General features: G+C 60.7%; 91 protein-coding genes, 3 tRNA genes and 2 pseudogenes. 32 read left to right on the forward strand and 64 right to left on the reverse strand.

Annotated features, from left to right (window positions below):
- Window positions 1–176 precede the first annotated feature (176 nt).
- Window positions 177–659: an ATP-binding protein gene (locus FSY45_RS22150; RefSeq protein WP_255443404.1), complete on the forward strand. Its 483-nt coding sequence runs from the start codon at window positions 177–179 to the stop codon at window positions 657–659.
- Between the two features lie 149 nt (window positions 660–808).
- Here the strand turns inward: FSY45_RS22150 and FSY45_RS22155 are convergent, their stop codons facing one another.
- A complete protein-coding gene (locus tag FSY45_RS22155; protein WP_003063315.1) occupies window positions 809–1618 on the reverse strand; it encodes an MBL fold metallo-hydrolase in 810 nt (269 codons plus the stop codon).
- Window positions 1619–1706: 88 nt separating this feature from the next.
- On the opposite strand from FSY45_RS22155, the gene FSY45_RS28350 reads away from it, so the two are divergent.
- Window positions 1707–2687 (forward strand): GlxA family transcriptional regulator, encoded by a 981-nt coding sequence (locus FSY45_RS28350; RefSeq protein WP_034361643.1) that lies wholly within the window; start codon window positions 1707–1709, stop codon window positions 2685–2687.
- Between the two features lie 230 nt (window positions 2688–2917).
- On the opposite strand, the pseudogene FSY45_RS28355 reads toward FSY45_RS28350, so the two are convergent.
- Window positions 2918–3107, reverse strand: a pseudogene (locus FSY45_RS28355) (IS5/IS1182 family transposase); the annotation flags it as partial.
- A gap of 171 nt (window positions 3108–3278) precedes the next feature.
- Between FSY45_RS28355 and FSY45_RS22165 the strand changes: the two are divergent.
- Complete coding sequence (locus FSY45_RS22165; RefSeq protein WP_003063321.1) at window positions 3279–4415, forward strand: iron-containing alcohol dehydrogenase; 1137 nt, start codon at window positions 3279–3281, stop codon at window positions 4413–4415.
- A gap of 17 nt (window positions 4416–4432) precedes the next feature.
- Here FSY45_RS22165 and FSY45_RS22170 read toward each other — a convergent pair whose 3' ends face one another.
- From FSY45_RS22170 to FSY45_RS22200, 7 genes are all read right to left on the reverse strand, one after another.
- Window positions 4433–6859: an AI-2E family transporter gene (locus FSY45_RS22170; RefSeq protein WP_046462651.1), complete on the reverse strand. Its 2427-nt coding sequence runs from the start codon at window positions 6857–6859 to the stop codon at window positions 4433–4435.
- A 300-nt stretch (window positions 6860–7159) separates the two neighbouring features.
- Complete coding sequence (locus tag FSY45_RS22175; RefSeq protein ID WP_080944574.1) at window positions 7160–8179, reverse strand: patatin-like phospholipase family protein; 1020 nt, start codon at window positions 8177–8179, stop codon at window positions 7160–7162.
- A gap of 133 nt (window positions 8180–8312) precedes the next feature.
- Entirely contained in the window at window positions 8313–8882 is a 570-nt protein-coding gene (locus FSY45_RS22180) for a sensor histidine kinase (protein WP_255443400.1), read from the reverse strand.
- Between the two features lie 300 nt (window positions 8883–9182).
- Window positions 9183–9944, reverse strand: coding sequence for a response regulator transcription factor (locus tag FSY45_RS22185; protein ID WP_003063334.1), 762 nt, complete (start codon window positions 9942–9944; stop codon window positions 9183–9185).
- Window positions 9945–10151: 207 nt separating this feature from the next.
- Window positions 10152–10994, reverse strand: coding sequence for an HDOD domain-containing protein (locus FSY45_RS22190; RefSeq protein ID WP_046462648.1), 843 nt, complete (start codon window positions 10992–10994; stop codon window positions 10152–10154).
- 66 nt (window positions 10995–11060) lie between these two features.
- Window positions 11061–12254: a S9 family peptidase gene (locus FSY45_RS22195; protein WP_255443405.1), complete on the reverse strand. Its 1194-nt coding sequence runs from the start codon at window positions 12252–12254 to the stop codon at window positions 11061–11063.
- 115 nt (window positions 12255–12369) lie between these two features.
- Window positions 12370–14751 carry a Tex family protein gene (locus FSY45_RS22200; protein ID WP_046462646.1) on the reverse strand — a complete coding sequence of 794 codons (2382 nt, stop codon included), beginning with the start codon at window positions 14749–14751 and terminating at the stop codon, window positions 12370–12372.
- Between the two features lie 178 nt (window positions 14752–14929).
- Here FSY45_RS22200 and FSY45_RS22205 point away from each other — a divergent pair, with 178 nt between their 5' ends.
- Window positions 14930–16048, forward strand: coding sequence for a DUF72 domain-containing protein (locus FSY45_RS22205; protein WP_046462645.1), 1119 nt, complete (start codon window positions 14930–14932; stop codon window positions 16046–16048).
- A 109-nt stretch (window positions 16049–16157) separates the two neighbouring features.
- Here the strand turns inward: FSY45_RS22205 and FSY45_RS22210 are convergent, their stop codons facing one another.
- A complete protein-coding gene (locus tag FSY45_RS22210; protein ID WP_046462644.1) occupies window positions 16158–17261 on the reverse strand; it encodes an enoyl-CoA hydratase/isomerase family protein in 1104 nt (367 codons plus the stop codon).
- Between the two features lie 216 nt (window positions 17262–17477).
- Between FSY45_RS22210 and FSY45_RS22215 the strand changes: the two genes are divergently transcribed.
- Entirely contained in the window at window positions 17478–17912 is a 435-nt protein-coding gene (locus tag FSY45_RS22215) for a YbaN family protein (protein ID WP_012837742.1), read from the forward strand.
- Window positions 17913–18233: 321 nt separating this feature from the next.
- Window positions 18234–18440: a hypothetical protein gene (locus FSY45_RS22220; protein ID WP_046462643.1), complete on the forward strand. Its 207-nt coding sequence runs from the start codon at window positions 18234–18236 to the stop codon at window positions 18438–18440.
- A 235-nt stretch (window positions 18441–18675) separates the two neighbouring features.
- On the opposite strand, the gene FSY45_RS22225 is transcribed toward FSY45_RS22220, so the two are convergent.
- Entirely contained in the window at window positions 18676–20028 is a 1353-nt protein-coding gene (locus FSY45_RS22225; RefSeq protein WP_003063354.1) for an NtaA/DmoA family FMN-dependent monooxygenase, read from the reverse strand.
- A gap of 18 nt (window positions 20029–20046) precedes the next feature.
- Window positions 20047–22131, reverse strand: a complete 2085-nt coding sequence (locus tag FSY45_RS22230; RefSeq protein ID WP_046462642.1) for a TonB-dependent receptor — start codon at window positions 22129–22131, stop codon at window positions 20047–20049.
- A 118-nt stretch (window positions 22132–22249) separates the two neighbouring features.
- Here FSY45_RS22230 and FSY45_RS22235 point away from each other — a divergent pair, with 118 nt between their 5' ends.
- Complete coding sequence (locus tag FSY45_RS22235) at window positions 22250–23149, forward strand: IclR family transcriptional regulator (protein ID WP_034356617.1); 900 nt, start codon at window positions 22250–22252, stop codon at window positions 23147–23149.
- A 30-nt stretch (window positions 23150–23179) separates the two neighbouring features.
- Here the strand turns inward: FSY45_RS22235 and FSY45_RS22240 are convergent, their stop codons facing one another.
- Entirely contained in the window at window positions 23180–23983 is an 804-nt protein-coding gene (locus FSY45_RS22240; RefSeq protein ID WP_046462641.1) for an ABC transporter ATP-binding protein, read from the reverse strand.
- 124 nt (window positions 23984–24107) lie between these two features.
- On the opposite strand from FSY45_RS22240, the gene fepB reads away from it, so the two are divergent.
- Genes fepB through FSY45_RS22255 form a run of 3 tightly spaced genes read left to right on the forward strand, consistent with a single transcriptional unit; the run spans window position 24108 to window position 27139 of the window.
- Window positions 24108–25046 (forward strand): Fe2+-enterobactin ABC transporter substrate-binding protein, encoded by a 939-nt coding sequence (gene fepB, locus FSY45_RS22245; RefSeq protein ID WP_034361653.1) that lies wholly within the window; start codon window positions 24108–24110, stop codon window positions 25044–25046.
- 3 nt (window positions 25047–25049) lie between these two features.
- On the forward strand, window positions 25050–26102 hold the full coding sequence (locus FSY45_RS22250; protein WP_046462640.1) for an iron ABC transporter permease: 1053 nt from the start codon (window positions 25050–25052) through the stop codon (window positions 26100–26102).
- Entirely contained in the window at window positions 26099–27139 is a 1041-nt protein-coding gene (locus FSY45_RS22255; RefSeq protein ID WP_046462639.1) for an iron chelate uptake ABC transporter family permease subunit, read from the forward strand. Before FSY45_RS22250 ends, FSY45_RS22255 begins: the two co-directional genes overlap by 4 nt.
- 130 nt (window positions 27140–27269) lie before the next feature.
- On the opposite strand, the gene FSY45_RS22260 is transcribed toward FSY45_RS22255, so the two are convergent.
- Together FSY45_RS22260 and FSY45_RS22265 are read right to left on the reverse strand one after the other, a co-directional pair.
- A tRNA-Pro gene (locus tag FSY45_RS22260) sits at window positions 27270–27346 on the reverse strand.
- A gap of 169 nt (window positions 27347–27515) precedes the next feature.
- Window positions 27516–27592: transfer RNA gene (locus FSY45_RS22265), tRNA-Pro, on the reverse strand.
- A gap of 566 nt (window positions 27593–28158) precedes the next feature.
- Here FSY45_RS22265 and FSY45_RS22270 point away from each other — a divergent pair.
- On the forward strand, window positions 28159–29196 hold the full coding sequence (locus FSY45_RS22270; RefSeq protein ID WP_003063368.1) for a porin: 1038 nt from the start codon (window positions 28159–28161) through the stop codon (window positions 29194–29196).
- Window positions 29197–29288: 92 nt separating this feature from the next.
- On the opposite strand, the gene FSY45_RS22275 is transcribed toward FSY45_RS22270, so the two are convergent.
- The 4 genes from FSY45_RS22275 to FSY45_RS22290 are packed head-to-tail and all read right to left on the reverse strand — an operon-like array spanning window position 29289 to window position 32327.
- Window positions 29289–29993, reverse strand: a complete 705-nt coding sequence (locus tag FSY45_RS22275; protein WP_046462638.1) for a hypothetical protein — start codon at window positions 29991–29993, stop codon at window positions 29289–29291.
- Window positions 29990–30979 carry an MlaD family protein gene (locus FSY45_RS22280; protein ID WP_046462637.1) on the reverse strand — a complete coding sequence of 330 codons (990 nt, stop codon included), beginning with the start codon at window positions 30977–30979 and terminating at the stop codon, window positions 29990–29992. The genes FSY45_RS22275 and FSY45_RS22280 overlap by 4 nt, the downstream gene beginning before the upstream one ends.
- A gap of 13 nt (window positions 30980–30992) precedes the next feature.
- Window positions 30993–31796, reverse strand: a complete 804-nt coding sequence (locus FSY45_RS22285; RefSeq protein ID WP_046462636.1) for an ABC transporter permease — start codon at window positions 31794–31796, stop codon at window positions 30993–30995.
- A 57-nt stretch (window positions 31797–31853) separates the two neighbouring features.
- Complete coding sequence (locus tag FSY45_RS22290; RefSeq protein WP_003063377.1) at window positions 31854–32327, reverse strand: Cd(II)/Pb(II)-responsive transcriptional regulator; 474 nt, start codon at window positions 32325–32327, stop codon at window positions 31854–31856.
- A 39-nt stretch (window positions 32328–32366) separates the two neighbouring features.
- Between FSY45_RS22290 and FSY45_RS22295 the strand changes: the two genes are divergently transcribed.
- The 8 genes from FSY45_RS22295 (at window position 32367) to FSY45_RS22330 (ending at window position 39785) form a co-directional block, all read left to right on the forward strand.
- Window positions 32367–34502, forward strand: coding sequence for a cation-translocating P-type ATPase (locus FSY45_RS22295; RefSeq protein ID WP_187427590.1), 2136 nt, complete (start codon window positions 32367–32369; stop codon window positions 34500–34502).
- A 103-nt stretch (window positions 34503–34605) separates the two neighbouring features.
- Window positions 34606–35067 (forward strand): hypothetical protein, encoded by a 462-nt coding sequence (locus FSY45_RS22300; protein ID WP_046462635.1) that lies wholly within the window; start codon window positions 34606–34608, stop codon window positions 35065–35067.
- Window positions 35068–35181: 114 nt separating this feature from the next.
- Window positions 35182–35541, forward strand: coding sequence for a hypothetical protein (locus FSY45_RS22305; RefSeq protein WP_046462634.1), 360 nt, complete (start codon window positions 35182–35184; stop codon window positions 35539–35541).
- The gene (locus FSY45_RS22310; RefSeq protein WP_046462633.1) at window positions 35538–36971 is read left to right on the forward strand and encodes a TolC family protein; all 1434 of its coding nucleotides are present in this window, start codon (window positions 35538–35540) and stop codon (window positions 36969–36971) included. Before FSY45_RS22305 ends, FSY45_RS22310 begins: the two co-directional genes overlap by 4 nt.
- Before the next feature lies 1 nt (window position 36972).
- A complete protein-coding gene (locus FSY45_RS22315; protein WP_046462632.1) occupies window positions 36973–38379 on the forward strand; it encodes a multicopper oxidase family protein in 1407 nt (468 codons plus the stop codon).
- 15 nt (window positions 38380–38394) lie between these two features.
- Window positions 38395–38877 (forward strand): plastocyanin/azurin family copper-binding protein, encoded by a 483-nt coding sequence (locus FSY45_RS22320; RefSeq protein WP_046462631.1) that lies wholly within the window; start codon window positions 38395–38397, stop codon window positions 38875–38877.
- 18 nt (window positions 38878–38895) lie between these two features.
- Window positions 38896–39393, forward strand: coding sequence for a DUF411 domain-containing protein (locus FSY45_RS22325; RefSeq protein ID WP_046462630.1), 498 nt, complete (start codon window positions 38896–38898; stop codon window positions 39391–39393).
- Between the two features lie 23 nt (window positions 39394–39416).
- Window positions 39417–39785, forward strand: coding sequence for a copper-binding protein (locus FSY45_RS22330; RefSeq protein ID WP_148748381.1), 369 nt, complete (start codon window positions 39417–39419; stop codon window positions 39783–39785).
- Between the two features lie 57 nt (window positions 39786–39842).
- Here FSY45_RS22330 and FSY45_RS22335 read toward each other — a convergent pair whose 3' ends face one another.
- A complete protein-coding gene (locus FSY45_RS22335; protein ID WP_034361659.1) occupies window positions 39843–40352 on the reverse strand; it encodes an ankyrin repeat domain-containing protein in 510 nt (169 codons plus the stop codon).
- A gap of 1 nt (window position 40353) precedes the next feature.
- The gene (locus FSY45_RS22340; RefSeq protein WP_046462629.1) at window positions 40354–41331 is read right to left on the reverse strand and encodes an SMI1/KNR4 family protein; all 978 of its coding nucleotides are present in this window, start codon (window positions 41329–41331) and stop codon (window positions 40354–40356) included.
- A 53-nt stretch (window positions 41332–41384) separates the two neighbouring features.
- On the opposite strand from FSY45_RS22340, the gene FSY45_RS22345 reads away from it, so the two are divergent.
- A complete protein-coding gene (locus tag FSY45_RS22345) occupies window positions 41385–42587 on the forward strand; it encodes a leucine-rich repeat-containing protein kinase family protein (protein WP_046462628.1) in 1203 nt (400 codons plus the stop codon).
- Window positions 42588–42590: 3 nt separating this feature from the next.
- Here FSY45_RS22345 and FSY45_RS22350 read toward each other — a convergent pair whose 3' ends face one another.
- Window positions 42591–43433, reverse strand: coding sequence for a MetQ/NlpA family ABC transporter substrate-binding protein (locus FSY45_RS22350; protein ID WP_046462655.1), 843 nt, complete (start codon window positions 43431–43433; stop codon window positions 42591–42593).
- Between the two features lie 207 nt (window positions 43434–43640).
- The gene (locus tag FSY45_RS22355) at window positions 43641–44477 is read right to left on the reverse strand and encodes a MetQ/NlpA family ABC transporter substrate-binding protein (RefSeq protein ID WP_034359209.1); all 837 of its coding nucleotides are present in this window, start codon (window positions 44475–44477) and stop codon (window positions 43641–43643) included.
- A gap of 162 nt (window positions 44478–44639) precedes the next feature.
- On the opposite strand from FSY45_RS22355, the gene FSY45_RS22360 reads away from it, so the two are divergent.
- Window positions 44640–45677, forward strand: a complete 1038-nt coding sequence (locus FSY45_RS22360; RefSeq protein WP_046462627.1) for a P1 family peptidase — start codon at window positions 44640–44642, stop codon at window positions 45675–45677.
- Here the strand turns inward: FSY45_RS22360 and FSY45_RS22365 are convergent.
- A complete protein-coding gene (locus FSY45_RS22365) occupies window positions 45674–47977 on the reverse strand; it encodes a DUF1631 family protein (protein ID WP_046462626.1) in 2304 nt (767 codons plus the stop codon). The two genes, FSY45_RS22360 and FSY45_RS22365, sit on opposite strands and share 4 nt — an antisense overlap.
- A gap of 48 nt (window positions 47978–48025) precedes the next feature.
- Window positions 48026–49687 (reverse strand): energy-dependent translational throttle protein EttA, encoded by a 1662-nt coding sequence (ettA, locus tag FSY45_RS22370; protein ID WP_003063408.1) that lies wholly within the window; start codon window positions 49685–49687, stop codon window positions 48026–48028.
- A gap of 264 nt (window positions 49688–49951) precedes the next feature.
- Between ettA and FSY45_RS22375 the strand changes: the two genes are divergently transcribed.
- Window positions 49952–51793, forward strand: a complete 1842-nt coding sequence (locus tag FSY45_RS22375; protein WP_046462625.1) for a DEAD/DEAH box helicase — start codon at window positions 49952–49954, stop codon at window positions 51791–51793.
- Window positions 51794–52006: 213 nt separating this feature from the next.
- On the forward strand, window positions 52007–53743 hold the full coding sequence (locus tag FSY45_RS22380; protein ID WP_039050894.1) for a M14 family zinc carboxypeptidase: 1737 nt from the start codon (window positions 52007–52009) through the stop codon (window positions 53741–53743).
- A 103-nt stretch (window positions 53744–53846) separates the two neighbouring features.
- Here the strand turns inward: FSY45_RS22380 and FSY45_RS22385 are convergent.
- Window positions 53847–53923, reverse strand: a tRNA-Arg gene (locus FSY45_RS22385).
- Between the two features lie 232 nt (window positions 53924–54155).
- Between FSY45_RS22385 and FSY45_RS28510 the strand changes: the two are divergent.
- Window positions 54156–54251, forward strand: a pseudogene (locus tag FSY45_RS28510) (thermonuclease family protein); the annotation flags it as partial.
- A 239-nt stretch (window positions 54252–54490) separates the two neighbouring features.
- Here FSY45_RS28510 and FSY45_RS27905 read toward each other — a convergent pair.
- The 3 genes from FSY45_RS27905 to FSY45_RS28515 all read right to left on the reverse strand — a co-directional run bounded on the left by FSY45_RS27905 (window position 54491) and on the right by FSY45_RS28515 (window position 55613).
- Window positions 54491–54637, reverse strand: coding sequence for a hypothetical protein (locus tag FSY45_RS27905; RefSeq protein ID WP_171832486.1), 147 nt, complete (start codon window positions 54635–54637; stop codon window positions 54491–54493).
- 316 nt (window positions 54638–54953) lie between these two features.
- Entirely contained in the window at window positions 54954–55295 is a 342-nt protein-coding gene (locus tag FSY45_RS22395) for an RNA-binding protein (protein ID WP_003063420.1), read from the reverse strand.
- Between the two features lie 111 nt (window positions 55296–55406).
- Window positions 55407–55613, reverse strand: coding sequence for a hypothetical protein (locus FSY45_RS28515; RefSeq protein ID WP_080944573.1), 207 nt, complete (start codon window positions 55611–55613; stop codon window positions 55407–55409).
- 349 nt (window positions 55614–55962) lie between these two features.
- Here FSY45_RS28515 and FSY45_RS22405 point away from each other — a divergent pair, with 349 nt between their 5' ends.
- Window positions 55963–56217: a hypothetical protein gene (locus FSY45_RS22405; protein ID WP_046462624.1), complete on the forward strand. Its 255-nt coding sequence runs from the start codon at window positions 55963–55965 to the stop codon at window positions 56215–56217.
- A gap of 38 nt (window positions 56218–56255) precedes the next feature.
- Here the strand turns inward: FSY45_RS22405 and FSY45_RS22410 are convergent, their stop codons facing one another.
- The 11 genes from FSY45_RS22410 to FSY45_RS22460 form a co-directional block, all read right to left on the reverse strand.
- Window positions 56256–56657: a hypothetical protein gene (locus FSY45_RS22410; RefSeq protein WP_223305774.1), complete on the reverse strand. Its 402-nt coding sequence runs from the start codon at window positions 56655–56657 to the stop codon at window positions 56256–56258.
- On the reverse strand, window positions 56654–57148 hold the full coding sequence (locus FSY45_RS22415) for a hypothetical protein (RefSeq protein ID WP_046462623.1): 495 nt from the start codon (window positions 57146–57148) through the stop codon (window positions 56654–56656). Before FSY45_RS22415 ends, FSY45_RS22410 begins: the two co-directional genes overlap by 4 nt.
- Window positions 57136–57771: a lysozyme gene (locus FSY45_RS22420; RefSeq protein ID WP_052951142.1), complete on the reverse strand. Its 636-nt coding sequence runs from the start codon at window positions 57769–57771 to the stop codon at window positions 57136–57138. Before FSY45_RS22420 ends, FSY45_RS22415 begins: the two co-directional genes overlap by 13 nt.
- Window positions 57768–58064: a hypothetical protein gene (locus tag FSY45_RS22425; RefSeq protein WP_046462622.1), complete on the reverse strand. Its 297-nt coding sequence runs from the start codon at window positions 58062–58064 to the stop codon at window positions 57768–57770. The genes FSY45_RS22420 and FSY45_RS22425 overlap by 4 nt, the downstream gene beginning before the upstream one ends.
- A gap of 50 nt (window positions 58065–58114) precedes the next feature.
- Entirely contained in the window at window positions 58115–59917 is a 1803-nt protein-coding gene (locus FSY45_RS22430; RefSeq protein WP_046462621.1) for a hypothetical protein, read from the reverse strand.
- A 1-nt stretch (window position 59918) separates the two neighbouring features.
- A complete protein-coding gene (locus FSY45_RS22435; RefSeq protein ID WP_046462620.1) occupies window positions 59919–60359 on the reverse strand; it encodes a hypothetical protein in 441 nt (146 codons plus the stop codon).
- A gap of 8 nt (window positions 60360–60367) precedes the next feature.
- Complete coding sequence (locus FSY45_RS22440) at window positions 60368–62650, reverse strand: hypothetical protein (protein ID WP_046462619.1); 2283 nt, start codon at window positions 62648–62650, stop codon at window positions 60368–60370.
- Window positions 62647–63813, reverse strand: a complete 1167-nt coding sequence (locus tag FSY45_RS22445) for a hypothetical protein (protein ID WP_046462618.1) — start codon at window positions 63811–63813, stop codon at window positions 62647–62649. Before FSY45_RS22445 ends, FSY45_RS22440 begins: the two co-directional genes overlap by 4 nt.
- On the reverse strand, window positions 63807–64352 hold the full coding sequence (locus tag FSY45_RS22450) for a hypothetical protein (protein WP_046462617.1): 546 nt from the start codon (window positions 64350–64352) through the stop codon (window positions 63807–63809). The genes FSY45_RS22445 and FSY45_RS22450 overlap by 7 nt, the downstream gene beginning before the upstream one ends.
- Before the next feature lie 116 nt (window positions 64353–64468).
- Window positions 64469–65584 (reverse strand): hypothetical protein, encoded by a 1116-nt coding sequence (locus FSY45_RS22455; RefSeq protein WP_046462616.1) that lies wholly within the window; start codon window positions 65582–65584, stop codon window positions 64469–64471.
- Between the two features lie 9 nt (window positions 65585–65593).
- Window positions 65594–65995, reverse strand: a complete 402-nt coding sequence (locus FSY45_RS22460) for a hypothetical protein (protein ID WP_046462615.1) — start codon at window positions 65993–65995, stop codon at window positions 65594–65596.
- Window positions 65996–66033: 38 nt separating this feature from the next.
- Between FSY45_RS22460 and FSY45_RS22465 the strand changes: the two genes are divergently transcribed.
- Window positions 66034–66939 (forward strand): hypothetical protein, encoded by a 906-nt coding sequence (locus FSY45_RS22465; RefSeq protein ID WP_131667203.1) that lies wholly within the window; start codon window positions 66034–66036, stop codon window positions 66937–66939.
- 971 nt (window positions 66940–67910) lie between these two features.
- The gene (locus FSY45_RS22470) at window positions 67911–69341 is read left to right on the forward strand and encodes a hemagglutinin (protein ID WP_187427592.1); all 1431 of its coding nucleotides are present in this window, start codon (window positions 67911–67913) and stop codon (window positions 69339–69341) included.
- A gap of 84 nt (window positions 69342–69425) precedes the next feature.
- Here FSY45_RS22470 and FSY45_RS22475 read toward each other — a convergent pair whose 3' ends face one another.
- The 4 genes from FSY45_RS22475 to iteA form a co-directional block, all read right to left on the reverse strand.
- Window positions 69426–77015: a PLxRFG domain-containing protein gene (locus FSY45_RS22475; RefSeq protein ID WP_052951103.1), complete on the reverse strand. Its 7590-nt coding sequence runs from the start codon at window positions 77013–77015 to the stop codon at window positions 69426–69428.
- A gap of 305 nt (window positions 77016–77320) precedes the next feature.
- Complete coding sequence (locus FSY45_RS22480) at window positions 77321–77620, reverse strand: hypothetical protein (protein WP_131667141.1); 300 nt, start codon at window positions 77618–77620, stop codon at window positions 77321–77323.
- Between the two features lie 180 nt (window positions 77621–77800).
- A complete protein-coding gene (iteS, locus tag FSY45_RS22485; protein WP_080944545.1) occupies window positions 77801–80053 on the reverse strand; it encodes a S8 family anti-phage peptidase IteS in 2253 nt (750 codons plus the stop codon).
- Window positions 80025–81182 (reverse strand): anti-phage ATPase IteA, encoded by a 1158-nt coding sequence (gene iteA / locus FSY45_RS22490; protein WP_223305743.1) that lies wholly within the window; start codon window positions 81180–81182, stop codon window positions 80025–80027. The genes iteS and iteA overlap by 29 nt, the downstream gene beginning before the upstream one ends.
- A 355-nt stretch (window positions 81183–81537) precedes the next feature.
- On the opposite strand from iteA, the gene FSY45_RS22495 reads away from it, so the two are divergent.
- Window positions 81538–81894, forward strand: coding sequence for a hypothetical protein (locus tag FSY45_RS22495; RefSeq protein WP_223305744.1), 357 nt, complete (start codon window positions 81538–81540; stop codon window positions 81892–81894).
- Here the strand turns inward: FSY45_RS22495 and FSY45_RS22500 are convergent.
- From FSY45_RS22500 to FSY45_RS22595, 20 genes are all read right to left on the reverse strand, one after another.
- Window positions 81891–83657, reverse strand: coding sequence for a hypothetical protein (locus tag FSY45_RS22500; RefSeq protein WP_148748383.1), 1767 nt, complete (start codon window positions 83655–83657; stop codon window positions 81891–81893). The genes FSY45_RS22495 and FSY45_RS22500 overlap by 4 nt on opposite strands.
- Before the next feature lie 8 nt (window positions 83658–83665).
- Window positions 83666–84340 carry a DUF6682 family protein gene (locus FSY45_RS22505; RefSeq protein ID WP_046462279.1) on the reverse strand — a complete coding sequence of 225 codons (675 nt, stop codon included), beginning with the start codon at window positions 84338–84340 and terminating at the stop codon, window positions 83666–83668.
- Between the two features lies 1 nt (window position 84341).
- On the reverse strand, window positions 84342–84860 hold the full coding sequence (locus tag FSY45_RS22510; RefSeq protein WP_046462280.1) for a hypothetical protein: 519 nt from the start codon (window positions 84858–84860) through the stop codon (window positions 84342–84344).
- 72 nt (window positions 84861–84932) lie between these two features.
- A complete protein-coding gene (locus tag FSY45_RS22515) occupies window positions 84933–85409 on the reverse strand; it encodes a phage structural protein (protein WP_046462281.1) in 477 nt (158 codons plus the stop codon).
- Between the two features lie 82 nt (window positions 85410–85491).
- The gene (locus FSY45_RS22520; protein ID WP_046462282.1) at window positions 85492–86784 is read right to left on the reverse strand and encodes a DUF4043 family protein; all 1293 of its coding nucleotides are present in this window, start codon (window positions 86782–86784) and stop codon (window positions 85492–85494) included.
- Between the two features lie 77 nt (window positions 86785–86861).
- A complete protein-coding gene (locus tag FSY45_RS22525; RefSeq protein ID WP_052951104.1) occupies window positions 86862–87896 on the reverse strand; it encodes a hypothetical protein in 1035 nt (344 codons plus the stop codon).
- A gap of 218 nt (window positions 87897–88114) precedes the next feature.
- Window positions 88115–90394 carry a hypothetical protein gene (locus FSY45_RS22530; protein WP_148748384.1) on the reverse strand — a complete coding sequence of 760 codons (2280 nt, stop codon included), beginning with the start codon at window positions 90392–90394 and terminating at the stop codon, window positions 88115–88117.
- 11 nt (window positions 90395–90405) lie between these two features.
- Window positions 90406–91716 carry a PBSX family phage terminase large subunit gene (locus FSY45_RS22535; RefSeq protein WP_052951105.1) on the reverse strand — a complete coding sequence of 437 codons (1311 nt, stop codon included), beginning with the start codon at window positions 91714–91716 and terminating at the stop codon, window positions 90406–90408.
- The gene (locus tag FSY45_RS22540) at window positions 91716–92441 is read right to left on the reverse strand and encodes a hypothetical protein (protein WP_046462286.1); all 726 of its coding nucleotides are present in this window, start codon (window positions 92439–92441) and stop codon (window positions 91716–91718) included. The genes FSY45_RS22535 and FSY45_RS22540 overlap by 1 nt, the downstream gene beginning before the upstream one ends.
- Window positions 92442–92629: 188 nt before the next feature.
- On the reverse strand, window positions 92630–93067 hold the full coding sequence (locus tag FSY45_RS22545) for a hypothetical protein (protein ID WP_046462287.1): 438 nt from the start codon (window positions 93065–93067) through the stop codon (window positions 92630–92632).
- A gap of 66 nt (window positions 93068–93133) precedes the next feature.
- The gene (locus FSY45_RS22550; RefSeq protein WP_131667142.1) at window positions 93134–93691 is read right to left on the reverse strand and encodes a hypothetical protein; all 558 of its coding nucleotides are present in this window, start codon (window positions 93689–93691) and stop codon (window positions 93134–93136) included.
- Window positions 93692–93723: 32 nt separating this feature from the next.
- Window positions 93724–94299, reverse strand: a complete 576-nt coding sequence (locus tag FSY45_RS22555; RefSeq protein ID WP_046462289.1) for a hypothetical protein — start codon at window positions 94297–94299, stop codon at window positions 93724–93726.
- The gene (locus FSY45_RS22560; RefSeq protein WP_046462290.1) at window positions 94293–94628 is read right to left on the reverse strand and encodes a hypothetical protein; all 336 of its coding nucleotides are present in this window, start codon (window positions 94626–94628) and stop codon (window positions 94293–94295) included. The genes FSY45_RS22555 and FSY45_RS22560 overlap by 7 nt, the downstream gene beginning before the upstream one ends.
- Window positions 94619–94867 (reverse strand): hypothetical protein, encoded by a 249-nt coding sequence (locus FSY45_RS22565; protein WP_046462291.1) that lies wholly within the window; start codon window positions 94865–94867, stop codon window positions 94619–94621. The genes FSY45_RS22560 and FSY45_RS22565 overlap by 10 nt, the downstream gene beginning before the upstream one ends.
- Window positions 94867–95199, reverse strand: a complete 333-nt coding sequence (locus FSY45_RS22570; RefSeq protein ID WP_046462292.1) for a DUF1064 domain-containing protein — start codon at window positions 95197–95199, stop codon at window positions 94867–94869. Before FSY45_RS22570 ends, FSY45_RS22565 begins: the two co-directional genes overlap by 1 nt.
- A gap of 251 nt (window positions 95200–95450) precedes the next feature.
- Entirely contained in the window at window positions 95451–96011 is a 561-nt protein-coding gene (locus FSY45_RS22575) for a hypothetical protein (protein ID WP_046462294.1), read from the reverse strand.
- The gene (locus FSY45_RS22580; RefSeq protein WP_052951106.1) at window positions 96008–97003 is read right to left on the reverse strand and encodes a hypothetical protein; all 996 of its coding nucleotides are present in this window, start codon (window positions 97001–97003) and stop codon (window positions 96008–96010) included. The genes FSY45_RS22575 and FSY45_RS22580 overlap by 4 nt, the downstream gene beginning before the upstream one ends.
- Complete coding sequence (locus tag FSY45_RS22585) at window positions 97000–97719, reverse strand: phage antirepressor KilAC domain-containing protein (RefSeq protein ID WP_046462295.1); 720 nt, start codon at window positions 97717–97719, stop codon at window positions 97000–97002. Before FSY45_RS22585 ends, FSY45_RS22580 begins: the two co-directional genes overlap by 4 nt.
- The gene (locus tag FSY45_RS28360) at window positions 97716–98162 is read right to left on the reverse strand and encodes a hypothetical protein (RefSeq protein ID WP_046462296.1); all 447 of its coding nucleotides are present in this window, start codon (window positions 98160–98162) and stop codon (window positions 97716–97718) included. The genes FSY45_RS22585 and FSY45_RS28360 overlap by 4 nt, the downstream gene beginning before the upstream one ends.
- On the reverse strand, window positions 98155–98436 hold the full coding sequence (locus tag FSY45_RS22595; protein ID WP_046462297.1) for a hypothetical protein: 282 nt from the start codon (window positions 98434–98436) through the stop codon (window positions 98155–98157). Before FSY45_RS22595 ends, FSY45_RS28360 begins: the two co-directional genes overlap by 8 nt.
- Window positions 98437–98528: 92 nt before the next feature.
- Between FSY45_RS22595 and FSY45_RS22600 the strand changes: the two genes are divergently transcribed.
- From FSY45_RS22600 to FSY45_RS22610, 4 genes are all read left to right on the forward strand, one after another.
- A complete protein-coding gene (locus FSY45_RS22600) occupies window positions 98529–98864 on the forward strand; it encodes a hypothetical protein (RefSeq protein WP_187427593.1) in 336 nt (111 codons plus the stop codon).
- Window positions 98865–99060: 196 nt separating this feature from the next.
- A complete protein-coding gene (locus FSY45_RS28365; protein ID WP_255443403.1) occupies window positions 99061–99195 on the forward strand; it encodes a hypothetical protein in 135 nt (44 codons plus the stop codon).
- Between the two features lie 403 nt (window positions 99196–99598).
- Window positions 99599–99778 (forward strand): hypothetical protein, encoded by a 180-nt coding sequence (locus FSY45_RS22605; RefSeq protein WP_046462299.1) that lies wholly within the window; start codon window positions 99599–99601, stop codon window positions 99776–99778.
- A 96-nt stretch (window positions 99779–99874) separates the two neighbouring features.
- Window positions 99875–100066 (forward strand): hypothetical protein, encoded by a 192-nt coding sequence (locus FSY45_RS22610; protein WP_003061342.1) that lies wholly within the window; start codon window positions 99875–99877, stop codon window positions 100064–100066.
- The last annotated feature ends 412 nt before the right edge of the window (window positions 100067–100478 follow it).

The raw sequence follows: 100478 nt of genomic DNA on the forward strand, positions 1-100478 counted from the left end.
GGGATCAGGGGCTGCAGCTGTCGCCACAGCTCTTTGCTAACGGGTTGTCTTGCCATGAGGGCATGAAGCATAAATGCTTCATGCCGCTCTCAAAGGGAAGTAGTGTTAGCGGCTCTAAGTACGTTGGCCGAGACAAATGGCATCTTCGCTTTGAGGTTAGCGACAGTGGTTCCGGCATGGAGCCGGAAGTACTCGCCAGAATTCAAAAATCGCTGACAGCTAGTCGCACTCATGCAAAACGAGGACTGGGGCTACTGATCGCACAACGCATCATTGAGAGGATGACCGGCCATCTATCTATTGATAGCCATCTAGGGCGTGGAACCAATGCAGTTTTTTTTCTAATGGTCAAACAGGTATCGGATAGTCCTCTCTTCCAAGCTTTGATACCTCTGCCCACATCTGATAAACACTGTGAGCACAAGACCATGCAGAAGCTGGAGGCTCTTCAAGAAGAGCAGAAGTACGAATTGGAGCAGCTTGCAAGGCGGGGGAACTGGAGCGATTTGCATGCCTGGATTGATGCCATGGACAACGGTACAGACTACCAAGGCCTGGTCAGTGCGGTCAGGCATGCGCTGGATGAATTGGATTTTGAGCAAATCAGCAATATTGCACGCACTGCTCCATTGCGGAGTTTGAACAGCGATTCTTCATAAAGGCTGCTTGTCGGCCTTCCAGGAAGCTGGTGTACCCATAGTCTGATCTATGCTCCTAGAGACGGTCTGTCCTGCACAGTTCCAAGCGGCCATACATCGAACTTCTCACGTTACACGCGCGTGACACCTACTCTCAGGAGGTGCCCTTGCTAGTCAATGGCGGCAAGACTGACTTTGTAGCGACGACACTGCCCATCTTCAGGCACCCATACTCGATCAGCGACACCCCCATCTTGAGCGAGATCTCGCACTTCCTCTCGCTTGACTGGACAATGATCCAGAGCCTCAAGATGATTCACCACTAGCTCGCCAGGCCAGCAACTCGCTGCTTCCATTACATCTTTGGCATCCATAAGAATTTCTCCTCCCATATCGAAGCGTGCTCCGCCTGCTGGCAGGATGGCGATATCGGGTCTCAGCCTATGCAAGCAGTCACGTACTGCAGGAGTAAGCAAAGTGTCGCCGGCCAGGTAGACACTAGGTTCGCCAGGCAATTCCAGCAGGTAGCCGTGACCATGCTCCATGAGTCGCCCGACCCACCCTTTCCCATGTACACAGAGGATTGGAGTAATGTGGCCACCAAGACTCCAAAACTGACGCTCCTGAGCGCTCAACGACTCTGCATTGAGGCCCCGCTGGCAAAGATACTCCGCATCACGCGGCATGCAGAACACAGGGATCCTTCTCTCACGTAGAAAGCGCTTACCGATGCGATCCAGGTGATCGAAGTGTCCGCGCTGGCAATGGGTAATGAGCGCATGCGTAACTCGCTCAAGCACGGCCTCTGAATTCGCAGGAAGTTCGACGATTGGATTGCGCTGCCGTCCACGTCCCAGATAACGCAACCCAGGCAGACTTCCGCGAGGGGCGAGCATTGGGTCGACAAGCAGACCAATGGCCTTGCCTTGGGCCTCAAACTCTAGAACGATAGTGGCATTGCGTAGCTGGGTGATCTGCATGAAGGACTTGGAGGTGGAGGAAATGCCTCATTCTTCCGATATGCCTCTCCATGGAAAATGGCAAGACTAGTCAGTTAATTACCAATTCATGCCAGATTCCACATCTCAAATGGAACCATTCCGCCTCGCATTGTTGCTGTATCCCGAATGCATGCCGGCCGGCCTATTTTCTGTAGCGGACATGGTGCGAGCCGCCAACCTGCGCGCCAGGCGGATGGTGTGCGACGTGATCTGGGCAGGAGTAGATACAACGCCAGTCACAACCTGGCAAGGGCCATCGATAGCTCCGAAGACCTGCCTACATGCCGTGCGCGCGGACGCAGTGGTGGTACCAGGTCTGTGGCTATCGTCTGCAAGTGACCTGCGAGCCCCATTGCAGAAACTGGCTCCGGTGATCCGAGCATTGCGGGAATTACCCAAGGAAACCCAGGTGTGGAGCTATTGCGCAGGAGTTCTGCCAGTTGCTGCGAGCGGGAGATTGCATGGGCAACGTGCAACGGCAACGTGGTGGCTGCGGGAGTCATTGCAAACCAGCTTTCCACGCGTTGAATGGAGCTTTGATGAGCCAATGATCATCGGCGAAGGCTCGTGGACGGCTGCCGGCGCTCACGGATATCTGCCGCTCGTGCAGCACATGTTGACCAAGAGGCTAGACCCCACTGAGCTTCGCGATCTACAAAATCTACTAATGCTGCCACGCCCGGCAGTGTTGCATGCCGCATTTGCCAGTCTGGAACTCATTACTCTGACTGATGAGTCTCTACGTCATGCGCAGATGATTGTGCAACGCAGCCCCGCAGGCGAGTTGCGCTTGCCGGCGCTTGCTGCCCAATTGCATATCTCTCCACGAACATTGGCTCGGCGAGTGCATGAGCACACGGGTCTGGCTGCAGCTCAGTGGATGCGACGCATCAAACTGCGCCAAGTGGCCGAAGCGCTATGTGAAACCCAACAGCCGCTCAAACGCATTGTCGATGAACTTGGCTTCGCCAGCGAGGCGAGCCTCATCCGGGCCTTCAGACAAGCTACCGGCATGACGCCTGTGGCGTATCGTACGGTCCATGCCTGAATGTCCGCTCCGATTGAACTGGGCACGGCCGACCAGTCTGCTTCTGCTGGCTATGACCGACTGAGCTCGACCACTGACGCTCAACTTGAATTGCGACTCAGCGACTGCTTGCGTTGGTGCCACTCATGTGGCTCGCCTAGGAAACCTTTGCATAACTCCCGCACACCAGCATCGCCAGCTGCAGTTTCTGCCAGACACCGCTCGCTAGTCATACTCCTGCCATAGCCCTAGGCCTGAGGGATATCCTCCAAAGGAACGCCTGTTTACGGCACAAACAGGATGCCGTCGAGAGCTGTTTCATCGCTCACAGAGAGCTTACGTACGCCGCCTTTGGCAAAGGTGCGAAGGCTGGAATTAGGGCAGCAGCCATCGCCACAGTTCTTTGTTAACGGATTGTCTTGCCATGAAGGCATGAAGCATCAATGCTTCAGGTTGGCATCGAAGAGGATCGCGTTATCGTCTCTACCCAGCCCCCCTGTCCCCTGGGAGACGATTTTTCCACCCCCCTAGGGTTTGCTGTCTTTGCGTGGCCGCATTCGGCTTCTAGGCTTCTAGATTGCCAAGACTCCCTTTTTACTGAGCAAACAGAACATGGCCTTCATCAATTACGTGACTCAGATCCAGTTTGACTTTGGCGCCGTTCAAATGCTGCGCCAGGAATGCGAGCGTGTCGGTATCAGCAAGCCGCTGATCGTGACCGACCCCGGCGTCAAGGCGGCAGGAATCTTGCAAAAAGCCATAAATGCACTGGGTGGCCTGCCCCATGCAGTATTTGACCAGACTCCTTCCAACCCCACCGAAGCGGCAGTGCGCGCTGCGGCTGAAATCTACAAATCCCAGAACTGCGATGGATTGATCGCTGTGGGCGGAGGCAGTGCCATTGACTGCGCCAAAGGCGTGGCAATTGCAGCTACGCATGAAGGCCCGCTCTCGTACTACGCGACGATTGAAGGCGGCTCGCCTCGTATTACGGAGCGAGTTGCACCGCTGATTGCCGTCCCCACCACCAGCGGCACAGGCAGCGAGGTAGCGCGTGGCGCCATCATCATCGTGGACGACCATCGCAAACTGGGTTTTCACAGCTGGCATCTGGTGCCCAAGGCTGCCATCTGCGACCCCGAGCTCACCTTCGGCCTCCCCCCCATGCTGACGGCAGCAACCGGCATGGATGCCATAGCCCATTGCATGGAAACCTTTATGGCCTCGGCCTTCAATCCACCAGCTGACGGCATTGGCCTGGACGGGCTGACCCGGGGCTGGGCGCATATCGAGCGGGCCATGCTCAATGGCAACGACGCGGAAGCCCGCCGCCAATTGATGAGCGCAAGCATGCAAGGGGCCATGGCTTTTCAGAAAGGGCTGGGCTGCGTGCATAGCCTCAGTCACAGCCTGGGCGGCATCAACCCGCGCCTGCACCACGGCACGCTCAACGCCATGTTCCTGCCCGCAGTCGTGCGCTTCAATGCCGAAGCCGAAAGCGTTCAGCGCGAGGACCGCCTCAACCGCATGGCACATGCCATGGGTCTCAGCAGCGGAAGCGATATCCCCGACGCGATTCGAGATATGAATGCCCGCCTGAACCTACCATCGGGTCTGGCTGCCATGGGCGTGGAGCGCGCGCAGTTTGATGCAATCATCAGCGGTGCACTCAAGGACCACTGCCACGCCACCAATCCACGGCTGGCATCCGCACAGGACTATGAGCAGATGCTCAGCACCTCGCTCTGACAGACTGCACACAGTGCTCAAGCCTCAACGACAGGGCTCTGCTTGAGCGCTTCGCGCACATCGTCCATCAATTGCCTCGCCATGCTGCTGAGCACCTCGAGCTCATCGTCGGACATGTTTCGAGGCTCGTCATCAAGTATGGAAAGGCAGCCCAGCACATTGCCTTTTTTGTCCACCAGAGGCACACCCGCGTAAAAGCGCAGCTTAAGGCTATGCACCACCGAGTCGCTTGCAAATCGGGGGTCTCGCGCCAAGTCTCCGACCACAATGGCCTCTTCTTCATACACGACATAGGAGCACACCGTGCCATCACGAGGGACGCCTTGTTGAGCGCCCTCCTGCGCTGACAGCGGCAGCAGACTGCCCGGCGCAAAGACACGTTCAGCATCCACCCAGGAAACTTGAGCCCACTTGGTGTTGAAAGCGTTGACGGCCTTCTTGGCCGTATCGCGATATAGCGCTGTCAATGCTGGAGCCAGCACTCCGCTTTCATGCAGCATTTTGACGCGCTGCTCATCGTCATCGGGAATCGGAGCAGCAATCACACACTCGCCGGGATCTCCAACCTGCATGGCCTCTACCCACAGATGCAACTCACGCAGACTGGTAACGCAGGCCTGCGCTCCTGTCTGTCGGGCAAACTCGGGGTCAGCTGCCACGGCTGGAGCATTCCACAGGCACAGCACCACTCGTGCACCCGGCCAATGGCGGCGAATGCGCCGCACGATGCGTCTCGCCATGCTTTGTGGCTGGTGATTGAAGATCGACAGCACCAATAGATCCGATTGCTTCACGGCCTGAACCCACTCGCGATCCGCCAACAAGCCATTGGCATCAAACTGCAAGGACTTCGAGTCCGGGGCAAGTGCCCATCCGGAGCAGCTAACCTCATGACCATGCAAACTCTCTGCATGGGCCACCATGGCTGCGCCCAGGGCATCCACCTCCCAGCGCACACCCGCGCAATGAATGCGCAGGCATCGACGCTGATCACCTTCACCGGGAGCCGCCTGGGCATGCTCGCCACTGCTTCTGAATGCATATTGGTCCTGCAACTCATCAAGCAAGGCTGCCATGCCATTGGACAGACGCAAGCGATGTTCGGCCGTTGCAGACTCCAAATGCTGCTGGGTTGCAATACGCAGAGCAGGAATGGCAACCTCATCATAAAACCCGCTGACGGCACTGGCTCTGTCATCCTGGTTGGGCTTCGAGAGCAGACGCTCCTCCACGGACTGTACGGCCATGCTGATGGCATCATCAGCGTCATCGGCCAGCAGACGCTGGTACAGCCGTTGCTGCGGCCCGAGCACAGGCTCGCTGCCCAGCAATACCTCCATGAATTTGAGCGAAGGGATGTAGCGCCCCAGCACCAGCAGGCACACCGTCAAAGGTGTGGAAAGAATCAGGCCGATCGGCCCCCAAAGCGCTGTCCAGAAGGTTGCGGCAACAATGATTGACAAGGTCGACAAACCTGTACTTGAGCCATATAGCCACGGCTCGATCACATTGTTGCTGATCAGCTCCAGCAGCAGAATCAGGCCCAGAGTCATCAAAAACATATCCCAGCTGGGATCGACCGCAAAGGCCAGCGCCAGCGGAAATACCGCAGACATCATCGGGCCCACATAAGGCACAAATCGCATGATGGCGCCCAGCACCCCCCAGAGAATTGCCCCTGGCACACCAATGAGCAACAAGCCCATGGCGAGTGGCACGCCATAGCTGACGTTGACGATGAACTGCATGCGCAGATATTTGCCAATGCGCTGCGAGGCCTCATCCAGCGCATCGGTGGCCACATTGAGGTTGCCCCCCACCAGCCTAAGCAACCGATCCCTCAGCTCGTCCCTGTCAAGCAGAATCAATATGACAAACAGCAACACGATGCCTGCGGTCGTCACCGGCTCGGCAATACGCCCCAGCCACTGCAGCATCCGTGTAGTGGGCTTGGATTCGGGAGGCTGAATCTCCACTTTCTGCACCCGCGCCCTGGCGTTGTCCACGCTGGCAATCTCTTTCTCAACGGTGTTGTAGGTCTTGAAAACGCCATCCCAGGCGCTGGGCATGTTTGCGCTCTTGCGCAGGCTGCGCAATTTGTCGCGAATCGTCGATTGATAGGTCGGCAGATCGGCACTGAGTTGCTGCACCTGACTACCCAGATACATGCCCAAGCCGCCGAGTGCTGCCAGAGAAAAAGCCACGACCACAATGGCCGAAGCCATTCGCGGCAGCCCCCAGCGCTTGAGCTTGCTGACAGCAGGGTCGAGCAAGAAGCCGAACAGCATTGCCAGGGCCAGTGGAATCAGCATGTCCCGCCCGAAATAGAGGGCAAGAATCACGATGGAAGCAATCATCAGCCCGATGAGCAAACGCAGGGCCGGCAGCATTTCTGCCAGATGCACAAGCCCCGGAGCCACGTTGGCCCTGGCTCGTCTGTCCATGCCCTCCCACAAACCGGGAGCTGGCTGCCGGCCCTCTCCGGCCGAACCCGCCTCTCGCGAGAAAGTCTCGATTTCGACCGGTGCCCCCGCATACGGCTTGGTTGGCGCAACCGCGCCAAAGTTGACCTCGGGGATTGCAGACGACTCATCGGACGGGGAATTCTCGTTTCGGTTCTCTGACATTGGCATCCTTGATGGACTGTTGTCTATGATTTTCTGAGACAAAGTGCGCTCATCCAGAATTCCAACTGGCTCTGCCCCCCTCTGCTGTCAGGCTTTGTCGTAAATTGCAAAAAAGCGCTATAGAGCCTCGACCCGACCCGAATCAGGTGCATGCAGCCACTGAGCAAACTCATCGGCCAGTTGCCGGCTGGCCGCCGCCGCGGCATTCCAGGCCTTGGCGCGCGCATCATGGTCTGTGCCATAGCTCAGGAAATCGTGCCGATCCGGCAACTTGGCGTTTGGCAGGCAAGCCACCCAGGCGGGATCAGGGGCCAGCACAATCATCGAGTCCAGATACGAACTCGGTCCATGACGCCATTTCAGCCCCTTGTCCAGCCATCCAGGAATCACCGCCTTCTGGAAATGAGGATATAGCACCACCCCATCGCCGTTACGAGAGGCCAGATAATCCAGATGCATGTGATAGTCGGTAATGCCGCCATCCCAGTAGGCCCCCTTGGGAGCATCTGAAATGTCTTGCACGGCATCCAGCACGAAAGGGATGGAGCAACTGGCTCGCAAGGCATCCATGAAATTACTCTCCGTCAGCCGGGTCTGCGCAGACCGAATGTCCGCAACACCAAAGGGAAGAGCATGCACGGCATCGCTTGCAGAAGAGGAAAAGATCACCCGCTCCAGCAAGCAGCCCAATGCCGACCGATGCAATGCATTGCCTGCAAACGCGGCCGCATAGCCCAATGGAGTGCGCCAGGGCGATGCTCGTGACAGCAGGCCACGCCCGCGGGCGGCGATCACATGCAGCCTATAGCGCGGATTCGCCAGAACCTCACCCACGCGCCCTCCGTAAAAATCCTGCAGCGACTGCGCAAACCGCTCACTGACCAGCGATGACGGCGTGCGCCTCTGCCCTTCGGGGGGATCGAAGCGCTGTGCAATATAGTCACGCTCCAGTCGCTCAAAGGCTTCCACTGGTGCGTCCAGGCAAGCCGTCGCCATGCGCCAGGCACCAATGGAGGCTCCAATCAGATCCACCGGCTGTGCGCTGGCCTGCAACCACTGTCCAAAGATGAAGCGATCCAGAGGTCCGAGAATCAAGCCCTTGGGACCGCCTGCCGCCGCCGGTATGGCTCTGACCATATCCGGCTGCAAGCCCCGCCGCTCTATAGATTGCCGCGCCTTGAGACCGGCATAGATTCGCAATGCTCTTGTGGATGACGTCATGTGGGCATTGTGCTTGCAAGCCCCGTTGCTCGCGATCAGCTCGGCGACTTCACCAGTTGAGCCTGACCGAGGTGCCGCCACCGGGTCGAGCGGAGATGCTCAGTTTCGCCCCCATGACAAGCGCTCTGCGGCGCATATTGACCCACCCCATGCCAGCAGATGCTAAGCCCGGGACTTGCCTGCCATCAGCCGGTCTGACGGGCCCCGCATCCTCAATGCTCAGGCGAGCATGCACAAAGGAGGCATCTGAAACATTTGAAGCACTTTTCCACTGTTCGTCGGCAGCCAGCGTGATCCAGAGCTCAAGCGCGTCAGTGTGCTGCAGCACATTGCTCACAGCCTCCTTCACCACTGCCATGATTTCCTCGGCCATGGCGCCGCATGGCAGACTGCCGGCATCGCCAGACATCTCCGGGTCCCAAACATCCCAGTGCAGATTCATGCCTCGATGATCCAGCACAGGTTGCAGCCTGTGCCTGAAACGTGCAAGAAGGACGCCCAAGGGTTCATTTCGGCTATCCATGGAATCAACAATCAGCCTTAGATCGAGCAGGCATTGTTCTGCGTTGCTGCGAATCGCCGGGTCCGTGCCGAGCCCTGTCAGGCTGATCAGCTGCACCAGTTGGCTGCCGACATCGTCATGCAATGCCTCCGCTATGCGCCTGCGCTCCAGCTGTACCTCTCTCGATGGACGTGCGCTTTTACGTCTGCGCCACAGCACGCTGCGATATGCCAGAGGCAACAGCCAGACGACAGCCGCCATGCTGCCTGCCGCGCCTAGCGCAGCAGTCCACCAGGGAGCTGAATTGAAAACCGCTCCAGGCTGCAAAAGCCAGGGCAGCCACAGCAGCAGCTGAACACTCCAGAGAAGCAGCTGCCAGACGTAGGACATGGTGAAAGCGTTCGCAGACACTGGCGCCTAGAACCAGCCACGCAAGTAGGCGAAACGCACGGCCTGTGCTCGGGTGCGCACCTGGAGCTTGCGATAGATGTTCTTGATGTGCGTGTTGACCGTCATGGTGCTGATCTCCAACTGCACGCCGATCTCTGCACTGGTATTGCCACTGGCCACCATGCGCAAGACCTCGCATTCGCGGCTGGAGAGCCTGTCGGACATACCGGACCCCGGAACAGCCCCGGTGGCCGGCCGCTTGTCATACCGCTGCAACAGCCGCCTGGCGAGACTGGGAGTGATGGATGCACCGCCATTGACGACCTGCAGCACCGCTTGAGGATAGTTGCCAAACCAGGAGTTCTTGACCAGATAGCCGGTTGCTCCCAGCTCGAAGGCGTGCAACACCTGCTCCTCCGTCTCCACCACCGAAACCACAATGACCTCTGCCTGCGGGCGTTGGCTTTTCATCACCTCGATCAACTCAAGACCATCGTCAGCCCCCAGCTTCAGGTCCAGCAACATGACATCAAACTCATGTTGACGAATGGCTTTTCTTGCATCCTTGAGGTTGTCCGCCTGAGCAACCACCATGGTGCGTCGATCATTCATGATTTCCTGTGCGATCACCATGCGTAGATGCGCATCATCGTCCACCAACAGCACTCTGACGGGCTTGTCGGGCTGCCCCACCATATGATCGGGCCACATGGAAGGACTACCGAGCTCCACAGCCATGGGTCGGAGCATCAAGGCATCACCAGAGTTGTTTGCACCGTTCGGGTCCATTTCTCTCTCCTGGCCAGAGTTGCCTGCCGGGGACTCAGGATGGTGCTCAAGACACCATATAGATAAAAACTCCCCAGCGCGTCATTAGATAGTTTTTAGCAATTAAAACTGCAACTCAGCGTAAGAAAAAATGCAATTTGAGTAATCACGGTTTTCTGACGACACCTACTCAAAACCGCCAACTCCTCATCACAGGGGCCAGGTGCACTAAAACTGAACATCCAGAGAACCTGCCGCGTGCCAGTCGATGGATGCCTGACGCAGCACCATGTCGATGTCCATGCTCAGCGCCAGTCCAGTTTCAGCAGGGAAAGTCACTGCCAGTTGGCGCTCACCCCAGTTAAGTGCGCGGGTCGATGCCCGCCAGATGGCCAGATGCAGCACCCCCGTCAAAGGCTCGAATACAGGCTGCTCCATCGGCGCATGCATGAACTGAAAGGCATCGCTGACCTGCTCCGGAAAATTCCACTGCCGCGCCAGATGGGCCGTAATCTGCCCCGAGCAATAGCCCATCAGCTGCATTTCGACCTGGGGGCGCTTGGGATGCATGGGCTCCAGCAACTCGGAAAGCCTGAAGAAAGTGTCAGGGTCGGCAGCCTGCAGCAACAGCTCTCCCAGGCCATGCAGCAGTCCCAACGCATAGGCCTGCGAGGCATTGGCCTGAACCGACATTGCGAGCGCGCGTGCCATGCGTGCCGTGTCCAGGCTGTAGCGCCAGAAATTCGCCAGACTCCAGCCTGCCGAAACATGAGATGCGCTGACTGGAGCCGCCTTCTGCATCAATTGCCGCAACTGAACCGGCGCCAGCAGCACCAGTGCTTCGGGAATGCTGTGCACGCGTTGCCCCAGCAGATGCGCTGGCCCATTGGCCGCGGCCAGCAGACGAGCGGTCAGGACCGGATCGGTGGAAAACAATTGCACCAGGCTGCGCATGCCGGGCTCCGGCTTGCGCAGTTCACTCGACAGCAGCGCAACGACGCGCGGCTGGCTTGGCAGCAATACATGCTGCTCCAGCAACGTTGACAGGCTCAATGGTTTGACGCGGCTCATCTGGATCAAAGGCAGTGGCAAGGCTGTCGCCACCACGAAATGAACACGAGTGGGCCCATAGGAAGGTCAGAGCTTTTCATCTCTATTCAGTTGCACTGGCTGGCCCATGACCAACTGGCTGGCAAGCTTGCGTGTCAGGGGTTGTAACACGGAAAAGTGATCAGCCCCCTGAACCGAGACACAGTGCAGCTGATTCGATTTTCGTGTGGCGCACATATTGTCAAGACTGTTGGTATTGCCGGGGCTCTTGCTGCCCTCGATGATCCACGTCGGGCTCTTTATGGCATGCAGCCAGTAGACGGGCGAACGCAAGCGCTTTTCATCCGCCGAGATCAAGCCCCATTTCACGGGCCAGCCATAGCCGCCGATCTCGTCCACCGGACCAAACGCGAACACCCCCTGAACGGGCAAGCCTGCCGTCGCCGTCAGCAAAGCCAGCGTGGCTCCGGTACTGTGCCCACCGAGATAGATGCGTGCCGGGTCGACATAAGGCAGCTGTGCTGCCTGCAGGATGGCTGCTGCCACATCCTGCACCTCCCCCCAGAAATACTCACGCTGGCCGGGATTGTCATTGCCGCCGCGCAATGTGGGAAACAGCATCGCCATGCCAGCCTTGCGAAAAGCGCTGGCGCTTTGATCATTGGCGGCTGGCCCTTCGCTCCAGAAATCGTCCAGGCTATTGGTATCTCCCCCCGTCAGCCAGACCATCAAAGGCTGCTTCCTCCCATCTCTGGGGTCCGGGGTGACAAAGGCATTGAGTTTCAGATCCCCGCTCCGATAGCTCATGGGAACAAACAGCTGAGAAGGCGGTGTCGGCATCGGCTGGATAGGCTTATGCGCCGCCGGCAACAAGGCTGTCGCAATCTGTGTTGTCTTGCCTGCGCGAGCCTGCATCAGGTTCTGCAGAGCGATTTCGCCAGAAGCGATCTGTTGATCCACCACCTGCTCGATCTGCACCTGCTCCGCGCGCTGGCTCTCGTGCTGCTTGCGAGCGGCAGCGTGACGCACTTTGGCCATCTCATGCTCTGCCATCGCTGCACGCGTGATGCAGCGCCGCTGCTGATCTATGTTGATGCCCTCTTCCTGGGCCTTGTCAACCTGGGCAAGATTGAGCTTGACGGTATGACAAAAGTCATCGCTCTCTGGCGCCAGGGCTGGTGGCCAGACCAAGGCTGCAGGCTGCTGGGCATGGGCCTTGTCTTTGATTCTGTCCAACGATATCCAGCCGCGCGATGCCATCTTGGTGCCAATAAAGACCACCAAGATTGCCACCCCTATGGCCGGTAGTATCACCCGCCCTCTCGCTTTGCGCATTGATGTGCTCCCACAAAAAAGGCCGCCTGTAATATGAATTAAGTGGCGGCCCGGTAGGAGATTATTTCTTTAATCCTTGCAACTTCGCAAAGGCTGATGCCATGGCGTTTTGCTGTGTGGGCTGGCTGCCACGCTGGGGTTGCGCATAGCCACCACGGTTGCCGGCACCGTAGTTGTTGCCACGACCAGCGCCTTCAAAGCGGTTGTCGCGCGGGCCGTCTCGGCGCGCAGGCGCAGCGTCCAGCTTCATGGTCAGGCTGATGCGCTTGCGGTCCACATCGACCTCCAGCACCTTGACCTTGACGATCTGGCCGGTCTTTACCACTTCACGCGCATCTTCGATGAACTTGTGACTCATCTGGCTCACGTGCACCAGCCCGTCCTGATGCACGCCCAAGTCCACAAACGCGCCGAACTGGGCCACGTTGCTGACCGTACCTTCCAGCGTCATGCCTTCCTTCAGATCCTTGATGTCTTCCACGCCATCATTGAAGCGGGCGACAACAAAGTCGGGGCGCGGGTCACGGCCGGGCTTCTCCAGCTCGCCAAGAATATCCTTGATGGTCACAGCACCAAATTTGTCATTGGCAAACTGCTCAGGCTTCAGAGACTTGAGCACCTCGCCACGACCCATGATCTGGTCCACGGGCTTGCCGGTAGAGACAATGATCTGCTCCACCACGGGATAGGTTTCGGGGTGAACGCCTGTCATATCGAGCGGATTGTCGCCACCGCGAATGCGCAGAAAGCCTGCAGCCTGCTCGAAAGTCTTGGCTCCCAGACCGGCCACTTCCATCAGTTGCTTGCGGTTCTTGAACGAGCCATTGGCATCGCGCCAGCGCACCACCGACTTGGCGACCGAACCCGACAGGCCTGAGACGCGTGTCAGCAGCGGGGCCGAAGCAGTGTTCAAGTCCACACCCACGGAGTTCACGCAATCCTCGACCACGGCATCCAGCTGGCGCGCCAGCTCGCTCTGGTTCACATCGTGCTGGTACTGGCCCACGCCAATGCTCTTGGGGTCGATCTTGACCAGCTCGGCCAGCGGATCCTGCAGGCGGCGGGCAATCGATGCCGCACCTCGCAGGCTCACGTCGATATCGGGCATTTCCTGCGCCGCAAACTCGCTGGCCGAATAGACCGAGGCACCTGCCTCGCTCACCACCACCTTGTCGATTTTCTTGTCGGCCTTGGACGCGATCTTGATCAGGTCCGCAGCCAGCTTGTCCGTCTCGCGGCTGGCCGTGCCGTTGCCGATGGCGATCAGATTGATATCGTGCTTTTCCACCAGACGGGCGAGCACGGCCAGCGAGCCATCCCAGTCGCGGCGCGGCTCGTGGGGGTAGATGGTGGTCGTATCCACCAGCTTGCCGGTGCTGTCCACCACGGCCACCTTGACGCCGGTGCGAATGCCGGGGTCCAGGCCGATCACGGCACGCTGGCCGGCAGGCGCCGCCAGCAGCAGGTCACGCAGATTGTCGCCAAACACCTTGATGGCCACCTTCTCGGCATCTTCGCGCAGGCGGCTGAACAGGTCGCGCTCGGTGGACAGGCTCAGCTTCACGCGCCATGTCCAGGCAACGCATTTACGAATCAGATCGTCAGCGGCGCGCTTGGCATGGCTCCAGCCCAGGTGAAGCGCAATCTTGCCCTCAGCAAGGCTGGGTTGGCCCGGTTCAGGCTCGACCGGCTGCACCAGCTTGGCTTCGAGAACCTCCAGCGCACGGCCGCGGAACACGGCCAGGGCCCGGTGCGAGGGCACGCGCCCAATCGGCTCGTCGTACTCGAAGTAGTCGCGAAACTTGGCGACTTCGGGGTCGTTCTCGTTCTTGCTCTCGACCTTCTTGGACTTGAGCAGGCCTTCATCCCACAGCCATTCGCGCAGCTTCTGCACCAGTGCCGGGTCTTCGGCCCAGCGCTCGGACAGGATGTCACGTACGCCGTCCAGCACGGCAAAGGTGGTGCTGAAGTCGGGGCCGGGCTTGCCGTCGTCCAGCGTCGTCGCGGGCTTGCAGAAAGCCTCGGCTTCCTTGTGCGGATCCAGTGTGGGGTCGGCAAACAGCTTGTCGGCCAGCGGCTCAATGCCGAATTCCTTGGCAATCTGGCCCTTGGTACGGCGCTTTTGCTTGAAGGGCAGGTAAATGTCCTCCAGCTCCTGCTTGGTCGGCGCACTGGCAATCGCCAGGCGCAGCGCATCGGTCAGCTTGCCCTGCTCGTCAATGGCCTTGAGCACCGTCTCACGGCGGTCGTCGAGCTCGCGCAGATAGGTCAGGCGCTCGTCCAGCGTGCGCAGTTGCGTATCGTCCAGACCGCCCGTGGCCTCCTTGCGGTAGCGGGCCACAAACGGAACCGTGGCGCCGCCATCGAGCAAGTCCACAGCCGCGCTCACCTGCTGCGGCTTGACATTCAGTTCTTGAGCAATCTGACCAATGATTTTTTGCATTCGATATTCGCCCCACGGCGTTCAACACAGGAAGCCAATGAGTTTGCCATAGGCATGCCGCCAGACTGCCCTCGATATCCAGCATAAGTGCAAGCAAACCTTAAAAACTATGCTTTCCATAGCTGCTTTCCCTTGATGAGCATGCACGGAAGGCCAATTTCATTAAAATTATTGCGACATGCCCGATACCTTCCAGGACGATTTTTTTGCCGATGAGCTGCCTCCACCCGGAGACGGTACCGGTAAGGCTCGGACTGAAGAAGCGCCGCAGGCGGATGACACAGTTGAACGCAAACCCAGGCGCGGCGCTATTTCTCTGGCCCCTGCAGCTGCGCAGTACCAGGACCTGGCCGCGCAACTGCCTCCCCTGCTGCGCATGGGCGTCTCGACCTGGTCCTACCCGGGCTGGGAAGGCCTGGTCTGGGACGGTGCCTACGACAGCAGCGTGCTGGCCAAAAAAGGTCTGACGGCCTATCACCAGCACCCACTGCTGCGCACCGTCTGCGTCGACCGCACCTTCTGGCGGCCGCTGACGGCCAGCCAATATGCAGCCTTTGCCGCGCAGGTCGATGACGACTTTCGCTTTGTCGTCAAATGCCCGGCCGGAATCACCGATGCCCAGGTACGCAGCGAGGAAGGCAAGCCGCGCGAGAGCAACCCGGCGTTTCTCGACCCTCACCTGGCCATAGAGCATTTTGTGCAGCCCACACTCGAAGGACTGGGCAGCAAGCTGGGCGTTCTGGTCTTTCAGCTCAGCCCCCTGCCGTGGAGTCTGCTCAGCCGCCCCGGCCTGCTGATGGACAAGCTCGGACTGCTGCTGTCCGCCGTAAGGCAGGCGCTACAAGCACATCCGCAAGTCGTCGTGGCCGTCGAGGTCAGAGACCCCGAGCTGCTGACCCCGACGCTCCCCCAGACACTCAAGACCCATGGCGCAACCTATTGTCTGGGCCTGCACGGCAAGATGCCTACGATTGAAGAGCAGTTGCCCATGCTGCGTGCGCTATGGCCCGGGCCGCTGGTCTGCCGCTGGAATCTGAATCGCATCTTTGGCGCCTACGGCTATGCCGATGCCCAGAAGAAGCACCAGCCGTTCAACGAGATCCTCAGCGAAGATCGGCATACCCGGGAGCGGCTGGCCCGCACGATTGCGGGCATCACCGGTGCCGGTCAACCCGCTTTCGTGACCATCAGCAACGATGCCGAGGGATGTGCCCCCCGCTCGATAGCGCTGCTGGCGCAGGCGCTTGCGAGCCTTTCAGACTCAGGCTCTGACAAGCATCCGCGGCCGTCATCCTGAATTAATACTCGAATCCCCCTCAGACGCTTACTTTCAAAGCGCTGATGGCTATCAAAAACAAAGCCCGACAGGCCACAAACCTGCCGGGCTTTCTGAATGACAACTCCAATCAGTCCTTCAGCGCCGCCAGCGGGTGCGAATGTGCAGGCCAGGGGCTGTCAAAGAACGCCTGCCACTCGGTATCGCTCACCTCTTCGATGCTGGCGGGATTCCAGCGCGGGCTGTGATCCTTGTCCACCGCCAATGCGCGGATGCCCTCCACGGTCTCGCTGCGGCCCGGACGCAGATAAAAGCAGTGACGCACCATATCGCGCTCCATGCGCAAGTCCTCTGCCAGATCCATCTGGCGCGCACGGCGGATTTGCTCGAGCACCACATGCAGCATCAGGGGCGAGCGCTTGCGCAGCGTGGCAGCCTCGGCCTGGGCCCATTCGCTGCCAGCCTGCAAGGCCTGCACAACAGCAGCCACCGTGGGCTGAGAAAAACAGGCATCGATTTCCGCGCGGTGAGCGGTTGTCTTGGGCTCGGTGCTCACAAAGCGGGAGCGCACCACGGCATTAAGCGCCTCCACATTGGCAAAATCCGTGGTTGCCAGGGTCTCCCACAGCTCTGCCTGCTGTTCGGCAGGAATGCAGCCATCGGCCAGACCAAAAGCCAGGGCATCGCCCGCGCCTATAGTGTCGCCGGTCAAGGCCAGCCATTCGCCCACGGCACCGGGGCAGCGCGAGAGGAAATAGCCCCCCCCTACATCGGGGAACAGGCCAATGGCCGTCTCGGGCATTGCCATCTTGGTGCGCTCGGTCACGATACGCAGCGAGCCGCCCTGGCTGATGCCCATGCCGCCGCCCATGACGATGCCATCCATGAAAGCGATATAGGGCTTGCCAAAGCTGTGAATCAGGTGGTTGAGCGCATATTCCTCGGTGAAGAAATCTTCGAGCTGCGGATTGCCGCTGCTGCCGGCCGCGTGCAGGAAACGAATGTCGCCACCGGCGCAGAACGCCCCGAACACCCCTTCCTTGTTGCTGCCACGAATGGCCACGCCCAGAATCGAGTCGTCTTTTTGCCAGGCCAGCAAAGTACCCAGCAGATCTCGCACCATGCCCAGAGACAGCGCGTTGAGCGCCTTGGGCCGGTTGAGCGTAATCATGCCCAGCTTGCCACGGACTTCGGCAATCACATCGGACATATCGGCGCTCGGGGTGGGGGTCATTGTCTTGCTCCTTGAATCAATTCCATGCTGGTCGCCAATCGGTCGCCAGGCCATGCGCACCGATTATGCGGTTTCACTCCACGCAAGCAGGGACAAGGACGTGACAAATACCGCCAGCATCGCAGCCACAAAGCCCGAGCGGTCTGCAATGCTGACTAATATGGGAGCCGTGCCAGGCTGCAGCTTCACCAGCTTCTGCGGCCCACCTTCTGCCTCATGAACGATCTGCCACCACCGCCCGAAACCCCTCGCGAAGAACCGCACCTGGAATCCAAGCAGCTTTCCGCGCCGCTGCGCTATCTGCTCATTGCCTTTGCGCTGGTTTGCGTGATATTGGGGCTGATAGGCGCCGTGGTTCCCGGCATGCCCACCACGGTATTCATATTGATGGCCGCCTGGGCGGCTGTGCGCAGCTCACCCAGACTGCATCGCTGGCTCTATGCTCACCGAGTGTTCGGCCCGCTGCTGCACAACTGGGACACTGGCGGCAAGGTCAGCCGCCGAGCCAAATGGACGGCAACCGTCAGCATGGGCGCCAGCAGCCTGCTGATTCTGTATTTCTCGTACAAGCCATGGCTCACGGCCATGACGCTGAGCATCATGGCCTGCGTATTGCTCTGGCTGTGGCTCAGGCCGGAGCCGCAGGTCTAGAGCAGCTCACAGCACCGTTCCACGAAGCGTGTGCAGGCAAATGCTGCCGCCAATGCTTGGTTCTGGACAACACACGCCACAGAGCAGAAAAGACCAACAGCTAGGGCAAGTGTCTGCCCCCAACAATGCCTGCTCTGGCCACGGCATCGGTCGCGTGCATCGACATGCTGGAGCCTGTCGCGCCGGGAACCGGCGCGGAAGCAACCAGGCCGACCCGCGTGAGCCGGGCGACAATGTGGGCAGGCTGGACAAGGCCGCCTGGGGACACCAAGACAAGCACTGGTACATGAACCCGTTGCGGGCGAGTGCCTGTGCAAGCACATGGAAGCCCGCGACGCCAGCAATATCCCGATGGCCTACACGCAGGTGCCGGCCGCGGGCTGGGAAGGTGACAGCACATCCGGGAAAAGTTGCGCGCCTGCGCCGATGAACATAAAACGCCAAGGCCGCACGATGATCAACATCAAGGGCAGCAGAAAACCGAGTCACCAGTTGCTCGACGTCAAGTGCTGCGCCTTCACGCGGTAGCGCAGCGCATCAGCGGCCGCCGCGGCATTGGCGGGCTGCGCTGGTGTGACTCCCAAGCACAGCAATGCTCTCGCCATGCTTTCTCTCCGTATCTCATTGGCAAGCGCCAACGTAACAAAGAATGTCCTGATCCACAGGTAGCCGACTCGAACTGCATGCCCAGGGAGGGTTTGACCCACAGAGTATTGCGGCCAATGACGGGCGTGACTGCGGCAACGAAGCTGCGTGATCGCCGCTACGAGCGAGCAGATGGGTAGGCTGCAGCATGAACACGCTCCTGACGCGACTCTTCAAGGTGCTCCATGAACGTGGTGCCTGTGTAGCGGGAGCGGAACAGGCCGGCTTCCACCAGGCGGGGCACCAACTGTTCCAGCACGCAATGCAGGGACTCGACGGAGCCGCCGGGCGCGGCCAGAAAGCCGTCGATGGCGCCGGTGGCGCTCCATTCGACGATCTGCTCGACGGCATCGTCCACCGTGCCGACCACCTGCCAGTGCGCAGCCGAGAGGATCTCCGGCCGCAGCAGCAACTCGTCGATCCGCAGTGACTCGCGCTCGATCAGGCGCCTGAGCAGGCCCGCATGCGTGCGGCTGGAGGGCGTCGCCACAGGCACCGGCAGGTCAGCTCCGGTAATCGGTCGGTCCGCAGGCCAGTCCGTGAGGTCCAGACCGATCATGGCCTTGATCGAGGCCAGCTTGCGGTCCCGGTCCACGCGGCCATGGGTCTGCCTGAACATCTCCCGCGCCTGTTCGCGGCTGTCGGCCAGGTACAGGCTCAGGCCGGGCAGCAGGCGCACATCCTGGGCCTGGCGGCCATGGCGCTGCGCGCGCACGGACAGGTCCCGGCGCAGTTCCAGCGCCGCGTCGAGGTCGGGCGTGGGCGCGAAGACGATGTCGGCCACGGACGCCGCAAAATCGCGCCCGGTACTGGATGCGCCTGCCTGAACCAGCGGAATTCGCGGGCCACCGAAGGCGGGCAGGTTCAGGGGGCCACGCACCTTCAGATGCGGCCCCTCGTGGTCTATGGGGCGCACCAGTGAAGCATCGGCATAGCGGCCGCTGCCCCGGTCGATCTTCAAGGCCTCGTTGGGAAAGCTATCCCACAGCCGGCGCACCACCTCTGTGAACTCGGCAGCCCGTGCATAGCGTTCGTCGGCGTCGGGCATGGCCTGCAGTCCGAAATTCTCGTGGCCCTGCAAGGCGGTGACGATGTTCCAGCCGGCGCGGCCCTTGCTGATCCAGTGCAGCGACTGGAGCTGGCGCGCGACCGCATAGGGCGGGAAAAACGTGGTCGATACCGTGGACACCAGGCCGATGCGCGAAGTCTCGCGCGCAAGCGCGGCCATCAATACCGTGGGGTCCAGGCTGGCGAAGCCGGCGCCCGTCTCCAGAACCTCCATGGGCAGAAAGCTCACGTCGGGCCGGAAGACGAAGTCCAGGTGCGCGGCCTCGGCGCGCCGGGCCAGGTCAAGGGCGAAGTCGCTGGAGTACAGCCCTTCGATATTGCTGCCGGGCCGCCTCCAGGCATCGCCGCTCAGCCAGGTGGGGGCCAGCGAAAGGCCGATGTGCAGTGGTTTGCGCTTTGTCATGCTTGCATCCTTCCCCTCTTAGAACGTTCCGCGTACGCCCACGCCGATCATGCGCGGCGCCGTCATGCTGGCCTCGATGCCGCCGATGCCGCGGTTTTGCTGCAGGTAAGTGGGTGCCCGCCTGTCGAAGACGTTCTTGATGTAGCCGTACAGCTGCACGTGCGCGTTGTACGCGTAGCTCATGCGCAGGTCTGTGATGGTGTTGGAGCCAACCACATAGGCACGGGTGTTGGCTGTATCGGAGTAGTAGCCGTCCAGGTGGCGCACCTGAGCCGAGACATTGAACCGGGGAGTGGCATCCCAGCTCACGCCGACGCTGACGGTGTAGCCGGGCGAGCGGGCGAAGCGGTTGTGCTCGTAGCCGGGGTTGCTGCTCATCTCCTCGATCCTCGTGCGCAACACGCCGGCGCCGGCCTTGATCCTCAGATTGTCCAGCGCGCGGTAGTCGGCGCCCAGCTCAAAGCCGTAGGCATGGGCCTTCTCGGCGTTGATGGTGTAGGACTGAGCCACGCCCGGCGAGATCACCACCGGAATGTTGTACTGCGCATCCCGCATGTCCATGTAGAACAGATTGGTGTTGAGCATCAGCCTGTCATCGAGCAGGCCGGTGCGGCTGAACAGCTCGTAATTCCAGATCGATTCCTTCTTGAAATAGGCCCATTGCCGGCTGGTGAGGTTTAGCGATACGCCGCCCGGGTTGTAGCCACGGCTGACCAAGGCACCCACCGTCCAGCGTGGCGTGGCTGCATAGGCCAACGAGATCTTGGGCAACAGGGCCGAGAAGGTCTTGGTGTAATCCAGGGGGGTGGGCGCCAGCACCGAGCTGCCGTTGCGCACCACCTCGTCCTGCTGGTAGCGCAGCCCGCTGCTCAGGGTCCAACGATCGGTCAGGCGCAAGTTCAGCTCGCCGAAGACACCCAGGTTCTTTTTCGTGTCATCGAAGGCGGACAGGCCGCGCAGCAGCAGGCTTTCGTCAGTGCTGGTACGGGCGTAATAGATGCCGCCGAAGCCGCTCAGGCGAGCTTTTTCGTTGCCCACGAAGGCGCGGAATTCGTTGGAGAAATTATTCTGGCGGATATCGGCATCACCCTCGCCGGAAATACCTGTGTAGCGCTGCACGGACGAGCGCGAATACTGGGCCTGGTTGACCAGCCGCAGGCCGTTGCTCAGTTCGTAGCTCAGATCGAGAATGCCGGTATCGGTCTTTTGCTTCCAGCTGGGCATGGTCGTCGTCCAGTGCTTGAGCCCGCTGAACGGTGCTGAAGCGGCCTCCTGGGTCGGGCGGTTGCTGTCGTTGTGCGAGTAGGTGAATTTGGCTTCCAGGCCGGGGATGCTGTTTGGCAGCCACAGGAGTTTCAGGCGCGCGTTGAGCGCACGGAAATCCTGGTTGGCCTGGCCCTGCTGGAACCGCGGATTGTTGTAGTCGATAAAGGTGTCGCGCCCCGCATAGTCCACGGCAAGCCGCGCGGCCAGCTCCTCGCCCACGGGGCCGGAGACGGCGATGGAGGCGCGGCGCGAGTTGTAGTTGCCGGCCTCCAGCTGATAGGCCGCCTCGGGCTTGAAGCTCGGATCCTTGGTATTGACGATGATTGCGCCCGCTATCGCATTTGCGCCCTGCGAGGTGGTCTGAGGACCGCGGAACACCTCGATGCTCTCCACATCCCAGACCGAGGTCGCGCCGAAGAACATCTCGTTGTAATTGAGGTAATGGCCATCGAGATTGATGGTGGCGCGCGGTACCGTACCGCCCCAGAAGACGTTCTGCCCGTTGTTGGGGCCCTGCGTGTCCTGCCCGCGAATGATGGGTGCACCCACCGTGTCGGTGTAGACCACGTTGGGCACGTCATGCAGCACCTCGTGGACCGAGGCATTGCCGCTCTCCTCCTTCTCGATGTCCTTGCCAGACTTGACCGATACGGAGGATGCCGTGTCCTTGAGTTCTCGCCTGACCTTTTCACCGCTGACCACGACCACGTCAAGCGTGGCGGTTTCCTCCTCGGAGCCCGACACACCCTGCGCGAAGACGCCGGCTGGCGCCATCAAGGTAGAGAGTACGACAGCGCCCGCCCGGGAGGGGAGCCTGCGATGCAAACACAGTTTCACGGCATCTTCCTTTAATGAGAATGATTCTTGTTTTTATGTTACAGCATGATGCATAGAAATTCCACCATCAGGAATTCATTCCCATCTGCGGAAAACAAGAACAACACTGAAAAGATGTATGCGTACCGGGGGTGCCTTCCACCCGAAAGGAGCCGGTATCATCGAGACCAGCGGCGCCCGGGCGCCCACCTGCGATGCTCCAAGTACAGGCAAGGAAGCCGAGCCTTTGAAAACAACAACACCTCAGACAACCGCCGGGGAGAAGCGCTCCGGCACCATCCAGTCGGTCTCGATCGCCGCCCGCTTCCTCATGGTCCTGGCCAATGCCGAAAGCGAGCTGGCGCTTGGCGAGGTGGCAAGGCGCACCGGAACGGGGGGCTCCACGGCCCACCGCTACCTGCAAAGCCTGGTCAAGGAAGGTCTGGCAAGACAGGACCCGGCCAGCGGCCTTTACGACCTGGGCAGCGCGGCACTGAGCATCGGCATTGGCGCGCTCAAGCGCGTGGATGCGGTGGAAATTGCGGCGCAGCATATGAAGTCGCTGACACACCAGCACGCGCTCAGCGGCGGCGTGGCCATCTGGACCGACCGCGGGCCGACCCTGGTACGCTGGTACCGAAGCGCCTACTTCTCTATCAATCCGCTGGCGCTTGGCGACATCCTTCCCATAGACAACACCGCCTGCGGTCTGGTGTTCCAGGCCTTCCTGCCCAAGGCCACCATCGACGCCGCGCGCCGCCAGCAACCCGCCCATTTCCGCGGCAAGCCACCGACCAAGGCCGTGCTTGATGAAGTGCGCGAGCGCTGCTGGTCCGAATTGACCAGCCACCTTCTGTCCAACGTCACGGGCCAGGCAGCACCGGTGTTCGACGCACAGCATGAGATCGCCTGCGCGGTCACCACTGTCTCTGACCTGGGCCAGCTCAAGTCGCCCGACGACAGGCATGCGCTGCTGCGCGAAGCCAGCCTGATCAACCAGGCCACAGGCGGACGAGCCTTTGGCTCAGACTCTCCCTAGAAGCGACGCGCAGGAAGATACCCAGGCGCTTCAGCCTTCCATGGCATGCATTGCCTTGCGCCCTCTTGGCACCACCAGGGGAGTCCCGGTCACAGGGTCAGGAATGATCACCGATGACAGGCCGAACACCTCCTCGACCAATTGCTCGGTAAAGATCGCTTCGGGCTTGCCCTGTGCGGCGATGCGCCCGTCGCGCATGGCGATCAGGTGTGAGGCGTAACGGCAGGCCTGGTTGAGATCGTGCAGCACCGCAATCACGGTGCGGCCGGTCCGGTTGATGTCCGCCAGCAACTCCAGCAACTCGATCTGGTGTGCAATGTCCAGAAACGTCGTGGGCTCGTCCAGCAACAGGATGGGCGTCTGCTGCGCCAGCACCATCGCAATCCACACACGTTGGCGCTGCCCGCCTGACAACTCGTCCAGAAGCCGGTCCGAAAGGGCCATCACATCAGTGGCCTGCATGGCCTCGGCCACCGCCTGCTCGTCGACATCCGTCCACTGCTTCAGGAAAGACTGATGGGGGTAGCGCCCACGCGCCACCAGGTCTGCCACCGTGATGCCCTCGGGCGCGATCGCGCTTTGCGGCAGCAATCCCAGGCGCCGCGCAACCTCCTTGGCAGGCCATTGCGCGATATGCCTGCCATCCAGGATGACCCTCCCTATGGTCGGTGCCAGCAGGCGCGAGAGCGCGCGCAGCAGGGTGGACTTGCCGCAGGCGTTCGGCCCCACGATGACGGAAAAGGAGCCATCGGGAACAGCAAGGGACAGGCCCTGCGAAATGGTGCGCTCGCCGTAGCGCAGCGTCACTGCATCAGCACTCAGTCGATATGTCATGGCCGGTCATGCCCCACAAGCAATAGGTTCTTAGGCATTACAAATTCGGAATGCATTCTACAATGAGGAATACCCTGAAGAACCTTGGCCTTGGTGTACTCGGCCCTGTCACGGTCAGATCGATATGAACAGACTAAAACTTACCGCCCTGGGGGCGGCTGCTGCACTGTCCGTGCTGGCCGGTATCGCGCTCATGCAGCGCAACGCCGTCCACGAGGCCGGCGCCACGCAGCAGGCTTCTCTACCGCAGCGCATCGTGTCCACCTCGCCCAGCGTGACGGGCATCCTGTTGGCCATCGATGCCCCCGTGGCGGCAACCGCAGCCACCACGCCCAGCCGGTTGACCGACGACAAGGGCTTTTTCTCGCAATGGGCCCACGTTGCCGACGAGCGTGGCGTACAGGTGCTCTACCGCAACCTGCAGTTCGACATCGAAGCCGTCCTGGGCGCCAACCCTGATCTGCTGGTGGCCTCTGCCACCGGCGCCGACAGCGTGGCCCAGCACCGTTCCGAGCTGCAGGCCCAGGGCGTTCCCATGGTCGTGGTCGACTACTCCAGCCAGTCCTGGCAGGACATCGCCACACAGTTGGGCAGCATCACCGGTCGCACGAAGGAGGCTGCGGCGGCGATTGCCCGCTTCGATGCCCACGTCGCCCAGGCCGCCGCATCCATCACGCCTCCCGCCAAGCCGGTCAGCATCGTCGCCTACAACCTGGCCGGCAGCTACTCAATAGGCCGAGCCGCCAGCCCGCATGCACGACTGCTGGCCGCGCTGGGCTTCAAGGTGGAAGGCCTTCCGCCCACGCTGGCCGCTCAGGTGACGCGTTCCTCGGACTTTGAATTCATTTCCCGCGAAAACCTGTCGGCCGCCATCACCGGGGATGCCGTCTTTCTGCTGGGTGCCTCGCAAAGCGATGTCCAGGCCTTCCTGGACGACCCGCTGCTGGCCAACCTTCCCGCCGTCGCCGGTCGGCGCGTCTATTCGCTGGGGCCGACATCGTTTCGCATCGACTACTACTCCGGGCAACAGATGGTCGATGCAGTGGCCAGCCATTTCCACTGAGCCATGCGCGCATTGCTCCAGAGCGCGGTAGCTCGGCCCGCTCCACACTCGCACCTGCGCCGCAGGCGCAGCCTGGGCCTGGCGGGCGGCACGCTGGCCCTGGGTATCGTCGCCGTGCTCAGTATCACCGTGGGCTCGCGCGACATCGCGCTGGCCGATATCCTCGCCGCGCTGCGCGCGCCCGACCTGGGCGATGACCGGCACCTGGTCGTCAGCCTGCTGCGCGTGCCGCGTACCGTGGTTGCCATCCTGGCCGGCATGGCCCTGGGTGTTGCTGGCGCGCTCATGCAGGCCGTGACCCGCAATCCCCTGGCCGAGCCGGGCCTGCTGGGTGTCAATGCCGGCGCAGCCCTGGCCGTGCTGATCGGCATGACGGCCTTCGACCTGACAACCGTGGCCCAGTATGTCTGGTGCGCCTTTGCGGGAGCGGGGCTGGCCGGCGCGGCCGTCTTCGCGTTCGGTCAGTCCCGGGGGGCGGGCACGCACCCCGTGCACCTGGTGCTGGCCGGGGCCGGCCTGTCCGTCATGCTCACCTCCAGCGCGGGCATCATCCTACTCAATGCGCCCCCGGAAGTCTTTGACGGCTTCCGACACTGGGCGGCCGGTTCACTGGAGGGCAGCGGCTACGCCGGCGCCGCCGTGCTGGTGGCCGCCGTGGCCGCGGGGCTGGCGGCGGCCTGGGCCATTGTCGGCCAGCTCAACGCCATGGCGCTGGGCCATGACCTGGGCCTGGCGCTGGGCGTCAATGTCCGCGCCACCGCTCAACTGGCCTGCCTGGCGGTCATGCTGCTGGCCGGTGCAGCCACGGCAGCCGTGGGTCCTATCGCCTTCGTCGGCCTGGTGGCCCCGCATCTGGCCCGCCTCTCGTCCGGGCCCGACTACCGCTGGATCCTGCCGCTGTCCGCGCTCTACGCTGCAGTGCTGCTGCTGGGTGCCGACGTGCTCGGCCGCGTCGTCGCAGCGCCTGCCGAAGTGGCTGCGGGCATCGTCGCCTGCCTGATCGGCGGGCCGCTCTTTGTCTGGGTGGCGTGCAGAAACCGGTTGAGCAGGCTATGAAGGCGTCCGTGAAGACTTCGGTACTGCGCTGGGGCCCATATTCGTTCCGCTGGCGGCCAAGGCCGCTGGCCGTGGGCATGGCACTGGTCGTGCTGACCCTGATGCTGGGTGTGTTGCTGCTGGGCACGGGAACCCTGTCGCTGAGTCCGACCGAGGTGCTGGACAGTCTGCTGGGCACGGGCGCCAACCCCGCCGCCGAGCGCGTGGTTCTGCGCGTGCGGCTGCCGCGCGTGCTCACGGCGGTCTTCGTGGGTGCGGCGCTGGGCATGGCCGGTGCCATCTTCCAGTCCGTCTCCCGCAATGCGCTGGGCTCGCCGGACGTGATCGGCTTCACCACGGGCGCAGCCAGCGGGGCAATTGCGCTGATCGTACTGGGCGATGCCGGGCCACTGTGGATATCGCTGGCCGCCGTGCTGTCGGGCATGGCCACGGCGGCGGTGGTGCTCGCGCTGTCCAGCGGCCGGCGCGTGGCAGGGGGCTACCGGCTGGTGCTGGTGGGCATAGGCGTAGGGGCCACGCTCTCGGGCCTGAACACCATCCTGCTGGTCATGGGCGATCTGGACCGGGCCGTCTCCGCACAGCGCTGGCTGGCCGGCTCGCTCAGTGCGCGGACCTGGGCGCATGTCGTGCCAGCCGCATTCAGCTTCGTCGCCATCGTGCCGGTCGTGCTGCTGTGTGCCCGCCGCATCAACCTTCTGGAACTGGGCGATGACGCCGCCACCCAGCTCGGCGTCAACGTAGCGCGCACCCGGCTGATCATGGTGATGTGCGCCGTTGCCCTGACGGCCATCGCCACGGCGGCGGCCGGGCCCATCGCGTTCATCGCGCTGGCAGCGCCCCAGGTGGCCAGGCGCCTGGGCCTGTCACCTGATGTACCTCTGTTCACGGCCGCAGCCATGGGCGCCGTACTGCTGCTGGCGGCCGACCTGCTCAGCCAGTGGGCGCCGGTGCGCCTGCATCTGCCTATTGGGCTGGTGACGGGCTTGCTGGGTGGGGTGTATCTGCTGTGGCTGCTTTTTCGTTCCCGCAAAGGCTAGGAGTGCGACAGCAGAGGTTGAGACAGCACTTCTATCTCTCTTCGAGCCATCGCCCTGAATAGTCGTACGACATCATGCGATCTGGATAGAAAAAGGGCTCCTAACTTTACAGTTAGGAGCCCTTTTAGATTGGTCGGAATGGCGGGATTCGAACTCGCGACCCCTTGCACCCCATGCAAGTGCGCTACCAGGCTGCGCTACATTCCGTGTTGATGACGCTATTGTAACCGATTTTCGACCATCTTTTGGGAAGGCTGCAACTCAAGCAGTTGCTCGGTTATTAGCCACGATGGTCATCTGGCGCTGCAGGTTTCATAGCAAACCTCGCAGCGACATTGAAAAAGGCCTGTGATTTTCATCACAGGCCTTTTCAATTTGGTCGGAATGGCGGGATTCGAACTCGCGACCCCTTGCACCCCATGCAAGTGCGCTACCAGGCTGCGCTACATTCCGTGTCGATGGGATGAATTATAGGGAGGAAAAACACCCTCCCCGGGGAAAACGCGCACTTTTTTCAAAAAAGTATTGAACTGGTGCTGAAAGCTGCAGGCCTGATATCAACGCACGCCCGGCCGCACAAGCGCTCAGCATACTCCGGTCAATTGCAAGCCCTGCGCAGACTGACCAGGACTGCCCAAGGGAACGACAAGAGTGGGCGCTTCAGCGATTCCAGGCAGGCATCCATCGCCGAGTCACTCTTGTTCCATCCGCTGACGCGGTCATCCCCGAACCTCCTGATCAAACCTGGTCCACCAGGAATGACTGTTATTCCTTGATCACGAAACCCTCAGTACTCACTCTCGCTCAGCTGGCTTCACCCAGCCGCTTTGTACGGCAATATCGATAGCACCAACACGGTGCATACAAGAGATTTCCCTGAGTCCTTGAGGTAAAAAAACCACTGTCATATCGCTGAAAAGATGATTTCATCGGCATCCGCGGAACTGCAGAGCAAGCTGTATACAAACCCCCGCTATATTTCAAAACGTAAATCCAATATCTAACTCGAGAGGACACTCATGAAGACTGCTTTTATCGCCATGGCTGCAGCCCTGGCCTGCTCCGGCGCCGCTTTTGCCCAGAGCAATGTGCAACTGACCGGACTGGCCGATATGTATGCCGGCTCGGTCAAAATGGCCGGCCAGGATCGCAAGGGCGTTGTTGGCTCCGGCGGCATGACCACTTCCTGGTGGGGCCTGAAGGGCACGGAAGACCTGGGCGGCGGCCTGAAGGTCGATTTCAACCTCACCGCCTTCATGCGCATGGACACGGGTGAACCCGGCCGCTTCCCCGGCGATACCTTTTTCTCGCGCGATGCCAACATCGGCCTGAACGGCAATTTCGGCCGCATCGGCCTGGGCCGCGACAAGGCGCCCAACTTCCTGCCCACCATTCTGACCAACCCCTTCGGCGATTCGTTCACCATCTCGCCTCTGGTGCTGCACGCGAACACGCCCACCGCAGCCTGGGGCGGCAACCGCCTGACAACGCCCGCCGACACCGGCTGGAGCAATATGCTGGTCTACACGACACCTAGCTTCGGCGGTCTGACTGCCAATGTCTACTACCAGTTCGGCGAGCAAACGACTCCTGGCAACAAGAGCAAGAAGAACGTCGGCGTGAACGCCCTGTACTTCAACGGTCCTCTGAGCCTGACGGCCTTCTACGAGCGCGACCAGATCACCAACCCCGGCAGCGGCACAGTCATGCCCACCAAGAGCGACTGGATGGTCGGCGGCAGCTACAACTTCAACGTCGTGAAGCTCTACGCCACCTACGGCCAGGCCAAGGTCAAGGATCTGGATAGCAAGAGCAAGACCTACTCGCTGGGTCTGGACATTCCTGTCTCCGGTACCCCCGGTACTGTCAAGGCCGCCGTGGCCCGCACCAAGTACGAAGCGGCCACCGACGCCACCCGCACCACAGCGACCCTGGGCTACGACCACTTCCTGTCCAAGCGCACCGATGTCTACACCGCTCTGATGTATGACCGCGTGACCGATGCCAATCCCAAGACCGGCACCAGCCTGATCGCCGGTATCCGTCACCGCTTCTAAGCACCGGGTTTGAGCGAGCCTCTGGCTCGCCATCCACTCAAAAGCGAGGCCCAGGCCTCGCTTTTTCATTTTCAATCCGGTGGCCGGCCTATTCACTTGGGTGCGGATGTCTCCAGAAGCTTCAGCCGACGCTGCAGCTGCGCCTGCTTTTCCACATCGCCGCCCTGCTGCGCTGCCTTGAGTTGCAGCAGAAGCCAGGCCATCAAAGGCCTGCGCCAGCCTTGCTCCGAAGCGGTATCGACGCCTTGCCGCAGTAGGTCAGGCACCGCAGCGCCGCCACGCAGCAGCACACCCGCAGCCACCAGTCTCGATAGCGGATCCTTGATCTCAGCCACGGCAGTACCACCTGCGCCGCCACCGAGCAGTTGCCGCGCCACGGCACGCTGCGCCTCGGGCAAAAGCTCTATATCACCGGCTTGCGGACTCGCCTGCAGATAGCGGGCATAGGCTTGCTCTGGCTTGCCCGCATCCTGCGCCAGCGCCTCATAGGCCGGGCAACTGTTCCAGTCCAGGCTGGCCACCTGCGCCGCGCAGCGCATCAGCTCCAGCTTGGCGGCCTGTGCGGGCTGACCGGTGCTGGCCACGGCATCGCGCGCCTTCTGCCACTGCAGCGCCTCCACACGCTGATGCCCCTGCAAATAGGCCTGAGTGGCTTTTTGTGCTGCAGCTTCGGCACTCAAGGCCCAATCCGGTGCCGGGGCTTGGTTGCCACAGGCTGAAATCGCTATGACAGATATAGCAGCTATCACTCTCCCACATTGACCCAGATTCTGTTTTTGATTGATTTTTTGCGTCATGGCAGCTTCAACTCCGGCTTGTGGGAAAACGGCCATTTGCGCTGCAGATCGTTGAGCACAGACTCCAGCCTCAGCAGATTGCTTTCGACCTCGGCGCGCAGCGCACCCAGGTCGGTCGAGGCCTCACGGGCATTGCTGCCCACCACCTGCATATCGGCCAGTACGGCGTCGACCTTGGCCATGCTTTTGCGCGTATCGGCCAGCAAGCCGTTGAGCTGCTCCATGGTGGCCTTGACCTGGGGCATGACGCCGTTTGCATCGAAGACCTGGCTGTCAGCGCGCGCCACCATGCGGTCCATGCGTCCGAGCAGGGAGTTGGCGCGCTCCAGCATCTGGCCGACCTTCTTCGCTTCCTCGTCGCTGCCCAGTACCGCTCCGAGAACCCCTCCCTGACCCTGCATGCGCTCGGCCAGCTTGCGCACTTCGGCCAGCGATCCGCCCAATGCCGAATCCGTGGCGGTCAGTGCCGCCACATTGGCCAGCACCTCCTTGGCGGAATTGATGATCTGGGGCAGCTCTGCCGTGGCGTCGCCGCTGAGCACGGGCCGCACAGAGTCCGGCGGCAGCGGCGCATCGCCCAGCATGCCCGTATAGGCCTTGATGGTGGTTCCGCCCACCAGTCCCTTGACCAGCGTGAACACGCTGGACTGGCGCAGCCAGTGGGCATCCTTTTCGGTCACATCGACCAGAATGCGAACCGAGCCGTCCTCGGCCAGCTCTATCTTGCGCACGCGGCCTATGGGAAAGCCCGAGAACGTCATGTCCATGCCTACGATCACGCCCTCGGAGTCATCGGCCGTCAGCACCAGACGCTGCGTAGGCTCGAACACTCCGCGCGCGTAGAGCAGATAAGCGGCCGCACTCAGAATCAATACCAGGGTCAGCGCCAGCAGCGCGGCTGCCTTGGCGCGCAGATGCGCGACGGGTTTGAGGCTGAGCAACTCCTCGTCGATCAGTTGCTCCTCGGCCATCGGCGTTTCGCTCATGGCTCCATCCTTTTCAGTAATAGTTGCCCATGAGCGAGATCACCTCGATCAGGAGCAACACGGCAAACATGCGTGCAAAGCCACCCAGCTCCGCCCCGCCCTGCCTGTGTCGCGCAACCGGCGTGTACATGGCAGAGGCCAGCGGCATGACGGCCACCGTGAGGCTGAAAAACCAGGTCTTGAGCACGAACACCAGCGTCAGCGACGGTGTGAAGATCTGGCCAAAGATGCGTGTGTACGCACCAAACCCGGCCAGGCTGAAGCCGTAGACGCTCAGATACACGGTGACCAAGGCAACGATGCAGCTGAGTGCGGCCAGTGTGATTGCGGCAAACACGCCCGCCGCCGCACGCGGCACCAGCGCCGCACGGACGGGGTCAATGCCTTGCGTCTTCCACTTCGCGAGCTGGCCCTGCATACGCATCTGCACCACCTGCACGCCGGCTGGAATGGTGCAGCGCATGGCCACAAACAGTGCAGCCGTCAGCGGTATCAGCTCGATCACCATCACCCGCACCACCAGATCCAGCGCATAGCGCGACAGGCCGTAACTTTGTGCAGTGACAATGACGATGCGCGCAATCACCGCACACAGCAGGGCCGCCAGCGCGGTAAAGCCTGTGAGTATGGGGGCGGTCTGCGCAAACATCTGCTGGGCCAGTATGGCCCGCCCACGCTTCCGGTAGCTCGACGGCGAGCTGACCAGCACCAGCAGCACGGCTGTCAGATAAATGCTGCGCCACCACGCCAGGGCCTGCGCGCCCAGCGCGGCCCAGATCCGCCCCGGCAGCTTGATGGTGGTTTCACTCCAGCTCATGCAGGAATGATAGCGTCCACTTCAGGGTACGGGCGCAGCCGCCACGGTTGCCGCCTGTCAGACATGGCGCTTTGCCGCAGCACTGCCCTGCAAGCCTTCGGGCAAGGGCTCATCGGCCTGTGCATGCAAGGCCTCGATAATGTGACAAAAGCTGTCCGAGCCGTCGCACTGGCTGCGCAGCTGCATGAGCTCATGCTCCAGAGCCTGCAGCTCGGCCAGCCGCTCGCGCACATGACCCAGATGGGCGTCCAGGGTTTTGTTGGCAGCCACGCAATCGGCCTTGCGCGCACCATCGAGCGCCAGCAGGGTACGCACTTCGTCGAGCGACATATCCATGGCCCGGCACAGCCGAATAAAACGCAGCCTGTGAACATCGCCATCGGTGTAGAGCCGGTACTGATTGTCCTCGCGCATGCCGGGCGAGAGCAGTTGCTCCTTTTCGTAGTAGCGGATATTGGCCGCAGCAATGCCGGAACGCTTGGCCGCCTCGCCAATGCGCCAGCGCGGAATATCGTGCGAATCGAGGGACATGCTTGACCTTGAAGTGACTTTATTGTTTTCAATACTGCCATGAAGCAAGAAAGCCTGTCCACCCACGCCCATGGCGGCGGCCACAATGGTCATTCACATGATCACGATCATGCACATCCGCATGAACATGTGCCAGCCACGTCGAAACCTATTGCCGCCACAGCCACATCGGCCTGCGGAACCGGCTGCTGCGCACCGTTTTCCATCAGCGAGCCAGCCAAGAGCCAGGCTCACGATGAGGGTGACGGTCATGACCATGCTCACGACCATGGCGTGCTGCCCGGCTGGCCGCGCATCTATGCCGCTCTGGCCGCAGCTCTGGCGGCAGAGGCCTGCCACTGGTTTGGCGGCGACGGCGCCAACTCCACGCTTCAATATCTGGGCATGGCACTGGCCGTGCTGGGCATAGCGCTGTCCGGCCTGGGCGTCTACAAGGCCGGCCTCAAGGATGTGCTGCGCTTCAAGCTCGGCATTCATGCCCTGATGGCCGTGGCCGTCACGGGCGCCTTCATCATCGGCCAGTGGCCCGAAGCTGCCATGGTCATGGCGCTCTATGCGGCGGCCGAGCGCATCGAAGACCAAGCCATGGACAAGGCCCGCCTGGCCATCCGCAATCTGCTGCAGCTGGCGCCAGAGACCGCCGATGTGCTGCAGCCCGACGGCAGCACTGTGCGCATGGCCGCCAGCGAGGTGCCTTTAGGCGCCGTGCTGCGTGTGACGCCAGGCGCTCGCGTCCCACTCGACGGCCTGGTCACCGAGGGCGAAAGCTCGGTCAACCAGGCCCCCATCACGGGCGAGAGCGCGCTGGCGCACAAAGGCCCGGGCGACGAGCTGTATGCAGGCTCCATCAACCAGGACGGCGAGTTGCACCTGCGTGTAACTGCACCGGCCAGCGACAGCCTGATTGCGCGCATCGTCCATGCCGTGGAGCAGGCGCAGTCCTCGAAGGCTCCCACACAGCGCTTTGTCGACCGCTTCGCCGAGGTCTACACCCCCATCGTGCTGGTGCTGGCGATTGCCCTGGGCCTGCTCGCGCCCTGGCTGCTGGACTGGAGCTGGCATCAGGCCGCTTACCAGGCCCTGGCCCTGCTGGTCATCGCCTGCCCCTGTGCCCTGGTGCTGTCCACCCCGGTCACCGTGGTCAGCGCGCTCACGGCTGCTGCCAAGCGCGGTATTCTCATCAAGGGAGGCAGCGCACTGGAATCGGCTCGCCAGCTCAAGGCGATTGCACTCGACAAGACCGGCACGCTGACCACGGGCTCACCCAAGCTGGTGGACTGGCAGAACTGGAATGCCGCGAGCAGCGATGAAGCCGCAGCCCGCGCCTATGCGCTGGCATCGCGCTCCGACCACCCGGTCTCGCGCGCGATTGCCCAGGGGCTGGAGACCCAGGTCGGCAAGGACTTTGCCGAAGCACAGCAATTGCAAGCCCTGCCCGGCCGCGGCGTGCAGGCCCAGATCGACGGTGAACGCTGGACGCTGGCCAATCTGCGCTGGGTGGGCGAGCAAGGCTGGGACAGTGCCGAACTCCAGGCCGCACTGATGCTGCAGGAGCAACAGGGCCGCACCGTCACCCTGCTGGCCAACGAGCAGGGCGTGCAGGCGCTGTTTGCCGTGGCCGACCCGCTGCGCCCGCAGGCCAAGGCGGCCGTGGCCCAGTTGCAGGCGCTGGGTGTCAAACCCATTGTGCTCAGCGGCGACAACAGCGCCACCGTGCGCACGGTGGCCGCGGAAGCAGGCATCAGCGATGCACGCGGCAATATGCTGCCCGAGGACAAGCTCAAGACCCTGAGCGAGCTGCAGCGCGACATCGGCCCCACGGCCATGACAGGCGACGGCATCAACGACGCGCCGGCGCTGGCCCAGGCCGATATAGGCTTTGCCATGGGCGGCATGCATGCCACCGACATGGCCATGGAGACCGCCGATGTGGTGCTCATGAACGACGACCTGCGCCGCATCCCCGAGGTGGTCGATCTCTCGCAGCGCGCGCACAGCGTGCTCTGGCAGAACATCAGCCTGGCCCTGGGCATCAAGCTGGCCTTCTTCATTCTGGCCGTCAGCGGCAATGCCAGCATGTGGCTGGCCGTGCTGGCCGATATGGGCGTGAGCCTGCTGGTGGTCGCCAATGGCCTGCGCCTGCGCCATTGGGGGAACAGGCCTGAAAATACATGAAATTCGACCTTAGCCCTTGATAGGCAAGCGCAAGCAGCTATCTAATTTACGATTTACTGCACCGGGCGGGGAACTAAACCCGCCCTTCGCTATCATTCACCCCATGCGTCGCTTTTTCTCTCTGTTCATGATTTTGCTGCTGGCCCTGCGTGGTCTGGCAGGCGATGCCATGGCCATGGAGCAGAACACCAACCAGGCCCATCACATGGGACATGCGCTGGTGCAGACGCAAAGCCTGGACGAAGTGGCCGCCATGGCAGAGGCTTCGCACCACGCGCATGCAAGCCTCACGGCCGACGCACAGCCGCATCACGACATGGCCGCGTCCCACAAGGCAGGCCCTGCAGGGGCCGTCAGCTGCAGCGCCAATGCCGCCGACAGCGACTGCCACCAGCATGAAGGCCATTGCACGGCCTGCGGCATCTGCCACTCGACGCTGGCCAACCCCGAATTGCTGACACTTCACTCCAGCCTCCCTCTGGCCGCCCAGCCGGCCCATGGTGCAGCGCGCTTTGCCAGCGCCGCGCCTGCCGACCTCGTCAAACCACCGATTTCTGCGCTCTGACGCCCTAGGTGCGTCCGCATTTTGATAGCAGCCACGTGCTAGCTGTCTAGTTTCGAGCCGTCAAACGCTCAAGACTGCGGACCTTCTCCCGGTTTTAGACGACAGGAATCCTCTATGCGCCACGCGCATCCTCTTTCTTTGACAGCCATGGCTTTGCTCATGGCCGGCGTCAGCCCGCCAGTCCTGGCTCAGACGCCCGAGCTGGCTCCCCCGGCCGCCCAATCCCCAGCCAAGGGCAACCGCGTTTTCGATCCCGACGCTCCTACGCTGGCGCTGCAGCATCAGCCACTCGCGGCCGGTGCTGCCATCGTGAACCAACCCGGCGACTGGAAGGCCGCTAATGCTGCCGTGGGCGAGTTCCCGCGCGGCCATGGCGATGTGCTCAGGTGGGAGAAATCCCAGGGCAATGCCTCCGGCCCAGCCTCGGACAGCGGTGCGCCCGCACATCAGCACCATCATGGAGTCCAGCCATGAAGCGCCTTGCATTCAAAGCCGCGCCATTGCTCGCCGCACTGGCGCTGGCTGGCTGCGCCAGCATCTCACCCGACGGACTGCGCAGCAACGTGGCCAGACATACCGAAGGCAGGCTGCCCGCGGGTGCACAACTGCCGTCGCCGGACGCGCAAGCCCTGCAGGATGCGCAGACCCAGATTGCCGACTGGCTCAAAGCCCCTGTCGATGCCGACACCGCCGTGCGCATCGCCCTGCTCAATAACCCCGGTCTGCAGGCCCAGCTGGCGCAGCTCGGCATTGCCGACGCGCAGCGCGTGCAGGTCCTGACATTGCCCAACCCCAGCTTTACCTTCGGCCGCTTTCGCAACGGCCACGAGCGCGAAATCGAGCGCCAGCTCAGCTTTGGGCTGGTGCAGCTCATCACCCTGCCCTGGCGCAGCCGCTGGCAGGGCTGGCAGATGGAACAGGCCACGCTGACGGCCGCCCAGCAGGTGCTGCTGCTGGCCTCCGACACACGCCGCGCGTGGCTGCGCGCCGTGGCCGCCGAGCAGGCTCTGGCCGCCAGCGAACGCATGCACGAGGCAGCGGCCCTGGGCGGCGAGCTGGCACGCCGCATGGCCCAGGTCGGCAACTTCAGCAAGATGGACCAGGCCAGAGAGCTGGCCCAGCAGCAGCAGGCCTCCGCCCAGCTGGCACGCGCGCGTCTGAACGCCCAGTTGGAACGCGAGCAGCTGGCCCGCCGCATGGGTCTGTGGGGCGAGCAGTTGGCCTACAAGCTGCCCGAGCAACTGCCCGCCTTGCCCAAAGCCACCGAGCTGCGCGGCGGCGATGACGCCGAAGCCACCGCCCTGCGTCAGCGGCTGGATCTGGGCGCTCTGCGCCGCGACCTTGATGTGACCGCCGGCCGCCAGGGCTGGGCCACGATTGGCACCATCTTTGGTGATATCGGCGCCAGCTACAGCAACAACACCAGTACTGAACGCGCCACCGGCCACAGCGACAAGACCCAGGGCTGGGAGTTCGACGTGCCGCTGCCGCTGTTTGACTGGGGCTTTGCCGCGCGCGGCATGGCACGCAACCAGGTTCTGCGCAGCGCATCGCTGCTGCGCGACAACGCCATACGCGCACGCAGCGAAGCCCGCAGCAACTGGCTGGCCTACCGCACGGCTTACGACCTGGCCCAGCAGCAGCAGGCCGAGGTTCTGCCCTTGGCCAAGCTGATGCAGGAAGAAACCGTCTACCGCTACAACGGCATGTTCATGAGTGTGTGGCAGTTGTTGGCCCAGGCCCGCAGCACCACGCAAGCGGTGGTGACCGCCACCGAGGCACAGCGCGACTTCTGGCTGGCCGAGACCGATCTGCGCCTGGCCCTGACAGGCACATCGCCAGGAACCACCCCCACCGTCAACACCAGCGCAGCGCCCGCTGCACAAGCCGAAGCAGGTCACTGATATGCAACGCCGATCCTTTTTCACTGGCGCTGCCACTGCAGTGGCAGCCGCCACAACTTCAATGGCCGTCAGCCGGGTTGCCATGGCGGCCCTGCCCGAGCCCGTCATGCAAGGCAGCGCCGACACGGCTGTGCCTTTGACGCCGCCCAACGGTCGCCCCTACCAACCCGTGGTCACGCTCAACGGCTGGACCACGCCCTGGCGCATGAATGCGGGCGTCAAGGAGTTCCACCTCGTGGCCGAGCCCGTGGTGCGCGAGGTGGCGCCCGGATTTTTCGTCAATATGTGGGGCTACAACGGCCAGTCGCCGGGCCCCACGATCGAAGTGGTGGAAGGCGACAAGGTGCGCATCTTCGTCACCAACCGCCTGCCCGAGAGCACCACCATCCACTGGCATGGCCAGCGTCTGCCCAATGGCATGGACGGTGTGGGCGGTCTGAACCAGCCCCACATCCCGCCGGGCAAGACCTTCGTCTATGAGTTCGAGGCACGCCGCCCCGGCACCTTCATGTACCACCCGCATTCGGACGAGATGGTGCAGATGGCCATGGGCATGATGGGCCTGTGGATCACCCACCCCAAGACAGCCCACCCGCTGATCGACAAGGTGCAGCGCGACTATGCCTTCCTGCTCAGCGCCTATGCAGTCGAGCCCGGCACCATGACACCGCGTATCAATGAGATGACGGATTTCAATATCTGGACTTTCAACAGCCGCGCCTTCCCCGCCATCAGCCCACTGGTGGCTCGTCAGGGTGACAAGGTGCGCATCCGCGTGGGCAATCTGACCATGACCAACCACCCCATCCATATCCACGGCCATGAGTTCGAGGTCACGGGCACCGATGGCGGCCCCGTTCCAAAGTCCGCCCGCTGGCCCGAGGTGACAACGGATGTGGCCGTGGGCCAGATGCGCCAGGTGGAATTCATTGCCGACGAACCCGGCGACTGGGCTTTCCACTGCCACAAGAGCCACCACACCATGGGCGCCATGGGTCACGACGTGCCCACCATGATCGGCGTGGACCACCGCGGCCTGGTGGGCAAGATCCAGAAGATCGTGCCCGACTACATGCTGATGGGCGAGCGCGGCATGGGCGATATGGGCGCCATGGAAATGCCTTTGCCCGACAACACCTTCCCCATGATGACCGGCCAGGGCCCTTACGGCCCCATCGAAATGGGCGGGATGTTCACCAGCTTCAAGGTACGCAAAAACCTGGGTGCCAACGACTACAAGGACCCCGGCTGGTACCAGCAGCCCAAAGGGACCCGTGCCTATGAATGGCAGGGCGCACCTTTCGATGCCAAGGCCCCCCGCCAAAGCACGCCCGGCACCGCCCCCGGTGCCGCCACCGTACGCAAACCCGAAACCGGCCCCGCCACGGGTGCACACACCCAGCACTGACGCCAGGAGACTCCCATGAAGGCTATTTATTTCATAGCTGCCTGCACTTTGGCAGCAAGCGCTGGCGCTAGTTTTGCGCATGAAAACAACGCCCATGCCAGCGGTCCCGTGATCAAGGAGCAAAAGCCCTGGGGCATTGCAGCCGAGGCAAGAGAGGCCCGGCGCACCATCACCATCGAGATGACGGACGACATGCGCTTCAGCCCCAGTCATCTCAGCGTGAAAAAGGGCGAAACCCTGCGCCTGCGCGTGGTCAACAAAGGCCTTCTCATGCACGAGATGGTGCTGGGCACCCGGGCATCGCTCGATGAGCACGCGCAGATGATGCTCAAGTACCCCGGCATGGAGCATGCCGAACCCTATATGGCCCATGTCGCCGCAGGCCAGACCGAAGACATGGTCTGGAGCTTCAACCGCGCAGGCGATTTCGACTTCGCCTGCCTGATCGCCGGCCACTACCAGGCTGGCATGACGGGGCGCATCACCGTCACCGAATAACGCAAGAAAGGACTACCCATGAACAACAGCAACCGCCGCCACGCCCTGCATCTGCTGGCAGCCGCCGCAGCAATGGCCACCCTGCCCGCACTGGCCAGGAAGGCTACAGCGCCCGCCAAGATCCCCATGGAAGTCTGGAAAGACCCGAACTGCGGCTGCTGCAAGGACTGGATTGCCCTGATGGAGCAGGCTGGCTTCGCCGTCAAGGTGTACGACGTGGGCAACAGCGCCGTACGCGCCAAACTGGGCCTGCCTACCCGCCTGGGTTCCTGTCATACAGCCCTGGTGGGCGGGTATCTGATCGAAGGCCATGTGCCTGCCGCCGATGTGCACAAGCTGCTGAAGCAAAAACCCAAGGCGCTGGGCATCGCCGTACCGGGCATGCCCATTGGCAGTCCCGGCATGGACGGCCCCGAGTACGGTGGCCGCAAAGACCCCTACGACGTGCTGCTGGTCACCCAAAGCCTGATGCGCAGCGATGTCAGCACCTCGGTCTTCACCAGCTATCGCGGCTGACCCCCTCAATTCAGGAGAACATGATGAGAAACCTCTTTCACACCACTTTGGCAGCCCTGAGCCTGGGCTTTGCGCTGACCACTCCCGCGTTGGCGCAGGATCACTCGGAACACGCCGGTCACGGCGCAGCAGCCGGCACTTCTGCAACCGCACCTGCAGCTCAGGCCGACGCATTGACCGCCGGTGAAATCACCCGCGTGGACAAGCGCACAGGCAAGCTGACGATTCGCCACGAAGAAATCAAGAACCTGGACATGCCTCCCATGACCATGGTGTTTGCGCTGGCGGACGCCAGCCAGTCCAACGACTTCAAAGCCGGTGACAAAGTGCTGTTCCGCGCCGAGGACAAGGATGGCTCGCTGATCATCACCCGCATCCAGCCAGCATCCTGATGCAGTCTCGCCGTTGAGACGATGACGATGCCATGCAAGCATGGCATCGTCATCACGTCAGCGCCCCGTGGGCGGTGCAGCGGCATGCCCTGCCACGCGCTCCAGTACATCCCCGGGCACATCACGACCGCTGTGCACCAGCAGATCACAGGCATTGCGACCCTGAGCATCTCTGCGCCGAAGATCGATCCCGGCCGACCAGAACCAGCGCACAGCCTCCCACGCGCCATGGTCCACAGCCAACAGATATGGGGTGCGGCCCTTGTCATCCCCGGTCTTGTCAAGGTTGGCCCCCGCCTGCCGCAGCACTTGCAGCATCTCTGTGCGCCCGTTGAAGGCCGCCCAGGCGGTGGCGGTCATGCCCGTTGCCAGACTCACCTGATCCAGCGGACTGCCTTGCTCCACCAGCCATTGGGCCGCGGCATCGTTGCCACAATTGAGGGCAGTGATCAGCGCATTGAGACCTGTGCTCTTTTGCACATAGGCGATATCGTCACCGTCCCTCAGGCGCAACTCCAGCGCAGCAATATCGCCTTTTTCAGCGGCCTTGAGTAGTTTCATACTCATTTCAGTACATCCATTTCCTGATCAGCGCCCGCCCAAAGCGCTTTTCCAGCAGCACTTCGGCCTGCTCATCGCCATCATCCCGCCCCTGGGCCACGGCGTGACTGCGGCATAGCGACATCAAGGCCAGCGCGTCCAGATAGTCGCCCACATCGTCGAACATACGGGTCAGCAAGGGGCTGCTGTCATGGTCCAGATACCAGACAGAGCCATCGCAGCGGTCAAAGCACCAGAGATTGCCATTGCCCAGGTAGTCCCCGAACACCACCAGCTCGCTCAACTGCGCCTCCAAGGCCAGCGCCTGTTGCGACGCACTCATCTCCACAATATCGGCGATGCCCGGGAACACGACTTGCACCGAACCGATGGCATCCATGTCTGCATCCGGCGCCATCAGATCAAAGCGCGGACTCAGCAAGCGCTCGGCCCAGTCCAGCACACCGAGCTGCAACAGATAGTCACGCAAGGACTGGGGAAGAGCGCAACCCAGGCGCCATTCGCACAGGCGCAGCTCGGCCCGGCTGAAGGGCTTGACTTGAGCCGGCTCTTCGTCCATCCAGGCATGGGCCTGCAGGCCTTGATACCAATGGGCCAGCCGCTGATCGAGCGAAGCATCGGCGGGCAGCCAATGCGGCTCGGGCAGGTCGGCCTCATCCCACACATCATGGTTTTCTACAAAGCGCTGGCTGCGCCCGAACTCGGCCTGCAGAAAACAAGACCATGCCACCGCGTCCGATGGTGAAGGCCAGTGCATCTGAGCGAGCACCGCCACCGGCATCCACGGCACATAGCCCATGCGCGGCACCTCATTCGCATCGCGCGCCACAAAGCGCAAAGCAGGCTGTGTTAGCAGATCTGCTGACGGGGACTGATGTGGCGCATCGAGCTGGGCAGCGGCATCGGCGGGCAGATCCACCCAGTCGCTCAGCGCCAGTTCGGGCAATGCCTGTACCAGCGTAGGCAGGTCTTTGAAGATTTTCATGCTGACTGTGTTTTTTAGGTGCATGGGTGCTCAGGGCTTAGACTGCGCGTCCTATGTTGACGCTAGAGCAGTTTCACTCCGGGCTGGCCAATGGTTCACTGGCCCGCGCACACCATATCAGGCTCTGCGATGGGCTGACCGAGTTCCCCGCCGCGCTTTATCAGCTGGCCGATACGCTGGAGATCCTCGATCTGTCGGGCAACCGGCTCAGCACCCTACCCGATGATCTGACGCGTTTTGCGCGGCTGCGCATTCTGTTTGCCTCGAACAATCCGTTCAGCGAACTGCCCCGCGTGCTGGGCCGCATGCCGCAACTCGAAATGGTGGGCTTCAAGGCCTGCCGCATTGCGCATGTACCCGAGGACAGCCTGCCGGCGCGTCTGCGCTGGCTGATTCTCACGGACAACCGCGTGCAGCAGTTGCCCGAGTCCATCGGCCAATGCACGCGTCTGCAAAAGCTCATGCTGTCATGCAACCAGCTGAGGCAGCTGCCCCAGAGCCTGCAAGTTTGCCAAGCGCTGGAGTTGCTGCGCGTGGCAAGCAACCATTTCGAAGATGCTCCTGAAGTCATCTTCCGGCTGCCACACCTAGCATGGCTGGCGCTTGCAGGCAATCCAATGACTCAAAAACAGGAGCTGGATACGCTTTCAGGGCATGGGATTGAGCCCATTTTCTATCAAAATCTGCAGATCACCGGCAAGCTGGGCGAAGGCGCCAGCGGCCATATCTACCGCGCCAGCCTCAACGGACAGGAGCTGGCACTCAAGGTTTTCAAGGCCGCCCAGACCAGCGACGGCACGCCTCAATCCGAACTGGCAGCAGGCATTGCGGCAGGACAGCATCCTCATCTGCTGACGCCACTGGCGCAGGTTCTGGGCGCTCCTGACGGGCAAATGGCCACGGCCCTGCCCCTGCTGGATTCAGCCCTGCAGCCGCTAGCCGGTCCGCCAAGCTTCGACAGCTGCACACGTGATGTCTATGACCCCGAACTTCGCCTGCAAGCCAACCAGGCCCAGCAGCTGCTGCAAGGCATACGCTCTGCCATCACCCATCTGCACGGCCGTGGTCTGCTGCATGGTGATCTGTATGCCCACAATATTCTGTGCAATCTGCAGACCGGGCACGCCGTGCTCAGCGACTTTGGGGCCGCTGCGCTTTTGCAGGGCCTGCCCGAAACGCAGAAAGCGCAGCTGCAGCAGATTGAGCTGCGTGCGCTGCGCTATCTGGAGGATGAGGTTCAGGCTCTTGTCGGCTGAGTCTTACTGCAAGAATGCGGGCTTGGCATAACCCGCAAACTTGCTGTCCACCACGCCCTTGAACTCGGCGGACTTGTAGGCTGCAGCCAGATCCTTGGCCCATTGCGCATCCTTGTCCTTGGTCTTGACGGCCACGATGTTCAGATAATGCTCGGGCGTTTTTTCCAGCAGCACCGAATCTGAAAGCTTCAGGCCCGAGGAGATCGCAAAGTTGCCGTTGATGATGGCGTACTGTGCATCATCGAGCGCGCGCGGCAGATGAGCCGCATCCAGGGGCACGAGCTTGATCTTCTTGGGATTGGAGGCCAGATCCAGCTCGGACACGCGCAGCGGGTTCACGCCTTCCTTGAGCCTGACCAGACCCGCCTGCTGCAGCAGCAGAATGCCCCGAGCCAGATTGCTGGCGTCGTTGGGCAGGGCAATGCGATCGCCCTCCTTCAGGTCGGCCAGACTTTTGCGCTGCTTGCTGTAGACGCCCATGGGCGCAATCGGCCCCTGTACCAGGGCCGTCAGATCCAGCTTGCGGTCACCCTTGAACTGGTTGAAATACACCTCGTGCTGGAAGAAATTGGCATCCAGCGAACCGTCGGCCAAAGCCAGGTTGGGCTGGACATAGTCGTTGAACTCCACCAAGCGAACCTTGTAGCCCTTCTTCTGCAGAATGGGAACTATGCCGTATTGAAGCTGGTCGATGTTGGAGCCGGCCGTGCCACCGATGACCAGTTGCTTTTTGCCGGCGTCCTGGGCTGCGGCCTGCAGGGCACCCATAGCCAGAGCGGCTCCCGCCAGCAGGGCGGTGGCCAGAAGACTGCGGCGGCGGTGCGCTACGGAAAAAAGAGTGGTCATGCTTTGCTCCTCGTTGATGTACTGTGTTTTGATATCAAAGGTCTGACTCTGCATCCATGCAGAGGCCTTTGCAGTATCCAGACAGGGAGAGCAAATTCCAACCAATAAAAACCCATGCTCTTATTTGCTTTTCATCTAAAACCGGCAAATCCACGAGCATGAAAAAAGGGCCGCATCGCGGCCCTTGGCGTCTTCAGTCCAACCCCATCACTTCAGGAAAGCAGGCTTGGAGTAGCCGGGGAACTGGCTGTCCACCACGGCCTTGAACTCTGGCGAGCGGTAGGCAGCAGACAGATCCTTGGCCCACTGGCTGTTTTCGTTGCCGGTCTTCACGGCCACCACGTTCAGGTACAGATCGGGAGTCTTTTCCAGCACCACGGCCTCGCTCAGCTTCAGACCCGAGGAAACGGCAAAGTTGCCATTGACCACCACATAGTCAGCATCTTCGAGCACACGCGGCAACTGGGCTGCCTCCAGCGCCACAAACTTGAGCTTGTGGGGATTGGCGGCCAAATCCAGCTCGGAGATACGGGCCGGGTTCACCCCTTCCTTGACCTTGACGAGGCCTGCCTGCTGCAACACCAGCAATGCACGAGCCAGGTTGCTGGGGTCATTGGGCAGAGCCACCTTAGCGCCGCTCTTGATATCGGCCAGAGACTTGTGCTTTTTGCTGTACACGCCCATGGGTGCCACCGGGCCCTGAGCAATCGCAGTCAGCGCCAGCTTGCGATCCGTGGTGAACTGATCGAAATAGGCACGGTGCTGGAAGAAATTGGCATCCAGCGAACCGTCGGACAGCGCCAGATTGGGCTGAACATAGTCATTGAACTCGATCAGCTTGATCTGATAGCCCTTTTTCTGCAGCTGAGGCACTATGCCTTTTTGCAGCAAGTCATAGTTGGAGCCGGCGGTGGCGCCAATCAGCAGGTTCTTCTTGGCCGGGTCCTGCGCCAGAGCAGGTACACCGGCAGTCGCCAGCAATGCGACTGCGGCAGTGGCCAGAACGGCACGGCGGCTGGCGGCAAAAGAAAAATGAGCGGGCATGGATCTCTCCTTGAATTGGATGCGCGTGGGCAGCACGGCTCTCATTTGTTTACCGAGCTGCAACAATGTGAGCAAGTATGACCCCTACACGGGCAAACCCTAAAGAATAAAAAACCATCTATTTATCCATAAAAACATATAAGAAATACAAGGAGTACTGGCATGAGCGCTTTTTCAACGATTCAAGATCTGCTCGCACACGAAGGCCATATCGGCCGTGTGCAGGGCATCTCCGTCGGCCATTTCAGCGACTCGCGTCGCCCCACGGGCTGCACCGCCGTGCTTTGCCCTCAAGGTGCCGTGGGCGGTGTGGATGTGCGCGGCGCAGCCCCTGGCACGCGCGAGACCGATTTGCTTCACCCCAGCAATCTGGTGCAGGAGGTCCACGGCATCATGCTGGCCGGCGGCAGCGCCTGGGGGCTGGACGCTGCCACAGGGGCCGTGCGCTGGCTGGAAGAGCAAGGTGCCGGCCTGAGTATCGGCGTGGGCCGCATTCCGCTGGTGCCGGCGGCCGTGCTCTTCGACGTGATGATGGGCGATATGCGCATACGCCCCGATGCTGCGGCCGGCTATGCCGCCTGCCGGAATGCGGGGCTGGACTCAGGCACCGGGCGACCCGCCGAGGGCAGCGTAGGCGCTGGCGCTGGCGCCGTGGTGGGCAAGGTCTTCGGCCATGAACGCGCCATGAAGGGCGGCATAGGCACGGCCAGCTTTACCGTCGATGGCGTCACCGTGGGAGCCATCATTGCCTGCAATGCGCTGGGCGATGTATTCAACCCCTTCAACGGCGAGTTGCTGGCCGGGGCGCGCACGGCAGACGGCCTGCAACTGCGTGGCACCCGCGATGCCTTGCTGGCGGGCGAGGAGCCCAGGCCGGTTCTGGCCGGCAGCAACACCACGATTGGCGTCGTAGCGACCGACGCTGTCATCACCAAGGCCCAGGCTCATCGCCTGGCCGTGGTAGCCCATGACGGCCTGGCGCGTGCCATCAACCCTGTGCACACCATGAGCGATGGCGACAGCCTGTTTGCCCTGGGCACGGGTCGCAGCGGCAAATCGCCGGGAATGATGACGCTGAGCACCTTGGCGGCCGAAGCCGTGGCCATAGCCACTGCGCGCGCCGTCTTGCTCGCCCAATCGGTACGCATCGAAGGCCAGACGACGCTGCCCAGCCATCAGGATTTGCGCGCAAGCAGCTAGGCCATCGCCTCAAGTCGCCGCAACTGCCCCTGCGTCAGCAATTTGTCGCGCATGCGGCGCGTCATGGACTGGGTGCTTCCGTCTTCGGCGGTAAACAGAAACAGGCTTTGTTGCGGGCTGACCCAGGTGAGCTTGGTGCGCAGTTGCTGGCGCTCGTTGCACAGCTCCACCCAGGTGCCCAAAGGCCATTCGGCAACCTCAGCAGGCTTGCTCTGCCCCATGGATGCATGTGCCGCCATGGGAGCAGAAACAACTGCCTCAGTCTCGTCCAATGGAGCACTTGCTGTCTTTTGCGGCGCTGTGGTCTTGAAGACAGGTCCTGAGGAATGGGCTGCGGCCTGAACCTGCGCCTCTCGCATCACGGCCACTGATGGCGGATCCTCGACTCTGTCGGTCAGTACCGGCAAGGTGATATCCAGTCCTGCGCGCACCGTTTCTGAGGCACCATCCAGACCCGCCAGCACGCTGGGCAGTTCACCGAGTACATCCACCCTGGCAAATTCGTCGGAGCCGGACTGGCCCGCGGCCTCGGCCGCATCCAATACCCGCTGCTGAAGGCTTCCCAGCCGGGCCGCCAGTGCGGCGATTTCGACATCCGTGCGGCCCACGCTGCGCAAGCCTCGCGCCAGGCGGCGCTGCAACTTGGGCGCCACGGCCACCAGCCGCGTCACATCCTGAGCAGCCTGCGGCGACACGCTCCACAGCAGGCTGGGCACCAGCGCCAGATAGCCACCCGGGTCGCGCTCCTGCCCTGGTTCGGCCCGCTGCTGTGCCTGGGCAATCACACCGGCCCACGGGCCGGTCACAAAATCCAGAATATCTTCAGGCACACCCTTGGCACTGGGCAGGCTTCGAATCATCTGCGCCAGTTGCAGGGCATCGGGCTTGATCTGCTCGATGGCGCTCACAACTTGGCGATCGACCAGCCCCAGCGCCGAGCTCATCAGCCCTTGCCGCGTGGAATGCTCGACTTCGGTATGCTGGCTCAGCGCCGCAACGCGGCTCATACGACCTTCCGGCGGCCACTGCTCGCGCACAAATTGCAGCACTCGGGCAAATACATTGGCATTTGCCTGCCCTGCACTAGCCAACTGGTTCGCCGCAGCCTCTGCCACGGTGATGAAGTGGGCAAATCCCAGAGCAGATTCGCTGGCAAACCAGAGGCTGCGAGCCGTCAGCTCGTCCAGCAACTGCCGTGCCGGGTGCAAGCGATCTTCAAAGAAAACACCGTCTTGCGCCACCAACTGGCTCAACATGGGTTCAAGCCGCAACAAGACCCGCTGCACCGGCGGCAGCAGGCGGCCGTCGCTGGTCATATGGCTCATCATTCGCTGCAGCGTGCGTATCTGAATCAGAGCACTGGGCGCCTGACTGGGCTGTGGTGCGCGCAATCCCCTCAGAGCACTGGGTACCCAGGGTTGTTGCGAAGTCTGCAGCGCATTGGCCGAATACGAAGTCCAGCCTGGCTCCAGCCCCGCATCTTGCACAGGCGCGATAGAGGCCGGCTCGGTCGCCGGCCAACCCGCCAGCATGGAGTCCGTCAGCGACTGGGGCACGGTGCAACGCGAATCATCAATCCAGCGCAGATCTGAGGCCAACTCCTGCAACAGCCGCAAGGTCAGTAGGCATTGAGGCCGGGTGTCGCCGTCAGCGCCATAGCGGGCAGGCTGCACGCCATGCTGGCGCAGCAAATTGGCAGCACGGGAATATTCAGAAGCCAGAATCGAGCCCAGCTGCTGCGACATGAATTCATGCCAGCAATCGGCCACTTCCGTGGCGGGCTGAACAGCCGTCAACGACTGGCTCAAAGCGCGTACATAGTTCTCCAGCCGCAGCGGATTGCACTCTGGCCGAGCGGATTCAAGCCCCTGAGCGCCGCTCATCAACGCATCCAGATCAGCCAGCGCCAACTCGACCTGGGGCTCGACCATCTGCACCAGCTTGTGCTCGGCCTTGAGCTGACGGCTGGCCGACTCGGCCATGGCCGCCAATGGCAAAAGCCGGCCAGTGACAGTATCCAGCGTCTGTGCAGAAAAGGAAAAAGGTTGGCGCGCTGACAGTACCAGCGCCTCCAGCAAATTCTGCGGGAAGCTGCTGATCACCGAGGCCCGGTGCTGCTGCAGGTTATGCAGCGCAGCGCCGAGCACATCGCGCCTTACAGAGTGGAAACCCGTCGAAAACGATTGCTCCAACGCATATTCGGTGCGCTGCAACAATCGCAGCGCGAATGCATCAGCGCCACGCACCACCTGGACAAGGCAGGTGCGCAGCACGGAAACGGATGCATGTGCGAGGCTCATAGCCCCTAAGAATACCCGCTCCAGCCGATGCTGGAGACATTTTGATGCTTACTTCAACGCCTTGTAACGCATGCGCTTGGGCGCAGCACCTTCCTCACCCAGTCGTTTCTTCTTATCGGCTTCGTACTCCTGGTAGTTGCCGTCAAAGAATACCCACTGGGAATCGCCTTCGGCGGCCAGGATATGCGTGGCAATACGGTCCAGGAACCAGCGGTCATGCGAGATGACCATCACGGTACCGGCATATTCCAGCAGCGCGTCTTCCAGCGCACGCAGGGTTTCCACGTCCAAGTCATTGGAGGGCTCGTCCAACAGCAGCACGTTGCCGCCTTGAATCAGCGTCTTGGCCAGGTGCAGGCGACCGCGCTCGCCACCGGAGAGGTTGCCGACCTTCTTTTGCTGGTCTTGGCCGTTGAAGTTGAAGCGACCCGCGTAAGCGCGCGACGCCATGGTGAACTTGCCCACGGTGATCATGTCCAAACCGCCGGAGATGTCTTCCCACACGGTCTTTTCGTTGGCCAGCTCATCACGGTGCTGGTCCACAAAGGCCATCTTCACGGTCTGGCCGATATCCACCGTACCTGAATCAGGCTGCTCCTTACCCGCGATCAGCTTGAACAGAGTCGATTTACCGGCACCATTCGGTCCGATGATGCCGACGATGGCACCAGCGGGAATGTTCATCGAAAGGTTGTCGATCAGCATGCGGTCGCCAAAGGACTTGGAGACATTGGTGAACTCGATGACCTTGGAGCCCAGACGCTCGGCCACAGGAATGAAAATTTCCTGTGTTTCATTGCGCTGCTGGTATTCGTAATCGCTCAGCTCTTCAAAGCGCGCAATACGGGCCTTGGACTTGGCCTGACGACCCTTGGCATTCTGGCGCACCCACTCCAGTTCCTTCTTCAAGGCCTTGGCACGTGCTTCTTCGCCCTTTTGCTCGGCTTCCAGGCGGTTGCCCTTCTGGATCAGCCAGTCGGAGTAGTTGCCCTTGTAGGGAATGCCATGGCCACGGTCCAGTTCCAGAATCCATTCGGCCGCGTTGTCGAGGAAGTAGCGGTCGTGGGTAATGGCGACCACGGTACCGCTGAAGCGGTGCAGGAACTGCTCCAGCCAGTCCACGGACTCGGCGTCCAAGTGGTTGGTCGGCTCGTCCAGCAGAAGCATGTCAGGCTTGGACAGCAGCAGCTTGCACAGGGCAACGCGGCGCTTTTCGCCACCGGAGAGCTGACCCACGATAGCGTCCCATGCCGGCAGGCGCAGTGCATCCGCAGCGATTTCCAGCTGATGTTCAGAGTCCGTTCCCGCAGCAGCGATGATGGCTTCCAGCTCACCTTGCTCGGCAGCCAGGGCGTCAAAGTCCGCATCTTCTTCTGCGTAAGCTGCGTACACCTCTTCCAGACGGGCCTTGGCATTGTTCACCTCGGCCATGGCTTCTTCCACGGCCTGGCGCACGGTGTGCTCGGGATTGAGCTGAGGCTCCTGAGGCAGGTAGCCGATGGACAGGCCCTGCATGGGGATGGCTTCGCCTTCATACTCCTTGTCCACACCGGCCATGATCTTCAACAGCGAAGACTTGCCCGAGCCGTTCAGACCCAGCACGCCGATCTTGGCGCCGGGGAAGAAACTCAGGGAAATGCCTTTCAAGATCTGGCGCTTGGGCGGCACCGTCTTGGTCAGCTGATTCATCGAAAAAACGTATTGAGCCATGTCCGAATTGCTTTGAGTTACTTGGATTTATGCAAAAAAGTGTGCCGCTTTACACGGCAATCAAACCATGATTATCGGTGCATGCGACAATACCCCTCGCAACAGGCGTCCAGTTGCCTGCTGCAGCAGCACTTCAGCTGGGGACAAAGGAAGCGTTTCCAAGCTCCCAACACGCAAACTATATCTGCCTACAACTGGCCAGGCACCCCACGGGTGCCATGACAGGCTGATACCCCGCGCCCAGGATTGGCGCAATTGATCACAATGACATTTGAAGAACTGAATCTGGCACCCGCCATTCTGAAGGCCGTACAAGAACAGGGTTATGAAAACCCGACTCCCATTCAGGCACAGGCCATTCCTCTGGTTCTCGCCGGGCACGATCTGCTGGCCGGCGCCCAGACCGGTACCGGCAAGACTGCCGCCTTCACGCTGCCCATGTTGCAGCGCCTGGCAAGCGGCACAGCGCCCAAGAACAAGTTTGGCGGCAAGGGAATCCGCACTCTGGTGCTGACCCCTACCCGCGAACTGGCGGCCCAGGTGGAAGAAAACCTGCGCGGCTATGCCAAGTATCTAGACATCACCTCGACGGTGATTTTTGGCGGTGTCGGGATGAAACCGCAGATCGCCCGCATCGAAAAAGGCGTGGACGTTCTGGTTGCCACGCCCGGCCGTCTGCTGGACCTGGCCGGTCAGGGCTTCATGGACCTGTCCACCGTCGAGATGCTGATCCTGGACGAGGCCGACCGCATGCTGGACATGGGCTTCATCCATGACGTCAAGAAGGTTCTGGCGCTGGTGCCCAAGGACAAGCAAAGCCTGCTGTTCTCTGCCACCTTCAGCGATGAAATTCGCGAGTTGGCCAATGGTCTGCTGCGCAACCCCCAATCCATCCAGGTCACGCCGCGCAACACCACCGTGCAGCGCATCAAGCAGGTGATCCACCCCGTGGGACGCGGCAAGAAAAAGCAGGTGCTGCTGCACATCATCCAGGAAAACAACTGGAGTCAGGTGCTGGTCTTCACCCGCACCAAGTTTGGCGCCAACAACGTGGCCGAGTACCTGACCAAGAACGGCGTTTCCGCCATGGCTTTGCACGGCAACAAGAGCCAGAGCGCCCGTACCCAGGCCTTGGAAGGCTTCAAGACAGGCGAACTGCGTGCGCTGGTGGCAACAGATATCGCGGCACGCGGCATCGACATTGATGAACTGCCCAATGTGGTGAACTACGAGATCCCCAATATCTCGGAAGACTATGTACACCGTATCGGCCGTACCGGCCGTGCCGGCCGCGAAGGCAACGCAGTCAGCCTGGTCTGCATGGACGAAGAAGGCTTCATGATGGATATCGAGCGCTTTACCAAGCAGGAGATTCCGGTGCAGCCCATCGAAGGGTTTGGTCCTGAAGAAGGCGAAATCGCCGAGCCCATTGCCATGGGCCGACAAACCCTGTGGGGTGGCGCTGGCAAGCCTCCCAGCCGCGATGTGATGCAGGCAGCTGCCAAGGCAGCCCGCCAGGAAATGATGGAGCGCATCCGCTCCAACAAGACTCCCAATGGCGGCCGCGGTGGCCGCCGCCCTGCTGCCGCAGATGCCCAGCAAGGCGAAGCAGAAGGTGAAGCACAGCAACGCCCCGCACGCCAGCACAAGCCCCGCAGCAACAACCGCGTCAACAGCCAGCGCAGCCAGGGCCAGCAAGCTGTCGAACGCGGCGAACGCAACTCCGATCGCGGCGCAGAGCGCAACGGCGAGCGCAGCAACTCCTTCGGCCCGAGCGAGCGTGCTCCACGCCCCCAGGGCAACAACGATCAGCAGCGCACTCCCAAGCGCGGCGGCGCCCGCCAGTTCGGTGATCGTGAACGCGGCAACCGCTACGACGACCAACCCCCCCGCGCCGATGCGCACCTGGGCACGCAGCAAGGACATGCCCGCCACAACGGCGCGCGCGGCAGCAATGCCGGTGGCCAGCCAGATCCAATGCGCACCAGCGTGGACAGCATGGCTGACCGTGGTCGCCGTGGCGGCTTTGGCGGCGGTCGCGGTGGCTTCGGCGGAGGCAATCGCGGTGGCAACCGTGGAGGCTTTGGCGGCGGTTACGGCCGTTAATCCACGGCGTCTATGGCTGAAGGTGTGAAACTACCTTCAACCCAACCTCCTGAAGGGCTGCAATCTCCAATATTGCAGCCCTTCTGTTTTTTCCAGCTGCAGCATCGCTGCGTGCTGACAGCCGACAGCAAGCCAGCCGACCTAATATGGGCTCCAGATGTGCGAAGCTTGAGCTTTCGCTCTTGGCATGTTCTTTTTATCTGCGTTGAACTTATGACATTTCTTACCAAGCCTGTTTTCTCTCATGCCAAGCGCACGCAGTCCGTCTGGACCCAAAGCATGCTCAAGCTGACGACAGTGGGCTCGGCAGTGCTATTGACGGCCTGTGCCAATGTGCAGCTGCCGCCCTGGGCTGGCATGTCAGGCCCTGCAACGGCCCCAGCCCCCTCCGCAGCAAGTTCTCCTGCCGCCCCTTCGGTGATCAGCCAGGCGGTTGCCCCTACGCCACAGCTGACTGCCCTGCCCTATAACCCGGCCATCGAGTCTCGCTTTACCGACCCCACCACTCTTTATGACACTCCGGGTCTGGGTAGCGGGCGACAGCAGTTCAGCACGCAGACAGAAATTTCTGCATGGTTGCAATCAGTGAGCAGCAAGGCTGGTAACGGCTCGCAACTGTCCACCGTCACTATCGGCACCTCTCAAAGAGGACTGCCGATTCAAGCGCTTATTGCGACTCAAGGCCAAAGCACCCAGGCAACAACCATCAACAGCAGCGGCAAACCCACTGTGCTCTTGGTCGGCGGCCAACGTGGCGACGAACCTGCCAGCACTGAGGCCCTGTTGGTCGTCGCACGTGAACTGAGCCAGGGCGGCCTGCTGGCGCCCTTGCTGCAGCAGACCAACATCATCATCGTACCCCGGGCCAATCCTGATGCGGCAGGCACAGCCAGCCACGTCACAGCAGACGGCACAGACCTCGTTCACGATCATCTTCTGCTAAGCACTCCGGAAGCACAGGCCCTCGCCCGCCTGACCCGTAACTACCGGCCTGCAGCTGTGATTGATCTACGTGAATTTGCAGCAGCTGGCACGTTGCTGCAGAAGTTTCAGGCCGTGCAGCGCTACGACGTACTACTGCAACCCGCTGCCACGGCCAACGCACACGAATTTGTCAACAAGGCAGCACGAGAGTGGTTCAGCCAACCCATACGCAACGCTCTCAAGCAGGCAGAGCTCAGCAATGAATGGTTTTTTCAGCCCAGTGCTCAGCCTGAAGACAAATCAATGTCCATGGCCGGTTTGACTGCCGACACTCTTGCCAACACCAGCAGCCTCAAAAACTCTGTCGCTCTGCTGATAGCCAGCCGCGGCTCCGATCTGGGGCGCCTGCACATTCAGCGCCGCGTGCACAGCCTGGTCACTGCGGCAACTGCAGCACTGCGAGCCACGGCCGAGAAATCAAAAAACCTGAAGCAGGTCGAATCCTTTGTGTCCCGCGATATTTCCGCTCTCGCTTGCCGCAACACCCTGACCATCCAGGCCAAACAAACACCTGAGCAGCGCACCATCCGCATGCTGCAGGCCGAATCCGGCCAGGAAATCGAAGCCCGTGTGGACTGGAATTCATCGCTGAACATAAAGCCCGAACAAAGCCGTCCCCGCCCATGCGGTTACTGGCTGTCGGCTGACTCAGGGCGAGCCGTCGACCGTTTGCGCCTACAGGGAGTGCAAGTCATGCAGATTGCAGAATCTGGTCAGATGCTGGCAGAAAACTACACCCCATCCCGTACCGGCAGCAACACCCCCGTGCTGACGCGTGGCGCCATTGAAGCGCCAATGGGCAGCTACTACATCACCCTCAACCAGGCAAAAGCGCATTTGGCGACTGCAGCTCTCGAACCTGACACACCCTTCAGCTATGTAAGCAAAAGCCTGATTACTGCCCCCACGGACATTGCACGCGTCGTCGCCGCACCATCGGTCGTTTTTGAAGAAGAAATGGAATGAAAAGAGGCAAGATCGCAGAGTCTTAAATGCACTCTGCGCACACTGCTGATGCAGAAACAAAAAGCCCATTCATGCAATTGCATGAATGGGCTTTTTCTTCACTTGGCCTGCCCGACAGGGATCGAACCTGTGACCCACAGCTTAGAAGGCTGTTGCTCTATCCAACTGAGCTACGGGCAGATGATTGATTTCACTAGGTTTTTTGGGTCTAGCCTCAACCTAGATTTGCGGAGCGCTCCGCATCGGTCATTTCTCGTTTGATATGACCGGTCGTTATTATGCACTGGATAACAACCCTCTCCACCTTTGCCTCATGCTCGCCTCAGCCCTCATCTGCCTTGTTGTCGGGGTCTGAGACGGCGACACCCTGACTGCTCGATGTGGCGAGCTAGGGCGATACGAACAAGTCAAGGTGAGACTTCAGAGCATCGACGCCCCTGAGCGCAAGCAGCCCTTCGGGGAGCGCGCCCGGCAAGCACCGGCCGAGCTGACATTTCAGAAAAAGGTTGAGCTGCGCTGCACCAAGACAGACCGGTACAAGCGACAAGTGTGCTCTGTGGGGGTAGCTCCCGCATCAGCCCCGACCGAGCCGGCCTGGCGAGATCTCCACCAGACGTTTTTAGCCGCCTCCAGTTCAGCTAATCGAACGCCCAATCAAGGGGCCTCAAAGTCCCCTGCCGCAAGGCGTGCCGGCGCGGCTCTTTTGAGACTCTCAAAAGTCGCACCGACACAAAGCCTATCCCTTACCTACTTGTTTTCGACCAGTCCCTCAGAGTTCAGGACTGGCGCAACTGTTTCGGACCCTGTAGCTTTGCGCTGGGCCTTCTCAGCCTTCTTTTTCTTCTTCTCCAGCTCCCGCTGCCTTTTTTCGAATTGGTAGTTGGGTTTTGGCATCAGGCGATTCCTTAGTGGTTTAAGTTACCCACCATAACCGATGTACCGCCCTTGGGAGTCTTCATTCGCCCGGAAGTGTTTTTTGTTTTGCTTCCTGCTCAGCTTGACGACATGCATGCCGATCCCAAGAATGAGCGTCACAAGCATGGACGTTGCAAACTTGCCATCAGCCAGCGCAACCACACGCGGCTGCACTCCTCAAAACCCACACCTCATAGAATGCCCGCCAGTGGCCTGCAAGCCCTAGCAATCGGCCCACTCACTGGAACAAAAACGCCCTCGAACTGAGGGCGTTTTTCTTGAGTTTGCAACTAGATCAGTAGCCGCCGCCATAGCCATCGTTGCCATAGCCAACATTTGGACGAGAGCTGGCGCGGAATTCGCGGTTGCCACCGAATCCACGACCTTCTTCACGAGGTTTCGCAAGATTGACAACGATCGAACGTCCATCAACGGACATGCCATGTAAAGCAGAAATAGCTGCCTGACATTCGTCCGCAGACGTCATTTCGACGAACGCAAAGCCTTTGGAGCGTCCGGTCTCACGATCCATCATGACCTTGGCAGAGGTAACAGTTCCGAACTCAGCAAAGTTGCTTCGCAGGTTGGAGTCGGTCACGGAGTAAGGCAGGTTGCCAACGTAAATTTTGGTGCTCATAGGAGCCTTTTCTAATGGTGACACGTCAAGGATTGACGCATCGTTTGAATGTGGCAGTGGGAATGGGAGTCCACAGCAACCGGAGGATGAAGTTGGGAGCTCGTTAGCCGCTCAGCACGTCGATGGCTGCATGGAGGTATGCAACCAGCCTTGGGTTACAGCAAAAATCTTTGCTGCTTCGGTCGAGGCGAATGTTCTGTCAAAGCGAAAAACACGGCAGTAACTGCTGTTGTGCCTGGTACGCTGAAGTGCGAAGGAAGCTTGAAAGCGACCGCAATTGGTCTTGTGTGATGTGGGCGTAACGAAGTACTTACCCATGGCGATAGGAGTCAGTGGAATCTAGTTCAATAGAGCAGGCCAAGCGGCCCGCATGAGCGTTTGATAACTCGATTGGCTGCTGCTCTACAGCCAACGGTGCGAGATGCCTCGCAAAAAAATCCTTGCCGGACGACGTTCTTGCCTTCCGGAAGACGCTGCAAGACAACTAATTGTTCGCAACTGGAACTCATCATAATACTTTTATATAAAAAATACAACTTTTATTATTTTTAATTTGCTTATTGCTCTACCCATCTGCTGGCTACTACTCTCGCTGATCGATCATCTGCCGTTGCCCGTTTCCGGTCGGTTGTCCCAGAGTGGTTACCTGCGCTGAGACAATCCGGCCATGACCGATGAATCCCCGATCCACACAGTCCACAAGCGCGTTTGCCACACGTTCCTCCGGCACTGGAAGGCCCACAACAACGCCTATCCCAAGCTGATCAAGATGACGCCTGAAGAGCTGCGGCAGTTCAACATCGTCAACGCCTTTGCCAAGCCCGATGAAATGTGGGGTGTCCCGATCGAGGTCGACTCCAACACCACGGGCGTGATGATTGCGGTCGATGGGACGGAAATGTCTTTGGTCGAGGGCTATTGAGGGAGTCGCCAACTTATGGCCGGTGCGGGCCGGGAGGCTTAGAAAGCAGAGATGCGCTCGCCCAGGATCACGGACAGCTCGCGCATCACATCGAGCTGACGGCGCATACGGGCTTGCTCTCCGGGGTCCAGCTCGCGGAACAAGGCATTGCGCAGAATGAACTCGTCCAGCCTGGTGATTCGGATGTCCAGCTCTTGCTTTTCATCCAGCACACGCTGCTGGTGGGCCGGCAGCGCGCTGACACTTACATTGCCGCCATTGATGCAGTGCTCCAGCATCTCCTTGGCTTGACCAAAGTGCAGCAGGTTCGTGCCCGTGGGACTCATGCCAGGGTGTGGCGAGCGGGTGAAGGTGATGCCACAGTCCAGCGCGAAGTCGGCCGGCAGAGGCCAGGACAGGAAGCGGCCGACCATCTGCTCGGTGATGGCAATTTTGCTCATTGGTTTTCCTTGGTTTGGGGAATCACTGGCCAGGCTGCGCGGCAGGTTGCTGCATCAGCTGCGTGGCCATCAGCTCGGATTGCCAGCTCTGTGTATCGCTGGCTGCACTGTCCGAATACGCGACTGAGGGCTCGGGCGTACTCGATGAGGGCGGTGGGGGAAGCGTCGGCAAGTCGCTGCTCGGCATCGGACAGTTGCTTGCGCAGGCCGTCACGCTCACGGCGAGCGCGATCAGCAGCAGCCTGCAAGCCGGCCTGCTTCTGGATGGCGTCATTCAGAGCTCCTTGGTATTTGTCGTTGACCGCGCGTTCCACGGCCAGCACGCGCCGGCCGGCGGCCGTGCGCTCATCAGCAATCTGCTCCCGGTATTGGCTGGCCTGCAGGCGCTCGTCGGCCAGCTCGGCTCCAAGGCGCGCTGCCTGGAAGTACCAGGCAAGAGCAGCGCCAGCAGCAGCGGCTGCCAGGGCCGTGTAGATGGTCAGCCGGGCCATGCCAGCCCCCACTCGCAGAGCTCGGCATTCGCATCGCCGCGGATCTTCAAGCCGGGCAGCACCACGGACACGCCATTGACCGAGCCCTTGTTCCAGCGCGTGTTTTCGCGGCAGGCCTTGATCCAGTTGCCCACATTCGCATCGCGGCGCATGGTGCTGGTCTGGAAATTCCCGTCGCCCTTGTTGTGCAGGAAGTCGTAGAAAGTGGCCTGTTGGAAGGGGTTGTATGTGCTCCAGTAAGTCAGTGAGCGCTTTGCGATCTGCTCATACTGCACATAACGCTTTTTCTCCAGGCGGAAGCATTCAGCGGGGCTGTACCACTTGCCCGCGATCACCTCCTTGCCCGTCAGTCCGTTGCAGACCGTCAGCGGCTGGCCCTTGCCCACCTTGTCCACATAGGGCGTGCCGATGTGGCGATTGCTGGATTCGTAGAACGCGGCCATGACCATGGCGATACGCATCCCATCGGGCATGTCAGGGTCGGCCGCTACCGCCTGGATGTATTGATTCTGCTGGGCCACAGCCGTCGCGGCCTGGTCCACGTAGTAGGTGCCGCTCCCCAAGCCAGTCAGGACCAGCAAGGCGCCGATGCTGGCTCGCAGTTGCACTGGAATCTTGCTCATGGCGTGCCCCCTACGGCAGCCTTGGCCTTATCGCGCAGCTTGTGGCGCGCCTGCTCGTGAACATAGTCACGGCGCCATTTCCAGACAAGGTAGGCCGCCTGCAATGCCACAAAGGCAATCGATGCCAGGACCAGCCAGTCACTGAGGGGCAGACCTGCAAGCCGGAAGCCCCCGGCAGTTACCGCCCCTGGGGTGGCTTGTGCGGCCGCGGTGAGAATGTCTTGTTTCTGCTCGGCACTCAGATGCTGGTGAATGCCCAGCAGCGCCAGCATTGATGCGAGAGCTTTTTTCATGCCCCGGAGTGTTCCGGGGCTAGGTCCAACAGTCGAACCCTAGAGGGGTGCTAGACGCTCTGGCTGACAGAGCCGCTGATTGCAGCAGAAGTGCTGACCATGCTCCAGGCGCTGGCCACGCGCTGCGATGCCGTCGCAAGGCCAATCTTCGCCGCCTCCAGGCGCGCATTGTTCGTCTGGATCGCCACATCGGTGTTGACCTTGGCCGTCTGCAGGCTGATGTTGGAGCCGGCCTCGTACTGTTTGATGTCCGCTTCCCAGCGGCGCATATAGCTCGCAGCCTTGGCCTCGATGGCATGCGCGCTCACGCGGTAGCCATCCACCAGAATGGCCGACTGCTTGGCCGCCGCGTCCATCTTGGCCACCTCGGCAGACAGCTTGGCCTTCCAGCCGCTCCACTCCAGCTCCTTGGCCGCGATCTTGGCCTGGGTCTGGGCAATCGCCACGCGGGCGCGCTCGGCCTGGGCGCCGGTATAGGCGCCGTAAGCCTGCACCTGGGACTTGTAGGCATCCTGCTTGGTGGCCTCGGCCTGGGCGCGGGCCTTGTAGAGCTCCACCTTGGAAGTCTCGGCGTTGATGGTCGCCACAAAGGCGCGAATCTGCTCGCCACCGGCTTGAATGCGGGTCTGCTCCAGCCCCACCAGCGTCTGCGCGGCCTGCACGCGGGCCTTGTAGATCTCCACGGACGCCATGCGTCCATCAATCTCCGCCTTGTAGCGCGCCACCAGCGACTGGTTGATGTCGGCCTTGGTCTGCTCTGCCTGCAGCAGCGCCTTGTAGACCTCGACCTTATTCATTTCCGCCTTGATGACGGTTTCGTAGGCCATGGCATAAGTGCGGTAGCCGTCCAGCAGTGCCTTGAAGCGCTCCAGCGCCGCATTGTGCGCGGCAATGCTGTGATCGGCCGCCGTCTTGGCTGCATCAAAGGACAGGCGATCCAGCTGCAAGGCCTGATCCATCAACTGCCCCTCCAGTGCCAGCCCCTGGGTGATCGCATCCTTGACGTTCGATTGCTCCAGCTCGGCCTGCTTGATCGCAATGTCACGGGCCAGGCCCGAGAGCTTGTCGTGGTACTCGCGCCGGGCGTCGGCCAGCTGACCAGCCAGCACCCCGGACGGCAGCGGGAACCCCAGCGCCTCTGCACCGCGCATCACCTCGCGCTCTCGCGCCAGGGCAATCTGGGTTTCGCGGTCGCGCGATCGATCCCAGATGGCCTGCTCCACCACGGGATTCAGGCCCGTGCCGCCCTGAATGCGCGCGGCCAGGATGGCCTTGAGGTTGCCCATCAGCTCCGAGGCATAGCCGGGCGCGCGCTTGAACTCAAAGGGCGCGGGCTCCAGCAGTTGCAGCTCGGGCACATCGTCCAACCTGTCCAGCCAATCCTCGTGCAGATTCACCCCGCCAAAGCTGTGCGTGGTCAAAGACAGGAATTCGGGCGCATCAGGCAAGCTCACATCCGGCGCATCGGGGATGGCCACCTCCCGCATCTGGGGCAAGGCCGGCGCCTGACCAATCACCAGATCAGGCGCCGCGCCAAAGTCCATGGCCGGCGGCTGCAGGTCGAAACTAGGCACCTCCACATCCGGCAAGCTGGCCAGATCCAGCGCCGCCGGCATATCGCCAGGCGTGATAAAGCCCACCTGTGGCAACTCGGGCAAGTCTGGCAGATCCGGCAAGTTGGGCGCGGCAATCGTGCCCCAGCGCACACTGATCGTTGGCGGCGTGTAGATGCTTGCATTGAGCGCATCCTGCATGGACTTGGTTTCGCTCAAGGCCTGGTTCGCCAGGTCGATGGAGCGCTCATACTTGTCCTGAACAATCTCGGCCGGGCCGTTGAAGTCAAACTCTGCCATCTCAAACTCTCCTTGTCTTGGATTTCACGCTCAGCACTTCCACGCGATCGAGCGTGAAGGCCTGTCCAGCGGGGTTACTCAGGCCGAAGCCCAGATAGTTTTCTCGGATGCCCTTGCCCACCGGGCAGCGCGTCTGGCCGCTGTCGCGCAGTGCAAAGGGATACGACCAGGACTGCCCGCCTGAGCCCAAAACCGTGAACTCGGCTTCGCCCTGGCCCTGCATGGACAGATAGACCATGGCAATCTGCTGCTTGAGCGTGTTCTCGCGCAACGTGACGGGCAGACGCAATGAGGACTGGATGGGCAAGCCGGCATCCGTGTCCCCGCCAAAGGCATACAGGCCCGTGGCGCTGCCGCCATGGCTTGGCGTGACGCTCTGGAAATCGTGGCGCGTGTACTCGGACACTGCGCCTGTGAGGGTGTTGACGGTGATCGCAGTCATGAAGGCTCTCAGAAGGGGTAAAACGATGGGGCATTGCGGGCGGCTTGCGGCCACGGCAGGACAGACTCAGCCTCTCTGACCCCGGCCACCGGATCCACCAGGAAGCGCCAGATTTGCCGGTCTGGAAAACTGCCGACCGCGATCTCCAGCAGCATTCCTGGCGTTTGCGGGCACTTCGCGCAGACAGCCGTGGCAAGCAAGTTATCGATTGACAAAGGCGCCACGATCTCGTCGACTTGCGTCGAAAGAAAATCGGACTTGGCGGTATGGTTCTCCACATCCCAATGCCCAATAGGCTCTGTATCCTCCAGCATGTTTTGGCTCGCATACAGTTCCTCTCCAAGCTCTGTGATATTCCTCCCAATATTGGCGTAGCCGGGATAGCCTGCCCGACCTGGCACTACTGGGAAGGTCGTTACCTCCCCTCGATACCAAATAGTCACCTGCGCCTTACGGATTGGGATGGACCTCGATGGCGTTTTCGTAGGCCCCTGTGGCCCATACGAGGATGAGGACTGGTGGCTCAACTCAGCCGAATGTTCATAAAACACCAGCAGTCCATCTGTGAGGCGCTGCAGCATCACTTGGCGGACTACAACCCGAGATGTGTACTGAACCTGGGCACTGCCGCTGTTGACTTCTTCACCACGTATCCGGTTTTGATAGAAGGTCCCTGATTTGACGCCCTCTACATATCTTTCACTGGTGATGATTTCGGGGCCGTGGCTGTACTTGCGGGAATTCTTGGCGTGGTATTTAAACTTCGATTCATAGCTGCCGGACTCATTGTTGACGACCTCCACATCCCCTGAAATGAGATCCACGCCCACCCTAGGCGGGGGCTCCTGAAAGCTGACCATTTCATGGTTGGAATCTGTGGGCCTTGAGTAGTCCACTTCGTAGACCACGCTATCTCTGTCGTCCTGAATCACAGGCTCCCCGCTATCGGTAATGCCAATCAGCTGACTCGTTCCGATCTCACTCGACTTTCTTATCTTGTAGGTATTCGTTTCCGAGTGGATGGCGAACACCCTCCATTTACTCGTACCCTCCGAACTAGCCGCCGAGATCAATTGCGGATGCGGCCAATATTGCTGCGACACAGCGAACCCGGCGCGAGTTGCCGACTGCACCACATTACCGATAACTCGTGAAATCGTGGGAGTGAATGCACTGGGGATGCTGGGGAGTACCTCATCTGCGACAGGCTCATAGCCGAAGTTACCTGCCCTGAAAGTTTTTATGACTTGCTCCGTCTCCTCGTATTCGGCGGGCCCAGCGTTGGTGGGGTATGTAGTCAGCGTCAGTAAGACGGCATCACCGCGTGAATATGAGAGGCCGGGCCACATATCCCGACGAATCTCAAAATAGTCTGGTGCATAGACAAGCGGCCCCACGATGGTGGAGCGCCGTCCCGCATACCTCTCAACCACCACAGCAAGGTATTTGCCGTTGGGTGAAACCACATGGTATTGACGATTACTCGGGTTCGGGAGCGGAAACAGACCCACAACGTCAATGAATCCAGGCGTATCGACAGACAACTCTTGGCTGTCGGCCGCCACCTCTTGCTTGATGACCGTGGTTTGCGCGTTGCTGCCAAAAGGCGGTGGACTCAAGTCGCTCACGCCCTTCTTGAGCACCGATTGGCGCATCGTTCGCGCGCCAGATACCAAAGTATTCACAAAGACCGCGGCGCCACCGGGAGAGACATGCATCAGCTCGCCCGGATAGTCGCCCGTGCTCAGCGGCGTGAACACATTCAAGTAGCCATAGCGACCCAGCCCCTGTCCGTCCTGCGCGGCATAGGAATAGCCCCAGCCACCAGGCACCGCGATAGCCCGGTCGGTCATCCCTTGCAGGGAAAAAATATCGGACTTCTCGGGCGCGCTGTACTCCTGCGCAATATTGCGAAACACCCACTTGGCCGAAAGCCGGCCGTCCACCAGTTCGTTGACCAGCAGCCAGATCTCGCCTGACTGCATCTGAGAGAACAGAATCCCGCTATCCACCTTGACGCGGCGGCTGCTCTGCGCCGGCCAGATTTGCATGATGTGCTGCCCGGCCACCGAGACAATGCGGTAAGCCGTGCCGTCCGCCAACTTGCCCAGCTGCGTGGGGTTGGGCACCTGGGACAGACGGGCCTGGCTCACATAGCGCGCAAAGACCTGCTGCGCCATCGCCCGTTGCTCAGTGCTGGCCGGTCCGCCCTCTACGCGCAGCGACGGCGGCACGGCCGCCGCTACGGGTCGGCCCAGCACATCGAAGGCAAATGGGTTCCACAAATTCATTGGGGCACCGCCAGATACTGAGGAATGCCATTCACCTCGCGGAAGGTCGCACACACCTCCTTGACCGTGGTGCGATAGCGATCAGCGCTCAGGCTGGCAGTCTGGCCACCGGCAAACCCCGCCACCACCTCGCCCCCTGCAATGCACAGCATGGCCTGGCCGCCGCCCGTGCCATCGCCCAGCTTGATGCGGTGCCCGGGCGCCGACACGCCGGAGCCAAGCACCACCGGGCCGCGCTTGGTGGGCACATAGGCCAGTTGCTCCCAGTCGGTACCGGCCAGGAACACCAGATCCTGCTCGGTGCCCACATACACTCCATCCTCCACCGGAACAATCGCCGTGATGGGCGCGGCCAGCGCCTTGAAATCGCGCCAGTCTGCCAAGTGGGGAGCCATGGGGCGCGAAGCCCACAGCACATTGCCCTGCGCCACCAGCACCCGCCCGCGCCAGAAGGCCGTGACCGTGCCCACTGGGAAGGGCTCGGCCCCCAGTGTGCGACAAGGCAGCACCAGGGCCGTGTTGTCGCCCTCGAACTCAAAGCTCCGGCCCATGGCCATGCCTGCAAGATAAGCGCCCTCCCCGTCCTTGCCGCTCAGATAGACATTGACCGCATGACCCTCCAGCTCGGGCAGCCCGTCCAGACGCAGACCACCCTGTGCCAGCATCAACGGCTCGGAGCTGATGGCCGGGCCTTCCAGCCGGTCAGCCAGGCGCACAAAACTCAGGGTGTAGCGGTACTGGCCAGGGTGCAACGCACCGAAGCACTGATCGGGCAGGCCCAGCGATTCAGGCAAGGCCACGCTGCGCTCCACGCCCGTGCGCCCGTCCGTCACGCCATGAATCAGACCATTGCTATAGGTAGTGCGGCCATCGGGCAGATCGCAATACCAGACTCGGCCCGATCCCAGCGCCGGGTGAATCACATGCCGCGCGCCATCGGGGTGAATCGCTGTCAGGGCGCTGCCGCCGGTCGCCAGCATGAAGCTGTGGGCCTGATGCAGGTTCTTGTGGCACTGCTCGGAAGCCACGGTCAGCCCCGCGCGGCGCGTGACCTCCCCCGTCAGGCCGATGTCTACATCCTGCGCCTGCAGCAGATCGCCGCTGCCCATGCGGTGCTCGGGCAGCACATTGTTGATGCCGGTAAAGCCTTTATAGGTCAGCATGCCGTTCCTCTATCCAATGTGGGGCGCCCGAACCGAACCGGGCACAGTGTTCTGGCGCGCATCGCCATGCCGCCCAGCGCCGGGCTGCCAAAGTTCACCGGCTGCAGGCTCCAGGGCGTGAATGACAGACCAGCGAGCTGCACGCGCGGAGTGCCAAAGCGCCCGACCTGCAGCCCCGCCACGCCAAAGCCCAGCTGCAGCGAAGACCCGCCAAAGCGCGCCGGCCGCAACGAATCCGCACGCGCAACCGTGACCAGCGCTGGCGCGCCAAAGCCCGCAGGCTGCAGACTCTGGACACGCAGGCCCATGGAAAGCCGGGGCTGACCAAAGCGCGCAGGCGTCAGACTGGGAGCGGGGCCGACCTGAAGAACCGCCTGCAGCGATGGGCGGCCGAAAGTCACCGGGCGCAGGCTCTGGGCCTGCAGTGTCACCTCGCCAGGGGGCATGCCGAAGCGCGCTTCGGGCGTACCAAAGCGCGCCGGCACCAGGCTATCAACCGCAAACTCACCCGTGTTCACCACCAGCGATGGGACACCCATGGAAACAGGCCTCAGGCTGGAAACCTGAAATCCGCCAGTTCCACTACTGGTTACCGATGCCGCCCCGTTGATCTGCGCTGCGTTAAAGCCTGGGTATGACATATGCTGCTACCTGGCTAAAAAGCGTCGGGCGGGCCAAATTCCAAGGGGAATCCGGCGGCTGTATTGGTGCACACAAAGAGGCCCTTCCAGTAGAAACGCCCCCTGAACGTTCCTCCTGCAGCCGCGGTGTCGATGGAGAAAATCATCCCCCGGATGCCCTTCTTAATATTGGTAGCCAGCACAATGCGCTGATGACTGCCATCAATGGCTGTAAGGGGCACGGCATTGACTAGATTGGTCTTGCTGACCAAGGCGCCACTAGCATTGACTTCGCCCACAGACACCGTAGGCGTGCTGGTAGCTGCGTAGTCCTCGCAGATGAAGCCGATCTCACTCGGGTAAAACCAGGTATCCGGGTCATCCATGCCAACCTGGAAGCCCACTCGGGCAATGCCACCGTCTGCATCTTCAGAAACCTCCGACCAATATTCCTCTCCGAGCGCCGGCTTCGGGATACCCGGGCCCAACCTCATAGCACGACCGGCTGAAAACACTTTGAACGGAGCTTCCGTGCTCTTGACGATCGAGCCCGGATAGTAGGCCTTGGTGCTTTGGTAGTCGGGCGCCACACCCAGCTCAATACCAAAAGTGCTCCCTACACCTTCTACAGACATGGACATGGGCAAGTAGGTAGCCTCATCCGCGCCCACTTGGGGCAACACCGGCGCGCCGCCAATTCCCCAAGAATTGGCAACCAAGTTTTGGCCAATAGGCGATCCAGCCGCAAAGCTATACACACGCAGGTTGTTGCCGAAATTGATGCTGAGTGCGCCCGTGTTCGGGGAAAACGCCGATCTAGCACGCGCCACATTCAACATGCCCGCCGTGATGCGGCACTCCAGCTTGGTGCCTTCATTCCAAGCCAGCGCCGTCGTTCCCTCCTGGCCTCTCAGAACCTCTACCGTCTTTTCGAGTTCGTTGATCCTGACGATGAACACGATTTCCACGGCATCGCGTTGATCGGGGTTGACGAGGGTCGCCCGCGCAAAGCTGGTGAGATTGAAGCGCCCCCCGCCTTCAATCAGGCCCGCCTCGGGCATCGTGATGGCAGAAGAAATCACGGTATCCGCGGCCGAGATCCCGCCCGCCAGAGCAAATCCGGCATTGTTGAAATAGCTCTCCTGCAGCATGCTGGCCCCTTACACCAGCGAGAGGATTTTGGCCGGCCCGTCAGACCATGGCGTGCTGACTTCGCTGCCGTTTGTGCTGAACGGGAAGCCTGTGACCACGTCGTAGTAAGCCAGCAGCGGCGAGGTGGCCGCGCTGCCCGTGTCCTTGAATAGTGCAATGGCCTTGACCGTGCTGCCGGCAGCCACCGCCCCGAAGGAAATGTCGTCCGCGTCAAAGACGCCGCCGGTCACGACCTTGTTCTGCAGCTCCACGGCCGCACCAACAACCGCGCCCAGGTCAGATAGGAATTCGTGGGTGTCGCTGTAGACATAGGCCGCAGGCACCAGCACGGCCTTGATGGTGTCGGCGCTGAAATTGATGGCGCCGCTAAGCAGCTTCTGTGCGCCCTTGGGATAGAACTTGTTGGCCATGGCAAAACTCCTGTGTGACTTGCAGGGAGTTTTGGCCAATGGCCTTCAAAGGTCGAACCCTAGAGGGGTGTCTAAGAGACTCTATTACATCCAACGAACGCTCATTTTCATATGGCGAGCGAAATGTGCAACAATTAGTATCTTTATCGTTAGAAATTAACCAATTACCTCATATGCCGAGCGTCGGAAAGCTAAACAATCGATTGAGTGATATTGCGGATCTAGAAAATTCCTTGTGGAAGTCATTTCAGAAAACCGAAAAAGAATATTTACCTTCAATGTCAAATCCATTCAAATGCATGAGGGATGTAATAAATTTAAACCAGGAAAAGCTGCTACCCTACCGCTATAACTATCCCGTCTACCTTGCATTCTCATTATTATCCACCTTCGGTGTCCTTCTAATCTCCTTCTGGTTTTTAGTGCCATATACTGTCTTTTACATCGCAGCAATGCATTCGAGGTCAAAATTCGTAGAAGCATTTGCAAAACATAAGCTTGCCAACTCAAACTTCGTGAACTACGCATTCGGAATCAATCAGCCATCATTGATTGTTGCCGGAATGATTAAGCTACGAGAGGCAGGAGGCGGGAAAATCACTCAGGACACGCTTCAATCCATACTTAAAATATTGAAAGCGAGCAACGACTATTCGGATGTCTCAATTGGCATTGCCGAAGCACTTAAGAAATTTTTATTTGGAGTTCCTTTTCTATTTATTGTTTGGATATATCAAAATTCCGTCACGTTTAACAACTACACCAGTAAAATACGAGATTTTGTTTTAAGCAACTGGATTGCCGGATTTTTCTTAATCTCTTTTTCTTTATTACTTCTGTATATTTGCTACGATTTAATTCTCGGTCAAACGCTTCACAAACGAACTAAGAAGAAATACTTCTTGGCACTGACCTTGCTTGCAGAAAATTTTAAAGAAAGATAGCGACTAAACAGTTATTCTGAGCCTACGCCTCATGACATTCACGACGGCGGCTTGCTGCTCAGCTACAAATTGGGTGTAGGTGTCGCGCACTGTTTCCGCATTTGCCTTGAACCCATCAGGTTAATTGAGCCATTTGCTATCGCCCGTAAGCATCACGCCCGCTATACAACCACCTCCGAACGAATCTGCTCCCGCAGCGCCTTCGGCGCAGTGTCGGCAATGCGGTCGCTGCGGTCCTTACCCATCTCGCGCACCCGCTTCTATACATCTGGCATCCATCACCACGGTGGACCGCTCGATGTTGTTGCGTACAAAGCGGCCAGGCACTCATGAGCCGCGTCATAGATCTAGCTGCTGGGATGCATGACCGCCTTGCGCGTCGCACCAGTTAAGGGCAAATCGGCAGAGAGCAGACACTGCGCAACCTTCGGATAGAGAGGCAAACCAGGTACCGCAGTCTTGGTGGTACTGGTATCCCAGGGCACCCACCTCACCGCCGTTGGTATCCAGGGGAAAGCCTTGAAGCGTCACCCTTCCCAATCACCTGCGTGCTGACTTTCAACTCGAACCCGAGTACCTAGTAATCATCGTATTGCGTTGATTTGCCAAGTCCAGATAATCGCCGAACAAATACTTACGACTGAGGGAACCTCATGCTGACCAGTCTCGACTTTCGCCATCGAGGTGTATACGGGAGCAGGCTGGCCTGCGTTGTGCTTTGGACTTTGATGCTCGTAGCTTGTGGCGGCGACAGTCCACCTGCCGCTATCGACAAGCCGAGTACCGAATCGCCATCGAACCCTCCTGAGGTTGCGCCCACGCCTCCAGAGGTTAAGCCGCCTACCACTCCTCCAGAAGTCCCCCCCATCCCGACGTTGCCGTTGGGAGGCCTTAAGGCCGACTGCCTGGGGCCCAACTGTGGATCGCTGACCAATGACACGTACGCAGGCAGCGGAGTTGGCATTTGGAAAGTGTCCAACAGCAGCAACAAGGCAGTCGCCGTACCACTATCCATCAAGAGGCTCAGCGGTCAGGACGTGACATTGGTATTTACCAATACCACGCTCACATCACAGCCCATGACGCCAATCACACTGACACCAAGTATTCCGAGATCGTCAGTTCTTCGCTCCATGCAGCAGCCAAGGACTTCCCAAGGCATAAGACCCGTTCCATCGGAAATCAGCGAATTCAACCGCGTCGGTGCTCCTGCCTTGCTGAGAAAAAGCAACTTCGCGCCATCGCGCCGAGCGCTGCAACGTGCGATCCCTCCATCCATTGGCGCTTCTCGCCAGTGGTACGTGCATGTGGAGACCATGGAAACTCGCCAAGCCACTTTGGTGCGCAGTGCTACACGCGATGGCATGACTGTCAATATCTGGCTAGAGGATGGCGAAGCGGGGGACAACAAGATCTCTGCTGCAGTACTCGACGGAATTATGTCCCGCTTCTTCACGGACTCCAATGCTGTGTACCACCGCGCTACAGAGCTGGTTGGCCAGCCCTGGGGAGCCCATTCATTCAACGACCTGATTCAGACAGAACAGCCGCTGGACATTGTGTTGATTAACTTTGATCGGGATCAGTTGCCATACGGCTTGATGGGATACTTTTGGTCGTACAACAACTTCAAGGTCAGCCCGAGCACACCTCAAAGCAACGAGTCGCTATCGGTGTTTCTGGATACGGAAACCATCTATCGCTCCGCAGACGATACTGGATTGAATATCCAATACAACACGCTGGCGCATGAGTTCATGCACATGGTGAACTTCTATCAGCGCGGCGTAGTGCTGGATAACACCTTCGATACCTGGCTTGAGGAGACCTCGGCCCTGATGCTCGAAGACCTTATCGCCGACACGCTCACTCCAGGCTTCAGCCCCACCCGAGATAGCCGCTTCCCTGACTACTTGAACCAATCTGGCTTCAATTGCAACTTGATTGCCTGGAATGACGACTACGCGTCGAATTGCTTCAGCTACAGCATTGCAGGCAGTGTTGGTGGATATCTGTTGCGCCACTATGGCGTTGGCTTTTTTCAGAACCTGTTGCGCAACAACAGCTCCACCAATGCGCTCGCGATTCTGGATCGCGCCATTCGTGATGCGGGAGGCCCCGGTGCAGTAGAAGCAATACGCCGCGCTGCGCTCAATGTAGCGTTACTGCCCGCCATTGGCACGCCTGCGGGGTTCGGCATGCCTCAGCGGATAGAGGGTGGCATCACACTCCATGGAATCGACGGCCCAGTGTATGCATCCATTCGATCACTGCCGCCAACCGTGCCAGAAGAACTGGTGCCGCTAGGCAGCTTCCCCATGGTACGACCTGCAGTGTATGGAACATATGCAGAGACCGTTTCGGTGCCGCCAGGAACAACTCTGTCAGTCGTTGTACGCTAACCTCCTTCCGATCACCACTATCAGGCACGAACACGCGCAGCAATCTGGCAACGAAGACTGCCACAGTCACGTCTCCCAGCGGTGCTACCCCAGCGACCGCACCTGCTCTCGCATCTGCTGGCGCAGTGCCTTGGGCGCGGTGTCGGCAATACGGTCGCTACGATCCTTACCCATCTCGCGCACGCGCTTCCACACATCGGGCATCTTCACCACGATGGGCTGCTCGGGGTTGTCGCGGTTCCATGCCGCCAAGCGCTCGCGCACCCGCTGCACAGCCGCCTCGTCCTTGCGGAATAGCGCGTCTGCCCATTGCGCTTTGATGTCAGAGCTGGTCTGGGTATAGAACGACTTGCTGCGCTGCATAAAGCTGTTGGCCTCCTGCACCTCGGCCACGCTCTTGGGCTGGAAGCCGATGGCCTTGGCTGCGGCTTCGGCCAGAGTCGTATCGATCACCTTGTAGCCCTTGGTGTCGCGATACATGCCGGTGGCTGCCATGTCGGCGCCCTTGGCAAGGTTGCGCACTGCCGTAGGCGCCCATTCAAGCACTCCCTTACCAGCGGTTGCCAAGTCGCCGTTCACAACACCCTTGATCACATCACGCGCACCAGAGAAGCCGCGTGCCACCAAGTCACCAGCAGGCCCGATGATTTCCGTCATGTCCCGCTCGCGATTGGGCTTGTCCAGGAATAGCCCGGTACCGGGCAGCAAGTTGCCCATGCCCAGGCGTCCGGACACATCAATGGGCGCGCCCGGCAGACCAGACAAGCCCTGCTCCATGAACTCGCCCAGTTCCTTACCCACCACATTGGCTAGCAGCTCCTTGCGCCATTGCTTGGCGCTGATGTTGTAGCCCATCATCTGGCCCGCACCATCAATCAAATCCTCAGCATCCTCCATGAAGGGCACGCCACCGGCGCCACTCATCAGCAGCAGCATGGCCAGGGCCCAGCCCACCGCGCGCTTGCCCTCGGGGCCGCCCTGGTTCCACATGCGGTGCATCAGCTCCAGATAGGACACGCTGTACGTCTTAAACGTAAAAATTGTGCCGCCGACTGCACCGCGCGCCCACTTGGGCTTCGTTGCCTTGGAATAGACGAACTGCGTTTCAAGCACCGCCTTACGGGCGAAAGCCGCTGGATCCGCCATGCCGTGTTCCTTGGCAATGCGGTAGGACGCAATAAAGGTGCTGCGGCGGTTGAACTGCTCGGCCAGGGCAAAGGGCTGGCCCCACAGCACCTTGCCCTGCTCCCACTTATTGGCAACCTCGGCGCGCAGATTGCCGGCCTTGGTACCGTCGCCCGAGCGCAGCATGCCCGCGCCGCGCGCCTGGGCCATCAGTTGGTGGATTTCCTGGGGGCTGACTACGCCATCATCCTCGGCCGACTGCAAGGCCTTGGCCAAGTCGCTCTCATACTTGAAACCTTTGGTTCCCATGTCCTTGAGCGCGCGGGCCAGCTGCGCGCCGGCCTTCTTTATGCCGCCGTACTGGCTCAGCCATGGCAGCGTAACCGCGAAGGGCTGCGTCGTATTCACAAAGGCCGAAGCGATCGAGCCGCCCAGGTACTGGGCAAACAGCATGCCGCGCACGGCCTGCCCTTCTTCCTGCGGATCGCGGATGTAATCGCGCAGGCCCATCGCTAGGTCCTTGAGCTCGCCCTGCTCCTTGGGGATCTTGCCGATGGCCGTCTCCATCTTGCCCGCATTCAGGCCCATGGCTCCGGCGCGCGCGTTGGAGTAGACAAAGTTGGCCACCACTCGCCCCACATCCTCGCTAAAACCGGCGATACCCTTGCGGTGAATCAGCCGCTTCATGGCGCTGTGGTTGTTCTTGGTCAGCTTCAGGAACTCCTGGAAAGCCTTGTCCTGAGCTTCGTTGCCCTCGGACTTCAGGCCCAGCATCTCCCCGAACTGCTCCAGCGTCTCCGGTGTCACGCCGGCAAACAGCTTGTAGGCCTCGGCGCTCATGGTGCCGGTGGTGATGGTTGCGCCCTGGAACTCTTGCGCCAGCTGCAGCTTGGCCCGGTTGGAGTCGCGCGCGGTTTCGTACATGCCGAAGTACAGGCGCTCGCCGTTGGCATCCACCACATCCACGGTATAGCGGCCAAAGCGCGACAGCGGGGCATAGCCGCCCTGCTGCAGGTCCACGGCCGTATCCAGCCGGCGGTTGATCAGCTGCATATAGCCAGCCAGGCGCTCGCGCGAGTCCGGATCGGCCTTGGCATCCTGCTCCAGCGTGTCCAGCAGCAGCTGGGCCGCAGCTTCCGCGGAGGGCTGCGCCAGCACGGCATCGCGCATGGGCTCGTACTTCTCACCCACCACGCGCAGCATGTCGGTGCGCGCCGTCATGTCGATGGAGCGATCAATGGCCGCGCGCGCCTCGCGGTACAGGCTGATCTGGTTGGCATCCGTCCCGAACTGTGCCTGCAACTCAGCATCGGTCCAGACAATGCCGGGCTTGAGCATCTTGTTCTCAAAGCGCGCGTTGATGTTCTTCTCGAACTGCGCCACCGGCAGGCCTTGCCACATCGCCAGCACCTCAGATTTGATCTTGCCGTGCTTGAGCAGCATGGCGGCCTTGTTGTGGGCCGACAGATTGGCATAGCGCTTTTGCAGGTCGTCGACCAGGGTCGGCTTGCCGTTCTCGTCGCGCGCCCAGATCAAGGTGCCCTCAAACAGCGGGCGGGCCACGGCCTTGTTGTCGGCGGCAGAGACAGGCTTTTTCTTGAGGTCGCCCAGCGATTCCACGCGCGGCAGGATGCGCGGCGCCATGTCGGCCGCGTCATTGGCCAGCATGCTCACATCGTCAATGTTCTGCTGGGCCGACTCATAGACAGGCTTGAAGCTGGGCGCGCGCTCGGCCAGATGGCGCATGGTGCCCACAGACTTGTCCCAGAGAGATACCTTGCCCTCGTGGGTGAAAGTCTTGGTCAGTTGGTCAAGGGCGCTGTCCTTGAGGTCAGCGAAACGCGAGCGACTGAATCTCAGTCCTTCGTCTGCGTCGGGGTCTGCTTGGCCAGGATTGCTTTGATCTTCGCGCTCGCGTCCGCGTCGTCCTTCATCAGAGATTCGATCTCGGAGTCGGTCAGCCGGTTCGTAACGTGCGAGATAGCGGGCTTCCGACTCGGTGAGTGCATCGAAGCCGTAGCCTGTTGCGGCGCGGTATTCGTTTTCGAGGTCACCATGTTTTTGTCGGAGAGAAGCCAGGGTTTCGGGAGAGGGCTGAATTTTTGCACTGTACTGCTTGCCGGTCAATGCAATGACCCCGGCCACGGTCCCGCCGCCTTCCCGAATATGGCTGGCCAGCGCCGCGAACGTGCCGCCCTGGGTCAGGGTGTCGTCCACCAGGAGATAGGGTTTGGCTTCCACCGCGCCGGCGAAGTCCACGGGTGCAAAGATGCGATCGAGCCCATCCATCCCGGTGCGGCGCGCACGGTTGGCCTGAACAATGCCGTTGGCAGCCTTGAGGCCCAGGCGATGCGCCAGCACCTCGGCCGCAGCCCGTGGAATCTTGTTGCGCCCAGACGCCTCCTCGGCAGCCACCGGTACCACCAGCGGCTTGGTGTCGCCAATTGCGGCCTTCACCTTGGCCACCAGCTCAGGAGTCACAAGATCCATGGCCAAGCGCACGGCCGCCTCAATGTCTCCGCCCTTGGCCGCAGCGTAGTCAGGGTGCGAAGAGGCAGTGCCCAAGGTGCTGCCGATGATGGCGTCCGGCATGCTTGTTGCACTTGTACGGCTGAAAGCTACGTCTTGGGACATGCCGGCCACGGTACCACGCTCCACCCAGGCCCGCGCCGGCAGGATGAAGTTGCGAATCAGCTCGGCATCCGTCAGCGCCAACGACTTGAATCCCGGCACATTGGCGCGCAGCCAGGTGCGGATTGCAGCCACGGCGCGGCGCACAAACCCGATCTGCGGCGTGTTCTGCGCCATCTCGGCCAGCACTTCCTCGGCGGCCGTGCGGCGGTCGAGCCTGTTGACGCGGCGCAGGCCGTACTCGGCAATCTTCGCGTCCACCTCGGCCTTGCGCATGGTGGCCACCTGATTCAGGATCAGCCCCAGGTCCTTGCCGAATAGGCCGCGCAGCCCATGGTGACCCAAGGCCTCATGGAACAGCACGCGCGCGGCATCGTTGGGCGTCTTGAGCTTGGACGCCATCAGATACACCTTGCCCTGGAAATAGAAGCCCTCCGGAGCACCCCGTGCGCCGCCGCTGCGCTGCTTCAGGTCGGCACGGCGCGCACTCTCGGGCACCACCGCGTCCTGCATATCGAAAGCCACGATCACCTCGGGACCGTTGGCCCAGGCTTGGCGGATGGCATCGGCCGTGCCCTTGACGGCGCGCACCGCCTCGGCACGGGCCGCTGGCGAATAGCTGGGGCGCACATTCACTGCCGGGACAGAAGCTGCAGACACATTGGCTGGCAGCCCTTCGCCCATGCCCTGAAGAAAGCTCGCCACATCAAAGGCCGCGCCTGCCAACTGCTCTGACTCCTGCCGGCGGAAGCGGGGATCCTCTGTTGCACGCATTCCATCCACTTCGCGCACCAAATTGCGATGGGCGGCCTCTGCCTTGAGCAACTGCAGCCGGTTGGCGGTGCCCTCTTTTACGGCGGCCCGTAATTGCGTGACCTTGGCCCAAGCCTCCTTCTTCTGGCGCTCTCGATTCTCAATTTGGCCTTGGACCAGATCCTGCGCCTGAGTCAGACCCTGCTTGCTCTGCCGAGTCGCATGGCTGCGCTGCTCCGCATTGACTGCTGTCGCGCTCTTGGCTTCCTTCGCAGCCTTGGCCTCTTTCATGCGCTGCGGTACCGACTTTGGCGCGGGCTTCGGCTCAGTTGTTGGTGCGGCATTGGCACTGGGCGATGCCTTCACCGCCGCCAGAGCTTGCTCCACCGGCGCATCCAGAACGATCGCCTTGACCTGCTTGCCTTCCTCGGCTGCCGCGACTGCCTGGTGGTGGCCGTCGATGATGTGCCCATCGCTGGAGACAATCACCGCACGGTCGCCGGTGGCAGTCTTGGCCGCCTCCACCTTGGATGGCGAATATTCGGCCTGGGTAGGCTTGAGCTGTGCCGCGTCCACGGTCGTGGTTTCATGAGCAATGCCCTGGGCCTTCAAGTGCTTGACCAGGCCGCCATGGTTTGCCGTGGGCACCTGGGGCATCTCGGCGCGCGGGATGCCGAGCGTGCCAGTCTCTGCCGCGAACGGCTTTTCATCGCCCACGGGCTGCGCGGCAGGCTTCGCAGGCGCGTCTCCGGAGACGGCATTGGGTGCAGGATTTGCTGCATTTTCAATAGCTGAAGGCGCTTTACTCGTGAACTCCACCAGCGGACCTACCAGCGAATCCAGCAGCTTCTCGCGGATCTTCTCGCCAATATCGGGCCATGCCCGGGTGTGTACGTTCTTACGGGCGATGACGGTAAGGCCGGGGGCCGTGGCCGTCACAGCCTGACGCTCAACCGTGGTCATGCGTGTCCAGCGCTCACTGGCATCGATGTGGCGCTGGCGCTGGGCTTCACGCTCTGCATTGCCTTCGCGCGCGATCTGCGCCGCCTTGCCTACGGCTGTTTGGGCCACGCCGGCTGCTTCCGAGACTTGCGCTTGAGCTTTCGCAAGGCTCGCGCCCTGCTCTTGCGTTCCAGGGTTCGCAGCTGGGGTGGCGCCATTGCTTACCCCCTGGCCTGCATCTTGGCCAGCTTGCGCTGCTCCTGTTTGCGCAGATTGCGCGCTGCCTTGCTGGGCTTGATCGGCTTCAGAGACATTGGCATTCGCTCCTGTTTCAATAGCTGTCAGTGGTTTCTGCGCAAGCGCTTGAAGTGCTTTTTCAAGTTTTTTGGTGCGCTTGTGGGTGGGCCCGTAATGGGCAATGGCCTGCTGCAGCTCCTGCTCGTTCATGTCGGGGATCTGCTTGGCCAGGATCTGGTTGATGCCGGTCAGCTGCACGGGTGCAGGCGCGCCGGCGGTCGAAGCGCCGCGCCCCTGACCGCCGGCGGCCTGCAGCTCCAGTCGGGTGAGCTGGGTCTGCAGTGCATTGCGCTGGGCAGCCCTGTTGCCGTCCCAACCCTGGGCCGCGCCCTGCTGCTGCATAAAGGCAATGCGGCTCTTGAGCTCGTCCATCTGGGCTTGCAGCGATACCTCGCCGGTATCCGGATCCACGCCGGCAGGCACCTGGGGGGCGGCCTGCTGCTCTGCCATGAGTGCCACCTGGGGCTGCACCACAGGGGAGGCACCTGAATCCACCGCCATGGCGGCGGCCTTGGACAGCGCGCCCGCGTTCGGATCCAGGCCCATGCGCTGACTTAGCGGCGCTTGCGGCTGAGCCTCGTCCACCAGGCTCAGATTTCCGGTATCCCACTGGCGCGGCGGTTGCTCGTTGGACAGCGGCTGCAGGCCTGTTGCCACCTCTATGCGGCCGGAATCCAGTTGGGGCGGCATCATCACGCCGGCCTTGTCGCGCAGCGCGTCGTAATCCAGCACAGGGGCCACGGCTGCTGGCTGCGTGCTTTGCAGGCTCAGGCCACCGGTATCAAACTCGCGTTCAAAGGGAATTTCCTTGCCGACAGCCTCGGGGGCCGCGCCTGGCAGGGTTTCATAATCCAGATTTGGAGCATTGGCGGGGGATGCAACTGCAGTACCTGACTCAGCAGCCTCAACCGGTGCGGCGCCTTCACTGGTGGTCCAGGCCTGGGCGTCTGGCTGCTGCGCGCCGACTGCCACCGCAGCTCCCGTTGCGTCTTCTGCAGTCTTCAGTACATTCGCTGCCGCCTCGTCCCATCCCCTTACCCACTGCGCCTTGGCTGCCACGCTCTTGATCGAATCAGGCGGCGTGCGCGGCTCACCAGAGGCAAAAGCAGCTGCGCCCTCACCTTGTCGCCGAGCCGCCCCCTTGTGGGCCATACCCTCCGCCGCGCCGAAGCCGCCTCCCATCGGAGCTGATGCAAGGCCTTCCAGCGCAGCCTGTCCGGCAACCCCCTGCCAGGTTGGAACATCGAAGCCTTCGCCTTGCAAGGCCGTGTTGGACGCATGCCGCTCCTGGCCGCCCTGGAGCATTTCCATCGGGGCTTCTTTGGCAACGCCAGCAGCAGTAGAGCGCAGCACACCAGGGGTTGCCTTCTTGGCCGCCTCTGCAGCCACACGCTGGCCAGCCAGTCGCCGGACTGCGCTCTCAGCACCAGTACCACCGGCTGCCGCGCCTAGTGCGCCGCCGAGAGCAATGCTCGCTGCGTTGGGTCCTGCATAGGCCTGAGCCGCGTCAGCGCGCTTGGCTGCTTCGGCCTCAGTCGCACCCGCATCGAGGTGCTTCTGCTTGACGCTTTCATGGATCTGCCCCTTGATGCCACCTACACCTTGGGCGGCACCCAGCCCCACCTGAGCCGCGCGCGCAGCAATGGCGGGCACAGCACCACCACCCGTCAGCAGGCCGGCCGCCAGCGTGGGAGCGGAAGTGCCCAAGGCATTCAGCGTGGTATCAAGTGGCGCGTCGGCAAAGCTACCGGCATAGGCTTTCACCTCTTCCCAGGTACTGCCCGAGTCCTCTGCCGCCTTGATCTTCTCGGCGCGCTCCTGCTTCTTGGCTTTGGCGTAGGGAGAGGAAAGATCGGTCAGCGCATCCGTAGCCTTACCCAGCACTCGCGATGCGGCGTTATCGGCGCCAGCCACATCCGTGAGCATCTTGACGCCTTGGGTGATCCCTGACCCCAAAGCAACGGCCGAGTCTGCGGTTTGGCGAAGCAAGCTAGGTGATTGGGGCGGCGCCTTGTCTAGCCCGAAAGCATCCTCATAGGAAAAATTGCCAGCCTGCTTTGAGGAGGGGCTACTACCGGCGGGCGCCTGCCCGTAGGCATCTTCATAGGAGAAAGTGCTTTTGCTCATCCCCCAATGACACCTCACCCCAGGTAGAGGTGTCGAACCCTAGCGGGGCACCGTGGAACCAATCAAGCGAGGTTCAGGATGACAGCCCTTCTCAAGGCGGGAGGCTACACCCCTTCTCGATCGTTGCGATCTGCATCGCTGATGTAAGTGCCCCTCGTGGCATCTACGAAGTACTGGTAAGCGCCCCAAATGCCCAAGAGCACGCCAGCGCCATAGATCACGAGTGCAGCCAATGCCACTGTGGAAGCACTGACAGGTGTCGTCTCAAGGTTCACCACAACGTCAGCCAGACGGGAAACGGCGACGGCAATAATGCAGACACCCACTGCGTGCGCAACAGTGACGGCTCCTCGCCACCTCCCGAACTTCTTGGCCATCCGGCCCGTGTCAAAAAGCCAAAGCATGATGGGCTTCCTCCTAGCAGAGGATTCTGCACAGAAGGCTGCGAGCCGTACAGCGCTGCAGTGCTGCAGCGCCTGGCTTATGGCAGCAAGAAGCCCGCTCGAAGCGGGCTGCTGCCCATCCATACCAAAAGTTTCTGAGCTGCCTGTGCGGGAGAAAACTAGCTCAGTTGTTTAGAGCAATCAAACATGAACAGGCACACGCACGGGCAATGGCTGACGCACCCAGTTAGACGAAACGAGGGACCTGACCCCATCAGCATGCACCTGAACATTCCCGTCAAGTGATCGCAGGCTCACTATTAGCGCAACATTCAACGGTTCAATCAATGGCGGCTCATTAGCCCTTAATAAAGCGTCAAGCTGGATCGCCCATTGATCACCTGCGACGCCTTGAGGAAATCGTTTGCGATGCAGTTTTACTGGTGACCATTTTCCTCCATGCTCGATCTGCGCAGCCTCATAGCCGGTCGTTCCCGACTCCCCCTCCATCGGAACCTTACCCTTAATGCGGTTGCCCTCCAATACACCAAAGCTAACATTCACATTCGCACGGACATACTCTGCCCCAGCATTTGGATCCAAAGGTGGCGCATAGACGGCCGTGATAATCACCTCCGCACGAAGCTTACCGTTGTGCAGCAAAGAAGCAGGTAAGGGGTAGGGAGTCTTTCGCCACTTAAAGCCAGGAACGACGAGTGCTTCGAACATCAATGTGAAGCAATCATCACTGTCATAAAGAGCTGATAGAGCATCTTTGGGAACTCCGCATCCATAGTAGCGTCGCTCCTGTGCATCGTAATCAGGGGACGCTAAACGCGCTGCATGTATGAGTAACGCCTTGACCATATGCGGAGCGACAGCGAACCCGGAATGCCCTTCTAGACTTTTCCAAACGTGCCCTGCGACCGATGAAACAATTGGCGTTGCAAAACTAGTTCCGAAGCTCCCATACAGACCATCTGCAGGATCAAGCATTTTTAAGCTGCTTCCACCGGAATTCCAAAGAGCATGCACACCCCCCCCGGCATGAACTAGGTCAGGTTTAGGCGTAAAAACCGGCCCCGGCCCCCTACGGGTGTACGGGGTAGGTTCACCGGCAGCAACGATCGCATCAGGTGCATCCAAATGAGCGACAGCACCTACGGTCAGTGCTCGCACAGAATCTCCGGGGCTGCTTAGGCGATCTTCAAGCTTGGCTCCAGTTACCGGCCACCCCCTCCGTGGAAGACCAACGTAATTGCCAGCGGCAATAACAAAAAGAACTTTGCACTCATCGCTAAGCGCATCCAACTGCTGAGCGAAAAAACTGAACTCATCATCGCCAACCTGTCCAGCACCAAGTGACAGATTCCAAACCTTCACATCGGGAGCATTACGTACCGCATTCTCCAGTCGAAAAATCAGATCGGAAATGTTGCCTCCTGCTGCCTCAAGTCCACAAACATCGTGAACCTGACACTGGGTAGGCGGAAGCCACTCATGCAGACCATTTAGCAGCTTGGCACCTGCCACCAATGATGCAACTGCGGTTCCGTGAACATGATCTGTTTCAGGAGGCAAAACATATGAGTCCGTAGACACAATCCACGGTCGCAGACTCGCTGCGGTAGTTGCCGTTCCTGTATCAAAGACACCTACAACTGGATGAGTAACGCTCGGCGCCGGCGGAGCCAATCGCACTGAGCCAATGTTGGCAATCACTGAGGCACTTTGCACGCGCGGTTCCGGGAAAATTGAACGAAGACCAGGGAACAGGCTTAGATCTTGCAATGCCTGATCGGTAATGTCTTCCAGGTCTGCTTGAAAAATCGGTGGCCCCCAGCGCTGGGAAATTTCAGTTACGGAAACGTTATGCCGTTGCAGCACAACGCGCAACGCGTCTACATTTCGCGCCGTCGCATCTGCTGCACCATATCGGAACAATCGAAACAGAGCGCGCCCGTGCTCACGCAACTCCACGTCAGAAACGGCCATGCGTCGAGATCTATCCCATGCGTGAACTGCTTCAATCGCGGAAAGATTGGCGCGAATCTGCAAAGTATCCCGGCCGTGAATGACATGTGCGAGAGCGTTAACGCTTGCTGCATTCGCAGTAACTAACATCTCCTCGATACGCCCTACCCCCGCAAACTGCAAGCCAGCCTCCTGCACAAGCGTATTTGGCCTGTGAGACTTGGCTATAGCCTTTTCCCTCAACTTAAGAATCAATACACCAGGTGAATTCGGGTAACGCTGAATCTCTGGTTTCAGCGCTGCAACTGCAGCACTTAGCGAGCCGATGAGTGCCGCCCTGTATTGGGGAGTTACAGGCACCAACTCCTTGATGCCGCCTCCGCCATTTTCAGGGGCAGATAGGTCCGTCCGCTGAAACGGTATCCTATGGAACGGATTAGTGTTGCGCGGACTACGTCCCTTGATCTCCTCTGCCACCATCTGTAGTTACTCCCTCTAATGCATTTCTAATCTGACGCAATGACACTTTATAAGCCGCAGCTAAATTCCTCTGCGAAAATAGCTTTGGATACCAAATTCTCAACCATCGTATCTCCGCCTGCACACTATGCAGCCTTTTTTGTGTATTCATCGCAATTACCAGCCCAAGGCGACGAAATACCTCAAAATCTTCCAACTGGACTGCTCCAGAAAGAATTGCTGAACGCTTTGCGTCCAAGCAAACCTGTTCAATCGCTGCACCAGACAGCCCTTCTGAACGCTCTGCAAGCTCATGAATATTCAGTGCTGAGTGGGGGTATCCATCCAAAAACTGCTCCCACAGTTGCAGCCTTAGCTCCGCATCGGGCAACGGTATGGAGAGTCGATAGGTAAATCGGCGCCAGATCGCATAATCTAATAGCTGATCGTGGTTTGTAGCTGCAATGAGAATAGTTTCATCGGGCAACGCATCAATATTCTGAAGAAGTGCAATGACCACCCGCTGAAGCTCTCCCACATCTCGTTCATTACCGCGCGCGGTTGCTAAAGCATCAAATTCATCCAAAAACAGAACACAGGGTATCTCTTGAACATAGTCGAATACGCGCCGCAAATTACGACTGGTCTGACCGAGCAAGCTACTGATCAGCGTATCGCACCGAACAGTAAGTAGCGGCAACTCCAATTGCGCAGCAATCCATCGCGCAGTCTGCGTCTTCCCAGTTCCTGGAGGTCCGTGCATGATCAGCCTACTAGGCTGAGAAACACCTGCCGCCAAAAGCTTATCCCTGTGCTGAACTGCGGCCAAGTAGTCATTTACTTGAGCTTGCAATGCGCTTGGCAGCAACACTCGAACTTCGCCAGCAAGTGGGCGACTTACATCTACGGTGTTCAGTCGGCTATCACCATCCACTGGAATATTGGCCGAGATCTCCCCTGCAGCTGCTCGTTGTGCAGACACAAATGCAGCAGGAACACGCGCCAAGCGCTCACGGATAGCTGTTGCTTCTCTTCGTCCGCCGCTGCGCTCCAACTTGTCCGCCAGCAGGCCTGCATAGTTCACTGCCATGCTCTGATTGGACTTGAGAGCGCCGTCAAGAATCTTGAGGACTTCAGATAAATGTTCCACGTTTAAACCTACATATCGATTCGATTTATTGTAAATCTGATCCGTCTTGTAAATTATTCGATCCGATTTTTATCACTTTTTCCCAGTTTTTCGCTAGATAGCGCACACCTCAGCCACCCTAAGAATGCGACACATGCCCAAGATGTGCCATCCTCCAGACAATTCCTGCACATGGGTCACAACGCTCAACGCTGGACCGAGGATGAGTCACCTGAATCTTGGCCAAAATTCGAGACATGCTGGATGACTCCCCTACTGATCATTAATTCATGCTCATGAATGAGGTGCTTAGAGCGTGGTTTTGCAGCACAAGGCACGCAAGTCTCGTCTGCTACAGTTTCCCGCAGGAGGGAACATGCAAAAGAAGATAAGGGCGATGCTAGGTGGCGCACTGCTGGCGCTGGTCGCCGCGCAAGCCCAGGCCGCCAACTACGCCACCTGCATACTGGACAAAGCCCCTGGCGCAGTGAACGACATTGCTGCACAGGCCGTGCACCAGGTTTGTCTAAAAGCAAACCCAGGTGCCATTCAGGCAGTGCCACAAGGCTCCGGCCGCGGCCTCATGGGCTACAACTCTGGCGCTGAGTGTGTCGTGGCCAAAGCCAAGGACACTCGGAGCAACCAGGCAGCGGCCATGATCGGGGTCTCCTGCAGGAAGCTGTATGACAAGCCAACCTTCACATATGAAGAGGCCTACGGCTCAGGTCGCTAGCCAACCAGCTCAAACTCCGTTCCATTCCAGCGCGCTTGTCCGCGCGGAGTCTGATAGACCTGACCAGCTTTCAGCGAGTCTTTGGCAGGGACTTGCGGCTTGCCTCCAACCCCACCAACTTCCTGCACATCCCCTGTACGGCTGTTATAGCGAATGACAGACCCTGCTGTCGTGGAGCCATCCAGGTTCTTGATTGCAGGGGTGACTTGAACCTTCCAATCAGCTTCGTCCTTGCCTGAGTAGGCGCGCATCTGGCTTGCAAGCGCGGCCTGCTCTGCGGGAGTCTTGGCATTGATGTAAGCCTCCTGCAACTGCCCCAAGCGCTCGGCTGCGCGAATCTGTGGCGCGCGCAGGCGCTCATCGCTGGCTACACGCTGAGCATCGAGCTGGTTGCGTTGCTGATCTAGGTCCAGGCGCCGCAGCCCCAGACCGATCTGCCCTTGTGCACGGCGATCAGCCCCCGCCTCGGCCATGGCCGCGCGCTGCAGTCCTGCATTGACTTCATTGGTGCGCATCTGCATATCAGGCTTTTTGCCTTGGGCCGCCAGATCGGCGCGACTCGCGTCCAGGAAGTTCTGCGTTGCTGGATTGTTGGCCGCGCCCCTTCCACCCCAGCGCTGGGTGTTCATGATCGAGCTGGCCGAAGTCTCCAGGTTCTTGAGACGTTGGCGCGCTGCCCAGTCATTGCCGCTGTGGCTGACGGTCGGGACATTCAGCCCAAAACCACCGGGCTCCGGCTGTGTGGGGCGCTTGAGACCAAACCCGCCCGCTTCTGGCTGCGCCAGCGCGCCTGCAGCTGCATTGTTTTGTGCACTGGGCTTGCCGGTGAATCCGGCCGAGAAGCCCATGCCCGTAGCCTGATCGCTGTACTGACCGCGCCCGTGGTTGTACACGCCTTCCATCACTTGGTTGCTCGGCGTTTCTGCCGCTGAGTCTGCAGAGGCCGTAGGGGCGGTTGGGCTTGCAGGAGCGGGATTGGTGGGACTGCGGAAAGTCGCAGGAGGCGTTGCTGCCACGGATGCAGCCGCCGCCGGCGATGCGCTGCCATAGAGTCCTGCGGCAACAGCAGGAGCTGCATTGACCACGCGGCCAGCGTTATTGACAGCGGCGGAGGCGGCATTGAGGCCGCGGCTGATTGCGCCACCAGTCGATGCGACACGCCCCACCCCGCCCAAGCCTGGCAAGGCAGCCACGGCGTTGCCTACGTTGCGCCCCGCCTCTGTATTGCTCCAGGAATCCTGCGAGCCGTCAGCGGCAGGCGCCTTGGGGCCGCCAGTTGGGATCTGGGCCAAAGCATCAGCGCGCTGTCCGTCTGTCATGCCGGCTGGCGCTGGTGTGGTGCTGGCCGCGGGCGCGCTGGGAGGCGAGCTGCTGAACCCACTGTTGCCCGGCAGGCGGTTGCCCGGGAAGGTATTGCTGGGGCTGGGCGCCGCGCTCGGCTTCAAACCCAGTCCAGGCTGCTGATCCTCTGGCGCGCCGCCGTTGGCAAAGAACACCTCTGGCTTGAGCCCCAGCTGTGGCGCGGCCTTGGATAGCGGGCCGCTGGCGCGCGGGGCATTCAGGCCATATGCAGCCACTGGTGTATGCGTGGCATCCACCACGCCTTGAAGTGCCTGCTTACCTCCCATGGCATGCACAGTATCGGGTGGCAGCACGAATTCTCCCGGCTTGAACATGCCAGGGATGCTGTCGGGTGCCTGGTTCTGGGCCTGTGCCAGCTTCGCGCCCTTGTCTTTGGGGATGGGTTTGGACAGTCCGAACATGCGGCACCTTAAAAAATGTAGGTCGCGTTGACCTGGGGAACATCGTGGCGAGTGGCGCGGCGCAGATCAGCATCAGGCCGCGCGCCGAAGTAGCCTGTAAAGGCCGCCTCGGCCGTGGCCGCGCGCTGTGGGTCAAATCCATCGCTATCAGGCTGACTGAAAGCATGGTGCAGCGCCCAATACACCAGATAGGGATGGCTGGCCGCATGGATCTCCGGTTTGTCCGGATCGTTGGCCAAGGGCTTGAGCGGCAGGCGATAGGCCTCCAGCGTCAGTACCCCGGCCTCGCGCGGGGTGGGCACCAGGCGCAGCGCGCCCTCGGTCTGAATGGCGTACATCGCATCGCAGTCCAGACGCACGCGCCAATCCGGGTGATGACGGTCCAGCCACTCCCGTGTCACCAGCTCCACCGGCTTGGCTCGATGGGCCGCCGCGCTCGGCTGCCAGTGCAGATGCGCGATTTCATAAACCTTGGCATGGAGCTGATACGAGGCCTGACCCGCGCTCACCGCAATGGTGGTCACCGCCGGCGTGCTGTCATCGAGCAGCAGACGGCCGCGCACGGCTGCTTCGTCCTGGGCTTCATTGAGCCAGCGGGTTACGGTCTCGTCCTCCCACAGATAGGGCTCCAGCTTGTCAGTGGAGTCATCGCGGAAAGAGGCAAGCAGTTCCTCAAGGGTCATGTCAGCGCACCCCGAACTGGTGAATCAGGCCGTTGACCGTGATACGCATATCGTCCACCTTGGCCTTAGCATCAAAGGCGTGGTCGTACTTCTTGCCGTACTCGGCCAGAGCTGTCTTGTTCATGCCCTGCACGGTGATCAGCATGGCCTCGCGCTGGTCGTCCACTTCCTTGGCCTTGTCGTCCAGAGCTTGCTGCTCGAGCGCTGCAATCTCTTGCTCGCTGAGCTCTGGCTTCTGCGCATTGGATGGGTCGGTGCTTTGATCTGCTGTCAGCGCCGCGCCCTGCTCCGAGCCTTCGGTACCGGTTTGCTCCTGGCCCAGTTGCTGCTGTTGCTGCTGTTGCTGCTGCTCGGGTGCTGCGGGCTTGAGGGCTGCCGTGCGCTTGAACTCCACAAACTTGAGCAGCGGCTTGGCGATGACCTCGCTCACCAGGCGCTCCTCTTCGGGCTGCCAGATATGGCCGGTGGCGCGGTCGCGGTAGATTTTGCGGCCGGTATAGGTAATGCGTACAAAGTTCATGATGCTGGGGAGTGTTCAGATGGACGAATGCGGGCGCTACCCGAAGGCAGGCCCGCATCCTGGGAGCGCTCTTTACAGGGCGCCGGTGGAGATGACCTGCAGCACCACATCGACGCTGGCCGCCTTGGCGTTGGCCGCGCCCGAGGTGGTCAGCACCAGATAGGCGTCCTTGGGCAGGGTCACGGGAGCCTTGGTGGATGTGTTGCGCAGGCGCGCGGCGACGGCCAGATCCAGAGCCGCGCCGAAGTACGCCGAGTCCTGGGGCGTCTTGGCGACATCCGCACCATCGACGTATTCAAAGCCCAGATCACCCTTGACGGTGGCGGTCAGGCCCGTGGACACGACAGCCATCGCATCCACCAGCGTGGAGCCGGCGGGGATGACGCCCATGCGCACCTTGTCGCCCACTGCCAGAGGCGCATTGGAGTCGGCCTCCAGCGCGCCGCCGTTGGCGCCGGTCTTGAGAATGAAATGCAGGGCATTGAGATTGCCCCAGGGAGTAGAGCCCAGCAAATTGCCGTGCTTCTGTTGGGTAGTCACGATAGACATGATTGGCTCCTAGACCGAATCGAGAGGGAACAGGTCCTGACAGATCGGGCGCCGCGCCATGGCCGCGCCCGATCCTGCTGCATTACTGGCGCGCGCCGATGATGGGCACGGCGGTATCGAGGGCGATCACACCGTGGTCGGTGTAATGCTTGGTGCCGTTGCCCTGATCCACGGCCCAGCGCACCTTGGATGTGCCCTGAATCGCACCAATCAGCAGCTCCATCTTGTCGCCGTGGTCGAAATCCTTTTCCTTCCAGAAGAAGGGCATGCCACCATGCTTGGAGGCCGCAAAGGCCTGGGCCAATGCTTGGCCGCCCAGCAGCAGCGCGCGATCTACGGCATGGGTCACGCCGAAGCTGGCCGGCACGGTGCAGGCGCTTTCCTGATCGCTGGTATTGCTGGCGCAGTACTTGATGGTGTCGCCCGCATAGAAGCGGATGGGGCGCGGCTGCTTGCAGATCAGAATGCCATTCCAGAGGCCCACATCGCCCATGAACAGAGGATGACGCTCGGCCTGGCTGGCGCGGGTCAGCGCGTTGGCCTGGAACTGGCGGAAATCCTTGTCCTGCGAGAACTGGTGGTACTGAGCCGGACTCACCATCAGCATGCGCAGCGGGGAATCGTCGGCCGCCTGGTCACCGGGCAGTCGGATCGCGGGGGGCGGCAGCGCGATGGACTCCACCAGCGTGCGGCACGCATCCACGACCGTCATCGTCAGCGCGTCATTGGATTGAATGTCCAGTTCACCCGAGTTGACGGTGAAGCCGCGAATCGCATCGCCATCGGCAATGTAGTGGCGGTTCTTGGTGGGAGCCAGCACGGGATTGACCGCAATGGCTTCAAAGTCCGCGTGATCTTCGGTGGGAATGGCCCACTCGATGTTGTTGTGGAAGCCGCGCGCGCCGGCCAGATGCATCAGAGAGCCCTGGTCTTGGTAACGGTCCATCAGACTCTGTGCGATGGGGCGACCCACCTTGCGGAAATCCACTGGAGAGCGAATTTCGGTCATAGTGTCGCCAACATCCACCGGAAAGCGGGCTTGCTGAACACGGACACGGGCTTTGTCCAGCGAGATGCCAGTGCCCTTGCCTTCCGCCATGCGGCTGCCCATGATGGGATACGCGCCCACAGGCTGCACGAAGTGGAATTCCACCTCATCGCCCTTGCCTCGACCCAGATCCGTGACACGCACGATGGGCATATCCGTGGTGGTCTGGTTGCGCAGCGTGCCAGCGACTTCACCTTCACCCTTGGGGATGGTACCCACCATCTTGTTGAGCTTGGAATTGCGCTGCATGGACTGCGCAAACAGTCCTGCCGCCTGTACGAACTGCGCATTGGACGAGCCTGCGCCTACATTGGTTTTGCCGGACATATCAAGTCCTCCTGCTATGGGACAAGGGCGCTCTCATCACGAGATGGCCCGGGAAATGGTTATGGCGCGCCTGACGGCTACACCACGCTATTCATCAATCGCATCTGACGCTCGGGCGGCAGGCTTTGCATGTATGCCATCAGGGCAGCAGGGTCGCCGGCCAACTCCATCACGCGCTCAGCCTCCGTGGCGCCCGCAGCTGCCGCTCCGGGCAGACTCGACAGACTCACGGGAGGCGCGGTCTTGGCATCGGCCAAAGCCTTTGCCACTGCTGCTGCAGTGGGGTCGGCAGTCGCCGCGCCTGCGGCGTTCGCATGGACCTGCTTGAACTGGCCCAGCAGGTCGATGACGTCCTGGGCAGAGCCAGCTTGCAGGGTGCGATCAATGGCCGCCTGCACGTATCCAGGCTGACCAGACTTCCAGCTGGCGAACTCCTTGGATTCAGCGACTTCAAAGGCATCCTTGTGCGCATCCAGGATCTTCTGGGTGTGCGCCTGCTCTGCTGACACGGCCTGGTCGCGGGCCTGGGCCTCGCGCTGGGGAGCCAGCGCGGCCTCCACTCGTGCAGCAACCAGCTTTTCAATGCCGGAAGCAATCCCCTCTTCGGAGAAATCCCCAAACAGGGAAGCATCGGTACCACCTTGCACAAGGCTTGTGGCAGCTGCCAGGTTCTGGTCTGCCTGGGTCGGCGCCTTCCCGGCATCCGCGCGGGCTTGGGCTTCGGCCTGGGCTTGCTGCAGATTGGCGGCCTGTGCGGCCGTCATCTGCTCCAGTTGGGCACGCAGCTGTGCGGCTTCGGCAATGGCCGAATCGCGCGCGGTGCGTGCCTCTGTCAGCTTTTCATAGGGGATGGTGTAGCCACCGGACTTGCTGGCAATGGGTGCGCCTTCGTGCTCTTCCTGAGCCGATGCGGCTGCTGCAGTGCCTGCGGTGGTGGCAGTGGTGGCGGCTTCTGCGCCAGCGGCTGCCGCGGTCGCTGCTTGGGTGCTCTCGGAATTAGCCGAGGTGGCCGAGCCTTCAGGTGCAGAAACGCCAGAAGACCCGGAAGCATCCGCATCCAGATCCAATTCGCCTGCAAAGGCTGCTGCCAAGAGTTTTTGAGCTTCGTTCACTCTGCTGTGCTCCGTTCCCAGCTATCCGGCTGGGCCTGTTGGTGGGGCACACCGATTCGAGGATCAGGCCAGGGCCGAAGCCCTGACCATCACACTCTCCAGCGGTGGGAATGGGCCGACTCATCACGAGTGGGCTGTATCTCTGCGCTTTCGCGTTTCGATGGGATGAAGTGTCTCCGGGCTTCGCGGCCCGGTCTAACTCTAGTGGGGTGCAGCCTCTAATTCAGGTTGTCAGCGGTGCGCGGAGTCTCGATTCCCTGCATTCCGGTGCCCGCCTCCTGCGGTACAGGCGGATAGGCCGGGCTGGTGTTCTCCCGCACCTCTGACGCCGCGCCAGCTTCGGCAGCAGCACCGGCTGTAGCCGCGCCCTCCGGCCCTTGTCCCTGGATATAGGGGCTCTTGATGTTCATGGCCGCTGTCTGGTCTGCCGTTGGGAAATTCGGGTCATCGCCGCCAGGGTCGGGCGCCTGGTAGCCGGCCCCCTTCATGATCTCGTCCGCAATGGGCGCGATCATCGGCATCTGGGCCACCTGGGCACCGCCCTGCATGGCGCTGTATGCTGCCTGCACGCCGACCTGCACCTGCTGAGCAGCCAGAAGCTTCTCGCGCGCCGCCACTTCGCGTTCGCGCAGGTCCAGCTCGCGCACCTTGAGGTCGCGCTGCAGCTCCTGCTCGATCTGCTTGCGCAGCTGCTCGGGATCGGTCTGCCGGGTCGCTTCCTTGATCACCTTGATGATTTCTTCCTTGCGCGGCAGGTCCATCAGATCCAGCATGAACGGCATCACCACCTGCTGCATCTCAGGCGGCAAGGCCTTGACGGCTTCGGACAGAGCTGAGAGCTGCTGAGCGCGGAAGCTGGATGACGATGGCACATCCGACAAGGCCACCTTGAGGCGCGTGCGCTGCACATCATTGGACAGATAGCGCAGTCCGCCCTCCTCCACGGTTTCATTGAGCACCACGGTGCGTGGTGGGTTGATGGTGTCGCCCTCGATTACGATCACCTCGCGCTCCTCGCCCAGGCCCTCGATCTCCAGCGCCAGGATCAGCTCGCCCACCATGGCGCGCCCTTCCTTGAAGTTGTCCATCAGGTCGGCAATGCTGATCTGCGACTGCTCCACCTGGGTCTGCTCCTGCACGCCGCTGGTTGCGGTTCCCTGCTGACCTTGAAAAGCCGCGGTGATGGATCCAACACGCTGCAGCGACGCGCGACTGTCGGCCATCATCTGCAGCTGCTGGTTGTTGAGCTGAAAGTCGCGCTTGACCTCAAAGCGCGCACCCTGCTGGGCCATGGCCTGGGGGTCCAGCACAATATCCGCGTCCGGGCGGGCGATCTGGCGGCGGAACTGATCATCCGTCATGGCCACCGCCCCTTTGGTGCGCTCGGTCCGGGTGCTGGCCATGCCCCAGCGCAGCTTTGCGATGGAGCTGTTGAGGTTGTCCTGCGGAAAGATCATGTCGCGCACCAGGCCGAACGGCACGCGCGTCATGTCCTCCCGATAGCCCCAGAACGGCACATATGGGAAATGCGGGTGCGGATAAGGGCTGGCGCTGTCATGCAGCATGTGCGGGCCCATCCAGTAAGAGCGGCGCATGCGTGCCACGGTCGCGCGCTCCAGCTTGCCCTGACCGCCAGCCACGGCAGCCTGATGGGCAGGATTCGCTGCATCAAACTCAACAACCCGGCCGCCGCGCATCTTGAGCAGCACTACATTCACCCAGCGCCGATACCAGAGCTCGCCCAGACATACCTCGTCCGATTCGTGGCGGTACCAGGCCTGCTCGCGCGTGGTCCAGGCGCGATTGGCATCGGCCGCCGAAAGCAACCCCGTCGATACACCGCCCTCTGTCACATAACCGCCATAGCCACCCAGGCCGCTGACAGTCTGCGCCTGCATGATCAGTTGCGCCATGTTCTCAAAGGCGCGCGCGGTACGCTCCTTGCTGATGAAGCGCTCACGCAACAGCCAGCGCGCATCGGACAGGTCTTTCTCCGCGCCGCGCATGTCCCAATGGATTTCATTGCGGTGGATATACCGGCAGCGAGTCTTGTACTCCAGAGGGTTACTGCTGCGCGCCACCTCCACCCAGCCCAGGCCCACGGCCGCCTGCGGCTTGAACGCCTCGCTCATGGCCGCGTCCGCCTTGGAAAAGCGCTCGGCCTGGTTGAGTCGGTAGTTCAGCGCGTCCGCCACATCCTTGCCCGTGGGGTCGCCGTCCGGGGTCACTCGCCAATCTGTCCGCGTCTTGGCCTCAAACCCGCAGATCGCCGCGATGGCCGGGCCAATCACGTTCTCCTTGGCCGGCGGCACACCGGTGGCCTGCAGTCGCTTGAGCAGCTCGGTGCTCAACTGATTGCCGTCCGCGTAGTCCGCCTCCTTGTCTGCGGCCGCGCGCCAGGGTGGCTGGTCAATGCATTCCTGCACGATCTTGGCGTATTCCAGCACGGTCATGGGCTCGCCCAGATCCGCGTTTTGAGGGGGCTTGATGTATTGCATGGTTGCTCTCACTAGCGCCAGTCGGGCGCGTCGGCTTCTTGGTAGTCGTCGTTGGCGCTGGGAATGCCAGGCATCTGCGGCACCCACAGCGCCACATAGCGCATGCAGTCCGCGCCATGGCTGAACTCGTCGTGCAGCGGCTCCATGGGCTCATTGGTGACGGCATGGATGCGCCGCTGGTAGCGCTTCAGGCACTCCAGCAGGCGCGCGGTCTTGGTGGCATCGAAGTAGCAGCGCGGCATCAGCATGCGGACCTGCTTGATGCCCTCTTCCACATCCGTGGCGCGCGGCTGCACCATGACCGAGCGCCGCCCCAGCTCTCGCAGCAGCTGCTCCGTGCTCTTGCCGGTCTGAAAATTCTTGGTCTTGCCGTCATGCGGCAGATAGTCCGTGCCCCAGCGATACGACAGCTTCTCCAGCTTGGCCACGTACCAGTCCAGCGTGCGGTGGCTGTCCTCGATGTGGCCGATGATCCGCACATCCTGGGGGCCGCGCTGCACCAGGGCAATGCTCATGGCATCGTTCCACCCCAGATCCCAGACCGTGTGCACAGGCAGCGTCGGGTCATAGGGAACATCGCGCGCCCGGTTGTCCAGATAGACCGACTCCATTTCATGGCGGTAGATCGCGCCGGCAGCCACGCGCCGCGCCTTACCTTCCCAGATATGGGCGTAGTCATCGGCCAACATGGTGCGCTTGGCCTTGCGCCGTTCTTCATCCAGCACGCGCGGAAACCAGGGGTTGTCGCGCCAGTTGATCTCTACCACCCAGGTATCGGGGCTGGGCGTGGCGATGAACCGCTGGTAGGTTTCATCCGTCTCCATGTCCGGATTCAGGGTCAGCCATATCTCGCTGCCTTCTTTCCGAATCGTGGGGATCAGTGTGTCCCAGGACTTCTTGCTCACGCCATGGGCTTCTTCCACCCACACGATGTCGCAGCCCTCGAAGGACTTGATGGAGTCCACGGTGTGGCTCTGCAGACCTGAAAACAGAAACAGCGAGCCATTGATGCCGCGCACCTCGGTTTCCAGCACCTCAAAGAAGGCGTGCAGGTTCAGCCGCGCGATCACATCCTTGAGCAGCTGGTGCACCGACTGCTTGATGGACTTCTGAATCTCGCGGGTGCAGAGCACACGCAGGGGCCGGCTGGCGGCCATCACCAGCAGCACGGCCGCCACGGTCCAAGACTTGCCGCCGCCGCGCCCGCCGTGCATGACCTTGTAGCGCTTGGGATCCCAGATGCCGGCCAACTTCTCAGGGATGGCCAGCACCGGCACCTCGGGCATGCCTTGCGCTGTTGAGGGGATAGGAGCCAGCTTCATTACTGCTCATCCTCATCGGGCTCGTGCACTGGCGCTTTCACATGCACGATCTGAATGGCGGGCGGCACATAACCAGCAGTACCAGGTGCAGGCTCGTCCTTTTCCTTGTCATCCATGCCAAAGGCCGTGCGCTCCATGTCCACCAGCATGCGCAGGCTCTCGGAAAGAGTCTTCATGGTCTTGGAGCGCTCAGGCAGGCTGATGACCTTGTGGTACAGGTCATTGAGCCGATCAATCCCGTTTTCGTCGGGGTTGCGCATGTTCTCGCCCAACTGCTCCAGCAGGGCTACGGTGTCGGCGTCAGCCTGCTGCTCCAGCTCGTCCAAGAGCGCATTGGTGATGCGCCGAGCACGGTGAATGTCACGGCGGTGGGCCAGCCGCACATCGGCAATGGCCTGTGCATTGGCATCGACTACGGCACGCTCTGCAGCTCTGGTTTCCTTGGATACCTCGCTGGATACTGCCGCTTTGGATACCAGCGCATCCGCCTTGCGCTGGATTTTCTCGGACAGGTCACGCTCCCATCCGTCGCGCTTTGCTCTCTTATTTATAGCGCCGTGCGTAATACCGTTCTCATCTGCGATCTGACGCAGCGTTTTTACGCCAGCACGGTAATCAAGCTCGATGCGTTCCCAATCGGCGGGCGCACCCTTGCCGGCCTCCTTCGCGCCAGGGACCGACTGGGTACTCTTTTTAGGTTTGGATACTGCCTCACTGGATGCCATGGATCCAATGCTGCTGGCAGACTTACCTTATGGCGAACCCTAGCAGGGTCATGCTTTGACTTTACGAGTCTGCATGCACCTTGACCCAGGGTTGAGCTACCACTCTTGGGCGCAACTTATCGGCCGGACCCCGCTCCGGTGCTTGACTCAAGCAACTCACAGCATGCGAGTCAACAAAGCAACTCACTTTAGGCAAATATTTCGTCAATCTTGCCTTGAAGTTTTCTGATTTCTTGGTCTATTGCAGGCAGAGAGTGCGGTATCAAATCTACGATTTGCGCTCTCCCTTGGACCTGGAAGAATGCTGGCAGCTCACCTATTAGTGCGCCGGATTGGTACAGGCTCTCCAAATTGCGCTTAACAACGCTGTGGGTGCTCTCCATTGCTAAGAAATCCTCGTCAGATGCTTCCCAGGGATTCACCAAGACCCTCCTCAGTTGAAAAAGGGTCTCCTTGGTGGACCTAAGCAGAATCAAATCATCTTGATGCCTTGTAAGCTTCTTCTGAAACTCAAGGGCCTGAGTGGCGGCTATTTGCGACTTCCAGGCAGCAATAGCAGAGGCAACTGCAGCAATGGTTGCAAGAATCGGGACAGCAATCGTTGTGACCGCAGTATTGAGTTCCATAAATAGGCAAGTTGAAATTATGAAGATTACTGGGGACCTTTGTTCGCCCCCTTGCAATCCTAATTCCTACCGGACCAACTCAAGGCTTTGCTGTGCCGTGTTCCCCGACTGAGATGCCTTAAGCGCTTTATACCGGCGCTCCACATCCCTGACCTGTTGGGCCATTTCCACCATGCGCGTCTCCATCTCCTGCACGCGCTCCAGCGCAGAAGCCTCCAGCGCCTTGCCTGCCAGCATAGGCGCCAGTTGACGCGCCTCGGCCGGCACCAGCGTCATTACCTCATCGCCCTTCTCGATCTTGTAAATCCCGTTGGGCATGACCGTGCAAGAGACAGCTTGTGCAGCCACATGCTGGTGCAGTGGCCGGTAGCACTGCTTCAGCGGGCTGATCATGCCCTCGCCTCGCAGCACCTTGATGCGGTCATCCACCGTGGTGGGCTTGAGCCCCGTCATCGCCACGATTCGCTCGCGCGTAGGCTCTCCGCCCGCGTCGTGAATCTGCCTGATTGCCTCAAACACCAGCATGAGCGTCGGCGTTTCCTCCGTGGTTCCCAGGTCCACGCCCCCATCACGGGCGCGGTGTGTCGATGTTCCAGAGGTTTGCTTTGCTTGTGTGGAATTCATTGATGCTCCAGGGTATTCGGTTCTTACGCTTATCAGGCCCACAGGGGCAGCTTCCTGGGCCAGAGCCCAGCTTTTAGGATTTGCTCGCGGGTGAAGCGGCCGGCTTCAATGCCGTACTCACGATGGGCCTCTCGCCCTCCGCTCTCCAGCAATCGATACTGGTCATACGCCACATGGCAGCCTTCAATGCCAGGGCGACTGCAGCAGAGCGGGAAGCCTGTGCGGTCGTCGGTCTTGAGGCCCAGGCCCTTGCCGTAGTTCAGGTGCGCGTGCTGGCTATAGCCGCTGATGCCGCACCAAAAGCAAGGCAGCTCTGCCACCAGACGGCGGTAGGGCTCGCTCTCGATGACGTTCTCTTTCAGCACAGCTATGCCTGTCGTGCCAGCCCCGGGAGCCATGGTCACGTTCTGGGGCACCAAGTCGGCCGTTGCAAGGGCGCTCTCGATCTGGCGGGCGGCGCGCTCAGCAAGGCGCTGCTCTCGGCTGTCAGCCTGGCCAGGCTCGCAGTGGTGGCCTTCGTCCTGATCGTCACGGAGCCCAGCGCCAGCCCGGCCGCCGTGAGACTTGAAGCCCTTGCCGGGCTTTAGGGGGACGCGGCGCATCAGCATGGCAGCACCTCCAAGGTGCGGTCATCCAAAAATGCAGCCAGCCGCTTTCCATCCGGAGCGGTAATGCAAACGCTGAAGGTCTTTTCAAATTCGTATCGCACATAGCGCACCTGATACACGCCGCAGCGCCTTGCAAAGCTGTCCTGCAAGATACAGCGGGCCCTTTCCAGTGGGCAAAACTGGAGGGCGATCTGAAGCCCTGACACTGCAGCATTCAAGAACGAATAGAGCTCCACCAGCACGCTGTTTTGCTTTCGCGCTACAGCGGCGGTTCGGCGGTTGAAGCGAGTGCGGACCACGGTTGGATTCTTGCGGACGATCAGTACCATGCTCGCCCCCTATCCTCTACCGCCACCAGGCTGCCGTAGTCATCGACCACGCATACAGTGCGAGCACCAACCTGAACCGGGTTGCAGCAGCGATTACTCATCCAGCGCTCAATCAGGTAGCGGCCATCGTTCAAGCGCTCATAGGTCGGCCACACCAGCCGGGTGATGCGCGATGTGCTGGCGGGCTTGCGCTGGCCGGCCAACGGCACCTGCTTGCCGAAAAAGGCGATGTCCACCATCAGAACACCTCCTTATCCCAGCCGCCGCCGTCCTTCTTTGCTTTTTTCTTGATAGCAATAAACTCAATAGGGAAAAGCGATGCAGCTACTTTTGTCTTAACTCGCGCGTCATCCGTCCAGTAGCCCTTGACCTCATGAGCCTGCAATTGGCCATCGGCCAGCATCACCATGAAGTCGGGCGTGTAGCGGGTGTCGTCGGCCAGCTTGAACGTCATGCCTTCAAACTTGAACCATGCGATTTCCCCGGCGTGCTGGCGCTGAGTCAAGTGGTCGTGATAGGCCTGCTCCGTGCCATTCATCTCGCCGGCCTTCATACGGCCCTTGGCGTACATGGCCGCCTTCGGGTCCTTCGCAGCTACTTGGGCTTGAGGTCGTCCGGACTTGGCCGGAACCCCAGGCGCTTGAGCTCGGCCTTGACCGCTTCCCGCATTCCCAGCCAAAGGCCGTGCCCATGTGTCACGGATTCCTCTTCCAACTCCAAGGCCCTTTGCCTTGAGTAGTGCCACCATCCCGGCGTCATTGCCAGCTGCACGAGATGGTCCCTGGCTTCCAGGTAGTGCGGTGGTAGATCGTTTGGCATTCATCACCTGCGCTCCTGCTTCATAGTCACCGCCTCGGCGCCAAGCACTTCAATGGCCGACTTGAGGGAGAACTGCGTCAGCGTTTTGTCTCCAGCAAGATGACGTGCCCAAATCTTGCGGAACTGGTCTTTCCCATCGCCAACAGGCTTGATATGGACCTCCACGCGCTCCAGCTTTGGCGGTGGCAACATGGGTAGGCCGTGTTCCTCAAAGTAGTTCTTACGCGGCGTCAAGGCCTCGCAGACCTTCACAAACTGGGGAAGACTCGGCGGGAACTCAGGGCTCTCGCGCTGGGCGTTCCGAGAGGCCGTCTCGATTACGTCATCCGCGAATTCGGCCAGGGCGGCATCCCAGACCAGCTGCGCGGCGCGCATACCCTTGTCCTCACGGCGTTCGTTCAGCTCTCCGGTGCTGAACTTGGCCAGGAAGGCTGTGCCGTAGGCGCTCTGCAGCACCACAAACAGCTTGCGGGTGCGAATGGATGCCTCTGGGCGCTGGGCCTGCTGCTCGCCACCCTGCAGGGCATGCTGAGCCAGATCTGCAATCTCGTAGCTGCGGTTCATAGCTCGATCCCGTCAAAAATGGCTTTGCCAGCGCCTGCAAACTTGTGGCTTGCGGCCGGGGCCAGAGATGGGGGCGGTGTGCTCGCGCCGGTATTCTGCTGGGTGGCCCACTTCTGGGCATGGCTCAGCAGCAGGCCCACGGGATGCAGCTGATCGCAGATGAACTTCTCTTCGACACGGCGCACGTAGTGCACGGCAATGCGGGGCGCCCGCTCCGCGCCCACCTTGTCGATGAACTTGATGATTTGCCCTGCAACGGACTCGTTCCACAGAGGCCAGTCCTTGTAGCGCCCCTGGTAGGCAATCGCATAGGCCACCCAGGTCTTGTGGCTCTTGGTGCTCTCGCCGGGATAGCGCAGCTCGCCGGGGATGACATGGGTCACGCCGTTGGGGGCCTTCACCATCATCGGCTTGACCTCCTTGGGTTCCTTGACCTCCTTTTGCTTCTTCGGCTCTTTCTCCTTCGCAGCCTTGGCTGCAATAGAGGGAGTCTCTGTAGGAGTCTTATGTGGAGTCTCTGTATTAATAACGGACTGCGTTTGGCGCAGTTCGTCGAGCGACGAATCAGCAGCCCCCGGAGTGCGTTCGGCGTCATCCCCGGACTGCGCTTTGGGTTGTTCCCGAACTGCGTTTTCGTCGTTCGGGGAATGCGCTTTTGTTTGTGCCTCGGTCCAGGCGTCAAAAGCAGCGTCCACGGCGTCCAGATTCAGGCGGTAATAGACACGGTGCTCCAGGCGGCGGTGTGTCTCGACCAGAAAGCCAGCCTCGCGCAGTTGCTTGCGCGCGGTGACCTGCTCACGGTAGGACAGGCCTGTCTCTTCGGTGAACTGCTCAGAACTCTTGTGCGTGCCCAGGTCGCTCTCGCCGCGCTGGCTCCAGTAGTGCAGCTGCGCGAACAGAATGGCCACGTTCACGGAGCCGAAGAAGCGCGCCAGGCGCGGGTAATAGGCCACGGGATGGCCCACATTGGTCAGGGATGCGGAAAGGCTCATGTGCTGGCGCTGCCTTCCTGCGCCAGCCGCGCCTTATGTGTGCCCCACAGACCCGCGATCCACTCCACGCCCTTCGGGGTGAACTTGGCTTGTGCGTAGGCATGCTCATTGCGCGGTGCCGTGCCCGTCTTCACCTTGAAGCGGCCGGCAGCCAGGTGCTCAGCATGAGGTGTCATCTTCCCGGCAAGGCGATACATGATCTTTGCCCGCGCCAGGAACTCGCTGAACTCATGTTCATTGGCACCTAGCAGCTTGCAGACCTCGCGAAAGCCTTTTTCGCCGCTGGTGGCTGCGACATAGCGATCGACAAAGGCGACCTTTGGCGCGGCCAGTGCCAGCTGCTCCTGCTGGGCTTCGAGCTGCTCTGCCTGCTCTGCCGCCAGGCGCAGCGCCTGGGCCATGGTCTGGGGTAGCTTGGGAGACTGCTGAGCCTCCAGCTCCTGCCAGCGCGCAATCACACGGCGGCGCAGCACCACGCTGTAGCCAGCCAGCAGCGTGTAGGTCAGCTCGCGGCCCAGATGAAAAGCCGTGGTGTAGCCTCGGCCGTCCTGGTCCTCGCACACATGCTCCAGTTCTGGATCATCTTGCAGGCCGTCCAACATCGCGCGAATGTCGCGGTTCACATGGCCCAGTTCCTTACCCGTCAGATCCGCAATCTCGCGGCTGCTCATGGTCAGCGGCACGGCCGCCGGCGTCATGGTCGAAGTCAGATTCATTGCTTGCGGTCCCCCATAGATTCGGGGCCCCCAAATGGACCTATGAGCCGAGCCATTGCATCAATACGATTGGCTTCATGGTTCATCTTCTCCATCACCATTTGCCGATACGTCTTGCCATGCACCAGGGCGTAGATGCAGTCGCGAAGCACGCATGCGGTATCCAGGCCGCGCGCAGCGCAGTACTGCAACCACAGGCTATAGGTGACGTCATCAATCTTGGTTTTGACGGCGCAGATCAGCTTTCCCAGAGGGCCGGCGATGCCACGGGCAAACATCGGTGGGGAATCATCACCAGCCAGATGTTCGATCGCGTGATCCAGGACTTCCTGCGCGTCCTCGGCGGGCAGCCCCTTGATCGCGTCCAGAACAGCAACGAGCGCCGTGTTCTGAGCCTTGGACAGGTGCGGGAGTTGCGCGATGCGCTTGGTGGAATCAGTCATTGCCTGCTCCCTTCGCATCTGCCGCCCCACGCGCAAGCTCGGGCCAGATTTGTTCCCAGTCTTTGGGATACCAAACCTGGCGCGGCACTGCGCCCTGGGTTGCCTGCTCAATGGCAACCGCAGTTATCGGCTTCGGACGGCGAATACCGTCCCGCCAATGACGAATCTGATCGTCCTTCTTAGCCCCGACGCTCTCGCGGAGCTGGGCGATGGAGAGTGCACCTTCGGACTCAAGGTACGTCCTCAGTTCAAGGCATGGCGTAAGTTTGCTCATGCGCCGATTCTATATCTTTTGATACTTTTTGCGCACCTTTTGATATGCCATCAGATATGTACCATAAGATACGGTCTATCTATCCTGTTCGGATGGACAAAGATGCTGTTGAGACCTTCAGAAAAGAGCGCCTGGCTGCGCTAGCTGATCACATGGGTGGACGCGCCGCCCTGGGTCGCGCTCTGGGGTACAAAGATGGTGGTTACGTGAACCACATGATTTCCGGCATTCGGCCGATCACCGAAAAAACTATCGTGCTCTGCGAGCAACTGCCTGGCGCAACAGGCTGGTTTAGCGACACGAAGTTTCAAGAGCGCGCGCTATCACGGGAAGTGGTTGCAGCCATCGCAAAGTTGGAGCCCGCAGAGGTAAGGCGCATAGAAAACCTGCTGCGAGGCATGCTCGATCTTCCCCAAACACGCGCGTAACACCCGTTTTTTTGACTTTCCAACAAATTGACAAACTTGCTGCGCCCATGAATACTGTACGGAACAACAGTATTTTTACGAGGTTCTAGTGAGCAGCAGCCCCTCCCCAGAGGAGTCAGTAACGCTATTCCACCACGGTGGGGGCACGCTGTGCCTGCCTACGAGGCAAGAGAGGGAAGCGTTCTGCCGAGGGCGCATGGAAACGGCTGCGGACTTGGCTGAGCTTTGCGCCAGCAACATCAAAGATGAAAACGCAAGTCTGCATACGACACTGCGGCTCATTGCCAGCATGCTTCATGAAGCAAATGAAGCCATGGCCACCGGAAGTTGAGAACCAAATGATGTAAGCAGCCGACACTCGTCGGCTTTTTTTTGGCTCAAGAAGTATCTTTTGATATTGCATCAATCGATATCATTTGATACATTTAAACCTGTCGAACAACAAAGCGACGGGTGCCAAGTGATCGAGCCAGCACCTCAGGTCCTTAAAAAGCCAGAGATTCAATGCACGTCGTGAGACACGCTGCGCCCCGATGACTTACCGGAACGCGCCGCGACTCTGCCGCCCCGAAGCGGTGGATGGTGCACACACGGCGCAGATAGTGATCTGCATAAAGCTGCCAGAGCGAAGCGCAAGCCAGTGACAGTGGGAGATATGCGCCGCCACCCGGAGCGCATCCGGGGTTCAAACGAAAGCCTTGCTAGCAGCGCTTTCATTTGAGTACAGTGAATCCATGACACGCATAAACACCACCGAAATTTGGGAGCGACACGGCTACAGAGTCGAGCGCATTGAGCAAGCCATGGGCGCGCCCCAACGCAATGTCTATGGCCCTGATGGCGTGCTGCTGATCGAGGACGCTGAGTACACCCAGGAGACTGAAGCACTGCGCGACCTTGGATTGATCGACTGATCGCGGCTGCAGCTGCGCCAACATGGCTGGCGTCTATTTTTCAAGGGCACCGTTTAAGGTCATTTAAAAGAGTACCGTGGGACAAGGCAGTCAATCTTGACCAGCCGCCTTAGACCGGAGGTCTATTTGTCAGGTAACCCCATCCCCATCTCCACCCCATCCTTTTTGGACACCTTGAAGCTGATGTTTTTTATTACCGACGGGCTCCCAGCTCCGCAGCAACAAGGCAAACCTCGCGTCCCGAAAGAAAAGAATGAGGAAGAGCAGCAGCAGCAACGCAAGCAGTAGCGAAAAAAAGAGCTACTTTTCTAACTCAGGCTTGTCCCAGATGCCTTGAGCAACCGCCTCAACGCGAGCACACCAGCCACCTCCGGGTGGCTTTTGCTTGCGCCGTTTAAGGTCTTTTAAAAGCGTAATGTGGGTGCATGCAAGTCCTCTTGATTTGCAGCTTTAGACCGGAGGTCTATATGTTCCCACTCCTTGTGTACCAAAGATATGTCGCGTTTTGGCATGACATGTGGTCGATCATCCTTGAGCCCATCTCTGAGCTCCCACCAAGCCCTTCAAGCTTCGATCAAGAGTGTTAATTTCCACGCATAACTGACCCGCCGGGGGTGCGGACAAAAACTTGGACTACCAGGAGGTAGTTCATGTACTCATACGCAGACAGGATTCGTGCAGTTGAGCTTTACATCAAGCT

It is taken from the genome of Comamonas sp. Z1, assembly GCF_008121555.1.
Taxonomy (GTDB): Bacteria; Pseudomonadota; Gammaproteobacteria; order Burkholderiales; family Burkholderiaceae_C; genus Comamonas; species Comamonas thiooxydans.

Excerpts from the sequence above, each read along its gene's own strand:
- FSY45_RS22165 (WP_003063321.1), top strand. The coding sequence starts at position 3,279 with ATGGCCTTCATCAATTACGTGACTCAGATCCAGTTTGACTTTGGCGCC.
- FSY45_RS22150 (WP_255443404.1), top strand. The coding sequence starts at position 177 with ATGGAGCCGGAAGTACTCGCCAGAATTCAAAAATCGCTGACAGCTAGT.
- FSY45_RS22560 (WP_046462290.1), bottom strand. The coding sequence starts at position 94,628 with ATGGTACTGATCGTCCGCAAGAATCCAACCGTGGTCCGCACTCGCTTC.
- FSY45_RS22200 (WP_046462646.1), bottom strand. The coding sequence starts at position 14,751 with ATGCAAAAAATCATTGGTCAGATTGCTCAAGAACTGAATGTCAAGCCG.
- FSY45_RS22395 (WP_003063420.1), bottom strand. The coding sequence starts at position 55,295 with ATGAGCACCAAAATTTACGTTGGCAACCTGCCTTACTCCGTGACCGAC.
- FSY45_RS22460 (WP_046462615.1), bottom strand. The coding sequence starts at position 65,995 with ATGGCCAACAAGTTCTATCCCAAGGGCGCACAGAAGCTGCTTAGCGGC.
- FSY45_RS22535 (WP_052951105.1), bottom strand. The coding sequence starts at position 91,716 with ATGAAGCTGGCTCCTATCCCCTCAACAGCGCAAGGCATGCCCGAGGTG.
- FSY45_RS22250 (WP_046462640.1), top strand. The coding sequence starts at position 25,050 with ATGCGCGCATTGCTCCAGAGCGCGGTAGCTCGGCCCGCTCCACACTCG.
- FSY45_RS22335 (WP_034361659.1), bottom strand. The coding sequence starts at position 40,352 with ATGAGTATGAAACTACTCAAGGCCGCTGAAAAAGGCGATATTGCTGCG.
- FSY45_RS22155 (WP_003063315.1), bottom strand. The coding sequence starts at position 1,618 with ATGCAGATCACCCAGCTACGCAATGCCACTATCGTTCTAGAGTTTGAG.
- FSY45_RS22345 (WP_046462628.1), top strand. The coding sequence starts at position 41,385 with ATGTTGACGCTAGAGCAGTTTCACTCCGGGCTGGCCAATGGTTCACTG.
- FSY45_RS22420 (WP_052951142.1), bottom strand. The coding sequence starts at position 57,771 with ATGAGCAAGATTCCAGTGCAACTGCGAGCCAGCATCGGCGCCTTGCTG.
- FSY45_RS28365 (WP_255443403.1), top strand. The coding sequence starts at position 99,061 with ATGGAAACGGCTGCGGACTTGGCTGAGCTTTGCGCCAGCAACATCAAA.
- FSY45_RS22380 (WP_039050894.1), top strand. The coding sequence starts at position 52,007 with ATGACATTTCTTACCAAGCCTGTTTTCTCTCATGCCAAGCGCACGCAG.
- FSY45_RS22205 (WP_046462645.1), top strand. The coding sequence starts at position 14,930 with ATGCCCGATACCTTCCAGGACGATTTTTTTGCCGATGAGCTGCCTCCA.
- FSY45_RS22550 (WP_131667142.1), bottom strand. The coding sequence starts at position 93,691 with ATGAATTCCACACAAGCAAAGCAAACCTCTGGAACATCGACACACCGC.
- FSY45_RS22285 (WP_046462636.1), bottom strand. The coding sequence starts at position 31,796 with ATGAGCTGGAGTGAAACCACCATCAAGCTGCCGGGGCGGATCTGGGCC.
- FSY45_RS22295 (WP_187427590.1), top strand. The coding sequence starts at position 32,367 with ATGAAGCAAGAAAGCCTGTCCACCCACGCCCATGGCGGCGGCCACAAT.
- FSY45_RS22350 (WP_046462655.1), bottom strand. The coding sequence starts at position 43,433 with ATGACCACTCTTTTTTCCGTAGCGCACCGCCGCCGCAGTCTTCTGGCC.
- FSY45_RS22305 (WP_046462634.1), top strand. The coding sequence starts at position 35,182 with ATGCGCCACGCGCATCCTCTTTCTTTGACAGCCATGGCTTTGCTCATG.
- FSY45_RS22310 (WP_046462633.1), top strand. The coding sequence starts at position 35,538 with ATGAAGCGCCTTGCATTCAAAGCCGCGCCATTGCTCGCCGCACTGGCG.
- FSY45_RS22530 (WP_148748384.1), bottom strand. The coding sequence starts at position 90,394 with ATGCAATACATCAAGCCCCCTCAAAACGCGGATCTGGGCGAGCCCATG.
- FSY45_RS22315 (WP_046462632.1), top strand. The coding sequence starts at position 36,973 with ATGCAACGCCGATCCTTTTTCACTGGCGCTGCCACTGCAGTGGCAGCC.
- FSY45_RS22235 (WP_034356617.1), top strand. The coding sequence starts at position 22,250 with ATGCGTACCGGGGGTGCCTTCCACCCGAAAGGAGCCGGTATCATCGAG.
- FSY45_RS22580 (WP_052951106.1), bottom strand. The coding sequence starts at position 97,003 with ATGAGCCTTTCCGCATCCCTGACCAATGTGGGCCATCCCGTGGCCTAT.
- FSY45_RS22575 (WP_046462294.1), bottom strand. The coding sequence starts at position 96,011 with ATGAACCGCAGCTACGAGATTGCAGATCTGGCTCAGCATGCCCTGCAG.
- FSY45_RS22365 (WP_046462626.1), bottom strand. The coding sequence starts at position 47,977 with ATGAGCCTCGCACATGCATCCGTTTCCGTGCTGCGCACCTGCCTTGTC.
- FSY45_RS22455 (WP_046462616.1), bottom strand. The coding sequence starts at position 65,584 with ATGCTGCAGGAGAGCTATTTCAACAATGCCGGATTTGCTCTGGCGGGC.
- FSY45_RS22270 (WP_003063368.1), top strand. The coding sequence starts at position 28,159 with ATGAAGACTGCTTTTATCGCCATGGCTGCAGCCCTGGCCTGCTCCGGC.
- FSY45_RS22495 (WP_223305744.1), top strand. The coding sequence starts at position 81,538 with ATGCAAAAGAAGATAAGGGCGATGCTAGGTGGCGCACTGCTGGCGCTG.
- FSY45_RS22510 (WP_046462280.1), bottom strand. The coding sequence starts at position 84,860 with ATGAACTTTGTACGCATTACCTATACCGGCCGCAAAATCTACCGCGAC.
- FSY45_RS22320 (WP_046462631.1), top strand. The coding sequence starts at position 38,395 with ATGAAGGCTATTTATTTCATAGCTGCCTGCACTTTGGCAGCAAGCGCT.
- FSY45_RS22540 (WP_046462286.1), bottom strand. The coding sequence starts at position 92,441 with ATGGCATCCAGTGAGGCAGTATCCAAACCTAAAAAGAGTACCCAGTCG.
- FSY45_RS22225 (WP_003063354.1), bottom strand. The coding sequence starts at position 20,028 with ATGACAAAGCGCAAACCACTGCACATCGGCCTTTCGCTGGCCCCCACC.
- FSY45_RS22190 (WP_046462648.1), bottom strand. The coding sequence starts at position 10,994 with ATGAGCCGCGTCAAACCATTGAGCCTGTCAACGTTGCTGGAGCAGCAT.
- FSY45_RS22515 (WP_046462281.1), bottom strand. The coding sequence starts at position 85,409 with ATGTCTATCGTGACTACCCAACAGAAGCACGGCAATTTGCTGGGCTCT.
- FSY45_RS22170 (WP_046462651.1), bottom strand. The coding sequence starts at position 6,859 with ATGGACAGACGAGCCAGGGCCAACGTGGCTCCGGGGCTTGTGCATCTG.
- FSY45_RS22410 (WP_223305774.1), bottom strand. The coding sequence starts at position 56,657 with ATGAGCAAAATTGCCATCACCGAGCAGATGGTCGGCCGCTTCCTGTCC.
- FSY45_RS22280 (WP_046462637.1), bottom strand. The coding sequence starts at position 30,979 with ATGAGCGAAACGCCGATGGCCGAGGAGCAACTGATCGACGAGGAGTTG.
- FSY45_RS22215 (WP_012837742.1), top strand. The coding sequence starts at position 17,478 with ATGAACGATCTGCCACCACCGCCCGAAACCCCTCGCGAAGAACCGCAC.
- ettA (WP_003063408.1), bottom strand. The coding sequence starts at position 49,687 with ATGGCTCAATACGTTTTTTCGATGAATCAGCTGACCAAGACGGTGCCG.
- FSY45_RS22220 (WP_046462643.1), top strand. The coding sequence starts at position 18,234 with ATGGAAGCCCGCGACGCCAGCAATATCCCGATGGCCTACACGCAGGTG.
- FSY45_RS22240 (WP_046462641.1), bottom strand. The coding sequence starts at position 23,983 with ATGACATATCGACTGAGTGCTGATGCAGTGACGCTGCGCTACGGCGAG.
- FSY45_RS22505 (WP_046462279.1), bottom strand. The coding sequence starts at position 84,340 with ATGACCCTTGAGGAACTGCTTGCCTCTTTCCGCGATGACTCCACTGAC.
- FSY45_RS22435 (WP_046462620.1), bottom strand. The coding sequence starts at position 60,359 with ATGACTGCGATCACCGTCAACACCCTCACAGGCGCAGTGTCCGAGTAC.
- FSY45_RS22255 (WP_046462639.1), top strand. The coding sequence starts at position 26,099 with ATGAAGGCGTCCGTGAAGACTTCGGTACTGCGCTGGGGCCCATATTCG.
- FSY45_RS22415 (WP_046462623.1), bottom strand. The coding sequence starts at position 57,148 with ATGGCCCGGCTGACCATCTACACGGCCCTGGCAGCCGCTGCTGCTGGC.
- FSY45_RS22585 (WP_046462295.1), bottom strand. The coding sequence starts at position 97,719 with ATGAATCTGACTTCGACCATGACGCCGGCGGCCGTGCCGCTGACCATG.
- FSY45_RS22405 (WP_046462624.1), top strand. The coding sequence starts at position 55,963 with ATGACCGATGAATCCCCGATCCACACAGTCCACAAGCGCGTTTGCCAC.
- FSY45_RS22325 (WP_046462630.1), top strand. The coding sequence starts at position 38,896 with ATGAACAACAGCAACCGCCGCCACGCCCTGCATCTGCTGGCAGCCGCC.
- FSY45_RS22210 (WP_046462644.1), bottom strand. The coding sequence starts at position 17,261 with ATGACCCCCACCCCGAGCGCCGATATGTCCGATGTGATTGCCGAAGTC.
- FSY45_RS22595 (WP_046462297.1), bottom strand. The coding sequence starts at position 98,436 with ATGAGCAAACTTACGCCATGCCTTGAACTGAGGACGTACCTTGAGTCC.
- FSY45_RS22300 (WP_046462635.1), top strand. The coding sequence starts at position 34,606 with ATGCGTCGCTTTTTCTCTCTGTTCATGATTTTGCTGCTGGCCCTGCGT.
- FSY45_RS28350 (WP_034361643.1), top strand. The coding sequence starts at position 1,707 with ATGCCAGATTCCACATCTCAAATGGAACCATTCCGCCTCGCATTGTTG.
- FSY45_RS27905 (WP_171832486.1), bottom strand. The coding sequence starts at position 54,637 with ATGCCAAAACCCAACTACCAATTCGAAAAAAGGCAGCGGGAGCTGGAG.
- FSY45_RS22570 (WP_046462292.1), bottom strand. The coding sequence starts at position 95,199 with ATGTACGCCAAGGGCCGTATGAAGGCCGGCGAGATGAATGGCACGGAG.
- FSY45_RS22185 (WP_003063334.1), bottom strand. The coding sequence starts at position 9,944 with ATGGACCCGAACGGTGCAAACAACTCTGGTGATGCCTTGATGCTCCGA.
- FSY45_RS22330 (WP_148748381.1), top strand. The coding sequence starts at position 39,417 with ATGAGAAACCTCTTTCACACCACTTTGGCAGCCCTGAGCCTGGGCTTT.
- FSY45_RS22545 (WP_046462287.1), bottom strand. The coding sequence starts at position 93,067 with ATGGAACTCAATACTGCGGTCACAACGATTGCTGTCCCGATTCTTGCA.
- FSY45_RS22360 (WP_046462627.1), top strand. The coding sequence starts at position 44,640 with ATGAGCGCTTTTTCAACGATTCAAGATCTGCTCGCACACGAAGGCCAT.
- FSY45_RS28360 (WP_046462296.1), bottom strand. The coding sequence starts at position 98,162 with ATGACTGATTCCACCAAGCGCATCGCGCAACTCCCGCACCTGTCCAAG.
- FSY45_RS22275 (WP_046462638.1), bottom strand. The coding sequence starts at position 29,993 with ATGACGCAAAAAATCAATCAAAAACAGAATCTGGGTCAATGTGGGAGA.
- FSY45_RS22565 (WP_046462291.1), bottom strand. The coding sequence starts at position 94,867 with ATGGTGGACATCGCCTTTTTCGGCAAGCAGGTGCCGTTGGCCGGCCAG.
- FSY45_RS22600 (WP_187427593.1), top strand. The coding sequence starts at position 98,529 with ATGGACAAAGATGCTGTTGAGACCTTCAGAAAAGAGCGCCTGGCTGCG.
- FSY45_RS22605 (WP_046462299.1), top strand. The coding sequence starts at position 99,599 with ATGACACGCATAAACACCACCGAAATTTGGGAGCGACACGGCTACAGA.
- FSY45_RS22475 (WP_052951103.1), bottom strand. The coding sequence starts at position 77,015 with ATGCTCACGGATGTGGCTGGCGCCGATAACGCCGCATCGCGAGTGCTG.
- FSY45_RS28515 (WP_080944573.1), bottom strand. The coding sequence starts at position 55,613 with ATGGGTAAGTACTTCGTTACGCCCACATCACACAAGACCAATTGCGGT.
- FSY45_RS22355 (WP_034359209.1), bottom strand. The coding sequence starts at position 44,477 with ATGCCCGCTCATTTTTCTTTTGCCGCCAGCCGCCGTGCCGTTCTGGCC.
- FSY45_RS22290 (WP_003063377.1), bottom strand. The coding sequence starts at position 32,327 with ATGTCCCTCGATTCGCACGATATTCCGCGCTGGCGCATTGGCGAGGCG.
- FSY45_RS22375 (WP_046462625.1), top strand. The coding sequence starts at position 49,952 with ATGACATTTGAAGAACTGAATCTGGCACCCGCCATTCTGAAGGCCGTA.
- FSY45_RS22450 (WP_046462617.1), bottom strand. The coding sequence starts at position 64,352 with ATGGGTGTCCCATCGCTGGTGGTGAACACGGGTGAGTTTGCGGTTGAT.
- FSY45_RS22175 (WP_080944574.1), bottom strand. The coding sequence starts at position 8,179 with ATGGTCAGAGCCATACCGGCGGCGGCAGGCGGTCCCAAGGGCTTGATT.
- FSY45_RS22440 (WP_046462619.1), bottom strand. The coding sequence starts at position 62,650 with ATGAATTTGTGGAACCCATTTGCCTTCGATGTGCTGGGCCGACCCGTA.
- FSY45_RS22500 (WP_148748383.1), bottom strand. The coding sequence starts at position 83,657 with ATGTTCGGACTGTCCAAACCCATCCCCAAAGACAAGGGCGCGAAGCTG.
- FSY45_RS22425 (WP_046462622.1), bottom strand. The coding sequence starts at position 58,064 with ATGAAAAAAGCTCTCGCATCAATGCTGGCGCTGCTGGGCATTCACCAG.
- FSY45_RS22465 (WP_131667203.1), top strand. The coding sequence starts at position 66,034 with ATGGCCTTCAAAGGTCGAACCCTAGAGGGGTGTCTAAGAGACTCTATT.
- FSY45_RS22340 (WP_046462629.1), bottom strand. The coding sequence starts at position 41,331 with ATGAAAATCTTCAAAGACCTGCCTACGCTGGTACAGGCATTGCCCGAA.
- FSY45_RS22555 (WP_046462289.1), bottom strand. The coding sequence starts at position 94,299 with ATGCTGATGCGCCGCGTCCCCCTAAAGCCCGGCAAGGGCTTCAAGTCT.
- FSY45_RS22480 (WP_131667141.1), bottom strand. The coding sequence starts at position 77,620 with ATGCTTTGGCTTTTTGACACGGGCCGGATGGCCAAGAAGTTCGGGAGG.
- FSY45_RS22430 (WP_046462621.1), bottom strand. The coding sequence starts at position 59,917 with ATGGCAGAGTTTGACTTCAACGGCCCGGCCGAGATTGTTCAGGACAAG.
- FSY45_RS22520 (WP_046462282.1), bottom strand. The coding sequence starts at position 86,784 with ATGTCCGGCAAAACCAATGTAGGCGCAGGCTCGTCCAATGCGCAGTTC.
- iteS (WP_080944545.1), bottom strand. The coding sequence starts at position 80,053 with ATGGTGGCAGAGGAGATCAAGGGACGTAGTCCGCGCAACACTAATCCG.
- FSY45_RS22445 (WP_046462618.1), bottom strand. The coding sequence starts at position 63,813 with ATGCTGACCTATAAAGGCTTTACCGGCATCAACAATGTGCTGCCCGAG.
- fepB (WP_034361653.1), top strand. The coding sequence starts at position 24,108 with ATGAACAGACTAAAACTTACCGCCCTGGGGGCGGCTGCTGCACTGTCC.